The following is a 112,007-nucleotide window of genomic DNA, read 5'->3' on the forward strand; positions in this document are numbered from 1 at the left end:
GGGCACGCCGACGACGAGCCGCCCGTCGACGACGACGAGCGCTCCCAGCTCGACGACGACGTCGAGCCCGACGAGCACCAAGCCCTCGCCGACGACGACCACGAGCTCGCCGTCCACCACCGTGCCGCCGACGACCTCCGCCCCGTCGACGACCACGACGAGCGACCCGCCACCCGCCACCACGAGCGACCCGCCGCCCGCCACGACGAGCGACCCGCCCGCACCGACGTCCGAGGCGCCGTCCACGACGAGCGAGGCGGCCGCGCCGGTCGCGGCCGACCCCACGCCGACCGCGACGGCCACGGCCACGGCCACCGAGGTGCTCAAGACGGCGACCGAGGTCGCGACCGCCATCGCGTCGGCGACCGACACCTCCTCGAGCGAGCCGACGGCCTCGACGACGACCGCAGCAGAGGGCGGCGCCTGAGCCCGACGCTCGGACGCTGGTGTCAGGCCCCACCGCACGGTGGGGCCTGACCTGTCCGTTCTCGGGCGGAAGATCGGGTCTGCCTCGTTCGACGACACTCCTCACGATTCGGGCACGCCCGGCGCGGAGGGTGCCTCCCGGTCCCCGGAGCCGATAGGTTTCCGGAATGGACGACGTGAAACCCGACACCGCGGCGCCGAGTGATCGGACCCCGGACACGCCTCGTGACCCCATGGTCGTCATCGACGGCGTCAACAAGCACTTCGGCGACCTGCACGTGCTGCGCGACATCAACCTCACCGTCGGCAAGGGCGAGGTGGTCGTCGTCCTCGGACCGTCCGGCTCGGGCAAGTCGACACTCTGCCGCGCCATCAACCGTCTCGAGACCATCGAGTCGGGCACCATCTCGATCGACGGCAAGGCCCTGCCCGAGGAGGGCAAGCCGCTCGCGCAGCTGCGCGCCGACGTCGGGATGGTCTTCCAGTCCTTCAACCTCTTCGCGCACAAGACGATCCGCGACAACGTGACGCTCGGACCGATCAAGGTCCGCAAGAAGTCCAAGGCCGACGCCGACAAGCAGGCGACCGACCTGCTCAAGCGCGTCGGCGTCGAGGCCCAGGCCGACAAGTACCCCGCCCAGCTCTCCGGCGGCCAGCAGCAGCGCGTCGCGATCGCGCGCTCGCTCGCCATGGGCCCGAAGGTCATGCTCTTCGACGAGCCCACCTCGGCCCTCGACCCCGAGATGGTCAACGAGGTCCTCGACGTCATGGTCGGCCTCGCCAAGGAGGGCATGACGATGATCGTCGTGACCCACGAGATGGGCTTCGCCCGCAAGGCGGCCGACCGCGTCGTCTTCATGGCCGACGGGCAGATCGTCGAGGTCGGCACGCCCCAGGAGTTCTTCACCAACCCGAAGAGCGACCGCGCCAAGGACTTCCTCGGCAAGATCCTCACGCACTGACACCCGGGACCCACAAGACCCACCGGACCTAGCGACAGGGCGCGGCACGCAGCACCGTGTGCCGCGAGCAACCACTCAGGGAGGAACCCAGATGAAGGCACGACGACTCGGAGCCGTTGCGGCGGCTGCGACGTTGGCGCTCACGCTCGCCGCGTGTGGCTCCGGCACCAGCGGGGGCGACGCCGGCAGCGGCGACGCGCTCAAGATCGGCATCAAGTTCGACCAGCCCGGCCTCGGCCTCAAGAAGGGCACCGAGTACTCCGGCATGGACGTCGACGTCGCCAAGTACGTCGCCAAGGAGCTCGGCACCTCGGAGGACAAGATCACCTGGGTGCAGGCGCCCAGCGCCCAGCGCGAGGACCTCATCTCCACCGGTCAGGTGAAGTTCATCGTGGCGACGTACTCCATCACCGACGCGCGCAAGGAGAAGGTCTCCTTCGCCGGCCCGTACTTCGTCGCAGGCCAGGACCTCCTCGTCCGCGCCGACGACACCTCGATCACCGGTCCGGACAGCCTCAACGGCAAGAAGCTCTGCTCGGTCAAGGGCTCGACCTCGGCCCAGAAGGTCAAGGACAAGTTCGCCCAGACGGTGCAGCTGCAGGAGTTCGGGACGTACTCCGAGTGCCTGCCCGCTCTCGCCACCGGCGGCGTCGACGCCCTGACGACCGACGACGCGATCCTCGCCGGCTTCGCGGCCCAGCCCGAGAACAAGGGCAAGTTCAAGCTCGTCGGCAAGCCGTTCTCGACGGAGAACTACGGGATCGGCCTCAAGAAGGGCGACACGGCCCTCTGCCAGAAGATCACGGACGCGATCAAGAAGATGCAGAGCGACGGCTCCCTGCAGAAGGCCATCGACGCCAACCTCGGCCCGGCCAACTACAAGCCCGGCGCGGGCAACCCGCCCACGCCGGCTGCGTGCTCCTGACCGACTCCCACCTCGAGGGCGGGTCGCTCACCACACGGTGCGCGGCCCGCCCTCGGCGGGGGTCCGGACTCCGACCCGTGAACCCCTGACCCACTGACTCGACAGCGGAAAGGAGCGTCGTGCTCGACATCATCGAGAAGTACGACATCCTCGGCGCGTTCTGGATGACCATCAGGCTCGCCTTCTTCTCGGCGATCGGCGCTCTCGTCATCGGCACCGTTCTCGCGGTGATGCGGGTGTCGCCGGTGGCGATCCTGAGACGTCTGGGCTCGTTCTACGTCAACACGGTGCGCAACACCCCGCTGACGTTGCTCGTCTTCTTCTCCATCGCCGGCCCGTACTACATCCTGCAGATCAGCCTGACCGACGTGAACTCACCGACGGCGCTCGTGGACAACGGCATCCGGTGGGCCATCGTCGCGCTGGCGGTCTACCACGCGGCCTTCGTCTGCGAGGCACTGCGCAGCGGCGTCAACACCGTTCCGCTGGGCCAGGCCGAGGCTGCCCGCTCGATCGGTCTCACCTTCGGCCAGAGCCTGCGCGAGGTCATCCTCCCGCAGGCCTTCCGCGGGTCCATCGCCCCACTGGGCTCGGTGCTCATCGCCCTGACCAAGAACACGACCGTCGCCTCCGTCATCGGCGTCGCGGAGGCCTCGCTGCTGATGAGCGAGATCATCGAGAACGAGACGGCGAGCGTCACGGTCTTCCTCGTCTTCGCGCTCGGCTTCGTCGTCCTCACGCTCCCCGTCGGCGTGTTCTTCACCTCGCTCTCGCGCCGTCTGGCGGTGAAGCGATGAGTGCCGAGTCCGTTCTCTTCGACGCCCCCGGGCCCCGCGCCCGGCGGCGGCACGCGATCCTCACCCTCTTCGGCGTGCTGCTCGCCGTCGCCACCATCGGCGCCGTGCTCTGGAAGTTCAAGGCCCAGGGCCAGCTGGAACCCGAGATGTGGACCGTGCTGTTCAGCGCCGATGTGTGGACGCAGTACATCATCCCGGGACTGATCAAGACGCTCGAGGCCGCCGCGATCTCCATCGTCCTCGCCATGGCCTTCGGGCTCGTCTTCGGCATGGGCCGACTGTCACAGCACCGCACGCTGCGCTGGGTGTCTGGCGTCATCGTGGAGTTCTTCCGGTCCGTGCCCGTGCTGCTGATGATGTACTTCACGTACTCCTACTTCTCGACCAACGGCGTCTTCACGAGCGAGATCAACCCGCTCGCGGCCGTCGTGACCGCCCTGACGCTCTACAACGGCTCGGTGATCGCCGAGCTGGTCCGGTCGGGTGTGTTCAGCCTGCCGATGGGCCAGGCCGAGGCGGGCGTGTCCATCGGCCTCACCCCGCCCCAGGTGATGCGGTCGATCCAGCTGCCGCAGGCCCTCACCGCGATGCTGCCGGCACTCGTCGGGCAGCTCGTCGTGATCCTCAAGGACACCGCGCTCGGCACGGCGGTGCTCTACCCCGAGCTGCTCCAGGCCGCCCGCGACATCGGCACCGGCTACAGCAACACGATCCCGGCCTACATCTTCGTCGCGATCATCTTCATCCTGATCAACTACAGCCTGACCGTGGTGGCCGGACGGGTGGAGCGTCGTCTCAGCCGCCGCGGCCGCGGTCCTCGCAAGGGCGCACCGGCCACCGGCGTGGTCGGTGCCGATGCCGTCGGGACCCCGAGCCGCTGACGCGAGCCGACGACACGGCATACGAGAAGGGCCCCGACACCAGTGGTGTCGGGGCCCTTCTGCTCGGTGCTCCCCCGATTGGACTCGAACCAATAACCTGCCGGTTAACAGCCGGCTGCTCTGCCAATTGAGCTACAGGGGAATGCTGCTGCGCAACCATAGCAAAGCATCAGCGCCGTCGAGAAATCGGGTTCAGCGGGTCGCTGGCGAGGTCCCAACGAGCCTGCGGGACGCCGTGCGGGGACCCGTCAGAGCCCCACCTCGGAGCGCAGCCGGGCCATCCGCTGGGCGGCTTCGCGAGCCACCTGCGGGTCGCCGAGGTCGGCGCCCTTGCCCGGGATCGTCTGCTCCAGCAGGGCTCCGCTGGCAAGGTCCTGGCGGATCACGACGCGCACCGTGCGGCGCCCGGCGGTGCGGAACTCGTCGGCGAGCACGACGCTCGCCTGGAGCCGTTCGCGCAGGGCCTGCTGGAGCAGCGAGGGCTCCGTCAGGCGCCAGGCGGAAGGCACCCCGCGGTCGACCCACGTGACGGTGAGCAGGGAGGACTCGCCCTGCCACGTGCCGGACTCGGCCTCGTGCCACGGGCGGTTCCAGACGAGGCCGCCCCCTGCGTCGACGAGGGCGAGGTGGTGGGTCGTCGCGACGACGTGCGCCCCGCTGGTCTCGTCCCGGGCCCAGGCGAGCACCTGCTCGCCGCCGTCGAGCGGGACCGCCGCGCGGACGTCGTCGGGCAGCGCCGGTCGGCGCCGCCCCTCGAAGAGTGCCATCAGCCCATCCCCGCCTTGATCGCCGCGAGCTCCCGCTGGAGCGTCTGCAGCTGGATGCCGAGCTCGCGCGTGCGTTCGGGCGACGGCGTCTCGGCGTGGTCGAGCCGGCGCATCTCGCTCATCGAGTCGGCGATCTGGCGCGTCAGGGCGATGGTGCGCACCCGGTCGAAGAGCTCGTCGACGTAGCGGGAGGTCGGTAAGCCGGTCGAGGCGTCCATCCGCGTCGGCAGGGTGTCGACGGCGAGCTCGCTGACGAGACCGGCGACGGGCGACGGCGCGGCCTCGGTGACGGCCGAGGTCCAGGCCCGGGCGTTGCCCTTGTCGCCGCTGTGGTGGGCGATGCGGATGCCGTCGAAGACCGCGCGGTGGGCGGGCGCCGAGAAGGCCTCGGGTGTCAGCAGGTCGATGGCGCCGGACTTGAACACCGTCGGGAACTGGAGCAGGACCTGGAGCAGCTGCCGCTCGGCGTGGACGACCGGGTCGCGCCGGTCTGGCACCGGCATGCCTCCAGCGTCACCGACGTGCGGTTCGGCGTCGTCGCCACGGTCGCGCCCGTTGCGGTCGGCGCGGTCCGTCCGGGCGTCCTCGTCGACCTTGATCTTGCCGGCGCGGGACACCTCGGTCGCGACCTGCTCGACATCGAGCCCGAGCATGCCGGAGACCTCACGGGTGTACTCCGGCCGGAGCGACTGGTCGCGGATCGAGGCGATGATCGGCGCCACGGCCCGGACCGCCTGGATGCGCCCCTCGGCGGTCGCGACGTCGAAGCGCTTGATCGTCGTGCGCACGGCGAACTCGAACATCGGCACCGCGTCCTCGATGAGCGCCTGCACGGCGGGGTCTCCCCCGGCCTGGCGCAGCTCGCACGGGTCCTTGCCCGACTTCTCGACGGCGACGAACGACTGGGAGGTCCACTTCTCGTCGTCGGCGAAGGCTCGCATGGCGGCCTTCTGACCGGCGGCGTCACCGTCGAAGGTGAAGATCACCTTGGCGGGTGCGAGGCCGGCCTCGTCACGCATGAGCCGACGCAGCGTCTTGATGTGGTCGGCCCCGAAGGCCGTGCCGCACGTGGCGACGGCGGTCTCGACGCCGGCGAGGTGACAGGCCATGACGTCGGTGTAGCCCTCGACGACGACGGCCTGACGCCCCTGCGAGATCTTCTTCTTCGCGAGGTCGAGGCCGTAGAGCACGGTCGACTTCTTGTAGATCGGCGTCTCGGACGTGTTGAGGTACTTCGCCTCGATGCGGTCGTCGTCGAAGATGCGGCGGGCCCCGAAGCCGACGGTGTCGCCGGTGATGTCGCGGATCGGCCAGACGAGGCGCCCGCGGAAGCGGTCGTAGAGCCCGCGCGAGCCCCGGCCGGCGATGCCGCCGGTGACGAGCTCGTCGTCGGTGAAGCCCTTGGCACGCAGGTGGCGCACGAGGTCCTCTCCCCCGCGCGGCGCGAACCCGATGCCGAACATCTTGACGTGCTCGCTGTTGAAGTCGCGGGCGCGGAGGAAGTCCCGCGCCTGCCGGGCCGGACCACCCGGTGCCAGCAGCAGCTCGGTGTAGTACTCCTCGGCCACGCGGTGGGCCTCGACGAGGCGGCTGCGGCGACCGAGCCCCTCCTCGCGCGGCCGGTCGCCGTTCTCGTAGCGCAGCTCCATGCCCAGCTTCTGCGCGAGCCGCTCGACGGCCTCGGAGAAGCTGAGGTGGTCGACCTTCTGGACGAACGAGATGACGTCGCCGCCCTCGCCGCAGCCGAAGCAGTGCCACGCGCCCACGGCGGGGCGGATGTTGAAGGACGGCGTCTTCTCGTCGTGGAAGGGACACAGGCCCTTGAGCGACCCCGGACCCGCGGAGCGGAGCGTCACGTGCTCGCGCACGACGTCCTCGATGGACGACCGCGCCTTGACCGCCGCGATGTCCTCGCTGTTGATCAGCCCCGCCATCTGCCTCCTGTCGCCATCCGTGATTCTAGGTGCTCGCCCACGAGCTGCCCGTCACCGGCACCACTGGCTGTGGAGGGCGAGGGCGCGCACGTCGGTCAGGGAGGCCACCTGGTCGACGACCACGCGCAGCCGCTCCCCGTCGTCGGCGGCGGCCTCGTGGTCGAGGCGGAAGGCCACGTCGAGGCGCTCCTCGGGCGCGGCGGCATACGCCTCGACGACGGCGCGCACGACGTCGCGCTGCCCCGACATGACCGAGAGCCGCTCGTCGGTGGTCATGACGAAGTGGTTGGCGATCGCCTTGAGCACCGAGCACTCGGCGCGGGTGTCGTCGGGGACGACGAGGTCGGCCTCGAAGCGGCACAGCTCGCCCGGCCCGTGCCGCTCGCGCGTGGCCTGCTCGACGACGAGGACGAAGTGCCCGATGAGCCGGCTCGTCATGTCCTTGAGCCGCGCCAGGTCGCCCCGCGAGCCGTCGTGTGCCGTGGGCACCGCTCCCGAGGCGAGGATGCGTTCCAGCGCGGCACCGAGCGCGTCGGCACCGAGGTCGGGCGCGTAGGTGCGGCCCGCGACGTCGATGACGTCAGCCATGTCGCGCGAGTGGAGCAGCCGGGGGTCGATCCAGCCCGAGGCGATGGCGTCCTCGACGTCGTGGACGGAGTAGGCCACGTCGTCGGACCAGTCCATGACCTCGGCCTCGAGGCACCGTCGGCGGGGCCGGGCGCCCTCGCGGATCCAGTCGAAGACGGGCAGGTCGGAGGGGTAGACGCCGAACTTCCTCGTCTCGTAGGGCCCGTCGCCGATCTCCCACGGGTACTTCGTCGTCGCGTCGAGGCTCGCACGGGTCAGGTTGAGGCCGGCGGACCGGCCGTCGGCGTGGGCGCGCTTGGCCTCGAGCCTCGTGAGCAGGCGCAGCGTCTGCGCGTTGCCCTCGAAACCGCCGATGCCCGAGGCGATCTCGTCGAGGACGGTCTCACCGTTGTGGCCGAACGGCGGGTGGCCGAGGTCGTGGGCGAGGCACGCGGTGTCGACGACGTCGGCGTTGCAGCCGAGGGCGGCACCGAACTCCCGTCCGATCTGCGCCACCTCGAGGGAGTGGGTCAGGCGGTTGCGGACGAAGTCGTCGTGACCCGGCGCGAGCACCTGCGTCTTGGCGGCGAGGCGGCGCAACGACGACGAGTGCACGACCCGAGCGCGGTCTCGGGCGAAGTCGTCGCGGTCGGCGCGCTTCTGGGCAGGGTCCTCTGCGACCCATCGCTCCCGGTCCCGACCCTGATAGCCCACACCGGAACTCTATGCGGGGTGACGGCAACGGCCCGGGCGCCGCACCCGGGGCGCATACTTCAGGGATGGAGCCGCTCAGGCTTCCAACCACAGGAGCGCGCCATGGGCGACAAGTCACCGAAGTCCCACATGTCCACGAAGGCCAGATCGCTCAAGGAGAAGCGTGCCGACAAGCACGCGAAGTCCGCCGCCAAGGACCACACCGAGATCATCCCGCCCAAGGCCAAGCGCTGACCGCCACCCGAGCCTGACGACGGCTCAGCCGAGCTCGGCCTGCATGCGCCGCACCCAGGCCGGCTCGGTGCCGTAGCGCTGCGTCTTGATGAGGCGCAGGTTGGCGCAGTCCTCGACGAGCTCGGCCATGCGCTTGTCGCGCGTCGCCTCCTGCTTGGCCGTCAGCACCCAGTTCGTGGCGACCTTGCGGTAGGAGGGCGTCGCCCCGTCCCAGAAGGCCGAGGCCTGAGGGTGGGCCCGCAGCATCGCCTCATAGTCGTCGGACCAGGTCAGGTCGCGGTTCTCGTAGGCGTAGACGCCCGAGCGGTCCTCACGCCGCCTGGCGAACGCAGCGAGCCCGGCCGGACGCATGCGCCCGGCCGCCGTCAGCTCGGCGACGGCGTTGATGTTGACCGTGCTCCAGTTGCTGCCCCGCTTGCGCGGGGTCCACCGCTGGCGCACGGCGTCCTCGTCGATGCGTTGCGCCATGGAGTCGATCCAGCCGAAGCAGAGGGCCTCGCGCACGGCCTCGGCCCACTGGAGGCCGCGGGGCTCGACGTGCTTCTTGTTGAGGCCCATCCAGAGCTCGGTGGCGCTCTCGTGGTGGGCATCGAGCCACGCGCGGAAGTCGTCGGCGTCGTCGAAGAAGGTCGCGGGCCGCTCGGCCGATCCGCCCTGTCGCATGCCCCGATCCTGCCATCGGCCACCGACGCTGGGAGGATCGTGCCGTGACCGACCGGATCCTGCTCGCCGCCCGCAACAACGCCCTCTGGTGCGACGCCGTGGCCCGCTCGCACGGCGTCGTGTGCACCACCGACTCCGTTGCCTGGACCGCGTCGACGCGCACCCCGCCCTACTACCCGGACGCCGTGACGCTCTCGCCGGAGGCCGGTGAGTACGACGTCCTCGCCCGCGTGGACGACTCGGACGGCTGCTCGGTCAAGGACTCGTGGTCGCGGCTCGACCTGTCGACGGAGGACTTCGCCCGGATCGTCGTCGGCGAGTGGGTGTGGCTCGACCCGTCGGTGCCGCTCGCGCCCGCTCCTGCACCCACCTGGCAGCGCCTCACGACGCCCCACGAGATGGCGGCCTGGGTGCGGGCCTGGGCGAGCGACCCGGACGCCGAGGCGATCCTGCGCCCGTCACTCCTCGAGGAGCCCGGGGTCGCGTTCCTCGCGCAGCGCGCGACCGAGGACCCGCAGTCGCCCGTCGTCGCCGGGGCGATCGTCAACGTGACGGCGGAGGTCGCCGGCCTCGGCAACGTCTTCACGCTCGACGGCGACGTGGAGCGCGCGTGGAGCGCGGCCGCGGCTGCCGCCCGCGACGTCGCGGACGGCCTACCCCTCGTGGGCTGGGAGGCCGGAGCGAGCGTCGCAGCGGCGGTCGCGGCGGGCTGCGAGCGGATCGGCCCGCTCAGCGTCTGGCTGAAGTGACCCTCAGCCGCCGCTGACCGACAGCTCGGCCTCGGCGATGGTCCGCCGGTGCTCCTCGGACAGCTCGCGCGACTCGAGCCAGCGGTCGGGCAGCGCCACGGTGCGCGAGGACCCCGCGCGCCCGCGCTGGCCCTCAGCGGCCTCGCCGGGCCACGGCACGTCGGGGTCGAGGGTGGCGAGGAGGTCGTCGAGGGCCGCCATGGAGTCGACGAGCGCGAGCGAGTTGCGGATCGTCGACCCGGCCGGAAATCCCTTGAGGTACCAGGCGATGTGCTTGCGGATGTCGCGGCAGGCGCGCTCCTCCTCGCCGTAGAAGTCGCAGAGGTATGCCGTGTGCGTCCGCAGCGTGTCGGCGACCTCGCCGAGCGTCGGGGTCACCCGCGCCGGGGTGCCGGCGAAGGCCGCGGCGAGGTCGGTGAACAGCCACGGGCGCCCGAGGCAGCCGCGACCCACGACCACGCCGTCGCACCCGGTCTCGCGGACCATGCGCAGGGCGTCCTCGGCCGACCAGATGTCGCCGTTGCCGAGGACGGGGATGCTCGTCACGGTCTCCTTGAGCATCCGGATGGCGCTCCAGTCGGCGGTGCCCGAGTAGGCCTGCGCGGCCGTGCGGCCGTGCAGGGCGACCGCGGCGACCCCCTCGGCCTCGGCGGTGAGGCCGGCGTCGAGGAAGGTGAGGTGGACGTCGTCGATCCCCTTGCGCATCTTGACGGTGACGGGGATGTCGCGCTTGGCGCCCTCCTCGACGACGGCGCCGACGATGGCCTTGAAGAGGTCCTTCTTCCACGGCAGCGCCGAGCCGCCGCCCTTGCGGGTGACCTTGGGCACGGGGCAGCCGAAGTTGAGGTCGATGTGGTCGGCCCGGTCCTCGGTGACGAGCATCCGGGCAGCTGCCCGCGCGGTGGCGGGGTCGACGCTGTAGAGCTGGATCGAGCGCGGGTTCTCGTCCGGGTCGTGCTCGATCAGGCGCATCGACTCGGGCGTCCGCTCGACGAGCGCGCGCGAGGTGATCATCTCGCTGACGTAGAGACTCGTGGCGCCGCTCGCGCCCTCGAGGGCCCGGCCCTCGTTGCCGTACTCGCGGCAGAGGCGGCGGAAGGCGCGGTTCGTGATGCCGGCCATCGGCGCGAGGACCACCGGCGACTCGATGACGTGGCGGCCGATGCGCAGCGGGGGCAGCACGGCGCCCGTCGTCTCTGCGCGGGCGGCCTCACCGGCCTGCGTCGCGGGGCTCATCACGTCGGTCACGGGCTCGATTGTCCCCGATCAGGCGCCCGGAGCCGAATCGACGACGGTCCGCGCGAAGCGGAGCAGGGCGTCGGCGAACGCCTCCGGCTGGTCGAGCCCGGACAGGTGGCCGGCCCGGCGCACGATCTCCTCCCGGGCACTCGGGCAGGCTCGCAGGTAGGCGCGGGCACCGATCCGCAGCTGGTCGAACCGGCCGTTGAGCAGCAGCACCGGGCAGCGCACGTGCTCGAGCATCGAGGGCCGGCAGCGCGCCATGACCTCGCGCCACGCGGCCGCCGTCGGCGCGAAGTAGTAGCCGCCGGCGATGACCGGGTCGATGCGTTCGGCCGGGTAGAGGCGGTGCAGGACGCGGTCGTTGACCCGCGTCATCCGCTCCGCGCCGAGCCGGTCGGTCAGCGCCGCGACGCCCCGGTAGACCGCGGCTCCGGGTCCCGTGGGGACCGCGCTGGCCCCGGCGAGGACGAGCCCGTCGAGCGTGTCGGGGCGGGCAGCGGCATACGCCATCGCGGCGTAGCCGCCGAGCGAGTGGCCGACGACCACGGCCGGGGTGCCGGCGGGGACGGCACCGACGGCCGCCCCGATGACCTCGACGCAGCGGTCCAGCGTGAACGGCTCGTGGACGCGCTCCCCGTGCCCGGGCAGGTCCACGAGCGTCAGGTCGACGTGGTCACGCAGGAGCGGCACCTGCGGCGCCCACTGGGCGCTCGACAGGCGCGACCCGTGCACGAGGACCAGGTGAGCACGCACACGGTGAGGATGCCACGATGGCCCGGTGACCCACCTCATCACCGCCACCGAGCTCGCCCACGAGATCGAGGACGTCGTCGTGCTCGACGTGCGCTGGGCACTGACGACGGCGAACACGCCTGCAGGGCGGGCGGACTACGACGCCGGCCACGTGCCCGGCGCGTTCTTCGTCGACCTCGACACCGAGCTGGCGGCGCCGCCCGGCGACGGCGGACGCCACCCGCTGCCCGACCCCGCCGTGGTCGAGGCCCTCCTGCGCCGGGCCGGCGTCTCCGAGCACAGCCGCGTCGTCGTCCACGACGGCAAGGAGTCGTATGCCGCCGCGCGGGCCTGGTGGGTGCTGCGCTGGGTCGGCGTCGCCGACGTCCGGGTGCTCGACGGCGGGTATGCCGCGTGGCTGGCAGCGGGGCTGCCGGTCTCGACCGAGGAGCCCGCCGACCGGCACGGCGACATGCAGGTGCGGCCCGGGCACCTGCCGACGCTCGACGCCTCCGGTGCGGCAGCACTGGCGCGCGACGGGCTGCTCCTCGACGCGCGTGCGCCCGAGCGCTATGCCGGCGAGACCGAGCCCATCGACCCCGTCGCCGGCCACGTGCCCGGAGCGGTCAACAGCCCCACGACCGCCTGGGTCACGGCCGACGGCACGTTCCGGCGCGACCTGGCCGAGCACTGGGAGCGGGTTCGCGCCGGTCACGAGGGAGGCGACGGCGTCGGTGTCTACTGCGGCTCGGGAGTGACCGCGGCCCACGAGATGCTCGCGCTCGCCGAGCTCGGGGTCGACACGGTGCTCTACCCGGGATCGTGGAGCGAGTGGATCCGCGACCCCCTACGCCCGGTCGCGACCGGCCACTTCCCCGGCTGAGCACCTCCCCACCCCGCAACACACCGAGTAGGTCACAACTCAGCGCGATCGGATCCCGGCGAGTTGTGACCTACTCGGTGTGTTGCCGGGGTCAGAGGTCGCGGTCGAGGCGGCGCTCGAGGGTGGTGAGTGCCCGAGCGGCCGCGACGCGCACGGACTCGTCCGGGTCGTCCACGGCCTCGTGCAGGGCGTCGGCGTGCTCGGCCTCCCCCACGGCGCCGAGCACCCGCGCGGCCGCGGCCCGGACCCTCGGCACGTCGTCGGTCGTCACGAGGCCTGCGCAGGGCTCGGCTGCAGGGCCGACCTCCCAGCGGGCCGCCACCTTGGCACACATCTCGCGGACCCGCCATGCCGGATCACCCAGTCCTGCAACGACATCCGGACCGCACTGCTCGGACCAGACGTAGAGCAGGGTGCGGGCCGCCCACACCCGGGACCAGTAGCGGGTGGCGTCGTCGAGGTGGTCGGGCGAGCCCCATCCGGACACGGCCTGGCCGCCGACCCAGCCGATGTCGGGCAGGTCGGGGTCGCCCCAGGTCGCACGCCCGGCGAGCAGGTCGGCGCACCACGAGGTCAGCACCTCGTCGCCGAGCACGTCGGCCGCCGCCCGCGCCCGGTCGCCCGGCGTCGCGCGCAGCACCTCGGTCTCGACCATGCGGGCAGTATGCCGCCGATCCCGGACGTCCCGCGCCCGGGACGGGCCGGACCGCGGCGGGCCTCACCGACCGACCCCGCTGCCGGCACGGCACCACGGGCGCACGTATGCCGCCTGCCCGGGTGGGCGGACGGCATACGTCAGCGGCGGTGCTGCCTGCGCGTCAGCAGCCGACGAGGCGCTGGGCGAGGTAGCCCTCGACCTGGTCGAGCGCGATGCGCTCCTGCGCCATCGAGTCGCGCTCGCGGATCGTCACGGCGTGGTCCTCGAGCGTGTCGAAGTCGACCGTAATGCAGAACGGCGTGCCGATCTCGTCGTGGCGGCGATAGCGCTTGCCGATGGCGCCGGCGTCGTCGAAGTCGATGTTCCAGTGACGACGCAGCTGCGCGGCGAGGTCGCGGGCCTTCGGCGAGAGGTCGGCGTTGCGCGACAGCGGGAGGACGGCGGCCTTGACCGGCGCCAGGCGCGGGTCGAGCCGCAGCACGACGCGCTTGTCCACGCCGCCCTTGGTGTTGGGCGCCTCGTCCTCGTGGTAGGCGTCGACGAGGAACGTCATGAGCGAGCGCGACAGGCCGGCCGCCGGCTCGATGACGTAGGGGGTGTACTTCTCGCCCGTCTGCTGGTCGAAGTAGAGCAGGTCGGTGCCCGAGTGCTTCGAGTGCGTAGACAGGTCGAAGTCGGTGCGGTTGGCGATGCCCTCGAGCTCGCCCCACTCGGAACCGGCGAAGTTGAAGCGGTACTCGATGTCGACGGTGCGCTTCGAGTAGTGCGAGAGCTTCTCCGGCGAGTGCTCGTAGTGGCGCAGGTTGTCGGGGTTGATGCCGAGGTCGACGTACCAGCGGGTGCGCTCCTCGAGCCAGTACTGGAGCCACTCGTCGTCCTCGCCCGGTTTGACGAAGAACTCCATCTCCATCTGCTCGAACTCGCGCGTGCGGAAGATGAAGTTGCCCGGCGTGATCTCGTTGCGGAAGCTCTTGCCCGTCTGGGCGATACCGAACGGCGGCTTCTTGCGCGAGGCCTGCATGACGTTGTTGAAGTTGACGAAGATGCCCTGGGCCGTCTCGGGGCGCAGGTAGTGCAGGCCCGACTCGTCCTCGATGACGCCGAGGTAGGTCTTGAGCATCATGTTGAACTCGCGCGGCTCGGTCCACTGGCCCTTGGTGCCGCAGTCCGGGCACACGATGTCGGACATCGGGATCGAGTCGGGGTCCTCGATGCCCTTCTTCTCGGCGAGCGCCTCCTGGAGGTGGTCCTGGCGGCGACGGCGGTGGCAGCTGAGGCACTCGACGAGCGGGTCGGTGAAGGTGCCGACGTGGCCCGAGGCGACCCACGTCTCGCGCGGGAGGATGATCGAGGAGTCGAGGCCGACGACGTCGTCGCGGCTCGTGACCATGGACTTCCACCACTGGCGGCGGATGTTCTCCTTGAGCTCGACGCCGAGGGGGCCGTAGTCCCACGCAGACCTCGTGCCTCCGTAGATGTCACCGCTCGGGAAGACGAAGCCCCTGCGCTTGCAGAGGCTGACGACGGTGTCCACGATGGATGTCTGCTTGGCCATGCGGGACAGGTTATCGGGCCGGTGCCACTGCTTTGCCACGCGTCCGGGGTAGGCCGCCACGTCCCCTAGGCTCGTGACGTGGCCCTGAGCTTCCGTTCCCGTCTCGAGCACGCCTCCTACCCGTGGGTGGAGCGGCTCAACGCCGTCCCGCGCCCCCTAGCGCTCGGCGCCCTCGTCGTCCTGCTCGCGGTCGGCATCCTCGCGCCGCGGCCGTGGGGGGGCATCGCGTTCCTCGTCGTCGCGGCCTTCGTCGGCTGGCTGCTCTTCCTCACCTGGCAGCGTCTGACCATGCCCGAACGCCTGATGCGCACCGCGGTGCTCGTCCTCGCCGTGGCCGTCGCGGTGGTCAGGATCGTCCCCGCCGGCTGACCCAGGGCCAAGAACCCGAGAACGGTTTTGACAATCATTCTCACCATGGGAAGGATGGGCTCATGCCCGCCCCTCCCCCGCGCCGTGTCCTGTCCGCCGTCGTCGCCGCGACAGCCCTGGCGCTCACGACGGCCGCGTGCGGGAGCGGTTCGGACTCCGGGTCCGGCTCAGCCGCCGGGGCGGTCGTCACGTCGTTCTACCCCATCCAGTTCGCCACGCAACAGATCACGGGCGGAGCGCTCCCGGTCACCGTCCTGACGAAACCGGGCGCCGAACCCCACGACCTCGAGCTGGCACCGCAGGACATCGGCGGCCTGACCAAGGCACGCCTCGTCGTCTACGCCGACGGCTTCCAGCCTGCGGTCGACGAGGCCGTCGTGCTCGTCGACCCCACGAAGGTGCTCGACGTCGCCGACGTCGCGAAGCTCGTACCCGCGTCGACCGACGACAGCGACCACGCCGGCGAGTCGGGCACCGAGACCGAGCAGCACGACACCGCCGACGGGCACGACGGGCACGACGGGCACGACCACGGCGCCGACGACCCCCACTTCTGGCTCGACCCCTCGCGCTACGCCGCTGTCGCGCAGGCGATCAGCGCGCGACTGTCCAAGGACGACCCCGCGCACGCCCCGGTCTACGCGAAGAACACCGCGATCTTCGTGGAGAAGCTCTCCGAGCTCGACGAGGAGATGCGGGTGGGCCTGCGGCAGTGTCGCGTCAAGGAGCTGGTCACCAGCCACGCCGCCTTCGGCTACCTGGCAGCCCGCTACGGCTTCGAGCAGCGCGGCATCACCGGGGTCTCGCCCGAGGCCGAGCCCAGCGCGGCAGCCCTCAAGGCGGTCGGTGACCTCGTGAGGTCCGCCGGCGTGACCACGATCTACCAGGAGACGCTCGTCGAGCCGCACTTCGCGCAGACGGTCGCGGAGTCGACGGGCGCGAAGGTCGCGACGCTCGACCCCATCGAGGGGATCACCAGCGCGTCGGTCGGCGCGGACTACTTCGAGGTCATGCAGAGCAATCTCGTTGCCCTGCGCGACGGCCAGGAGTGCTCATGAGGTCGGCACCGCTGCTCCCCCTCGAACCCACGCCGACGAACGAGGTCGTGACCCTGCGGGGCGCGAGCTTCGGCTACGGCGACGGCCCTGTCCTCAGCGACGTAGACCTGTCGATCCGGAAGGGCGAGATCGTGGCGATCGTCGGGCCCAACGGGTCGGGCAAGTCGACGCTGATGAAGGGCGTGCTCGGCCTCAACGAACGGGTCGCCGGCACCGTGACGCTCTTCGGCATCGACAGTGGTGAGTTCCACGACCGGGCCCGCCTCGGCTACGTGCCCCAACGGCACACGCTCTCGGCGTCGGTCCGGGCCACCGCCGAGGAGATCGTCGCGACGGGGCGGCTCCCCCGCATCGGCTGGCTCGGACGGCTGCGCGCCACCGACCGGCAGATCGTGGCCCGCTCACTCGACGTCGTCGGCCTCGCCGACCGCGCCGCCACCGAGGTGAGCACGCTCTCGGGCGGCCAGCAGCGACGTGTCCTGATCGCCCGCGCCCTCGCCGGGCAGCCCGAGGTCCTCATCATGGACGAGCCCACCGCCGGGGTCGACGCCGCGAACCAGCACGTGCTCGCCGACGTGCTCGACCGCCTCGTCGAGCGCGACGTCACGATGGTCATCGTCACGCACGAGCTCGGAGCGCTCGAGCGGCTGCTCACCCGCATCGTCGTCATCGACGGCGGCCGCATCCGCTTCGACGGGACCCCCGAGGCGTATGCCGCCGCGCGCGACCGCGTGCACCACGACCACGACAGCCACCACCACGACCTCGAGCTCGAGGGGAACCACCCCTCGCTGGCCCACGGCCCGCTCGACGTCAGCCGAACCGACGGGAGCCGACCGTGATCGACCTGCTCTCCGTCGACTTCATGCAGCGGGCGCTCATCGCCGCGCTGCTCGTGGGCACCGTCGCGCCGATGGTCGGGATCTTCCTCGTCCAGCGGCGGCTCTCGCTGATCGGCGACGGCATGGGCCACGTCGCCCTCGCCGGCGTCGCGATCGGTCTCGTCTCCGGCGCCGCACCGGTGCTCACGGCCTTGCTGGCAGCGGTCATCGCGGCCGTCGTCATCGAGCTGCTCCGTGCCCGGGGCCGCACCAACGGCGACGTGGCCCTCGCCGTCATCTTCTACGGCGGCATCGCGGCAGGCGTCGTCATCATCAGCAAGTCGTCCAGCGGCACCCCGGCGAACCTCATGAAGTACCTCTTCGGGTCGATCCTCACCACCCAGCGCACCGATCTGTACGTCTTCGCCGCCCTGGCCCTGCTCATCTCGGTCACCACCTGGGCCCTGCGGCCCCGTCTCTTCGCGGTGGCCAACGACGAGGAGTACGCCCGCGCCGTCGGGCTCCCCGTCCTCCCGCTCAACATCGTGCTCGCCGTGCTGACGGCGACGACCGTCGTCGTCGCCATGCGGGTCGTCGGGCTGCTGCTCATCAGTGCGCTCATGATCGTGCCGAACGCCACGAGCCAGCTCGTCGCGAGGTCGTTCAGCGGCGGGCTGCGCTGGGCCATCGCGTTCGGCCTCGTCTCGTCCGTCGGTGGCGTGGCGCTGTCCTACCCGCTCGACACGCCCTCGGGGGGCACCATCGTGCTGCTCGCCGTGGCGCTGTTCGTCGTGACCGCGGTCGTCACGGCCGTCCTGGCCAGGGTCGGGAGCAGGAGGCACGACGTCGCCGAGACCCACGCCCACGAGCACGGGGCCGAGTGCGGGCACCCGGCCGTCACGCACGGCGACCACGTCGACTACGTCCACGACGGGCACCTCCACGCGGCGCACGAGGGCCACTACGACGAGCACGGCGTCCACCACGACCATCCGGCGGGGTCCACCCCGCAGGCCGAGGGGGCCGACGGGTCCACCTCGGTCGGCACGGCGCCCGGCCCGACGACAGGATCGAGACCATGACGAGCAGCACCAACACCTCCGCGACCTCTCGCAAGCCCACCCGCCAGCAGGCCGCCGTCGCCGAGCTGCTCGAACGCTCCGACGACTTCACCTCCGCCCAGACGGTGCACGCGCGGCTGCGCGACGCGGGTGCGGGCGTCGGCCTCGCCACGGTCTACCGGACGCTCCAGTCGATGGTCGAGGCCGGGACGGTGGACGTGCTGCGCACCGACGACGGCGAGGCGGTCTACCGGGCCTGCTCGACGCACCACCACCACCACCTCGTGTGCCGCGCCTGCGGCCGCACCGTCGAGGTCGAGGGTCCGGCCGTCGAGAGGTGGGCCGACACGGTGGCGCGCGACCACGGCTTCAGCGGCGTCACACACACCCTCGAGATCTTCGGCACCTGCGCCGACTGCACGGCCGCCGCCCCCTGACCCCACGCCCGGCCCTCCGCACCGAACGCAGCGCTCGGTCTCGAAAGCCGTGCTCTACCAGCGCGTTCGGCATCGAACGCGGCGTTCGGTCGGGGGAATGGCCCGCCGGTGGCGGTCAGGAGGTCGCGGTCAGGAGGTGGTCGTCGGGGTGTCGACCGCGCCGCCGTAGCGGCGGTCGCGGGCGACGTACTCCTCGATCGCGGCCCAGAGGTCGCGCCGGTCGTAGTCGGGCCACAGCTGGTTCTGGAAGACCATCTCGGCATAGGCCGACTGCCACAGCAGGAAGTTGCTCGTGCGCTGCTCGCCGGACGAGCGCACGAAGAGGTCGACGTCGGGCATCGTCGGCTCGTCGAGGTAGCGCTTGATCGTCTTCTCGTCGACCGAGGCGGGACGAAGCCGACCGTCCTTGACGTCGTAGGCGATCCGCTGCACGGCGTCGGCGATCTCGGCGCGGCCGCCGTAGTTGACGCAGAAGTAGAGGGTGAGCCCGGTGTTGTGCTGCGTCAGGTCCTGGGCGACCTCGAGCTCCTTGATGACCGAGCGCCACAGGCGCGGCGCGCGGCCGACCCAGCGCATCCGCACACCCCACTCGTGGAGCTGGTCGCGCCGCCGGCGGATGACGTCGCGGTTGAAGCCCATGAGGAAGCGGACCTCGTCGGGCGACCGCCGCCAGTTCTCCGTCGAGAAGGCGTATGCCGACAGGTGGGTCACGCCGATGTCGATGGCTCCCGCGACGACGTCGAGCAGCGACGCCTCCCCCGCCTCGTGGCCCTTGGTCCGCGGCAGGCCTCGCGCGTTGGCCCAGCGGCCGTTTCCGTCCATGACGATCGCGACGTGCTTGGGCAGCAGGTCGGCCGGGACGGCGGGCGCCGTCGCGCCGGACGGGTGCGGGAAGGGCTTGGCGTACATGGGTCTCCGGTCTGTCGTGATCGGGTTCGCTGCTGGCTCAGGCTCGTTGGGTCTCGTTCAGGCCCGTTCGACGAGGCGCAGCGACCGCAGCCCTCGCTCGATGTGCCACTGGAGGAAGGCGGAGACGAGGCCGTTGCCCTGCCTGCGGCACCGCTCGTCGCTCGCGTCGGCGACATCCCAGTCACCGGTCAGCAGGGACGCGAGCAGCTCGAAGGTCTCGGGAGCGGGGGCGCTCGAGCCGGGCGGACGGCATACGGAGCACACGGCCCCTCCGGCCTGCACGTTGAACGCCCGGTGCGGCCCCGGTGCGCCGCACTTCGCGCAGTCGACGAAGCTCGGTGCCCAGCCGGCGACGGCCAACGAGCGGAGCAGGTAGGCGTCGAGGACGAGACCGGGGTCGTGGGCGCGCTCGGCGAGCGAGCGCAGCGCGCCGGCGAGCAGGAGGTACTGCTGGGTCTGCGGCTCGTGCTCCTCGGTCAGCTGGAGCGCCGTCTCGAGCATCGACGTGGCGCAGGTGTAGGCGACGTAGTCGCGGGCGATCGCGTCGCCGTAGGGAGCGAGCGTCTCGACCTGGGTGACAGTGTCGAGGTTGCGGCCCTCGTAGCACTGGACGTCGACGACCATGCCGGGCTCGAGGCGCGAGCCGAAGCGGGACTTCGTGCGGCGCACCCCCTTGGCGACGGCGCGGACGCGGCCCCGGGTGCGGGTCAGCATCGTGATGATGCGGTCGGCCTCGCCCAGCTTGTGGGTGCGCAGGACGATCGCCTCGTCACGGTAGAGGGGCATGGGTCCATTCTCCCCCGCGCCGGGGCGTCGGTGGCACCGCACGCGCCGTTCTGTGTGAGGTCGACACGAAACACGTGCACCATTCGAACACTCGTTCGACCCTTGGGCTATCGTGGGGGGATGGACCTCTCTCTCCAGGGTTCCCTCCTCGACCTCACCGACGCGATGACGCTCCGCGACGTCGGCACCGGGACGACCCGCCACCACCTGGCCCACGGCGCGTGGGTCGACGTCCGTCCCGGCTGGCTCGCCGCCGGCGACGAGCTCTTCACGGCGCTGCTGCGCGACGTGCCGTGGCACGCCGAGCGACGCCAGATGTACGACTCGGTCGTCGACGTCCCCCGGCTGACGAAGTTCTACGCGGGCGACGAGACGCTGCCCCACCCGATGCTCGTCGAGGCCCGTGAGGCACTGAGCCGTCACTACGCCCCAGAGCTCGGCGAGCCGTTCGTCACCGCCGGGCTGTGCCTCTACCGCGACGGTCGCGACAGCGTCGCCTGGCACGGCGACCGCATCGGGCGCTCCCGTGACAGCGACACCATGATCGCGATCCTGTCGCTGGGGTCGGCGCGCACGCTCGCGCTCCGCCCGCGTGACGGCGGTCCCATCCCTGGGTCGACGGCAAAGAGCTTGCGCTATCCCCTGGGACATGGTGACCTCGTCGTGATGGGCGGCTCGTGCCAGCGGACGTGGGACCACGCGGTCCCGAAGACGTCCGAGCCGATGGGGCCGCGCATCTCCGTGCAGTTCCGCGTAGCCGGCGTCCGCTGACAGGAGAACCCGTATGCCGTCCAGCCGCTCAGGTGGCCCCCTTCCCTTCCTCGACCACCTCGCGGCCGACTCGGCCCGCTTCCGGGCGGCGCTGACGACGGCACCCGCGGACGTACGCGTGCCGTCGTGTCCCGACTGGGACGCCGACGACCTGTTGTGGCACCTCGGCGAGGTGCAGTGGTTCTGGGGCGAGATCGCCGAGCGCGGCCTCACCGACCCGGCCGACCTCGACGCGATGAACGCGTCACGAGAGGAGCGGCCGAGCGACCGCGCCGGACTGCTTGCCTTCTTCGACCGCTCGAGCGAGCGGCTGCACCGCGTGCTCCGCGAGCTGCCCCCCGAGACACCGCTGTGGATGTGGGCCGACGACAAGACGGCCGGCTACATCCGCCGCCGGCAGGCCCACGAGGCGCTGGTCCACCGCCTCGACGCCGAGCTCACCGTGGGCGATCGCTCGCCGCTCGACTGCCGGCTCGCCGCCGACGGCATCGACGAGGCCCTGCGGATCATGCGCGGTCACGAGCCCGAGCCCGGCCTGACCCACGTGCCCGTCTCGGCGCCGGTGACGATCGCGACCGTCGACGCCATGCACACGTGGACCGTGACGCCGGTCCGCATCACCGGCACCTGGAACGGCGACGAGATCGACGTCCAGCGCTTCCTCGTCGCCGACGGCCCCGACGACTCCGCGACCGCCGAGATCTGCGGCTCGGCAGCCGACCTCGACTGCTGGCTGTGGAACCGCCCGCCCGAGGGCGAGATCACCCGCGAGGGTGACGCCGCCGCCCTGGCCGCGGTCGACGCCGTGCTCGACGACTCCATCGACTGACCTCGGCCGGCCACCCCGAGCGGCGCCCGCCGACCACGGCGCGACCGCGCCCTCCCGCCTGCCCGCCACACGGCATACGGTCGTGTCATCCCCTCCCGAAGGAGTCCCCATGTCTGACCTCGCCACCATCGGAGTGACCGGCCTCGCGGTCATGGGCAGCAACCTCGCCCGCAACCTCGCTCGCCACGGCCACACCGTCGCCGTCCACAACCGCAGCACCGCGAAGACGCGCACCCTCGTCGACGAGCACGGCTCGGAGGGCACGTTCGTGCCATCGGAGTCGACAGCCGACTTCGTCGCGTCACTCGAGCGGCCGCGCCGGATCATCGTCATGGTCAAGGCCGGTGGTCCCACCGATGCCGTCATCGACGAGCTCGTGCCCCTGCTCGAGGAGGGCGACATCGTCGTCGACGGCGGCAACGCCCACTTCGAGAACACCCGCCGCCGGGAGAAGCGCCTGCGCGAGCACGGCCTCCACTTCGTCGGCACCGGCATCTCCGGAGGCGAGGTCGGCGCCCTCGAGGGTCCGTCGATCATGCCGGGCGGGTCGAAGGAGTCCTATGCCGCCCTGGGCCCGATCCTCGAGTCCATCGCCGCGCAGGTCGACGGCGAGGCGTGCTGCGCCTGGATGGGGCCCGACGGCGCCGGACACTTCGTCAAGATGGTGCACAACGGCATCGAGTACGCCGACATGCAGTTCATCGCAGAGGCCTACGACCTGCTCTCGGCGGCGGGGCTGACGGCCACCGAGTCGGCGGCCGTCTTCCGTGAGTGGAACTCCGGCGAGCTCGACTCGTTCCTCATCGAGATCACGGCCGACGTGCTCGACCAGGTCGACGCATCGACCGGCCGCCCGCTCGTCGAGGTCATCGTCGACGCCGCCGAGCAGAAGGGCACCGGTCGCTGGACCGTGCAGACCGCCCTGGAGCTCGGTGTGCCCGTCTCGACGATCGCCGAGTCCGTCTTCGCCCGCTCGGGCTCGGGTGACACTGACGTGCGTGGAGCGGCCCGCGGCGTGCTCGTCGGCCCCGACCGCACAGTGTCCGTCGAGGACCGTCAGCAGTTCGTCGACGACGTCCGTGACGCGCTGTGGTCGTCCAAGGTCGTCGCGTACGCCCAGGGTCTCGAGCAGATCCGCAAGGCCAGCGAGGAGTACGGCTGGGACGTCGACATCGCGACGGTCGCCCGCATCTGGCGCGGCGGCTGCATCATCCGTGCGCGCCTGCTCGCCCAGATCAGCGACGAGTACGCCGCCGGTCGGCTCGCGACGCTGCTCGTCGCCCCGAGCATCGCCTCGGGCCTCGCCGACCGGCAGGACGCGTGGCGACGGGTCGTCGCCCACGGCACCACCTCGGGTGTGCCCGTGCCCGGCTTCTGCAGCGCCCTCGGCTACTACGACACGGTGCGCGCCGAGCGCCTGCCGGCCGCCCTCGTGCAGGGCCTGCGCGACAACTTCGGGGCGCACACCTACGGCCGGGTCGATCGCGACGGCGCCTTCCACACGCTGTGGTCGGGCGACCGGAGCGAGGTCACCACGTCCTGATCGACCCGGCCCCGTCGGCGCCCGCGTCGATGCCCGCGTCGATGCCCGCGTCGATGCCCGCGGCGGGCCGGCGGTGCACGTGAGTCACGGTGCCCGTCGCGGTCACCGCCTCACCGAGAGCGACGCCTGACGCGTGGGGAGCGAGCCGTGGACCATGGCCGCCAGCACCACGACGAGGGGGACGAACGCGAAGAGGTAGCGCGATCGCCCCTGGAGCACCAACGTGAACGCTGCGATGCCGAGCACGGTCGCCGCGACGAGCAGGGTCTCGCGGCGGTACGGGGCGCGCAACAGACCGATCCCGGCCACGAGCAGCACGGCGAGCCACAACGCCTGGGTGAGGTCGGCCCGCGTCTGGTAGCCCGCCCCCTGGAACCCGTTGAGGTCGTGGACGATCCCGGTGACACCCGTCGCCGGCGCGAGCGTGCCGGGCAACGAGTCCGGCCCCTCGCCCCAGGCCCAGAACATGCCGTCGCCCCAGTTCCAGGCGGCCTTGCCCGCGTAGAAGGCGAGGGTGCCTCCGAGGCCGCGCTCGGCCCACCGGTCCGCGAGGACGCCCGCGGCATACGCCTTCATCTCGTCCTGGCTCCGGCCGGTCACGGCATCGACCATCTCGCGGGAGTACGCGCCGTAGTTGACCACTCCGTCCGCCGCGCGCTGGTCGTCGGCCCCCAAAGCGACCCACCAGGTGATCGGCGGCGAGACCGACATGTCGATGCGCGAGGAGTCCACCCCGGAGGCAGCGGTCGCCGCCGACGTCAGGCCCACACCCAGGGCGACGAAGGCGAGGGCGGAGGCCGCGCAGGCCGCGATGACTCCGGCCCGACGGGCGGGGAGGAGGTCGTGGTCGAAGATCGCGACGACCGCCGTCAGCACGGCCGCGATGGCGATGACGACCGGCGTGGTCTTGATGGAGTACGCGACCGAGACCGACACGATCGCGAGCAGCCACAGCACCACTCGTCCCGTACGAGCGCGCGGTGTCATCGCCCTGACCGCGAGCGCCACTCCCCCGACGACGAACGGCATCGCGTAGAAGTCGGTGTAGGGCACGGACAGCCACGGGCTCGTCCCGACGAGGACGAGGGTCGCGAGCTGCGCCACGAGGGAGGGCCCACGGCCCGCCACTCGCCGGACGAGGAGGTGGACGGCATACAGCGTCACGCCGACGCAGATCCCGTTGAGCGGGATCAGGACGGCGTCGGGCGCGAGCGAGAACGCTTGTCCGACAGCGACGCCCATGCGGTCGATGGCGAGCAGCGGCAAGTTGTTGGGATAGAGCGAGAGGTAGTCGTACTCCGCCGGGCTGAGCGGACGGCCGGCCTGCAGGCCCCGTGCCATGTCCATGATGACACGCGCGTCCCACCCGTAGCGGTAGCGCGTCATGAGGCCGACCATCGTGGCGACCACGCCCCCACCGACTGCCACGACGACGGGCACCCAGCGCCGCTTGGCCCACCCGGGCACGCGGACGACCACGGCCAGCAGCAGGAACCCGAGGGTCGCGGGCACGACCACCAGCCAACGGTGCTCGACGTTGACGGGCCTGGGTGCCACGAGGCCGACGACCGCCACTGCGACGAGCGAGACCCCGGCCAGCCGAAGCAGCGCTCGACCGACCGGGGACTCCATGGCGCCAGACGCTACCCCACCGGGATGGACGGCAGATGAGGCGTCTGCCCGGACGTCCGGTCAGGCGTTCGGGACGGCGTCGCGCTCGGCGCGGTTGACGGCCGAGACGATGGCCTTGATGGACGCCGTGACGATCGACGGGTCGACCCCGACGCCCCAGAGCACCCGGTCGCCGACCGCGCACTCGACGTAGGCCGCGGCGCGGGCGTCGCCACCGGCCGACAGGGCGTGCTCGGCGTAGTCGAGGACGCGCACGTCCGGGGTGCCCTCGACCGTCGAGAGCGCGTCGACGAAGGCGGCGATCGGACCGTTGCCGGTGCCGGTGACCGTGAGCGACTCGCCGCCGTCACGGACGGTCGCCTCGATCGTGCTGGCGCCGTCGACGGTCGAGTCGGTGACGACGTTGGCGAGCTCGAAGCGGCCCCAGGCACGGCTCGGGTCGGGGAGGTACTCGTCCTGGAACTTCGCCCACAGGTCGGCGGGAGCGACCTCTCCCCCGTCCTGGTCGACGCCGCGCTGGACGACGCCCGAGAACTCGATCTGCAGCCGTCGCGGCAGGTCCATCTGGTGCTCGGTCTTCATGATGTAGGCGACGCCGCCCTTGCCGGACTGGCTGTTGACCCGGACGACGGCCTCGTAGGAACGGCCCAGGTCGTGCGGGTCGATGGGGAGGTAGGGGACGCCCCAGACGAGGTCGTCGATGCTCGTGCCCTGCTGCTTGGCCTCCGACGCCATGGCCTCGAAGCCCTTCTTGATGGCGTCCTGGTGCGAGCCGGAGAAGGCGGTGAAGACGAGGTCGCCGCCGTAGGGGTGCCGCTCGCCCACGGGCAGCTGGTTGCAGTACTCGACGGTGCGGCGTACCTCGTCGATGTCGCTGAAGTCGATCTGCGGGTCGATGCCCTGGCTGAAGAGGTTCATGCCGAGGGTGACGAGGCAGACGTTGCCGGTGCGTTCGCCGTTGCCGAAGAGGCAGCCCTCGATGCGGTCGGCCCCGGCGAGGTAGCCGAGCTCGGCCGCGGCCACACCGGTGCCGCGGTCGTTGTGCGGGTGCAGACTGACGACGATCGACTCGCGGCGCTCGAGGTGACGGACCATCCACTCGATCGAGTCGGCGTACACGTTGGGCGTGGCCATCTCGACGGTGGCCGGCAGGTTGACGATGATCTTGTGGTCGGGCGTCGGGTCGATGATGTCGACGACGGCGTTGCAGATGCGCATCGCGAAGTCGAGCTCGGTGCCGGTGTAGGACTCGGGCGAGTACTCGTAGTAGATCGTCGTGTCGGGGATCGTCTCCTCGAGCTTGCGGCAGAGGCGTGCCGCCTGGACGGCGATGTCGATGATGCCGTCCTGGTCGAGTCCGAAGACGACCTTGCGCTGCAGCGCCGACGTCGAGTTGTAGAAGTGGACGATGGCCTGCTTGCTGCCGCGGATCGCGTCGTAGGTGCGCTCGATGAGGTGGTCGCGGCACTGTGTCAGCACCTGGATCGTCACGTCGTCGGGGATGTGGCCGCCCTCGATGAGCTCGCGGCAGAAGTCGAAGTCGGTCTGGCTCGCCGACGGGAAGCCGACCTCGATCTCCTTGTAGCCCATCTTCACGAGCAGCTGGAACATCCGCAGCTTGCGCTCTGAGTTCATCGGGTCGATGAGGGCCTGGTTGCCGTCGCGCAGGTCGACGGCGCACCAGCGTGGTGCCTGCTCGATGCGCTTCGTCGGCCACGTGCGGTCCGGGAGCTCGAACGGGATCTGCTCGTGGAACGGGACGTACTTCTGGAACGGCATTCCCGACGTCTGCTGGGGGTGGATCATCGCGTCACTCTCTCGTCTGCGTTTCGCTCGGTGTCCGGCCGGACACGGGAAACTCCGCGACGAGGAGGGCCGGGGTCAGGCCTCGTCGCGGCAGAGAAGAAGGAGGATCACCGCTCGCACCCGTTCACCGTATGCCGGTCGCTCCGTGCGCGTCCACCCCTCGGGACCGCTGCCCGCATCGTGAGACCTCGAAAGCTGCTCCGCTATCGGGAGCAGGATCCGAGTCCTGGACGACGTGCTGTTACGCACCCGCCTGTCGGACGCTGCTCCGCTTCGGGGAGCAGGATCCGAGCTGCTGGGCAGTCTCCGTCGGATGGTCAGGGAGTGGAGGGAGGCTCGGCGACTGGCTCGTCCCCGTGGGCGTCGGCGATCTGCTCCTCCGGACGCGGCGGCACCGTCTGGTCCTCCTCGAGGACCTCGAGCTCGTGGTCGTGCGCTGGCTGCTCGGACATGTCTGCCTCCTTGCCCGGAGTGTAGGGCGAGGCGCTGACCTCAGGCGCGCTGGCAGACCATGAGCGCGTTGCCGTCAGGGTCCTCGAACTGCACGAAGATGACGCTGCCGATGTCCTCGACGTCCGAGGTGATCCTCACGTCGAGCGACCGAAGGTGCTCGACCGTCGACGCCATGTCGTCGGTCCAGAGGAAGAACCGCGGTGGCCCGGACGCCAGGAAGTCTGGGCGGTTGGCGTCGAGTGCCAGCCGGGTCTCCCCGTCCGTCGGGATGTCGTAGATCGTGCCGTCGTGGGAGGCCACGTCGGGCTCGAAACCGAGCACGGAGGCATACCACCGGATGGCAGCGGCCATGTCGCGGACCGGGACGAAGACCTGACCGACGCGGCGCTGGATGGGGCTGCTCATCGCGGCAGGCTAGAGGACCGGGCCACGAACCAGAAACCCGTTGCGCCGCAGAGCAGGTCGAGAGTCAGAAGCCGAGGCGCTGGAGCTGCTTGGGGTCGCGCTGCCAGTCCTTGGCCACCTTGACGTGGAGGTCGAGGTAGACCTTCTGACCGAGGAGGGCCTCGATGCCCTTGCGGGCGTTGGTGCCGACCTCGCGCAGGCGTGAGCCGCCGCGCCCGATGACGATGGCCTTCTGGCTGGGCCGCTCGACGAAGACGTTGACGCGGACGTCGAGGAGGGGCTTGTCCTCGGGCCGGCCCTCGCGCTGCACCATCTCCTCGACGACGACCGCCAGCGAGTGGGGCAGCTCGTCGCGCACGCCCTCGAGGGCGGCCTCGCGCACGAGCTCGGCGATCATGATCATCTCCGGCTCGTCGGTGAGAACGCCGTCGGGGTAGAGCTGCGGCGAACGCGGGAGGAACGACGCGAGGACGTCGCGCACCTCCTCGACCTGGCTGCCGGAGACGGCCGAGCACGGGATGATCGCGTCCCACTCCCCCAGCTGGTCGATGGCGATGAGGTGCTCGGCGAGACGCTCGCGGTCGACCGCGTCGGCCTTGGTCGCGATGGCGACGACGGGGCGGCGCCGGACCGAGCGCAGCTCGGTGAGCTCGTTGGCGATGAAGGTGTCGCCGGGGCCGATGCGCTGGTCGGCCGGCAGGCAGAAGCCGACGACGTCCACCTCGAGCAGGGTCTCGCGGACGAGGTCGTTGAGCCGTTGGCCGAGGAGCGTCCGCGGCTTGTGGAGACCGGGGGTGTCGACGAGGATCACCTGCGCGGTCGGCGTCGTCGCCACACCGCGGATGGTGTGCCGGGTCGTCTGCGGCTTGGAGCTCGTGATGGCGACCTTCTGGCCGACGAGCGCGTTGGTCAGCGTGGACTTGCCGGCGTTGGGCCGGCCCACGAGACAGGCGAAGCCCGCGCGGTAGTCGGCGGACCGCTCCGTGGGCGACGAGCCCGCACCGTCGGCGTGCGTCGGGTCAGCGTCCTGAGTGCCCATGGGCGTCCTCCGTCTCGGTGTGCGCGGCGTCGTCCTCCGGCACCGATGCCCGGTGCACGATGACCGACGCGACGCGGTGGCGGCGTCCGGCCATGCGTTCGGCCGTCAGCTCCAGCCCAGCGACCGTACCGGACGACCCGACGATCGGGACGCGTCCGATGACCTTGGTGAGGAGTCCACCGACGGTGTCGACGTCCTCCTCGTCGATCGTGACGTCGAAGAGCTCGGCGAGGTCGTCGATGTCCATGGACGCCGGGACACGCAGCGTGCCGTCCTCCAGCTGCTCGACGCCGGGAGCCTCGCGGTCGTGCTCGTCGGCGATCTCGCCGACGATCTCCTCGATGATGTCCTCGATCGTGATGAGACCTGCGGTGCCGCCGTACTCGTCGACGACGATCGCGAAGTGGTTCTGGTCGCGCTGCATCTCGCGCAGGAGGTCGTCGACGGGCTTGCTCTCGGGCACGAAGTGCATGGGCCGCATCACCTCGGTGGCCGGGTGACGACCGTCCTCGGGCGCGGCGTTGAGCCGGCGCGCGACGTCCTTGAAGTAGAGCAGGCCCCGCACGTCGTCGCTGTCCTCGCCGACGACGGGGATCCGCGAGAAGCCGGACCGCAGGAAGAGCGACATCGCGCTGCGCAGCGTCTTGTCGGCGTCGAGGACGACCATGTCGGTGCGCGGCACCATGACCGCGCGGGCGAGGGTGTCGCCGAGTTCGAAGACCGAGTGGATCATCTCGCGCTCGTCGGCCTCGATGACGTCGGAGTCACCGGCCATGTCGACGAGGTCGCGCAGCTCGGACTCGGTCTGGAAGGGCCCGTCGGTGTAGCCCTTGCCGGGCGTGACCGCGTTGCCGAGGACGACGAGCAGCTTGGCGACCGGGCCGAGGACCCGACGCAGCCCGACGGCGAAGGGCGCGCTCCACAGCGCGACGGTGTCGTAGTTCTGCCGACCGAGCGTCCGCGGCGAGACGCCGACGACGACGAACGACACGACCGCCATGATCGCGATGCTGATGAGGGCGCGGCTCCACGTCGACTCGACCTGGCCGGCGACAGCCAGCGTGACGAGGACCGCTGCGGTGGCCTCGGCGACGACGCGCAGGAACGCGATGACCGAGAGGTATGCCGGTGAGTCGCCGACCACGGTCATGAGCGACTTCGCGCCCGACCGTCCTTCGTCGAACAGCTCCTGGGCGCGCACGCGTGACATGCGGAAGATGGCGGCCTCGGCGGCCGACAGCACGAACGCCACGACGATGCTGATGAGGGCCGGGAGGGCGAACTGCGGGAGCATCTCGGTCTCTCGTCCGCGGTCAGGCGCTCGGGCGGTTGCGCGTGGCGAGGAAGGTCAGCAGCAGCTGGCGTTGCAGCTCGAACATCTCGCGTTCCTCGTCCGGCTCGGCGTGGTCGTAGCCGAGCAGGTGCAGGATGCCGTGCGTCGTGAGCAGCAGCATCTCCTCCATCGGCGCGTGGCCGGCCTCGAGGGCCTGCTTCGTCGCCACGGACGGGCAGAGCACGATGTCGCCGAGGGTGCCCTCCTCGGGCTCCTGGCCCTCACGCCCGGGTCGCAGCTCGTCCATCGGGAAGCTCATGACGTCGGTGGGCCCGGGCAGGTCCATCCACTGCACGTGGAGGACCTCCATCGCGTCCTCGTCGACGAGCTTGATGCAGAGGTCGGCCTGCGCGTGCACGCGCATCTGACCCATGACGTAGGCCGCGCACGCCAGCAGCTCGAGCTCGTCGACGTCGTGGTCGGTCTCGTTGAGGACGTCGATGCTCACGCGCCGGCCTCCGTGACGTCACGGCGTCCGCCGTCGTCGTCGCGGCGCTCGTCGCGGTGGTCGCCTCCGCGGTCTCCTCCACGGTCTCCACCGCGGTCTCCACCACGGTCTCCTCCTCGGTCGACGGCCCGGTCCGGACCCCGCCGCGACCCGCGGTGGTCGCCGTGGTCGCGGTGGTCGCGGTGGTCGGCACGCGCCCCGCTCGTGCGGGCGCGTCGCTCGGCGCGCACCTCGTCGCGCTCGTAGGCGTCCACGATGGCGCTGACCAGGCGGTGGCGCACGACGTCGTGCGACGTGAGCTCGGCGAAGTGGACGTCCTCGACACCCTCGAGGATGTCGCGGACGACGCGCAGCCCGGAGCGGGTGCCACCGGGGAGGTCGACCTGGGTGATGTCACCCGTGACGACCATCTTCGAGCCGAAGCCGAGACGCGTCAGGAACATCTTCATCTGCTCGCTCGAGGTGTTCTGGGCCTCGTCGAGGATGATGAACGCGTCGTTGAGCGTGCGGCCACGCATGTAGGCGAGCGGGGCGACCTCGATCGTGCCGGACGCCATGAGCCGCGGGATCGTCTCGGGCGAGACCATGTCGTGGAGGGCGTCGTAGAGCGGGCGCAGGTAGGGGTCGATCTTGTCGTTGAGCGTGCCGGGCAGGAAGCCGAGACGCTCGCCGGCCTCGACCGCGGGGCGGGTCAGGATGATGCGGTTGACCTGCTTGGCCTGCAGCGCCGCGACGGCCTTGGCCATCGCGAGGTAGGTCTTGCCGGTGCCGGCCGGACCGATCCCGAAGACCACCGTGTGCTCGTCGATCGCGTCGACGTAGCGCTTCTGGTTCAGCGTCTTCGGCCGGATCGTGCGGCCGCGGCTGCTGACGATGTTCATCGTCAGCACGTCGGCCGGGCGCTCGGAGGTCTGCCCGCGCAGCATCGAGATCGAGCGCTCGACCGCGTCACGGTTGAGCGGCTGACCGGTGGAGACGATGGTCAGCAGCTCGTCGAGGAGCGTGTCGATGATGTCGAGCTCACCCGCCGGGCCGGAGAAGGTCATCTCGTTGCCGCGCACGTGCGTGTCGACGAGGGGGAACTGGCGCTCCATGGTGCGCAGCAGCTCGTCCCGGGGTCCGAGAAGCGTCACCATCTCGATCGGCGGCGGGATCTGCCGGGTCAGCACCGGCGTGTCACCGCCGCTCCCGGCGCCCGTGGGGAGCTGGGTGCCGTCAGGGCCGTCGGTCTGGGAAGGTCGAGGTTGCGCGTCATTCATCGTGGTCACGAGTCTACGTGTCGCGGCCCGAGCTCCTCACCACGAATTCCGCCAGGTCCTTGCTCTGCTGGAGGCGCGACGGCTCGTGCACGTACATCATGTGCCCGGCCTCGTAGTAGGCGTGCTCGATGTTCGCGAGCAGGTCCGCCGGCAGCTGCAGGTGGGCCACGACGTCCTCGGCGGCGAAGTGCGGGGTCGCACCGTCGTAGTAGCCGTAGGCGATGTGGACCCTGAGGTGCGGGTTCTGGCGCATCGCCCTCTCGAGCTTCGGCGAGACGTCGACGGGCCGTCCCTCGAAGTCCTTGAACGACCAGGGGTGGACGAGACGCGAGATCTGCTCGTAGTGCAGGTCGCTGCCGTAGCCGAGCTCGTCGCGGACGTAGTGGTTCCAGGCCGCGGCGTAGGGACCGGTGATGGCGTCGTGCGACGGGTCGGCATCCATGTTCTCGGCGATGGCCGCCGCGGCAGGCCCGGTGAAACGCGCGTCGAGACGGCCCACCGAGAGGCGCTCGTCGCGCAGCAGCTCGGTGAAGTAGCGCCAGTGCTCGATGCGCAGGTCGGCGCGGTCGATGTAGTCCTCGGTCAGGCCGGAGAGCCGGGCCAGCGTCGACACCGCCTCCGCCCGCTCTCCCTTCGTGAGCCGGTGGCCGCGGGAGAGTACCCACGGGTAGTCGCGGACGGCATACGCCTCGGCCTCGTCGAGGACGGACCGCAGCGAGCGGCGACCGTGCTTGCCGTGGAAGTGGGCCACGGCGGCATACGTCGGCAGGTAGAGCGCGTGCGCGCGGTCGTTGCGCTGGTTCTCGAAGTCGACCGAGCTGAGGTCGAGGACGCTGCTGATGAGGACGAGCCCGTTGAGGTACATCCCGTAGCGGGACTGGAGGTGCTCGGCCAGGGCGGCCCCCCGCAGCGTCCCGTACGACTCGCCGGCGACGAACTTCGGTGACATCCAGCGACCGTTGCGCGAGGTCCAGAGCCGGATCAGCTCGCCGACGGACTCGATGTCCTTCTGGTAGCCGTGGTAGTCCCCCGGCTTGCCACCCTCGACGGCCCGCGAGTAGCCGGTCGACATGGGGTCGATGAAGACGAGGTCGCTGACCGCGAGCAGCGACTCGGGGTTGTCGACGAGGTCGTACGGGGGCGGCTGGAGGGCGCCCACGTCGCCGCTCAGGACGCGGCGTGGCCCGAGCAGGCCGAGGTGCAGCCAGACGCTCGAGCTGCCCGGCCCCCCGTTGAAGGCGAAGGTGACGGGTCGGGTCCGGGCGTCGGCGTCGTCGAGGACGTAGCTCGTCATCGACAGCTCCGCCCGAGCCTTGTGCCCGCCGAACGTGCCGTCCTTGTGCTCCTCCTCGCGGAGCACGACCCGTCCGGTCGTCGCGGTGTAGCGGAGCCTGCGACGGCCGACCTTGAGGGTGTGGTGCGTGGTCACGAGGTCGTCGACCGGCTCGACGGGCTTCGCCTCGGGCTCGGCAGGCTTCGCGTCGACGTCCGCCGATCCCTTTGCCTCAGAGGGCTTTTCGTCGACCGTGGCGCTCTCGTCGCTCACACCATCCTCCCCTCGGTGAAGGCGGCGCCCGCGAGCAGGTGCACGTGCGCGTGGAAGACGGTCTGGCCGGCGCCGCTCCCGGTGTTGACGATCATCCGGTGGGCGTCGGCGACTCCCTCCTGCTCGGCGACATGGGCCGCGAGCCGGAAGACGTCGGCGAGGTCGTCACCGGCGGCGGCCGCCAGTGCTCCCACGGTGGGCTCGTGACGCTTCGGCACGACGAGGACGTGGATCGGGGCGGCCGGGCTGATGTCGCGGAAGGCGATCGAGCGCTCGCTCTCGGCGACGCGGTCGGACGGGATGTCGCCCGCGACGATCTTGCAGAAGAGGCAGTCGCTGGGGGTCTGCGAGGTCATGACTGCACCCTAGGCATGTCAACCTCGGCGTGCACGTGCGCGTCCTGTGTCCGTGAGAACGTTGGGTATGCCGGCCGGCCAGCTCAGCGACCCCGGGGCCTCTGGGGCCGCTGACCGTGCGGCCGCGAGCACCACCGGCGTCCCGGCGTCGGACGCTTCCGGCGAGCTGCCGAGCGACCCCGACGTCGCCATCGCCGAGCTGTACCACGCGCACTGGCACCGCCTCGTCCGCCTCGCGTGGCTGCTCCTGCGCGACCAGCTCGCCGCAGAGGACGTCGTCCAGGACGCCTTCGTCGCCACGCACCGCAGCTGGTCGGCCATCCGGGACGGCGGCCGGGTCGTCGGCTACCTCCAGACCGCCGTCGTCAACGGGTGCCGCTCGGTGCAGCGCCACAACGTCGTCGTCGACCGCCAGAACCTGCGCGACGCCGCCGCGGCCGACGCCCCCGGGCGCGGCAGCCACGGCAGCGCGGAGACCCACGTCCTCCACTCGGCCGACCGCGACGCGGTGCTGGACGCCCTGCGCACCTTGCCCTCGCGCCAGCGAGAGGTGCTGGTCCTGCGCTACTACTCCGACCTTTCCGAGGCCCAGATCGCCCATGCCCTCGAGATCTCCCCCGGCGCCGTGAAGACCCACGCCCACCGCGGCCTGACGGCCCTGCGCCGCACCATCGAACCCCTGGAGCTGTCATGAACACCGAGCCGACGCGACCGGGCGACACGCCCGCCGAGGAGCCGACCCTCATCGGCGCCGGCCTGCGCCCCGTCGAGGACCGGCTGCGTCGTTCCCTCGACGCCGAGGCACGCTCCATCAGCCCCACCGACCGTCTCGGCGCGATCCTCGCGGAGGCGCACGAGGCGGACACCGTGCGCCAGGGCCCCGGGACCAGGCACCACCGCTGGCTCGTCCCGGCGGCCGCGGCCGCCGCAGCCGTCCTCGTCGCCGGCACCGTGTGGGCGGTGAACCGCCCGGCGAGCCCGACACCTCCCGTCGCGGGCACGCCCACCGCCGTGGCGACGTCCACCCCCAGCGCCTCCTCAGGCGCCCCGTCCGGGGCTCCGTCGAGTGTCCCGACGAAGACCGCCCAGGGACCGAGCACCCCGGCGACCACCGCCGTTCCGCCTCCGGCCACGGCCCCGGCGACGGTGCCCGTCTACTACCTCGGCCCCGTCGTGGCCGGGGGTGACCAGCTGCGCCTCTTCCGTGAGTTCGTCGCCGCGCGCGTCCCGGCACCGACGACGGCTGAGGGCAAGGCGGTGGCCGCTCTCCGGCTCGCGACCGGCGCTCCGCCCGCGGGCTCCGCCTACTCGTCGGCCTGGTCCGGGGTGACCGTGGAGTCGGTGGCCGTCGGCCCCGACGCCATCACCGTCCGGCTGTCGTCCGGCACGACCAGCACCGACGCCCTCGCGGCGGAGCAGCTCGGCTGGACCGCGCAGGCCGCGGCAGGCACGGCGCTGCCGGTCCGCTTCGAGCTCGCCGACGGAGGCACCGAGGTCTCGCCGGGCCACCCGGTCTCGTCGTCCTTCACCAGGCCCACCTCCCCGATGGCGGTGCTCGACCAGGTCGCACCCGTCTGGGTGGACGAGCCGGCACGCAGCTCGTCCGTCCGGGCCGGGTCGCCGCTCGCGGTCAAGGGCATCGCGAGCACGTTCGAGGCCAACGTCGAGTGGGAGCTGCTCCGCGACGGTAGGCGTGTCGACCACGGCTTCACCACGGCCTCGGCAGGCGCCCCGGCGCGCGGTGCCTACCGGTTCACGACGACGTCGTCGCTCGAGCCCGGCGCCTACGTCGTCCGCGTCTTCGCGAGCAGCGCCAAGGACGGCTCGACCGTCGCCGAGCAGCTCGTCCCCGTCACGGCCCGCTGACCCGCCGCTCCCACCCGTTCGAGGTGATCGCGGCACCCACCCCCGTGTCGAGATCACCTCGAACCAGGGAAGGGCCTCGGCCGGTCGGGGTATGCCGTCAGGTCCAGCGAGCGCGCGCGCTGAGGACCGCGAGGGCAGCGGGACCGGCGGACGACGCGCGCAGGATCGTCGACCCGAGCCGGACCGGACGCGCCCCGGCAGCCGTCAGCGCCTCGATCTCGCGGTCGGTGATGCCGCCCTCGGGACCGACGACCACGAGCACGTCACCGGACGCGGGCAGGTCGACGGACGCGAGCGGCTCGGTCGCGTCCTCGTGGAGCACGAGCGTCAGGGCCGACTCCGCGACTCGAGCCACGAGCGGGGCGAGCCCGACCGCGGCGGACGTCAGCGGCATACGCGACCGGCGTGACTGCTTGGTCGCCCGGGCCACGACCGCAGCCCACTTGGCGAGCGACTTGGCGGCCCGGTCGCCGCGCCAGACGACGACGGAGCGCTCGGCCTGCCAGGGCACGACCTCGTCGACACCGAGCTCGGTCGCGGCCTCGACGGCCTGCTCGTCGCGGTCACCCTTGGCGAGGGCCTGGACGAGGACGAGCCGAGGCGCGGGCTCGGGCTCGTCGACGACGTCGAGCACCCGTCCGCGCACCCACGCCCGGTCGACGTCGGTGGCCTCGAGCAGCAGGCGGCGACCCGCACCGTCGGCGACGTAGTAGCGCTCGCCGGGGCGGATGCGCACGACGGCCGCGGCGTGGCGGCCCTCGTCACCCTCGAGCAGCAGCGAAGACCCGGCGACGGCCTCGGCGACCGCGGACGGCTCGCCGAGGAAGAGCTGGTGGGTCACCGGGCGCTCACGTGCGGCTCACTTCTCCTTGAAGGCGTCGCGCAGCTTGCCGAAGAGGCCCTTGTTGGCCGGCGTCAGCCGACCCTCGTGGCGCTCCTCGCCGCGCAGGGTCGCGAACTGGTGCAGCAGCTCGCGCTGCTCCTCCGTCAGGCGCGTCGGCGTCTGCACCGTGGCGTGCACGAGCAGGTCGCCACGCCCGCCGTGCCGTAGGTGGGTCACGCCGAGACCGCGCAGGGTGAGCACGTCGCCGCTCTGGGTGCCGGGCTTGATGTCGAGGTCCTGCATGCCGTCGAACGTCGAGAGCTTGAAGCTCGTCCCGAGAGCGGCTGCCGCCATGGGCAGCTCGACGTTGCAGTGCAGGTCGTCGCCGCGGCGGGTGTAGGTCTCGTGGTTGACGACGCGGATCTCGACGTAGAGGTCGGCCTTGGGTCCGTTGCCGGGCCCGACCTCGCCCTCGCCGGTCAGCTGGATGCGGGTGCCGGTGTCGACACCGGCGGGCACCTTGAGCTTGAGCGAGCGGCGGGTGCGCACGCGGCCGTCACCCGAGCAGTCGTGGCACGGGTCGGTGAGCGTCGAGCCGTAGCCCTGGCAGTTGACGCACGGGCGCGAGGTCATGACCTGGCCGAGGAAGCTGCGCTGGATCTGCTGCACCTCACCGGCGCCCTTGCAGATCGGGCAGGTCTGGCGACCGGTGCCGGGCTCGGCGCCGTCGCCGTCGCAGCGCTTGCAGCCGACGGCGGTGTCGAGCGTCAGCTCCTCCTCGGAGCCGAAGACGGCCTTCGAGAGGTCGATGTCCAGACGCACGAGGGCGTCCTGGCCGCGCTGCACGCGCGCCCGCGGACCTCGCGTGCCGGCCTGGGCGCCCGCGCCGAAGAAGGCGTCCATGACGTCGCTGAACGAGAAGCCCTGTCCCGCACCGAATCCGGCACCGCCGCCCGACGCGAACGGGTCGGCGCCCATGTCGAAGGACTGGCGCTTCTGCGGGTCGGAGAGCACGTCGTAGGCCTGCGACACCCGCTTGAACTCCTCCTCGGCCTCGGCGCCGGAGTTCACGTCCGGGTGCAGCTTGCGGGCGAGCCGACGGTAGGCCTTCTTGATCTCCTCCTGGCTCGCGTCGCGCGAGACCCCGAGGACGGCGTAGTAGTCGTTCAAGCTGAGATTCCTTCGGTACGTGGTGCTTTCGGTTCCGGCGCGGCGCTGCGCCGGCGGACTGGCCGCGGTGGTGCAGGTGGGTCAGGTGGCCTGGTTCTCGTCGAGGATCTCGGAGACGTAGCGCGCGACGGCGCGGACCGACGCCATCGTCGTCGGGTAGTCCATCCGGGTCGGGCCCAGCACCCCGAGGCTCGCGACGCGCTCGGCGCCGGAGCCGTAGCCCATCGACACGAGGGACGTGGACTGGAGCCCGGTCACGGGGTTCTCGGTGCCGATGCGCACCGACACGAGGTCGGGGTCGTCACCGAGCTGGCCGAGGAGGCGCAGCAGGGTGACGTGCTCCTCGAGGGCCTCGAGGATCGGGCCGATGGTGCGCGGGAAGTCGGTGCCGGCGCGAGCGAGGTTGGCCTGGCCGGCGAGGACCACGCGCTCCTCGCGCTCCTCGACGAGGGCGTCACCGAGGGCGGACACGACGGCCTCCATCGCCGCCCGGTCGGCCTCGTCGACGTCGTCGACGAGGCGTCGCAGCCGGGTCGCGGCCACGGTGAACGGCACGCCGGTGGCCACCTCGTTGATGCGGGAGCGGATCGAGGCGACGAGCGCCTCACCGGTGCCGTCCGAGAGCACGCGCCCCGTGTCGACGACGCGCTGCTCGACGCGGCCGGTGTTGACGATGAGCACGATCATCAGGTGCGACGACCCCATCGGCACGAGCTCGATGTGGCGCACCGTCGACCGCGTGAGCGACGGGTACTGCACGACGGCGACCTGTCGGGTCAGGCTCGCGAGGAGGCGCACGGTGCGGTCGACGACGTCGTCGAGGTCGACGGCCCCCTCGAGGAACTGGCCGATCGCACGACGCTCTCCCGAGCTGAGCGGCTTGACGGCGCTGAGGCGGTCGACGAAGACGCGGTAGCCGGCGTCGGTGGGCACTCGCCCCGCCGACGTGTGCGGCGCGTGGATGAGGCCCTCCTCCTCGAGCAGGGCCATGTCGTTGCGCACGGTCGCGGCACTCACGCCGAGGTGGTGGCGCTCGACAAGAGCCCGGCTGCCCACCGGCTCGGAGGTCTGGACGTAGTCCTGCACGATCGCGCGCAGCACCATCAGCCGACGGTCCTCGCTCATCGCGTCCCCTCCTTCACGGGCTTGGCACTCTCGATCGACGAGTGCCAAGTCTACGTCGTGCCTCGCGGATCTCCGATTTCATCCAACCGTATGCCGTCGCGCCGCCACCTCCCCTGCCCGCGTGGCGGCTGCGTGGGTCGCCGCCCGGCGGCATAGCCTCGCTTGTCGTGTCCCCCAACGATCGCTACGGATCCGACGTCCTCACCGGCGACTGGCGTGCCCCGCGGCGCGGCCGGTCCACCCCGACCCCGGCGGAGCCCGACCTCGTCGTCGAGGAGGTCGAGACCGGCTGGGTCGGCGCCGTGGTGCGGGTGGAGAAGGCGGGCGGCATGCACGTCGTCCACCTCGAGGACCGCCGTGGCCGCACCAAGGCGTTCCCGCTGGGCCCCGGCTTCCTCGTCGACGGCGCTCCCGTGACGCTCACTCCCCCGCGGGCTGCCGCCGGGACCGCGCTCGCGGAGGCGAGACGGGCGGCCTCCAGGACCGCGAGCGGCTCGGTGGCCGTCGAGGGTGCCCGGGCCCGCGTCGCGAGCGGCTCGCGGATCTACGTCGAGGGCCGCCACGACGCCGAGCTCGTCGAGAAGGTCTGGGGCGACGACCTGCGCGTCGAGGGGGTCGTCGTCGAGCTGATGGACGGCGTCGACGACCTCGCCGGCATCATCGCCGAGTTCCAGCCGGGGCCCGGCCGTCGCCTCGGCGTCCTCGTCGACCACCTCGTCCCCGGCACGAAGGAGGCCCGCATCGTCGCTCAGGCGCAGGCGCTGCCGGGCCTCTCCCAGCACGTGAGGATCCTCGGCCACCCCTACGTCGACGTGTGGCAGTCCGTCCGCCCGGAGCGGCTCGGCTGGCAGCAGTGGCCGGTCATCCCGCGCGGCACGTCGTGGAAGCACGGCATCTGCGCCGAGCTGGGCTGGGCCCACGCGAGCCAGGCCGACATCGCCAACGCGTGGAAGCGCATCCTCGGGACGGTGCGCACCTACGCCGACCTCGAGCCGACGCTGCTCGCGAGCGTCGAGGAGCTCATCGACTTCGTCACCGAGCCCAGCGCCTGAGCGCCGGGCCCGAGGACCCGGGCTCACCTCTTGAGGTAGCCCTGGACGTCGACGACGAGGTAGGACGCGGCGCTCGTGTGCACCGTGATCGACCCGCCCACACCGACGGGGACCACGACGGCGTTGACCCGCGTGCGGCTCGAGGCCACGGTGACGTTGGCGGGGCTCGGTCGGGTCGTGCCCGAGGCGTAGGCCGTGACGGCCGTCGTCGCCGTCGGGGCGATGGGTGTCAGCGTGATCGACACCGCGGCAACGCCGACGGTCGGCACCCCGGCGCGGCCGAGGACGGGCACCGACACGGTCGACCCTGCCGCGACCCGGCCCGTGGGCGCGCCGAGCCCGATGCGCGTGTCGAGCAGCCGGGCCGGGGTGACCGCGACGTGGTCACCGCCGGTCTTGAACCAACCCACGACGTCGACGAGCAGGTCGGTCCCGGCCGTCGACTGGATCGTGACCTTCCCGCCGGTGCCGATCCGCGACACGACCGCACCCGTCATGGCGGCGTCGGCGTCGTAGCGCACGTGGGCCGTCGTCGGCCGGGTCGTCCCGGTCGGGTATGCCGTCAGCCAGCCCCCGGCGCCGGGCGCGACCGCGGAGACGGAGAGGACGACGGCTGACGCCCCCGTGCTCGGCACGATGCCGGCCCCGGCGACCGGCAGGTCGACGCTGCCGCCCGCGGGGATGCGCACCTGCGCGGTGCCGAGGCCCGTGCGCGTGTCGAGGACACGGGTCGGGGTGACCGAGACGAGATGCCCCGTCGTGGGGTACCAGCCGACGACCTCCGCGACGAGGTGCGTGGTCGCCGAGGTGTAGAACCGGACCCTGCCGTCGGTGCCGAGCCTCGCCGGCACGAGCTCGCTGACCGTGCCCGCGGTCGTGTACGTGACGCTCCGCGAGCCGGGGCGCGTCGCGCCGGACGGGTAGCTCGTGAGGTAGCCGGCGGCCGCCGGCGCGGTGACCGTCACGTTGAGCACCGCGGTGCCGACCCCACCGCTCGGGATGCCGGCACGGCCGCTCACCTGCAGGGCGATCGAGGTGCCCGCCGCGACCTTCGCGGCCGGGGCGCCGAGGCCGGTGCGGGTGTCGAGCAGACGGGTCGGGGTGACGGGACGGTAGACATCGGTGTCGACGACCGTGGCGCCCTGGTCCTTGAGGTGGATGAAGCCGTTGGGCCACCTGCCACCGCCCCGCGTGACCTTGCGCCACTTGAAGTCGCCGCCCCAGTTGTCCTCCGAGACGAGGATCTCGTCGGCCGAGACCACCTTCTCGACGTAGGCGACGTGCCCTGTCGAGGAGAAGGAGGTGTTCCACCAGGCGACCGAGCCGACGGCCGGGTCGTCGTTCGTCTGGCCCGGGAAGGACGGACCCCAGTTGGAGGCGTTGCCCGACAGCGACGCCGGCTTGGTGTTCGGCAGGCCGTTCCTGACGAGGCGGTAGGCGACGTAGTTCGTGCAGTTGTGACCGGTCGACTGGCGCCAGTAGCTCGTCGCGTTGTTCTCCTTGTAGCCCGCGTGCGGGTAGCCGGCCGCTTGGCACGGGTCGTAGCCGGTGCACAGCACGATCCACTCGGCGGAGCGGGCCGGCCCGGCCAGGCCGACCGTGCCGACGGCGCCGAGCAGCAGGGCGACCACCACGACGAGGAGGGCACCCCCGCGCGGCCGTGACGGCCGCGCGGTGAGGGGACGTGGTCCGGCGGGACGGGGCTCGGCCAGGAGGTCGCGCGCGCGTGGCATAGGTGTCTCCCGTGGTCGCCGAGGGTGCACTCGGCAATCTAGGACAATCGGGCCACGCGATGACTGGTTTCCCAGAAATCCCATGCGACACGCGAGAGACCTAAGTGACCTCCAGCCACACCTGTGTTAATGACACGGCTGTCATTCACCGTCCAGGCGAGGTCACGACCGGCCCCCTGGCCGCCGGCGCCCCGGGAAGGCCACGCGGGCGATGACCTGCTCCTTGAGCGAGGTGAACGGTGGACGCACCCACACGGTCGTGTCCGGTCGCGTCGGCATCGAGAGCACGGCCTTGTCGTGCGAGAAGAGCGCCACCGAGCGCTCCCCGTGGTAGGCGCCCATGCCACTCGCCCCGACCCCGCCGAAGGGCAGCCCCGGGACGGCGAGGTGGGCGAGCGGGATGTTGAAGCCGAGCGCACCCGACGACGTGTCGCGCATGAAGCGCTCACGCACCTCGTCCGACGTCGTGAAGACGTAGAGGGCGAGCGGCTTGTCGCGGCGGTTGACGACGCCGACGGCCGCGTCGAGCCCCTCGACCGCGACGAGGGGCAGGACGGGCCCGAAGATCTCCTCGCCCATGACGAGCTCGCGAGGGTCGTCCGCGTCGGCGACCTCGACGACCGTCGGCTCGAGGTAGCGAGAGGACGCGTCGGACCGACCACCGGTGACGACCCGCGCCGGGTCGACCAGGGCGGTGAGCCGCTCGAAGTGGCGACGGTCGACGATGCGCCCGTAGTCGGCCGAGGCCGCCGGGTCGTCGCCGAAGGCCTCCTGGATCGCTTGCACGAGAAGGGGCTTGAGGGCGTCAAGGGTCGCCCGGCTCGCCAGGACGTAGTCGGGCGCCACACAGGTCTGGCCGGCGTTGGTGAACTTGCCCCACACGAGACGGCGCGCCGTCACCTCGAGGTCGGCGTCGTCCGCGACATAGGCCGGCGACTTGCCACCGAGCTCGAGCGTCACCGGCGTCAGGTGTCGCGCGGCGGCCTCGAGGACGACACGACCGACCGTCCCGTTGCCCGTGTAGAAGATGTGGTCGAACCGCTCGGCGAGCAGTGCCGTCGTCTCCGGGACCGCTCCCTCGACGACGTGCACCGCCGACGCGTCGAGGTGCTCGGGCAGCAGGCGCCCGAGCACCTGTGACGTCGCCGGGGCCACCTCGCTCGGCTTGATGACGACGGCGTTCCCGGCGGCGAGCGCGCCGACGAGCGGTGCGAGACAGAGCTGCACCGGGTAGTTCCACGGGGCGATGACGAGAACGACGCCGAGCGGCTCCCGCACCACCTTGGCCCGCCCCGGGGCGAGCGAGAGCGGCACCCTCACCCGGCGCGGAGCGGTCCACGCGCGCAGGTGGCGCAGGGTGTGGTCGATCTCGCGGACGACGAACCCCGTCTCGGTGACCCAGGCCTCCGTGGCGCTCCTGCCGAGGTCGGCGTGCAGGGCCGCGGCGAGCTCGTCCTCGTGGTCGACGAGCAGCGAGCGCAGCGCCCGCAGCTGGGCGACGCGCCACTCGCGCGGCTTGGTCACCCCCTCGTCGAACGCACGGCGGGCGGTGGCGACCACCTCGGCCGCCTGTGACACGACCCCGCGGCTCGCTCCGGGCTCCTGGTGCGCCTCGTCACCGGCACTCGTCGTCGAAACGGTCTCGCTCATGGGGGCCCTTCCTCGGTCAGACCCCTCAGGAGGCGAGGAGCCGGTGCACCACGGTGTCAGCGAGCAGGCGCCCGCGCCGCGTCAGCACGAGACGGGAGTCCCGCACGGCGGCTGCGCCGTCGAGCAGGCCGTCGGCGACGAGGCCGGCGACGGCGGTGCGTCCTGATCCTCGCAGATCGCCGACCCGCAGTCCCGCGACCAGGCGTGTGCCGAGCAGCACACGCTCGTCGTAGCGCTGGTCCTCGCTGAGGGTCTCGCGGGCCTGGGCGGGCGACTCCCCCGCGCCCAGCCGAGCGGCATACGCGCTGGGGTGCTTGACGTTCCACCAGCGGACGCCGCCGACGTGGCTGTGCGCGCCCGGACCGACGCCCCACCAGTTGGTGCCGGACCAGTAGGCGACGTTGTGGCGGCAGCGGGTCCGCTCCGAGCGGGCCCAGTTGCTGACCTCGTACCAGCCGAACCCGGCAGCCGAGAGCAGTTGGTCGGCGAGCTCGTACTTGTCGGCCTCGTCGTCGTCCTCCGGCGCGGGAACGACGCCGCGGCGCACCTGGGCCGCGAGCTTGGTGCCGTCCTCGACGACGAGTGCGTAGGCCGAGACGTGGTCGGGCTCGAGCGCGACGGCGGCCTCGAGGCTGCGACGCCAGTCGTCGAGCGACTCCCCCGGCGTGCCGTAGATGAGGTCGACGCTCACCTGCATGCCGGCGTCTCTCGTGGCCGCGACGGCGCGGGCGACGTTCTCGGGGTCGTGGGTGCGCTCGAGCGTGCGCAGCACGTGGGGCACCGACGACTGCATGCCGACCGAGACGCGCGTGAAGCCACCGACGGCGAGCTCGCGCAGCGACTCGGGCGTCACGGAGTCGGGGTTGGCCTCGGTCGTGACCTCCGCGTCGGACGCCAGCCCGAAACGCTCCCGTATGCCGTCCAGCACCGTCACGAGGTCGCCCGACCTCAGCATCGTCGGGGTTCCGCCACCGACGAAGACCGTTGACACCGGCGGCGCTTCGTCGCCGAGCACGGATCGCGCGATGTCGAGCTCGCGCACCGCGGCGTCGGCATAGGTGTCGATGCCGATGCTCGCGCCGGGGCCGCCGAGCTCGGTCAGCGTGTACGTGTTGAAGTCGCAGTAGCCGCAGCGCACGGTGCAGAACGGGACGTGCACGTAGACACCGAGGTCGGTGCTCGCGAGATCGGCCAGGGCCGCGGCAGGAAGCTCACCCGTGCTGGGAGCGGGGTCGCCGTCGGGGAGGGCGGAGGGCGGCATACGCCCATTGTCCCAGCCCGGGAGGTGTGTGCCGTCCACTCCCCCGGTCGTACGCTGCGGTCATGCCCGAGAGGCCGTCGCCACGACGGAGGACCGCCCGCATCCTCCTCGGCGTCGCCGTGCTCTGCCTCGTCATCGCCGTGTCCCTGGTCGCGGTCAACGTGTTCGTCGAGGGCGGCAGACCCGTCGCCTCGACGTCCTCACCGGCCCCCGTCGCCGCCCCCACCTGCTCACCGCCACCCGCACCGCCGACGGGCTACCCGACCTTCACGACCGCCCCGGACGCGTCCGTCGCGCAGGGCGCGTCCTGGTCTGCCGTCGTGCGCACGACGTGCGGCAGCCTGACCCTCCGGCTCGATGGAGCGCGGGCGCCCCGGAGCGTCGCGTCCTTCGTCACGCTGGCCCGGGCCGGCTACTGGAACGACAGCGTCTGCCACCGGCTGACCTCACGCCAGGCTCCGACGGCCTTCCTCCAGTGCGGTGACCCGACGGGACGCAGCACGGCCGACCCCGGCTACGACCTGCCCCTCGAGAACGTCCCTGCGGACCGCACCTACCGCGTCGGCGACGTGGGGATGGCCCGGGGTGACGGGTTCCCCGGCACCGCGGGCGAGTTCTTCGTCGTCCACCGGGACTTCACGGTGCCGCCCGGCGCGCCCGTCTACTCGCGCATCGGGACGGTGACGTCGGGGCGGGAGGTCGTCGAAGGGATCGCGAGCCGCGGCGGCGAGGACACCCGACCGGACGGACCGCCCTTCCAGTCGATCAGCGTGCTCTCCGTCGACATCATCGGGCGATGACCCGGCGCCTCAGCGGTCGAGGCGGTCGAGGCGCTCGGCGAGGAAGCGCCCCTCGTCGTCGAGGTCGACGGTGAAGCTCGACGCGAAGGCCTGCTGCGTCCACGACCCCTCGGGGTGCTCGAGGTCGGAACGGCTGCGCACGGCCGTCAGGTCGTGGCCGCGCAGGGCGGAGATGAGGTACTCGTTGCGGGCTGTGTAGGCATCGGGCCCGAGCGCGAAGACGCGCTTCGGCGCCTTGCAGAAGGCCAGCGAGAAGAGGCCGCTGCCGGCGAATCCCGCGATCGTCCCGGCGGCGCGGAAGAGTGCCACCTGCTCGGCGAGCGGATGGTCCTCGGGGTGCACGACCTCGAACCCGCGCCCTGCGAAGAACGCCTCGACCTCGTCGACGTTGTGGCACGACCGCTTGAGGGACGGTCGCCGCGACACGAAGATCCGGTCGGGACGCCGGCGCCGCTCGGCGCGCTGCACGACGTGGTCGCCGACACGGTCCCAGATGCTCGCCATCCCGGGATGGATGTAGCGGGGCAGCGAGAACATGCCCGTCGAGGTGTAGAGGCGCTCGGGCCGGCACGGCGCCGTGAAGACGTGGACGTCGTCGGGGGCGATGCCGAACGCCCCGAGGATGTCGATCTCGAAGGGGGCGAGCACGGCCGGCTCGCGGTCGTGCTGCAGCGTCATCAGCACCTTGACGTCCGGCTCGAGCTCACGGACGCGGTCCCAGGCCCAGAGGCGGCTCAGCTGTTCGGTCATGAGATGGCCGAAGTGCCCGGGCCACTCGCTGTCGAGGTGGAACCACGCCCCGGGCAGCTCGTCAGGCGTGCTGATGTCGCGGCGCACCGTCCCGAAGCGGGGTGCGCGCTCGACGACGTAGACGTTGGCGATCCGCTCCATCCAGTTCTGCCGGAAGGTCTCGGGGAAGAGGACGTCGTCGCGGGTCACGATCTGTCCGCGTGAGCAGGTCGGGGCGTCGTAGCGCCGCAGCACCATCTCGGGCACGGTCAGCCGCGACTGGACGTACGGGTCGGCCACCCGGTTGACGTCGTAGGCGCACGTCGCGGTCCACGTGACCGCCGGCAGGGCGTCGAGCCGCTGCCCGAGCTCAGGCCGGCCCGCGAGGACGGTGTCGACCTCCTCCTCGCGCAGCTTCGGGGCGACACGCACGCCGTTGACGAGGCGCAGCACCTTGCTGTGGACGTGGACCTGCTCGAGCGAGCGGCCGAGCCCCTCGACGTCCCGGTAGGCGGCCGCGTCGGCCCGGTGGTCGCGGAAGTCCCGGATGCGAGCCTCCTGTGCCGCAGCGACCAGACCCCACAGGTCACCGGCGTAGGGCGCGTCCGGCGGCAGGTTCTCGTTGGGCAGGGCGTCGTCGACCGCGATGCGCGTGCCGCCCGCCGATGCCGTCACCGAGGCCACCTGCCGCTGCGCCAGGGTCTCTCCCGAGCGCGGGGTGGGTGCGGCGTCGTCCCCGAGCGGGTGCGGGACGAGGCGCCGGGCGACGTACTGGCCGCCGGCGCGCAGGTGCATGAACACCCGCTGGAAGAGGAGGGCCTGGTCGTTGCCGTTCTCGTCGGAGGCATCGACGACGAGGTCGAACGGGCCCTCGACGGTGAGCCGCGCATGGGTGGCCGAGGCGTCGTCCGGCAGCTGCACGGTCGAGACGCGCGACGCCGGCCACTGTGCCTGCAGGACGGTCGACCACGGCGCGGCATCGGGTCCGCCGACGACGAGAACCGCCGCGTCGTCACGTCCCTGCAGGGCGTCGACGACGACCTCCATGGCGGCGAGGTGCGGACGGACGTCGGCCCAGCGCTGCTGGTCGGCGCGCCGGACGAGCTCGCTCGCCGGGCTCATGGCGGACTCCTCCACGACAGGGTCGACCGGTTCGTCGTCCGGCAGGCGCGTGGCTGGCACAGGGGACATCCAAGCACGCCACGGGGACGACGTCGCACAGGATCGCGTAGGTTGCCGGGGCGGTCCAAAGCTGTTCAGCCCGAGTGCGTCGTGACTCCGTACCGGGCCCGCGAGTCCAGGGCCCAGCGCGCCGCCGGCACCGACACGAGGGCGATGACGACCATGAAGGCCGCCAGGATGAACCAGCCCGTCTCGCCGAGGTCGACGCAGAGGTAGGTGACGACCGGAGGGGCGACGACGGCGAGCACGCTGAAGCCGAGGCCGGCGAAGCCTTGGTACTGCCCCTGCCGCTCGTGCGGAGCGAGTCCCATCTGCAGCCCCCACTGTCCACCGGACCCGATCATCTCGCCGACGACGTGCACGAGGGACCCGGCGACGAGCGCCGCGATCGCGAGCCACACGTCGCCCCGGTCGGCGAGGGCGACGATCGCGAAGCCGGCCGCGATCCACCAGGCCCCGCGCACCAGCGCCCTGGCGCCGGCCACGACCGAGTCGGCCCGGCGCGAGAGCCGCACCTGGAAGAGTGCGACGGCGGCCGTGTTGATGATGAGCAGGACGGCGACCATGGCGGTGGGCGCCGTCGTGTGGGCGGAGACGTAGAGGGCCAGGCCGAGCTCCATGACGAAGAAGTGCAGCGAGAAGAGCCCCGTGATGATGGTGATGACGACGTAGGGCCAGTCCCGGATGACCCCGAGGCGCGGCTCGCCGGCGGCCCGCGCATGCGGCGCGAGCTCCGGCAGCCGCGTCGAGTTCCAGGCAGCGAACGCCGTGAAGATCGCGTTGATGACGAACACGGTGACGTACGCCCACCTCTCGTCGATGATGAGCGCGGCGCCGCCGAAGACCGACCCGAGGCCGAGCGCGGTGTTCGTCACGGCCCTGAGGTAGGCCTTGAAGAGCACACCCCGCCCACCCGTCGCGAGCTGGGCGACGACGCCCTGGTTCACCGCGCCGGCCCCGCGCTCGAAGAACGCGAGCACCCCGAGCAGGAGCGCCAGCATCCACGGGGTCGTCGCCAGGACCGGTGGCGCACTGAACACGGCCGCCCCGACCATGAAGCCGGTGAGCACCTGGCGCGGGCCGCGGGTGTCGCCGAGGTGACCCGCGGGCACCTGGACGACGATGCCGACCACGGCCGACACCGACATCGCGAGGGCGACCTCGGTGGCGCTGAAGCCGACCTGGCGCGTGAAGTAGAGCGCGCTCGTGGTGAGGACGGCCCCGGCGCCGAAACGGTTGGCGAACGAGCCCAGCGCGAGGATGCGCAGGTCGCGGCCCACGGGGATGCCCCGGTGCGTCAGCGGTGGGGTCGTCGTCGACGTCATGCGCTCTCTCCTCGTCCACATATCTCTCGATATCAAGATATCTGACGGTGGGCAGACCGGTGCAACTCGTTTTCCGCCGTCGCATATGGTGCAAGGGTGTACAGCCCCAACTGGATCGAGCTCGACGGCGTCGTCAACATGCGTGACCTCGGAGGGATGGTGACCGTCGGCGGCGACACCGTCCGCCCTCGCCAGCTGCTGCGTTCCGACAACCTCCAGGACCTCACGCCCGGCTCCGTCGAGGTCCTCGTCACCCGCTACGGCGTGAGCGACGTCGTGGACCTGCGCACCGACGTCGAGGTCGCCAAGGAGGGCGACGGCCCCCTCCGCGCGCTGGACGGCATACGTCATCACCACCACACGCTCTACCGGGAGGACACGACCGAGTCGGGCATCCCGGCAGCCGAGCGCGCCCTGCCGTGGGAGACCGACGAGCGCCGCGACGCCGCAGCGGCCGAGGCCGCCGAGCGCAACGGCGGCCACCGCCCCAGCCACGACCAGTTCTGGTCGGAGCACTACCTCAGCTACCTCGCGAGCCGCCCCGACTCGGTGGTGGCGGCGCTGCACGCCATCGCCTCGAGCGAGGGCGCGGCCATCGTCCACTGCGCCGCCGGCAAGGACCGCACGGGCACGGTCGTGGGCCTCGCCCTCAAGGTCGTCGGGGTGCCGGACGACCTCGTGGTCGCCGACTACGCGGCGTCGGCCGAGCGCGTCGCGGCGATCATGGAGCGGCTGCGCGCCAAGGACGCGTACGCCGCGAACCTCAAGGACAAGACGGTGGCCCAGCAGTCGCCGACCACCGACACGATGCGGTTGCTGCTCGCTGCGCTCGACGAGCGCTACGGCGGTCCGCTCGGTTGGCTCGACGAGCACGGCTGGACCGCGGCCGACACGGAGCGGCTGCGCCGCAAGCTCCTCGGGCCCTGAGACCGGTCGTCGACGTCCCGTCGGGTGCCGCCCGGCCTCGGGCCGGGCGGCCGCGGTGGGCCTACTTCTTCTTGTCGCCCTTGTCGCCGTCGCTCGAGAGGGCAGCGACGAAGGCCTCCTGCGGCACCTCGACCCGTCCGACCATCTTCATGCGCTTCTTGCCCTCCTTCTGCTTCTCGAGGAGCTTGCGCTTGCGGCTGATGTCGCCGCCGTAGCACTTGGCGAGCACGTCCTTGCGGATGGCGCGGATGTTCTCGCGGGCGATGATGCGCGAGCCGATGGCCGCCTGGATCGGGACCTCGAACTGCTGGCGCGGGATGAGGTCCTTGAGCTTGCTCGCCATCATGACGCCGTAGGCGTAGGCCTTGTCCTTGTGGACGATGGCCGAGAAGGCGTCGACCGTCTCGCCCTGGAGCAGGATCTCGACCTTGACGAGGTCGGCGACCTGCTCGCCGTCGGGCTCGTAGTCGAGCGAGGCGTAGCCGCGCGTGCGTGACTTCAGCTGGTCGAAGAAGTCGAAGACGATCTCGGCGAGCGGCAGCGTGTAGCGCATCTCGACGCGGTCCTCGGAGAGGTAGTCCATGCCGCGCAGGTTGCCGCGCTTCTGCTGGCACAGCTCCATGATCGCGCCGACGAACTCCGACGGAGCCAGGATCGTGGCGCGCACGATCGGCTCGCTGACCTCCCGGATCTTGCCGTCGGGGTACTCGCTCGGGTTGGTCACGTGGACGGCCTTGCCGTCGTCCATGGTCACGTCGTAGACGACGTTGGGCTGGGTCGAGATGAGGTCGAGGTCGAACTCGCGCTCGAGCCGCTCGCGGACGATCTCGAGGTGCAGCAGGCCGAGGAAGCCGACGCGGAAGCCGAAACCGAGAGCCGCCGACGTCTCGGGCTCGTAGACGAGCGCGGCGTCGTTGAGCTTGAGCCTGTCGAGGGCGTCGCGCAGGTCGGGGTAGTCCGAGCCGTCGATGGGATACAGACCGGAGAAGACCATAGGCTTCGGGTCGCGGTAGCCGCCGAGGTCCTTGGAGGCGGGCTTGCTCGCGTTGGTCACGGTGTCGCCGACGCGCGACTGTCGCACGTCCTTGACGCCGGTGATGAGGTAGCCCACCTCGCCGACGCCGAGACCCTTGCCGGGCACCGGCTCGGGGCTGATGACGCCGATCTCGAGGAGCTCGTGGGTCGCCCGGGTCGACATCATGACGATCTTCTCGCGCGGGCTGAGGTTGCCGTCGACGACGCGGACGTAGGTCACGACGCCGCGGTAGGTGTCGTAGACCGAGTCGAAGATCATCGCGCGCGCCGGGGCGTCGGGGTCGCCGACGGGAGCCGGCAGCGTGCGGACGATCTTGTCGAGTAGCGGCTCGACGCCGGCCCCGGTCTTGCCCGAGACCCTGAGGCAGTCGTCGGGCTCGCAGCCGATGAGCTTGGCCATCTCCTCGGCGTACTTCTCGGGCTGGGCCGCCGGCAGGTCGATCTTGTTGAGGACCGGGATGATCGAGAGGTCGTTCTCCATCGCGAGGTAGAGGTTCGCGAGGGTCTGCGCCTCGATGCCCTGGGCTGCGTCGACGAGGAGCACCGCGCCCTCGCAGGCGGCGAGCGAGCGGGACACCTCGTAGGTGAAGTCGACGTGGCCCGGGGTGTCGATCATGTTGAGGGCGTACGTCGTGCCGTCGAGCTCCCACGGCATGCGGACGGCCTGGCTCTTGATCGTGATGCCACGCTCGCGCTCGATGTCCATGCGGTCGAGGTACTGCGCCCGCATGGCGCGTGAGTCGACGACACCGGTCAGCTGCAGCATGCGGTCGGCCAGCGTGGACTTGCCGTGGTCGATGTGCGCGATGATGCAGAAGTTGCGGATCAGGTCCGGCGGCGTTGCGTTGGGTGCCAACGCGGAGCGGGCCATGGGCGACACGTGGGACGAACCTCGCAGAGTCAGGTGACGGGGATGGAGCTGGTCGGTGGGCGCGCGGCGCTCGAGTCGCTCGGGCTCGAGTCGCTCGGGGCGCCGCCGCAGCCAGCACAGTGTCCCATGCTTTGGGGGTCCGGCGCTCACGCGCTCGCGGGCCGCGCCCACCACCGACCGGCCTCGTGACGCACAATGGCGGCCATGCGCGCCCAACCGATGCAGGTCCTGCCCGTGGCCCCCGGGTCGCACCTGACACTGCGCCGCTACGTGCGGCACCCGAGGGAGATCGTCTCGCTCGTCGTCGCGATCATCGCCTCGCTCCTGCTGCTGCTCGCGGCCATCGCCGAGGTGTCGACCGCCATCGACGAGCAGCGCGCGCCCGACGTCTATGCACTCGCGCTGATCTTCGCACCGCTGCTCGTCTGGTTCGCCCGAGGGCAGCTGTGGGCGCAGCAGCGGCTCACCGGCATCAAGCTGACCCCGGAGCAGTTCCCCGAGGCGTACGCCATGCTCGTCGACGCCGCGGGGCGGTCCGGGCTCTCCTACGTGCCCGATGCGTACGTCGTGCTGGGGAACGGCGTCATCAACGCGGCGGCCTCCGGGCACGGGTTCCGGCGCTTCGTCTTCATCAACAGCGACCTGCTCGAAGTGGGTGGCGCCGCCCGTGAGCCGGATGCCCTCCGCTTCGTCATCGCCCACGAGGTCGGGCACATCGCCGCCGGCCACGTCAGCTACTGGCGCATCCTCGGCACGTTCGCCTCGCAGTGGATCCCGCTCGTCGGCTCGACCCTGAGCCGGGCTCAGGAGTACACCGCCGACAACTACGGCCACGCGCTCGCGCCGCAGGGCGCCCGCTCGGCCATGGCCACCCTGGCCGGAGGCAAATACCTCGGCCGGTCGGTCGACGTCGACGCCATGGCCGACCGGGCCGTCACCGAGCCGGGCTTCTTCGTCTGGGTCACGAACGCCTCGGCGAGCCACCCGGTGCTGCTGTGGCGCATGCACGCGCTGCGCGACCGCCGCCGCCCCGGCCGGCTGCTCTGGCGCCCGAAGGAGCCGTGGCTGTGGGGCGCACCTGCGGTGCCCGGCGCCTACGCCCTGCCGGCGATGGTCGGCTTCATCCCGACAACGCTCCCCCAGGCCGCGCCGGAAAGGACGGTGACCCAGGCGGTGCCGGTCGGCGCCCTGTCGAACGACGCGACCCCCGTTCGACGTGAGTCCGAGGGCGACGGCGCCACCGCGCCCTACCCCGACGCGACCGCGCCCGCGGCCGTGCCGCTCCCGAGCCGAGAGGACGAGCGATGGAGACCGTGATCAGCCGGGCCGACGGCCGCGAGGACGGCGAGGAGTGGACGGAGAACCACGAGGAGCTGCCCGGCGGGGCCGGCATCAGCATCATCCTCGAGTCGACGACGGAGGAAGGGGTCGGACCCCGCCTGCACCGGCACCCCTACGCCGAGACCTTCGTCATCCGGCGCGGCTCCGCGACCTTCACGGTGGGGACGGACGAGGTCGTGGCGCACGCCGGGCAGGTGCTCGTCGTGCCGGCCGAGACCCCGCACCGCTTCCGCACCGGGCCCGACGGCTACGAGGCCGTGCACATCCACGCCAACGACCGCTTCGTCACCGAGTGGCTCGAGTGACCTGCCCGTCCCCCTCGCACGAGCGCTCGTCCAGGCGTCAGGCGTTCGTCGTGGCCGAGGCGACGACCGCCACCTCGGACTGACGCTCGGAGGTGCTCGTCGCGGCACGTGAGCGGCGCTCCAGCACGGCTGACAGCACCGCGACTCCGACACCGAGGACGGCGAGCACCGCGCCGACGAGGCTCGGGGCGCCGTAGCCCCAGCCCGCCGCGAGGACGATCGAGCCGAGCCAGGCACCGAGGGCGTTGGCGGTGTTGAGCGTCGAGTGGTTGAGGGCGGCCGCAAGGGACTGCCCCTCGTGCGCGACGTCCATGAGGCGCGTCTGGAGCAGCGGCACGACGATCGAGGGCAACAGCCCGAGCACGAAGACCATGACGACGGCGAGCCAGAGGGTCTGGGCAGCCCAGCCGAACACGGCGAGGAGCACGGCGATCGCACCCAGCGCACCGATGATGCCGTTGAGCACTCCGACGCGGTTGGCGACGCGCCCGCTCAGCACCATGCCCGCGACCATGCCGATGCCGTAGGCCGCGAGCACCCACGGGATGTAGCGCTCGTCGAGCCCGGTGAGCTCGGTCATGGTCGGCGTGATGAAGGAGTACATCGCGAACATCCCGCCGAAGCCGACGACGCCGATGAGGAGCGCGAGCCAGACCTGGACGCGGCGCAGCGCCTGCATCTCGGCCCGCATGGACTCCTCGCCGCTCGGGGGCAGGTGTGGCAGGAAGATCGCGATGGCCACGACGGTCAGCGCCGCGATGACGCCGACGAGCACGTAGGGCAGGTGCCACGAGAAGCGCTGGCCGAGCAGGGTCGCGAGGGGCACTCCGACGACGTTCGCGACGCCCAGCCCACCGAGGATGGCGGCGACGGCCGCGGTGCGCCGGTGGTGCGACACGAGGGACGCGGCGACCACCGAGCCGATGCCGAAGAAGGCGCCGTGCGGCATGCCTGCGAGGAAGCGGGCCGCCATGACCGTCGGGTAGGTGTCGGCCGCGAGGATCGCGAGGTGGGCGACGGCGAAGAAGGCCATGAGCCCCATGAGCAGGCCCTTGCGTGGTGCCTTGGCGAAGGCGACCGCGATGAGCGGGGCGCCGACGACGACGCCCAGCGCGTACGCGGAGACGTAGTGGCCCGAGGTCGCGATGTCCACGCCGGTGCCCGCCGCGATCTGCGGCAGCAGGCCCATCGTCACGAACTCCGTCGTGCCGATCGCGAATCCGCCGACGGCGATGGCGAGGATGGCGAGGGTCGTGCGACGTGCGGCGGGACTCACAGGGGTTCTCCGGGTTCGGGGTTCGTCGGCGTCCGGATGCGGTGCACCGAGGTGGCGTGGTGCGGATCGCCGTCGACCCGGTCTCGGACGTCAACGGTAACGGTGGCGCGGCTACGGTGATTCCCATGTCCAGCACCTTCGACCGACTCCTGGGCCGCCTCCGCGGTCTCGTGCGCGGCCCGTCCTCCTCGACCCGCCCTCGTCCGCCGGCCGGCCGCAGCGCGGCCCGCCCGGCAGGGCGGCCGGGCGCCCCTGCGACCGTTCCCGGTGCGGCGAAGCCCTACCCGGGTGACGCGACCCGCCTGCCGGACACGACGTATGCGCCGCGTCCCGACGGTCGGCCCGACCCCGGTGAGATCGTCTGGACGTGGGTGCCCTACGAGGAGGACCACAGCCAGGGCAAGGACCGCCCGGTCCTCATCGTCGGTCACGACGGCGACTGGCTCGTGGGGCTGCCCCTGACGAGCAAGGACCACGACCGCGACGAGCAGCAGGAGCGGCGGTCGGGCCGGGAGTGGGTCGACGTCGGCTCCGGCGCCTGGGACGGGCGTGGACGGCCGAGCGAGGTCCGGGTCAACCGGCTCGTCCGGGTGGACCCGGACGGGGTGCGGCGCGAGGGCGCCGTGCTCCCCCGTGACCGCTACGACGACGTCGTGGCCGCCGCGCGCGCCCACCACCAGCGCTGAGACGCAGATCGGGCCCGTCACCACGAGGTGACGGGCCCGTTCACACGTGAGGGTGGTGCGTCAGAGCGACGCGACCTTCTTCGCCATGGCCGACTTCTTGTTGGCGGCCTGGTTCTGGTGGATGACACCCTTGCTGACAGCCTTGTCGAGCTTCTTCGAGGCGGTCTTGAGGGCCTCGGCAGCAGCGTCCTTGTCGCCGGAGGCCGAGGCCTCGCGGACCTTGCGGACCCACGTGCGAAGCTCGCTCTTGACGGCCTTGTTGCGCTCGGTGCGCGTCGCGTTCGTCTTGATGCGCTTGAGCTGCGACTTGATGTTTGCCACGTTGATGGTTTCTTTCGTTCGGTCGGATGGTTGCCGTTAGAGGGCGGCAAAGCTGCTCGGGACCGGGCGTGGGGACACCCTGCGTGAGCGGCTCTGGGTGGTGCATGCATGCGCGCACGACCTGAGCGCGCACGCAAGGGTCAAAGTTACCAGCGGCCGGTGCGCTCGACCAAACCGGCCGTATGCCGTGGGGCCCGGCCCGCGCGGAGGCCCGCATGGCGTCGCCTCAGCGAGCGGCCCGCGCCCGGGAGATGGTCAGGATGGCCCGCTCGACGGCATACACGGGGTCGCGTCCGCCGCCCTTGACCTCGAAGTCCGCGGCGGCCACGGCCTGGACGGCGACGGCGAGACCGTCGGGGCTCCAGTGACCGACGGCGCGTCGGGCCTTGTCGATCTGCCACGGCGCCATGCCGAGGCTCTTGGCGAGCTGGGCCGAGCTGCCCCGGCCCGCCGCACCGACCTTGATGAGCTGGCGCAGCTGCGAGGCGATGACGGCGACGATCGGGACAGGGTCGACGCCGGTCGCGATGGCGTGGCGGAGCAGACGCAGCGCCTCCCCCGAATGCCCGGCGATCGTCGCGTCTGCGACCCGGAAGCCGGTGGCCTCCACCTTGCCCCCGTGGTAGGTGTCGACGACCGCGTCGTCGACAGTGCCCTCGGTGTCGGAGACGAGCTGCGAGCAGGCGGCGGCGAGCTCGCGGACGTCCTTGCCGACAGCCTCGATGAGGGCGCGCACGCCCTCGCTCGTGATCTTGCGCCGGGCCGCCGAGAACTCCTTCATCACGAAGTCGGTCTTGTCACGGTCGGTCTTGATGGCCGGGCACTCGATGACCCGCGCCCCCGCCTTCCTCATCGTGTCGAGGACCTTCTTGCCCTTCATCCCGCCCCCGTGGGCGACGACGAGGCCGACGTCGGGGTCGGGCGCTGCGAGGAGCGAGAGCAGGTCGAGCTGGAGCTCGTCGGGCGACTCGTGGAGGTCGCGCACGACGATCGTCTTGGCGCCGCCGAACAGGGAGGGGCTCGCGTGCATCTGCAGGGCCCCGGACTCGTAGGTCGCGGCGTCGATGCGGATGACCTCGGCGTCGGCCTCCTTGGAGCCGGCGAGGACGCCGGCGACGGCGCGCTCGACGAGGACGCCCTCCGGGCCGGTCACGAGCACGAAGGGCGGAGCGGCCGGGTCGGTCATGGCCTCAACTCTGCCATGCCGGTGCGACAGCCGGTCCGCGGCCGCGCGCGCGTCCCAGCCCTCCCGGCCCCGCCGTCCCGCCGCAAACACACCGAGCAGGTCACAACGCCCCGGGATCGGATGCTGGGGTGTTGTGACCTGCTCGGTGTGTTGTGGGAATGGGGCGGCGCCCGCGTCAGTCGAAGAGCGCGCCCGAGGCGATGGTCAGCCCGAGCTGCTCGACCCTGGCCGCGATCGTCTGCTCGGGCAGCTCGAAGTGGTCGACGAGCTCGTCGAGCTGCATGCCGGCCTCGGCCGCGTCACGCAGCTCCTCGTCCTGCTCGTCGGTCCAAGCGTGCCCCGACGTGACCGCGCTGCGGGAGGAGACCGGGGCCGGGGGCGGCACCGCGACCGGCCTCGGGTGCTCCGTGCCGTCGGCGTCGGCACGGGCCCCGGTGAGCGAGCGCAGTGCCGGCTCCTCGACGGCCACCGGCGGCGGGGCCGTGGCGTCGAGGCGGGCGAGCGCCGCGAGCACCATCGTCTTGTCGGTCGTCGGGTAGAAGGGCGGCAGCGAGCGCTGGAGGAAGCCGGCATACCTCGCCGTCATCATCCGGGAGTCGAGGAAGGCCACGACGCCACGGTCGTCGGCGCGGCGCACGAGACGTCCGGCGCCCTGGGCGAGACGAAGTGCGGCGTGGGTCGCCGACACCGCCATGAAGCCGTTGCCGCCCATCCGCGCGATGGCCTGCGACCGGGCCGACGCGAGGGGGTCGTCGGGTCGCGGGAACGGGATGCGGTCGATGATGACGAGCTGGCACGACGAGCCGGGCACGTCGACGCCCTGCCAGAGGGTGAGCGTGCCGAAGAGGCACGTGCGCGGGTCGCGCGCGAACTGGCGCACGAGCGTCGTGATCTGGTCCTCGCCCTGGCACAGGACGGGGATGTCGTCACCGAAACGCGCCCGCATGACCTCGGCAGCCGTCTGCGCGGCGCGCATCGACGAGAAGAGCCCGAGGGTGCGTCCGCCGGCGGCCCGAACGAGCTGCTCGATCTCGTCGAGCGTGTCGTCGCCGGCACCGTCGCGACCGGGCGGCGGCAGGTGGGCGGCGACGTAGGCGATCGCCTGCCTGGGGTAGTCGAAGGGACTGCCGACGTCGAGGCCCTGCCACCTCGGGGCACCGTCACCGCGCAGCCCGATGGTGCCGGCCACGGCGTCGAAGGTGCCGCCGAGCTCGAGGGTGGCGGACGTGAGGACGACGGTGCGCTCCTCGAAGACCTTGTCGCGCACGAGCATGGCCACACTCATCGGGGCGACGCGCAGCACGGGCCCGCGGCGCTGGTCGCGGCTCAGCCACACGACGTCGAGCTCGCGCTCCTCGAGGATGCGCTCGGCGTTCTCGTGGATCTCGTCGACGGCGGCGCGGGCGACCTGGCGGGCGCCGTCGGCCTCCTGCCCGGCCGGCGGCTTGAGGTCGCTCTGGACGGTGCGGGCCGTGTCGCGCACCCGCGCCAGGGCCATGCCGACCGAGTCCGGGACGCCGAGCATCCGCCCCTCCTCGAGGGGCTCGAGCGCGAGCGCGAGCATCTCCCCCGCCTCGTCGAGGGCGGCGGTGTTCTCGGACATCCGGCCGGCCTTCTTGGCGGCCGTCATGACCATGGTGCCGGTCAGCTCGTCGGTGATCGTCGCGGTGACGCGGTCGACGAGCTCGTGGGCCTCGTCGACGACGAGCACGTCGTGCTCGGGGAGCATCTGTCGCCCCTCGAAGGAGTCGATGGCCATGAAGGAGTGGTTCGTGACGATGACGTCGACGTCCTTGGCGGCCTCGCGGGCGCGCTCGACGAAGCACTCGGCGACGAGAGGGCACTTGCCGCCCATGCACTCGTGGGCCGAGACCGAGACCTGTCGCCACGCGCGCTCGGAGACGCCGGGGACGAGCTCGTCGCGGTCGCCGGAGTCGGTGGCACCCGCCCACTCCCGCAGTCGGACGACCTCCTGGCCGAGGCGCCCCACCGCGGCGTCGACCTGGCCCACCGACAGCAGGCCGTCCTCGTCGTCGGGGAAGCCGCCCTCGAGCTTGTTGAGGCACACGTAGTTGCGGCGCCCCTTGACGAGTGCGTACGTCGGACGCCGCCCGAGGACCGGGGCGAGCGCGTCGGCGACGCGTGGCATGTCGCGGTCGACGATCTGTGCCTGCAGGGCAAGGGTCGCCGTGGCGACGACCGCCGGCTTGCCGGCCTCGAAGGCATGGGCCACCGCGGGCACGAGGTAGGCGAGCGACTTGCCGGTGCCCGTGCCCGCCTGGACGAGCAGGTGCTCGCCCTCGTCGATGGCGTGGGCGACGGCCTTGGCCATCTCGACCTGGCCGGGCCGCTCGGCCCCGCCGACACCCGAGACCGCGGCGTGGAGGAGGTCGTCGAGCGCGGCGGGTCGCTGAGGCATTGGATCAGCGTATGCCGCCGGGGTGACCACTCGTGCCACCCGTCCCCCGCCTGTCGGCGCGCCGCGGTAGGCCGATCGTGGTCGGCGTGGAGAACGCATGTCGCAGAGCGGTCCCGGCGGCGGTTCAGTGGCTTCGCGCCCAGCGCTCCCCCAGCTCGGATCCCGTCGGCGCAGACGCGTCGAGCCCGGTGGGTGCAGCCGTGCGCAACGCGTCGAGGTGCAGGCCGAGGTAGCGACGCCGGAGGGCGCCGGTCCGCTCGGGATCGTCGACGCGCACCGCCGTGAGCTGCTCGAGGATCATGGGGACGTCGCTCGGCTCGACGTCGGGTCGCAGCCGGCCGGCTGTCCGGGCCTGGCGCACCAGGGCGTCGACGAGAGTCCCCCCGCGGACTGCGAGGTCGCGCAGGTCGTCGGTCGACCTGAAGGTCCCGGCGAGCCGCACCGTGAGGGCATGGACGTCGGCGTCGACGACGCGGCGTAGGAAGATCTCGAAGGAGGACCAGGGGTCGCCGTCGTCGGCGAGCGCCGCCTCGGCCAGCTCGACGAAGCGCCGGAGCCCGTCACCGCAGACGCGCTGGAGGAGCTCGTCACGGCTGGCATACCGACGGTAGAGGCCGCCGACGCCGACCCCCGCGGCCTGCGCGACCGCGGCCATGGGGGCGGCGGGGTCGCGCAGCAACACCGCGCGCGCCGCGTCGAGGATCGCCTCGTCGTTGCGGGCAGCCTCGGCCTGCCGACCCCGCCGCGGACGGGGCGACCCTGCGCCGGCGGCGGCGTCCTGCAGGCCGTCACTCGTCATGGACCGACGGTAGCACTTGATCGGAACGATCCATTCCGTTAACCTTTTCGGAACAGATCATTCCGATAGAAAGAGTGGCCCCATGGACACGGCACCGACCTCCTGGACGATGCTCGACGCCGCGCACTCCGCCCTGCGCGACACCGTCGCCGCGGTGCGCGCCGACCAGTGGCGCCTCCCCACCCCGTGTGCCGAATGGACCGCGGCGCAGGTGCTCCAGCACGCCGCCGGCGACCAGCAGGCCTACGCCGCGGTGCTCGGCGACGGCGGCTTCCCGGCATACGACCCCTTCTCCCCCACGGGCACCCTCGACGGGGACGCCATGGACCTCCTCGACCACCCCCTCGCGGCGGCCCGGCTCGCCTTCTCCCGGGTCGGCGCCGACGACGTCGCCGTCCCCGTGCCCCTGCCGCAGGGGCCGCTCACCGCGACGGTCGCCGTCGGGGCCTGTGCCCTGGACGCCGCCGTGCACGCCTGGGACGTCGCGGCCGCGACAGGGCAGCCGTCACCCGTCAGCGAGGAGCTGGCGGAGCAGCTGCACGCCGTGGCCGTCGAGATCGTCGAGCCACTGCGCGGGTTCGCCTACGCTGCAGCACTCCCCGGCGACGAGGGCGGCGCCCTCGACCAACTGCTGCGCTACCTGGGACGCGACCCCCGCTGGACCCCGGCAGCCTGACCCTCGACGAGGCAGCGTCCGTCCGACGGTGGGACGCAACTCACCTCGCGGACGAGGCCATTTCGTTGTGCGGGCGGCGACACCGGAGTTGTATCGAGGTATGAGCGCACCCCTGCCCGCCGACCTCGACATCGCGAACGCGGCGACCCTGCGTCCGCTCGTCGACGTCGCCGCCGACCTCGGAGTCACCCCCGACCACCTCGAACCGTGGGGACGTGACGTCGCCAAGATCGACCTCGCGGTCCTCGACGAGCCCCGTCGGCAGCCCGACGCGAAGTACGTCGTCGTCACCGCGATCACCCCGACCCCCCTCGGCGAGGGCAAGACGACGACCGCGGTCGGACTCGCCCAGGCGCTCCAGCGACTCGACAAGCGTGCCGTCGTCGCCCTGCGCCAGCCGTCGATGGGACCGACCTTCGGCATCAAGGGCGGAGCCGCCGGCGGCGGCTACAGCCAGGTCGTGCCGATGGAGCGACTCAACCTGCACCTGACGGGCGACTTCCACGCCGTCACGTCGGCCCACAACCTGCTCGCCGCGATGATCGACAACCACCTGCACCACGGCAACGCGCTCGGCTTCGACGTCCGCAACATCACGTGGCGACGGGTCCTCGACGTCAACGACCGCGCCCTGCGCAACGTCGTCATCGGCCTCGGGGCGCGCCAGGACGGAATGGCCCGCGAGACGGGGTTCGACATCACCGCGGCGAGCGAGGTCATGGTGCTGCTGACCCTCGCCACGTCGCGGCGTGACCTGCGCGAGCGGCTCGGTCGGATCGTCGTCGGCTACACGACCGAGGGCAAGAGCGTGACCGCGGACGACCTGCACGCAGCCGGGGCGATGACGGCCCTGCTGGCGGACGCCCTCAAGCCCAACCTGCTGCAGACCCTCGAGGGCGGCCCGGCGATCATCCACTGCGGCCCCTTCGGCAACATCGCCACCGGCACGTCGTCCGTCACGGCCGACCTCATCGCGATGCGCGGCAGCGACTACGCCATCACCGAGGCGGGGTTCGGGGCCGACATGGGAGCCGAGCGCTTCTTCGACGTCAAGTGCCGCGTCAGCGGGCTCAAGCCCGACGTCGCCGTCATCGTGGCCACGGTCCGGGCCCTCAAGACCCACTCGGGACGGTATGCCGTCAAGGCCGGGAAGCCTCTACCCGCAGGCCTGCTCAAGGAGAGCCCGAAGGACGTGGAGGCCGGGCTGCCCAACCTGCGCAAGCACATCGAGATCGTGCGGCGCTTCGGCGTGCAGCCCGTCGTCGCCATCAACGCCTTCCCCGACGACCACGACTCGGAGCACGCCGTCATCCGCCGCTACTGCAACACCCTCGGCGTGCGTTCAGCGGTGACGCGCCACGTCGCGGAGGGCGGCACGGGAGCGCTCGAGCTCGCCCAGGTCGTCATCGAGGCTGCCCACGAGCCGACGAGCTTCGAGTTCCTCTATCCCCTCGACCTGCCGCTCGAGCAGAAGATCGAGGCGATCGCCACGCAGATCTACGGCGCCGACGGCATCGACGTCAGCCCGGCCGCGGCGCGAGCGCTCAAGGACTACGAGCGGCTCGGCTACGGCGGGCTTCCCGTCGTCATCGCCAAGACCCACCTCTCGATCTCGTCGGACCCGGCCCTGCGAGGCGCGCCGCGCGGGTGGCGGATGCCCGTCCGCGAGGTCAGGGCCGCGGTCGGAGCCGGCTACGTCTACGCGATCTGCGGCGACATGCGGACGATGCCGGGCCTGCCCACATCGCCCAACGCCGAACGCATCGACATCACCGAGGACGGCTCGGTCACTGGCCTGTCCTGACCTCGTCGCCGGCCGGAAGGCGCCGTCCCGGACGGGACGCCGTCGGGGACGGTAGGCCGTCCGGATCAGTGCAGCGGGGTGCCGTCGACGCGGCGGGCCATCGCGACGTCGTCGCGGTAGTCGTTCGCGCTGAGGCGGAGTCCGCGTGGCACCCGACCGACCTCGGTCCAGCCCGACCGGGCGTAGAAGTCGCCCAGCCCGAGACCGTCGCGGTAGTCGAGGCGCAGCAGCTCGACCCACGGCAGCTCGCGCCGGGCGATGCCGACCATGCCGCCGAGGAGGAGGCGCCCGAGGTTGCGGCCCTGGGCGGCCGGGTCGACCATGAGGCGCTTCAGCCCGGCGACGTGGTCGTAGGGAAAGCCTCTCGAGTGCTCCCAGAAGCCGAGGCCGAGCAGGGGCCCGTCGGGCTCCCTGAGCACACAGAGCAGCGAGCGCCGCTCGTGGACGTCGTCGAGGTGCCGGTCGAGCGCGGCCGCCACGTCGCGCCGGGCCGCCCCCGGCAGGAAGCCGACCGAGCCACCGGCGTCGTTGACGCGCACCCAGAGGTCGACGACGGCCTCCCGGAGCTCGGCGATCGCTGCCTCACGAGGCACGGATGCGACGCTCGGCGCCTCGAAGTACGGCATCGGCTCGCTGTCCGGCTCGCCCTTCATCTGCCGCGAGCCGACCTGGACGAGTCCCGCGGACACGGCAGTGCGCATCGACGCCGTGTTGACCGTGTCGACCATCGCCGTCACGAGCGCGTCGGGGCGGTGCTCGACTCCCCACGCGACGACGGCGCGCGAGATCTCCCGGCCGAGACCCGCGCCCAGGCGGTCGTGCGCGAGCCGGTAGTAGATGTTGAGGGAAGAGCTGTCGGAGTCCTTGTGCCGCAAGCCCGCCCACCCGATGACCTCGCCAGTCGCGCGGTCGACGACAGCGGCATACCCCAGCTCGTCCCGCTCCCAGTCGGCGAGGTCGGCCTCGAGCCGCTCACGGCACCGCTCGGGACTCGGCATGCTCGACGGCGAGTGCGCGTACGTCCGCGGGTCGCTGTGGAGGCGGACGTAGTCGTCGAGGTCCTCGGCGCGGGGCCGGCGCAGCACGAGCCGCTCGGTCGTCAGCCAGACGGTCCCCTCGTCGATGGGAGCCGTCACGGCGCCTGTCGCTCGGACGCGCGCGTCTCGCAGGCGGCCAGGGGCGCGCCGTCACAGCAGGGCTCGATGTAGAGGCACGTCGGGCAGCGGTTGTGCGCCTGCTCGGCATACATCTGGGTGCCGCAGTAGGGGCACGGGATCTCCAGGGCCATACCCCTCATCCTCCCCGAGACCCCGGTCGTCCCGGAGCCCGACATGCCGAAGGGCCCCCTCGGTGGGGGCCCTTCGGCATGTCGGCTCAGCTGGCGACGACGGCGTATGCGGCGAGGTCGGGCTCCATGCTCGGCGTGACCTTCGCGCGCAGCCGGGTCCCTTCGGCCACGTGCTCGCTCTCGAGGATCTCGCCCTCCTCGTGCAGCCGCGAGATGAGGTCGCCACGGTCGTAGGGCACGAGCACGTCGACCTCGATGTCGGGCTTGGGCAGCTCGTGGTCGATGAGTGCACGCAGCTCGTCGAGCCCTGCGCCGGTGCGCGCCGAGACGGTGATGCAGTGCTTCTCGTGGCGTCGGAGCCGGTCGAGCACCTCGGGGTCGGCGATGTCGGCCTTGTTGACGACGATGATCTCCTTGATCTGGTCGCCGCCGACCTCGGCCAGCACCTCGCGCACCGCGGAGATCTGGCCCTCGGGGTCGGGGTGTGAACCGTCGACGACGTGCAGGAGCAGGTCGGAGTCGCCGACCTCCTCGAGCGTCGACCGGAACGCCTCGACGAGCTGGTGCGGCAGGCTGCGCACGAAGCCGACCGTGTCGGCGAGCGTGTAGACGCGCCCGTCCTCGGTCTCGGTGCGACGCACGGTCGGGTCGAGGGTCGCGAAGAGCTGGTTCTCGACGAGGACGCCGGCGCCGGTCAGGCGGTTGAGCAGCGAGCTCTTGCCGGCGTTGGTGTAGCCGGCGATGGCGACGGACGGGACCCCGCCTGCGCGTCGCGAGCGCCGGCGCGTGTCGCGGCTCGTCTTCATGCCCTTGATGTCGCGGCGCAGCTTGGCGATCTTCGTGTTGATGCGGCGACGGTCGAGCTCGATCTTCGTCTCGCCGGGTCCACGGGATCCGATGCCCTCACCGCCGGCGACACGGCCACCGGCCTGACGGGACATCGACTCACCCCAGCCACGCAGGCGCGGCAGGAGGTACTGGAGCTGGGCCAGCTCGACCTGGGCGCGACCCTCGCGGCTCTTGGCGTGCTGGGCGAAGATGTCGAGGATCAGGGCGGTGCGGTCGATGACCTTGACCTTGACGACGTCCTCGAGGGCGCGGCGCTGGCTCGGGGCGAGCTCGCCGTCGCAGATGACGGTGTCGGCGCCCTCCTCGACGACGATGTCGCGCAGCTCGAGGGCCTTGCCCTTGCCGAGCCACGTCGCGGGGTCGGGCTTCTGGCGGCGCTGCACGACGCCCTCGAGCACGGTCGAACCGGCGGTCTCGGCGAGGGCCGCGAGCTCCCGGATGGAGTTCTCGGCGTCGTCGGCGGTGCCGTCGGTCCAGACACCGGCCAGCACGACGCGCTCGAGGCGCAGCTGGCGGTACTCGACCTCGGTGATGTCCTCGAGCTCGGTCGAGAGGCCCTGGACGCGGCGGAGCGCGGCGCGCTCCTCACGGTCGAGCTGGTCGCCGTCGTAGAGCGGGTATGCCGTCTCGTCGGGCTCGTGGAGCTCCTCGGCCAGCGCATCGGCGCGGGTGGCGAAGAGGGCGCGCTCGCGCTGCGTGGCGCGGTCGGTGTCGCTGGGGTGGTTCGTGTGGTTGCTCGTCATGTTCTCCCTATGGTCCCATCCGTCCAACGCCACGAGCCACTCGTTTGTGCCCGATCCGACGTCGTGGGGGCGGCGCGCACGTGCCGCGGGCGACGCGCCCGGGCCGATACGGTGACCGTGATGAGCGAGCCGACCGACCACTACTTCACCGCCGAACCGGCCACTCCGGAGGAGCGACGGACGATCGAGGTCACCCTCGACGGGCGCCGGTTCGCCGTGACGACGGCCCGGGGTGTCTACTCCCCCGACCGCCTCGACCCGGGCACGGCGGTGCTGCTCTCCGGGGCTCCCGACCCGAGCCCTACCGGTGACCTCCTCGACATCGGCTGCGGCTGGGGACCGATCTCGCTCACGCTCGCCCTGCGGTCCCCCGGCGCCCGGGTCTGGGGCGTCGACGTCAACCGCCGCTCCCTCGACCTGTCACGGCGCAACGCCGAGTCGGCCGGTCTCGACAACACCACCTTCTGCGAGCCCGACGACGTGCCGGACGACGTGCGGTTCGCCACGATCTGGTCCAACCCGCCGATCCACGTCGGCAAGCCCGCCCTGCACGCCCTCCTGGAGCGCTGGCTCCCCCGGCTGGCCGACGACGGCGTCGCTCACCTCGTCGTCCAGAAGCACCTGGGGTCGGACTCGCTGCAGCGGTGGATCAACGAGCAGGGCTGGGGTCTGAGGTGCACGCGTCTGTCGTCGGCGAAGGCCTTCCGCATCCTCGAGGTGCGCCGTGCCTGACGTGCGGGGAGCCGTGGCCGACGCCCGGGCGCTCGTCGCGCAGTGGTTCCCCGAGGCCCGGGCCGCCTGGCTGGGTGGCAGCGTCGTCCTCGGTTCGGCGACGCCGGGTTCCGACCTCGACGTCACCGTGCTGCTCCAGGGGCCGCCGGCGCCGTTCCGGGACTCACGCCGCTACCGCGGCTGGCCGGTCGAGCTGTTCGTGCACACCGAGACGTCCCTCGGCCACTACGTGCGGCGCGACGCCGAGGGAGGGCGTCCCACCATGGCGCGCCTCGTCGGGCGGTCGGTCGTGCTCACCGATACCGACGGCTCGGGCGGGCAGTGGCAGCAGACGGCGCGGATGCTGCTGGCTGCGGGACCTCCCGCGCTCACCGGCGACGACCTCGCGTCGATGCGGTATGCCGTCACCGACCTCCTCGACGACGTGACGCACGCGCACGACGCCCATGAGCGTCTCGTCAGCTCGGCCCTGCTGGCCGAGGAGTCCGCGCACCTGCTGCTGCACGGGGCCGGTCACTGGTGGGGTCGGGGCAAGTGGGTGGCGCGCGAGCTGGCCGACCTGGACGAGCGCGACGGCACCGACTGGCGCGCGCGGCACGAGCGGGCCCTCGTCACCGCGGCGGCGGGCGACGTGTCGCTGCTGCTCGGCTTCGCCGACGACGTGCTGGCCCGCAACGGCGGTCCGCTCTTCGAGGGTCACCGGCTTGCGGGCAACGACCCCGGAGCTCCTGCCGACCGGTCGACGTGATCGTGAGAGCCGGCCGGCAGACGCCTCACCTCGAACGGGCGCCGGTGCGGTCCTGCCGCAGCCGGTCCCACATCTGGGCGGGACGGGGGAGCTGCGGCGGCAAGGCCCCCCGGCGGGACGGCGAGCACGTTGGGCGCCATGGCGTCGTCGCGCTGCGCCGCCGTGGAGGCCCGGTCGACGTAGCCGTCCTGGGTGATCCGGGACAGCCGGTAGCCGTGCGCGTCGGCCAGATGGGCACCGCACGCGGCGTCGTTCTCCTCGAAGACGACGTACGGCTGGTCGCGCGCGATGAGGTCGGCTGCGCCGCGCACGACCGCGACCTCGGCGCCCTCGACGTCGATCTTCATGACCGACACGGGCGGGGTCTCGTCGCCGTCCAGCACGTCGTCCAGTCGTCGCACCCCCATCGAGAAGTCCGGCGTCTCCCCCGGCAGGGCGAGGCGCGTCATGCCGGAGTTCGAGGCGACAGGTCGCACCATCGCGACCTCCGACTCGGTGTCCGACAGCCCGTGGTCGTGGACGACCACGTTGGACAGGTCGTTGAGCCGGACGTGACCTTCGAGTCGTGCGCGGTTGGCCGCATCGGGCTCGAAGGCGAGCACACGACCCTCGCCCGCGGCACGGATGTCGTGCCGCGTGAGGTAGGAGGCGAGCGCCACTGCAGCTCCAGAGGTCGGTTTCCCGGACATCCGCACCCTAGTTCGCGACGGGCGCCATTCGGGGTGAAACGGTCAGAGCGGGAAGTCGCCGTCGGCGACCAGGACCGCGGGACCCGCGAGCTCGACCCGCTGACCGGGCAGCGGCGTGACCGTCAGGCGCCCGCCGGGCACGTCGACGGTCCAGGGGCTGAGGTCCTCGACGCCGGACCAGAAGCGCGTGGCGAGGGCCGCGGCGGCCGCACCCGTGCCACACGAGCGCGTCTCGCCGACACCGCGCTCGTGGACCCGCATGGCGATGTGCCCGGGCCCGACGGCCCGGACGAACTCGACGTTGGAGCCGTCGGCCGGCTCGGGGTGCAGCTCGGGCGCCTCGGCGAGGTCGAGGTTCTCCAGGGAGATGCCCTCGGGGAGCATGACGACCGCGTGCGGGTTGCCGAGGTCGAGGGTCAGCGCCGGCACGGGCTTGCCGTGGTGCGGTCGCACCATGACGTCGAAACCGTCGCGGCGCGCGGCCTCCTCGTCGCCGAGGCGCCACGGACCGAGGTCGACGGCGTACCCCTCGTCGACGACGCGCACCGTCTTGACGCCGGCGCGGGTCGCGATGGTGAAGGTCGAGCCGAAGGCGAGTCCCTCACGGCGGAGGTAGTCGGCGAAGACGCGCGTGCCGTTGCCGCACATCTCGGCAAGCGAGCCGTCGGCGTTGCGGTAGTCCATGAACCACTCGGCCTCACGCGACTGGGCCCGGACCGCCTCGTCGGTCGAGAGCGCCGTGCGCACGACCCGGATGACGCCGTCGGCGCCGAGACCCGCGTGGCGGTCGGCGATGCGTTGCACCTGGGCGGGCGTGAGCTCCAGCGAGCCCTCGAGGTCGGGGACGAGGACGAAGTCGTTCTCGGTGCCGTGGCCCTTGGTGAAACGCGTCATGTCAGTCATTCTCCGGTATGCCGCCGGCCCGGGCTCGCCGGGTCCCTCGGATCGCCGTGGGGCTGGCTGTCGCCCGGGTCGTGCGCGACCCGGGCGGCGTGGGCGCGGGCGTGCTCGATCGCGGCCGGGGTCGTCCCGAAGAGGTGCTTCTCGTGGGCCAGCCCCTCGTAGACCCCGAGCTCGCGCAGGATCCGCTCGTGCTGGGGACGCACGCCGGACAGCAGCACCGAGATGCCGCGTCCCTCGAGCCGCGAGATCGTGTCGGCCAGCACCGTGGCGCCCGTGGCGTCGATGACGGTGACGCGCGACATCCGGAGCACCACCACGCGCACGTCGCTCACCTCGGTGAGCTCGAGGAGGAAGTCGTGGGCGGCGCCGAAGAAGATCGGCCCGTCGATGCGGTAGGCGACGATGTGCTCGTCGAGCAACGCGAGCTCCTCGTCGGCGTGGTCACTTGCGTCGAGGGGGACCTCCTCGAGCCGGGCCGAGCCGGCCGCCTGTCGCAGCACGAAGAAGCCGGCCATGACGAGTCCGAGGAGCACGGCCATGACGAGATCGAGCAGCACCGTGGCGGCGGCCGTGCCGATCAGCACGACGGCATCGCCGCGGGAGGAGCGCAGGAGCGCGCCCAGGCTCGAGACCCGGACCATCTGCACGGCCGTCGCGATGAGGACCCCGGCGAGGGCCGCCGTGGGAATCTCCGCCACCCACCGGGAGGCGACGAGGACGATGACGAGGAGCACGGCGGCATGCGTGACACCGGAGAGTCGTGACACCGCGCCCGAACGCACGTTGACCGCAGTGCGGGCGATGGCTGCGGTGGCGGGGATACCGCCGAAGAGCGGCGCGGCGAGGTTGGCGAGGCCCTGGCCGACGAGCTCACGGTCGGAGTCGTGTCGCTGGCCCACACTCATCGCGTCGGACACCGTGGCGGACAGCAGGCTCTCGAGAGCGGCGAGGGCGGCCACCGCGACAGCGGGCAGCAGCATCGAGCTGAGGTCGGAGAAGACGATCGACGGCAGGGAGGGAGCCGGCAGGCCTGCCGGGATCGTGCCGATGGTCGCGATCCCGAGGCCGAGCAGCGAGTTGGCGACGATCGCCAGCACGACGACGACGAGTGCCCACGGCAGGCCCGGGCGCAGACGTGCGAGCCCGAGCACGCTGACCACCACGGCCACCGCCACGACGACCGAGGGCCAGTGCGGGTGCGACGCCCACTCGCCAACCGCTCCCAGCGCCTGGCCCAGCACCTTCTCCCCTGTGGCGCGCACGCCCAGGGCTGCGGGAACCTGCTGGAGCAGGATGATGGCCGCGATCCCCACGGTGAAGCCCTCGACGACCGGCACCGGCACGTAGCGGATGAACCGGCCGACACCGGCGTAGCCGAGCCCGATGAGGATGACGCCGGCCATGAGCCCCACGACGAGGACACCGTTCGTGCCGTGGGCGGCGATGATCGGGACGAGGACGACGGTCATGGCGCCGGTCGGCCCGCTGACCTGGACCCTGCTGCCTCCGAAGATCGCTGCGACCGCTCCGGCGACCACGGCCGTCACGAGTCCTGCCGTGGCGCCCATCCCGGAGCTCACCCCGAAGCCGAGCGCGAGGGGCAGCGCGACGAGGCCGACCATGAGACCGGCGGGCAGGTCCCTGCCGAGCCGGACCGAGGTCCAGTCGGACCGGCGCGGAGCCAGACCCCGCACGCGCCGCCACTGCTGGACGGTCCACGCCCGCGCGCCCGCCGCGTTGAGCTCGACCGTCATGAGGTGGCCGTCGGGCTCAGCTCGGACTCGAGCTCTCCCTGCACGGCGATGATGCCGGAGAGGATGCGCCGGGCCGCGAGGAGCAGGTCGCGGACCTCCGGCACGCTCACCGAGTAGACGACCTCACCCCCGACCCGTGCCGACGTGACGAGGGACGTGCGCCGCAGGACGGCGAGCTGCTGCGACAGGCTGCTCGGCTCGATGTCGATGCGGTCGAGGAGCTCATGCACGGCGTGGTCGCGCTCCGAGAGCAGCTCGAGGATGCGGATGCGCGCCGGGTGGCCGAGGGTTTTGAAGAACTCTGCTTTTGCCTGGTAGAGCGGCACGCTCACGGGACGACCCTTCGATGCGAACTTTGTCAGTTGCACACTTTATCAAGTCTTGAGATCACGCGCGAACGCCGGCCAGCCGGACCCTCGCTGATTCGTGGGGTCCGCCCCCGGTCACGTAGTCCGGATGACGCGCAGCGCCTCGTCGAGAACGCGTGCGCGGTCACCGTCGGTCGCATCGATCCAGACGATGCGCGGGTCGGGGCGGAACCACGACTCCTGTCGCCTGGCGTAGCGGCGCGTGGCCTGCGCGGTGTCGCTGCGTGCCGCGGCCTCGTCGATCGCGCCGTCGAGGACGGCGATGGCCTGGCTGTAGCCGATCGCCCGGCTCGCGGTGACCCCGTCACGGAGGCCGTGCGTGAGCAGGGTCTCGGTCTCGTGGCGCAGCCCCTCCTCCCACATGCGTTCGACCCGCCGGTCGATGCGCTCGACGAGAAGGTCGCGGTCGACTCGAAGGCCGAGAACCACTGCGGGAGAGACGAACTCACGCGTCGGCATCGATGCGCTGAAGGGGCGGCCCGTGAGCTCGATGACCTCGAGGGCACGGATGACGCGGCGCCGGTTGCCGGGCAGGATGACGGCGGCCGCCCGCGGGTCGAGGGTGAGCAGCCGCGCGTGCATCGCGTCGGCACCGACCACCTCGGCCTCTGCCTCGAGGCGTGCCCGCACCCCGGTGTCGGTCGGCGGGATCTCGAGCCGGTCGAGGGCGGCGCGGACGTAGAGCCCCGAACCGCCGACGAGAACCGGTCGGTGGCCCCGACCACGGATGGCGGCGATGTCCGCGCGCGCCGCAGCCTGGTAGCCGGCGACGCTCGCCTCCTCGGTCACGTCGAGCACGTCGAGCTGGTGGTGCGTGATGCCGCGGCGCTCGGCCACGGGCAGTTTGGCCGTGCCGATGTCCATGCCGCGGTAGAACTGCATGGCGTCGGCGTTGACCACCTCGCCTCCGAGCCGCTCGGCGAGGTCGAGGGCCAGGTCGGACTTGCCCGTGGCGGTCGGCCCGACGACCGCCACGACGGGCACGTCGCCCCGGAGAGCCCTCTCAGGCACCAGGGTCACCGGGCCGGTGCGGGACGTGGCCGTCACGATCTCTGGCTGCTCAGCCGATGAGCTCGTCGGCGTGCTCGTCGTTGTCGTCCTCGTCGTGCCCGAACGGGTCACGGTCGACACCCGGGTGCCACGAGTTGCCGGGCTTGCCCCACCCGTTGCGCTTGACGGCCTTGCGGGCCTTCTTCGACTGGCGGTCGTCGAGGCGGTCGACGTAGAGCGTGCCGTTGAGGTGGTCGTACTCGTGCTGCATGCAGCGCGCGAACCAGCCGGTCGCATCGAACTCGATGCGGTTGCCGTCGACGTCGAAGCCGATGACGTGGGCGCGGTCGGCGCGCTTGAGGGGGAAGGCCTCACCGGGCACCGAGAGGCAGCCCTCGGTCTCCTCGTCGGGGTTGGGCCGCTCCTGCGGGATCTTCGAGGTGGTGACGGTGGGGTTGATGACGTGCCCCTGCTCGGGCACGCCGTCCTCGTTGCCCATCTTCCAGATGAAGACCCGCAGAGCGACCCCGACCTGGGGGGCCGCGAGGCCGACGCCGTTGGCGGCGACGTTCGTCTCGTACATGTCCTCGACGAGGGTGCGCAGGTCGTCGTCGAAGTCGGTGACGAGGGCCGCGGCCCGGTGCAGGACCGGCTCACCGGTGATGACGATGGGTCGCACGCTCATGCGCCAAGTCAAGCACGAGGGAAGGTGCTGGCCCGAATCGGCTCAGACGACAGAGCAGCCCGGCGCCACTGCCGGGGTAGCCGGCCGTCCGATGGACGGCATGCCGAGGCTGACGGCCGGCTTTCCGGTGCCCTGCGGCGCGTCCTGGAGCGCGGCCCAGGCGTCGCCACCGGGAGTGCGGCGGACGGCATACGTCCTGCCCTCGAGGCCCGAGTCGGCGACGAGGTGGTGCGGCGCGCCGTAGGTGACTTGCACGGTGACCATGTCACCGGGCCGGGGCACCTCGGCACCCTCGGGGACGGCGAAGTGGACGAGCCGGTTGTCGCGGGCCCGACCCGACAGGCGCTTGGTCTCGAGGTCCTTGCGGCCCTCGGACGGAGCGACGAGCACCTCGACCTCCCGGCCCTCGACGGCACGGTTGCCGGCCCAGCTGACCTCCTCCTGCACGGCGATGAGTCGCTCGAAGCGCTCCTGCACGACGACCTTGGGGACCTGGTCGTCCATCGTCGCCGCCGGCGTGCCGGGGCGGATGGAGTACTGGAAGGTGAAGGCGCTGGAGAAGCGGGACTCGCGCACGACGTCGAGCGTGCCCTGGAAGTCCTCCTCGGTCTCGCCTGGGAAGCCGACGATGATGTCGGTCGTGATCGCCGCATCCGGGATGTGCCGGCGGACGTTCTCGATGATCCCGAGGAACTTCGCGCTGCGGTAGGAGCGGCGCATGTCCTTGAGCACCTTGTCCGAGCCGGACTGGAGCGGCATGTGCAGGCTCGGCATGACGTTGGGCGTCTCGGCCATCGCGAGGATGACGTCCTCGGTGAAGGCGGCCGGGTGCGGGCTGGTGAAGCGCACGCGCTCGAGTCCCTCGATCTCGCCGCAGGCGCGGAGCAGCTTGCCGAACGCGAGCCGGTCGCCGAACTCGACGCCGTAGGTGTTGACGTTCTGGCCGAGCAGGGTCACCTCGACGACGCCCTGGGCCACGAGCGCCTCGATCTCGGCGAGGATCTCACCGGGGCGACGGTCCTGCTCCTTGCCCCGCAGGCTCGGCACGATGCAGAAGGTGCACGTGTTGTTGCAGCCGACGGAGATGGAGACCCAGGCGCTGTACGCCGAGTCACGGCGGGTGGGCAGGGTCGAGGGGAAGACCTCGAGGCTCTCGAGGATCTCGACCTCGGCCCGCTTGTTGTGGGCCGCCCGGTCGAGCAGGGCCGGCAGGGAGCCGATGTTGTGGGTGCCGAAGACGACATCGACCCACGGGGCGCGCTGGACGATGGTGCCACGGTCCTTCTGGGCCATGCAGCCGCCGACGGCGATCTGCATGCCCGGGTTCTTCTGCTTCGCGGGGCGCAGCTGGCCGAGGTTGCCGTAGAGCTTGTTGTCGGCGTTCTCGCGCACCGCGCACGTGTTGAACACGACGACGTCGGCCACGTCGGGCCGCTCCCCCGCCGGCAGGCTGGCGAGGTCGACGTAGCCGGCCGTCTCGAGCAGGCCGGCGAGACGCTCGCTGTCGTGGACGTTCATCTGGCACCCGTGGGTGCGGACGTCGTAGGTCCGGGCCGTGCCGGAGGCCCCGAGCGGCTCGGCATGGGCAGCGGGCTCGGTGGCGGGCGTGGGCGCGAAGTTCTGCGTTGTCATGGCACCGACAAGGGTACGTCGTGCAGCGGGCTCCCGCGGCCGGGTGCGGAGCGTGGCCGGATCCGTCGTCGATCCCAGCGCGCGAGACGGGGGAATAGGCGGCAGGGTGGTCCTGTTGACGACATTGCTTGACAGTTCAACAACTTGGGTGCAACATAGTTGTTGAAGATTCAATAACCTACTCCGAAGGACACACATCATGGGCCTGTTCAACCGCACCAAGGACGAGACCGTCTCCGAGACCCCCTCGGTCGCCGTCGAGAACATCTCCGGCGACTACACGATCGACCCGAGCCACACCCGCATCGGCTTCTCGGCCCGCCACGCGATGGTCACCAAGGTCCGCGGCCAGTTCGACGAGTTCGAGGGCTCCGCCCACGTCGACACCGTGACGCCGGCCAACTCCTCGGTCACCGTCACGATCCAGGCAGCGAGCGTCACCACCGGCAACGAGCAGCGCGACGGTCACCTCAAGACCCCCGACTTCTTCGACATCGCCTCCTACCCGCAGATCACCTTCGTCTCGACGAACGTCGAGCGCGACGGCGCTGAGTGGGACATCACCGGCGACCTGACCATCAACGGCGTCACCAAGTCCGTCACGATCCCCTTCGAGGAGACCGGTTCGGCCAAGGACCCGTTCGGCAACACGCGCGTCGGCTTCGAGGGTGACGTCACCATCGACCGCACCGAGTGGAACCTCTCGTTCAACGCGGCCCTCGAGACCGGTGGCGTGCTCGTCAGCGAGAAGGTCAAGCTCGAGTTCGACGTCTCCGCGATCGCCAACGTGCCCGCCGAGGTCTGAGCAGCACCGCACCACAGCACACCCCAGGGGGTGAGGACCGCACGGTCCTCACCCCCTCGTGGCGTCCCCCGGGGTCTCGAGCCCGACGGCCCTGCCCGTCAGTCCCGTCGGTGCTCCGGCAGCCCGTCGACGGCGTCGCGGATGATGGGCCACGCGACCTCACCCGAGTAGCCCTTGCGGGCGAGGAGCCCGGCGAGACGTCGGGTCTGGACGTCGGGCGCCAGACCGCGCATCGACCGCAGCTTCTTGGCGACGAGCTGCTCAGCCCGCAGCCGTTCGTCACCGGCACCCACCTGACCAAGCGCCTCGTCGGCGATCTCCTGGTCGATGCCCTGCTTGCGCAGCTCGTGGGCGAGAGCGCGCCGCGCCAGGCCCTTGTCCGACTGCTTGGCGCGGACGAGCATCTGGGCATACGCCTCGTCGTCGATGAGGCCGACCTCGGTCAGGCGGTCGAGCACCGTCGCCGCCACGTCGTCGTCGCAGCCGCGCTGACGCAGCTTCTTCTCGAGCTGGGCGCGGCTGCGCGGCGCCATGCTCAGCTGTCGCAGCACGATCGCACGGGCCACCGACTCGGCGTCGGCCTCGGAGACCGCCACCTCGGGGTCCTCCGGAGGCGGCGCCCAGTCGGGCCGCTCCCCCGTGTCGTCCGACCCCCAGCCCGAGCGCGGCTTCGCGCGCCCGCGACCACGCCGGTCGGAGCCGACGGATCGCATCGATGAGCTGCCACCCGAGCCGCCACCCGAGCCGCCACCCGAGCCCGCCGTGCCGGCGTCCGGGCGGACGGCAGCCCAGGTCGGCGGCTCCGACCGCGTCGAGTCGGCCGCTCGGCTTATGGGCTCCTGCCGCTCCGCGCCCGACGCACCGCCGGCCCGCACCCCGGCGACGCCCTCGGCCTCAGCCAGGGCGGCCGCGGCGCGAGCCAGGCGGTCCCGTGCGGTCTCCTGTTCGGAGAGACCCATGATCAGAAGTCGACGGGCACGTCCGAGACCTCGGCGGGCTGGTCGACGCGCGGCCCGACACCGAGCTTCTCCTTGACCTTCTTCTCGATCTCGTCGGCGAGGTCGGGGTTGTCCTTGAGGAAGTTGCGGGCGTTCTCCTTGCCCTGACCGAGCTGGTCGCCCTCGTAGGTGTACCAGGCACCGGCCTTGCGAACGAAGCCGTGCTCGACACCCATGTCGATGATGCCGCCCTCACGAGAGATGCCGTGGCCGTAGAGGATGTCGAACTCGGCCTGCTTGAACGGCGGGGAGACCTTGTTCTTGACGACCTTGACGCGGGTGCGGTTGCCGACGGGCTCGGTGCCGTCCTTGAGGGTCTCGATGCGACGCACGTCGAGGCGGACCGAGGCGTAGAACTTCAGCGCCTTGCCACCGGTCGTCGTCTCCGGGGAGCCGAACATGACGCCGATCTTCTCGCGGAGCTGGTTGATGAAGATCGCGGTCGTGCCGGTGTTGTTGAGGGCACCGGTCAGCTTGCGCAGCGCCTGGCTCATGAGTCGCGCCTGCAGGCCGACGTGGCTGTCGCCCATCTCGCCCTCGATCTCGGCACGGGGCACGAGCGCCGCCACGGAGTCGATGACGATGATGTCGATGGCTCCCGAACGGATCAGCATGTCGGCGATCTCGAGCGCCTGCTCACCGGTGTCGGGCTGCGACACCAGCAGGGCGTCGGTGTCGACGCCGAGCTTCTTCGCGTAGTCCGGGTCGAGCGCGTGCTCCGCGTCGATGAACGCCGCGATGCCGCCGGCCTTCTGCGCGTTGGCGACCGCGTGGAGGGCGACGGTCGTCTTGCCCGAGGACTCCGGGCCGTAGATCTCGACGACACGCCCGCGGGGCAGTCCGCCGATGCCGAGCGCGACGTCGAGGGCGATCGACCCGGTGGGGATGACCTCGATGGGCGGGCGGATGTCGTCGCCGAGGCGCATCACCGCGCCCTTGCCGTAGCTCTTCTCGATCTGGCCCATCACCGAGGAGAGGGCCTTGTCCTTGTCCTTTTCCTGCACCGAAGCCATGTCGGTCACCTATCTGCCGTCTGCGTTGCGGTCGTCTACCTTCGACCCGGGCCACGGCCTCGTGCTGCGAGATCCGTTGTCGGGTCAGACGCTAGGTGCCGGCGCCGACATCGGGTGGGACCACGAGACGGCCTGTGGACGATGCGGGTGGTGGCGCAGCACCTGTGGAGAACACTACCGAACAGGTGTTCGAAGTCGGCACGACACGCCGGTCATGGCGTCAGCGTGTCGCTCCGAGCTGCGCGAGCACCCGGTCGAAGGCGGCGTACGCCTCCTCCGAGAAGAGCCAGAACCGCGCCTCGCGCACGTCCGCGTGCTGCGTCAAGGCGGTGGCCAGCGCCTCGACCGAGACCTGCGCAGCCGCGTCGAGCGGGTAGCCGTAGACCCCGCACGAGATGGCCGGGAAGGCGAGCACCGCGCAGCCCGCGGCCGCGCCGACCTCGACCGACCGGACGTAGCAGCTCGCCAGCAGACCCGGCTCACCGTGCGCTCCCCCGCGCCAGACCGGACCGACCGTGTGGATGACGTGCCGCACCGGAAGCAGCCCGGCGCCGGTGATCTTCGCGTCACCGGTGTCGCACCCGCCGAGGAGACGGCACTCGGCGAGCAGGGCGGGTCCGGCCGCCCGGTGGATCGCGCCGTCGACACCACCCCCGCCCAGCAGGGACCGGTTCGCGGCGTTGACGATGGCGTCGGCCGAGGCGTCGGCGGTGATGTCACCACGCCGCAGGACGATCCGCGACAGCCCGGGCTCGAGCCGCGACGGCATCAGCGACCGGCCTGACCGCCCTGGGCACCCCGGGCGACGCGGGTGTCACGGCCCAGCCGTCGCTCCGGTGGCACGTCCATGTCGGTGCAGAGCGCCTCCCACACGGAGCGCGGCGGCTCGCCGTCGGCGAGCGCCTGCACGACGGTGCGGTTGCCGAGCGCGCCCAGCACGTGGTCGCGGGCGAGCGACCCGGCATACGCCGGGCCGAACTCGTCGTCCATCAAGGTCCAGAAGTGGCTGATCCGCACCACAGCAGTGTGCCACCCGTGACCCCGGAACCGTTCCGCGCGAAACCGTCGTCGGAGCATTGCCGCAACCGGCCGCGCACGTCCGGCGCTGCCGGTATCGTCCTCTCGTCCCGCGCGCAGCCGCGGGCCACACCGACTCTTCAGGGGAAGACACCATGACCGAGCCCACCGGGTCCACCGGGTCCACCGGACCCACATCCGGGGCGAGCCAGCCCTACACCTACCCGACGCCCGCAGGGGCACCCGAGACCCTACCCGGCGAGGTCGGCCTCTCCGACGACCCGCAGCCGCCGGCCTCCGGTGGCCGCAAGCGGACGGGCCTGCTCGTCGGTGGCGTCGTCACCGCCCTCGTCCTCGGTGGCGCCGGTGCGTTCGCCTTCCAGACGCTGAGCGGCGGTGGCTCCCAGCCGGCCGACGTGCTCCCGGGCGACGCGTACGCCTACCTCCGTCTCGACATCGACCCCTCGGCCGGCCAGAAGATCGCGGCCGTGCGCTTCCTGGGAAAGCTGCCCCAGGTCAAGGACACGCTCGGCAGCGACGACCCGCGCAAGAGGCTGTGGGAGCTCGCCTCGAAGGACGCGAGCAGCGACTGCGTCGCGAAGTTCAGCTACGACAACGACATCGCGCCGTGGCTCGGCGACCGCGTCGGTGCCGCGATCCGGCCCGGTGGCACGGCGGACGCCCCCAACGTCGCCATCGCGATCCAGGTCAAGGAGGAGTCCGCGGCCAAGGACACCCTGACCAAGCTCTTCGCGTGCGACAAGGGCGGCTCCGACACCGAGCTGCGGATGACGGACGGCTACGCCATCATCACGCCGACGGGCGTCGGTGACGCCACACTCGCGGCGGCGCAGAAGGGCACACTGGCGCAGAACGCCGCCTTCACCGGCGACATGGGTGCGCTCGGCGAGCAGGGAGTCATGTCGGCGTGGTTCGACATGGGCACGGGCCTCAAGGAGATCCAGAAGCTCAGCGGCGGCACCACGGGCGTGGACACCAGCGCCCTGGCCTCGGCCAAGGGTCGTTTCGCGACCGCCCTGCGGTTCGACGCCGACTACGTCGAGATGGCCGGGGTCGTGCGCGGCGCCGACGCGACGACGTCGGCCAAGGGCGACGGCAGCGAGGTGGCCTCGCTGCCGGCCAACACGATGGCCGCCCTCAGCATCTCCGGTGCCGACCGGATGCTCGACTCGGCCTGGCCCCAGCTGAAGAAGCAGGTCGAGAGCCTGGCCGCCTCCGGCGGTGGGTCCGACCCGATCGGCGAGGTCGAGCAGCAGCTCGGTCTCAAGCTGCCCGACGACCTCAAGGTGCTCCTCGGCCGGTCCTTCACCCTGGCGATGCCAGAGCAGGACCTGAAGTCCGACGTGCCCGTCCTCGGGGCCAAGGTCGTCTCGAGCGACGCCAAGCGCGCCGACGAGCTCGTCGGTCGTCTCATGGAGTCGGCCGGCGTGGGCAGCGACGTGCTGACCCACAAGGTCGAGGGCGACAAGGTCTTCGTGGCCACGACGCCCGACTACGCCGACGACCTCAAGTCGGGCGGCAGGCTCGGCGACGGCGACACGTTCAAGCTCGCCGTCGGTGACGTCAGCAACGCCACCGCGACGCTCTTCGTCGACCTCGACAAGGTCGACGCCATCGTCAAGGGCGACGTGCACGGCGAGGCCAAGTCGTTCCTCGAGTCGCTGCGTGCCGTCGGCTTCACCGCCACCAACACCGGCAACGGTGAGGGCTCGTTCACGCTGCGCGTGCTGGGCGACTGACACCGTCTGAAACGCACGAAGGGCCCCGCTCCGGCGGGGCCCTTCGTCGGCGGATGGGACGTGGTCGGCTGCGGTCAGCCGTGGTCGACGAACCCGCTGATCCCGAGACCACCAGTCAACGGAACCCGGATCTCGTTGCCGGAGTAGGCGATTCCACCGATGACGGGTGATCTGACCGACCACCAGGCTGCGTCGAGGTCGCTCACCTCCGTGGTCGGCTCGGCGGCCACGAGTGCCGCCGCGGCGCCGACCCCGACGTGGCTCTCCATCATCGAGCCGACGATGGTGCGCAGGCCGACCTCGTGGGCACGGCGCAGCATGTCGCGGCCCACGGCGAGCGAGCCGCACTTGGCGAGCTTGACGTTGACGAGGTCCGCCGCTCCGAGGCGGATGATCCGCTCGAGGTCGAACGGGCCGTAGCACGACTCGTCGGCCATGACCGGGAGCCCGACGCGCTCGCGCACCCATGCGAGGCCCTCGACGTCGTCGGCCACGACGGGCTGCTCGACGAACTCCACCCCGAGGTCGGCGACCTCGAGCGCACGGATGACCTGGACGGCCTCCTCGCGCGTCCAGCCCTGGTTGGCGTCGAGCCGGATGGCGACGTCGGGTCCGACGGCATCGCGGACGGAGGCGACGCGCTGCACGTCGGTGCTCGCGTCGGTGCCGACCTTCATCTTCAGGGTGCGGAAGCCGTCGGCCACCCGCGCGCGGGCCGTGTCGGCGAGGGCGTCGGCGGCACCTGCCGAGAGGGTGACATCGGTCGTCAGCACCTCGCGTATGCCGTCCGGCCGTGCGGAGAGCAGCGCAGCGACCGAGGTGCCCTCCGCCTGGGCGACGAGGTCGTGCAGAGCCGCGTCGACCGCCGCCTTGGCGCCGAAGTTGCGGGCCACGCTCCGCTGGACGAGGGCAGCTGCAGCGGCGAGGTCGTCACGGTCGTCGAGCCGGTGGCCCGCGACGGCCGGGGCGAGCATCGTCTCGATGCAGGCGGTCGCGCTCGCCAGCGACTCCCCCGTCACCTGCCACACCTGCGGCGCCTCGCCCCAGCCCGTGCGACCGTCGCTGTCGGTGATGGTGACGACGACGGTGTCGGTGGTCTCGGTGCGGCGCAGGGCCGTGACGAACGGCGTGTGGAGCGGCACGGACGAGGTCGTCGTGGTGACCTGCTCGACCACGGTCATGCTCGTTCCTCCTCGGTCGGGTGCTCGGCCCGCCAGACCTCTCGGGCGATGCCGGCGACGTAGACGGCGGCCTCGGTCTCGTCGAGGTCGATCGTCGTGCAGACGGCGAGGACGAAGGCCTCCTCCCCCTCGGGCCGCACGAGGGCGACGTCGTGCGAGACGCCCGGGATCCAGCCCGACTTGCTCGCCGTCGCGGTGCCCGGCGGCAGGCCTGCGGGCACCTGGTCGACGTGCGTCTGACGGGCCAGCAGCTCCTCGACGGGGGCGAGCACCGCTTCACCGCCGAGAGCCGGATCGCGGCGGCCGACGGCGGCCATGACGAGCCCGAGGTCGGTCGCGGTCACGGTGTTGGTGATGCCCGCCGCCCGGGCCGCGGCGTCCTCGATGCCGCGTCCGACGACGGTGGCCGGTGAGCAGCCGACGATGCGCAGCACCTCGGCGACCTCGGCCAGGCCGACGACGTCGACGAGCAGGTTGGTGGCGATGTTGCTCGAATGGGTGATGGCCTGCTCGGCGAGCTCGCGCAGCGTGCGGGTGCCGCCCACCGCGGACCACGTGGACGGGTCCTGGTCATCCGACTCGTCGAGGTCGAACGGGGAGCCGTCGAGCACGGAGGCGAACCTGCCGGTGACCGTGACGGGCGCGTCGAGGTCGAGCTCGCCGCGCACCACGCGTCGGAAGGCCGCGATGACGAGCGGGAGCTTCATGGTGGATGCCGCGTAGTGGGCAGCGAGCGCGTCGTGCTCGTAGCGGGGCCGGCCGTCGAGGTCGCCCAGCCACACCGACACCGCGGTAGGCGGGGTCGAGGAGCCGGAGTCCTCAGGGGCGGCGACGGCCCGGTCGAGACGCGAGTCGAGGTCCGAGAAGGGGCTGGCCACCCCAGCACGGTAGACGATCAGGCGGCGGAGGCCGACACCACGTCGCTCGTCGGGACGGGCAGCGAGACGGTCGGGGCGAGGCCCTCGCTCTCGGCCATCCGACTGGACACGTCGATGAGCACCTGCGACAGCGGGAGCGAGAGCGCCCCACAGATCGAGGCGAGCAGCTCGGACGAGGCCTCCTTCTCGCCGCGCTCGACCTCGCTGAGGTAGCCGAGGGAGACCGACGCCGTCGCCGAGACCTCGCGGAGGGTGCGGCCCTGGGCGCGCCGGCGCTCACGGAGGACGTCACCGAGCTCGCGTCGCAACAGTGTCGTCATGCCGTCCTCCTTCAGGTCGCTGGTGTCGTGCGTTCGGGGGCGGACCCACCGTCGGGGTGACCCGACAGCCCTACCGTACCCCGAGGGTCCCACGGCGGCGCAGGTGTTTGGCGCGTGGCGCCGGTCTCCTCCACCGCGAGCCGGAGCACCGCGTCGACGGTCGCCGACCGGATCTCGGCCCTGGTCCCGTTCAACTCCAGGGCACGCGTCACTGTTCCCGACGGCCCCGCCACGGCCACGTGGACCGTGCCCGCGGGCTTGCCCTCGGACGGCCCCGGCCCGGCCACACCGGTCGTCGCGAGGGCCCACGTGGATCCGAGCCGACGGCGTACGCCCTCGGCCATCGAGGCGGCCACGGCGGGGTCGACCGTGCCCACGCGGGCCACGAGGTCGGCGGGGACGTCGAGCAGCGCCGTCTTGACCTCGGCGGCATACGCCACGACCCCACCGAGGAGCACCGCGGAGGCTCCGGGGGTGTCGGCCACCGTGGCGGCGACGAGGCCGGCCGTCAGCGACTCCGCGCAGGCGAGGGTCTCGTGGGCCTCGGTCAGGATGGCCACGAGCCGCGCCCCGGGCGCCGCGGTGACGTCGTCCACGTCAGTCCCGCTTCGCCGTCCGCTCGGGGGGTGCGGCGTCGCCGGACGAGCTGCCCGGCGTCGTTGACCTCGCGTCACGGGCGGCGGCACGCGCTGCCCGCCGCGTGAGCGTGCGTTCGCTCGTCTCGCGCAGTCGCGCGGCCTTGAAGACGTAGTCGATGCCGCTGAGGACCGTCATGACGAGGGCCGCCCCGAGCACGACGTAGGCCGCCAGCAGCCAGGCGTCGCCGAACGGGAGCACCCAGAGCGGGAAGGTCAGGGCGCCGAGCGACAACGTCTGGAGCATCGTCTTGAGCTTGCCGCCCCGGCCTGCCGGCATGACCCCGTGCCGGATCACGACGAAACGCAGGACGGTGATGCCGATCTCGCGGACGAGGATGACGACGGTCACCCACCACCAGACGACGCCGAGGAGCGACAGCCCGATGAAGGCCGTGCCCGTCAGCGCCTTGTCGGCGATGGGGTCGGCGACCTTGCCGAAGTTCGTGATCTCACCGCGCCGGCGCGCGATCTTGCCGTCGACGCCATCGGTGACGGCCGCGAGCGCGAAGACCACCCAGGCCCAGAAGCGCCACCAGGGCTCGTTGCCGCCGTCCTGGAAGAGCAGCACGGCATAGACGGGCACGAGCAGGAAGCGCAGGACCGTCAGGGCGTTGGGCAGGTTCCAGTCGGTCGGTCGGGGCGCCGGCCCCTCCCCCCGGTGGAACGTCTGTGGCGTCATCGCGGCTCCGCGACGAGGTCGATCCCCTCGGTGCCGACGACGACGGCCGGCACGAGGTCGCCGACCTGAGGGGCCGGAGCGCCCTCGGGGACGTGCACGATGGTGACTCCGTCGACGTCGGGGCCCTGGAAGTCGGCCCGCCCGATGACGGTGCCCTCCTCATCGTCGATCTCCTCGACGAGGACGAGGACCCGCTCGCCCACGCGCTCCTCGGCGCGCTGGGCGTTGAGCTCCTCGACGAGACGGGTGAAGCGGTCGAGGCGCTCGGCGACGACCTCGGGAGCCAGCTTTCCGGCATACCCCTCGGCCTCGGTGCCGTCCTCGTCGGAGTAGCCGAAGACGCCGACGACGTCGAGCCGCGCCTCGGTGAGGAACGCCTCGAGCTCGTCGAGGTCGGCAACGGTCTCGCCGGGGAAGCCGACGATGACGTTGCAGCGGATGCCGGCCTCTGGTGCGTCGGCGCGCACCCGCGCCAGCAGGTCGAGGAAGGCCTCGCGCGAGCCGAAGCGGCGCATCGAGCGCAGCAGCGGCTCGGACGCGTGCTGGAAGGAGATGTCGTAGTAGGGCACGACACCGGGGGTGTCGGCCATGGCACGCAGCAGACCCGGGCGGATCTCGGCCGGCTGGAGGTAGGAGACGCGCACGCGTTCGATGCCCTCGATCGCGGTCAGCTCCGGGAGCAGCTTCTCGAGCAGCGCGAGGTCGCCGAGGTCCTTGCCGTAGCTCGTGGAGTTCTCGGAGACGAGGAAGAGCTCCTTGACGCCCTGCTCGGCGAGCCAGCGGCCCTCGGCGACGACGTCGGCGGGGCGCCGGGAGAGGAAGGCCCCCCGGAACATCGGGATGGCGCAGAACGAGCAGCGCCGGTCACAGCCAGAGGCGATCTTGAGCGGAGCCCACGGACGCCCGTCCAGACGGGCCCGGATGACCCGCGGGCCGGACGCGGGGGTCGGCACGTCGACGTCGGTCGCGTCGCCGTGGCCCGGCAGCGCGACGGACAGGGAGCCCTGCTGGCGCTCGACCGGGGTCAGTGGGAGCAGCGTGCGGCGGTCGCCGGGCGTGTGGCTCTCGACGTGGCCGCCCGCGAGGATCGTCTGCAGGTGCGCGCTCATGTCGCGGTAGGAGTCGAAGCCGAGCACGGCGTCGGCCTCGGGCAGCTGGTCGGCGAGCTCCTTGCCGTAGCGCTCGGCCAGGCAGCCGACGGCGACGACCTTCTGCGTGCGACCGCCGTCGCCCTTGAGGTCGGAGGCCTCGAGCAGGGCGTCGATGGAGTCCTTCTTGGCCTGCTCGACGAAGCCGCACGTGTTGACGACGGCGACGTCGGCCTCGGCCGCGTCGTCGACGAGACGCCAGCCCTCCGCGAGCAGCCGACCGGCCAGCTCCTCGGAGTCGACCTCGTTGCGCGTGCACCCGAGGGTGACGAGTGCGACGCTCTTGTCGGCGCTCGGGTGGGGAGGGGTCATGCGTCCACTCTAGATGCCGGGGTGTTCAATGGCCGACATGCTCGGAACCGCCCCCCACGGCCACGACGACCTCCTCACGCGGGCGCGCGAGCTGCTCCGCGAGCACCCGCTCGTCGACGGGCACAACGACCTCCCGTGGGAGGCCCGGGAGCAGACCGGCTACGACTTCGATGCCCTCGACATCGCCCAGCGCCTCACGACGACCCAGACCGACCTGCCGCGCCTGGCCGAGGGCGGGGTCGGCGCGCAGTTCTGGTCGGTCTTCGTGCCGAGCACCCTCCAGGGCGACTCCGCCGTCACCGCGACGCTGGAGCAGGTCGACGGCGTCCACCGGATGATCGGGACGTATGCCGACCGGCTGGCACTCGCGCGCACCGCCGACGAGGTCGAGGCCGCCCGCGCGTCGGGCCGTGTGGCCTCGCTCCTCGGCGCCGAGGGCGGCCACTCGATCGGCTGCTCGCTCGGCACCCTCCGGCTCCTGCACGTGCTCGGGGTGCGCTACCTGACCCTGACGCACAACGACAACACGCCGTGGGCCGACTCGGCGACCGACGTGCCCGTCGTCGGTGGGCTCAGCGAGTTCGGCCGCGAGGTCGTCCGCGAGATGAACCGACTCGGGATGATGGTCGACCTCAGCCACGTCGCCGCCACGACGATGCGCGCCGCCCTCGAGACGGCCGACGCACCGGTCATCTTCAGCCACTCCTCGGCCCTGGCCCTGTGCGACACCCCCCGCAACGTGCCCGACGACGTGCTCGCCGAGCTGCCCGCCAACGGCGGCGTGTGCATGGTGACCTTCGTGCCCGAGTTCGTCTCGCCCGCGACCGCGGCCTGGCGCGTCGAGGCGGCCGAGGCAGCCGCCGAGGTCGGGGTGGAGGCCCGCGACTGGGAGGCGTTCGGCCGGTTCGCCGCCACCTGGCAGCGCGAGCACCCGAAGCCCGACGCGACGATCGAGCAGGTCGTCGCCCACCTCGAGCACGTGCGCGAGGTCGCCGGCATCGACCACATCGGCATCGGCGGCGACTACGACGGCACCGACACCTTCCCCGTCGGGCTCGAGGACGTCAGCGGCTACCCGCGGCTCGTCGCCGCGCTGCTCGACCGGTCGTGGTCCGAGGCCGACGTCGCGCGGCTCGTCCGCGGCAACACCCTCCGCGTCATGCGCGACGTCGAGGCCGTGGCCCGCGACCTGCAGGCCACCCGGGCCCCGAGCCTGAGGACGTTCGCCGAGCTCGACGGCCACGCCTGAGCGTCACCCGGCCACACGGCATACGCCCTCGGTGGGCGAGCCGGCCTACTGGCGGAAGCGGGCGATGGTGAGGCCGACGAGGCGGGCGACGACGAGCGCGACGTAGAGCATGCCCGCAATCTGCTGGAGCAGCACGAACGACCGCGCGTGCGGGGTCACCGCGTAGATGTCGGACAGACCCGTCGAGGTCATCGTCGTGATCGACAGGTAGAGCAGCTCGTACCAGGTGCGCACGCCCGGGAGCGTCTCGCCGTAGATGGTGAACGAGTTCGGCCAGAGGAACTGCACGGCGACGTAGAGATAGGCGAAGCCCCACGCCACCACGGTGAACGTGGCCCCGGTCGCATAGAGCTCGTCGCGGGTCACCCAGTTGTCGGCGAACATGTACCGCAGCAGCCCGTAGCCCGTGTAGAAGTAGAAGACCGCGTGCAGCAGGGCGCTCCAGAAGGCGATCGGGTCGTTGTCGGGCCAGAACGCCTCGGCCACGGTGAGCATCACCACCGGTCCGCCCAGCACGACGGCCACCCACGTCAGGGCGGGGGTCGCCCGCACCGCACGCACGGCGAGGAAGAGCACGAGCAGGCCGATGAGGCCGAAGATCGCGCGCCCCGCCTCGCGGTAGTCCCCGATCGTGGCCGTCTCGACGAAGGGGTAGGCCAGCAGCGCACCCAGCTGGGCGAAGAGAAGCAGGGCGCACGGCAGCTCGTTGACCTTGCGACGCAGCTGGTCGATCCGCGACGGGGGGCCCGCACGGCGGGGCGATGACGGCCAGAGCTCCAGCGACGCACTCACGACTCGGACTCTAGTGGCGGGCCCGTCAAGAACGCGTCAAGAGCCGTCAGCGCGCGGTCAACGGCGCCGGCGTGCCCGGCGGGCGACCTTAGGAAGGAGTCATGTTCACCTCCATCCTCCTGCTCGTGGTCGGCGTCGCCGTGCTGGTCTACCTCGTCCACGTCCTGCTCCACGCGGACCGCTTCTGATGAGCGACACCGCCAGCGGGCTGCTCACCATCGCCGTCCTCGTCGCCGCGCTCGCCGCCGTCCACGTGCCGCTCGGGACCTGGATGGCACGCGTCTTCACCGACACCCGGGACTGGCGCGTCGAGCGCCTCGTCTACCGCCTCTGCCGCGTCGACCCAGCATCCGAGCAACGGTGGACGACGTATGCCGTCGCCGTCCTCGGGTTCTCCGTCGTCGGCGTCGTCCTGCTCTTCGCGCTCATCGCCCTGCAGGGCGTCCTGCCGTTCGCCCGGGGCGCCTCGATGAACCTCGACACCGCGCTCAACACGGCCGTCTCGTTCGTGACCAACACGAACTGGCAGTCGTACGCCGGAGAGTCGGGTACGTCGCCGCTCGTCCAGACGCTCGGGCTGACCGTCCAGAACTTCGTCTCGCCGGCCGTGGGGCTGGCGGTGGCCGTGGCGCTCGTGCGCGGCCTCGCCCGCTCGAGCGGCGCCGAGATCGGCAACTTCTGGGTCGACCTCGTGCGTGGCACCGTGCGCGTCCTGCTGCCGCTCGCGCTGGTCGGGGCGGTCGTGCTGCTCCTCGGCGGCGTCATCCAGAACCTCACGTCGCCGACGGAGGTCACGACGCTCTCGGGCGGCTCACAGGTCGTCCAGGGCGGGCTCGTCGCCTCGCAGGAGGCGATCAAGGAGCTCGGCACCAACGGCGGCGGCTACTTCAACGCCAACTCCGCCCACCCCTTCGAGAACCCGAACGCCTTCACCAACCTGCTCGAGATCTTCCTCCTGCTCGTCATCCCGTTCTCGCTGCCGCGGACCTACGGCATCCTCGTCGGCGACCGGCGCCAGGGTTGGGCGGTGCTCGGCTTCATGGCGACGCTGTGGGGACTCATGGTCGCGGTGGTGACGTGGGCCGAGGTGAGCGCCGGGAGCGGCCCACTCGGTGGACTCGAGGGCAAGGAGGTGCGCTTCGGCATCTGGCCGTCGGCCCTCTTCGCCGCGAGCACGACCGGCACGTCGACCGGGGCGGTCAACTCGATGCACGAGAGCTTCAGCCCGCTCGGGGGCGGTGGGGTGCTCTTCTCGATGCTCCTCGGAGAGGTCTCCCCCGGCGGCGTCGGGACGGGGCTCTACGGCGCCCTCCTCCTCGCGGTCCTCACCGTCTTCATCTCGGGACTCATGGTCGGGCGCACCCCCGAGCTGCTCGGCAAGCAGGTCGGTCGCCGCGAGATCACGCTGACCGCCCTGGCCCTGCTCGTCATGCCGGCCCTCGTGCTCGTCTTCACCGGTATCGGGATGGTCGCGCCGCTCGTGTCGTCGCAGATGCTCGCGAACGGCCCGCACGGGCTCACCGAGGTGATGTACGCGTACGCCTCCGCCGCCAACAACAACGGGAGCGCGTTCGCGGGCTTCTCGGCGGACACGCCGTACACGAACCTCACCCTTGCCCTCTGCATGTTCCTCGGCCGCTTCGTGCCGATCGTCCTCGTGCTGGCCCTCGCCGGTTCCCTGGTGGCGCAACGACGTCGCCCGGTCAACGCCGGCACCCTACCCACCCACACACCCACGTTCACGGGCCTCTTCGTCGGGGTGGCGGTCGTCGTCACCGGACTCACCTTCTTCCCGGCCCTGGCCCTCGGTCCCCTCGCGGAGGCACTGTCATGACCCCGTCCCAGACGACGACCCCGTCGTCCCCCGACGCCACCGACCCGCGTGGCCCCGGCGCCCACGTCCACCGGACCCACCAGCCAGGTGGCTCCGGAGCCGGCACGGCCCTCATCAGGCCCGGTAAGGCGTCCCTGTCCCTCGGCACGCTGGCGCGCCAACTGGTCGCCACCTTCCCGGAGGCCGTGCGCAAGCTCGACCCCCGCCACGTGTGGCGCAGCCCTGTCGTCTTCGTCGTGTGGATCGGCTCGCTCTTGACGACCGTCGTCGCCGTCGTCGACCCCTCGTGGTTCGCCTGGAGCATCACCCTGTGGCTGTGGGCAACCGTCCTGTTCGCCAACATGGCCGAGGCCGTCGCCGAGGGCCGTGGCAAGGCGCAGGCAGCCACGCTGCGTGCCACCCGGACCACGACGACGGCCCAGCGCCGGCGCGCCGACGGCTCCCTCGAGACGGTCGCCGCCTCCGACCTGACGATCGGCGACGTCGTCGTCGTGCGTCCCGGCGAGGTCATCCCCGGTGACGGGGACGTCGTCGAGGGCATGGCCACCGTGGACGAGTCGGCGATCACGGGCGAGTCCGCTCCCGTCATCCGGGAGTCGGGTGGGGACCGGTCGGCCGTCACGGGCGGCACGACCGTGCTCTCCGACGGGATCGCCGTCAGGATCACGACCCGGCCGGGCGAGACGTTCATCGACCGCATGATCGCGCTCGTCGAGGGTGCGGCCCGCCAGAAGACGCCGAACGAGATCGCGCTGACCATCCTGCTCACGACGCTGACCATCATCTTCGTCCTCGCCGTCATGGGCATCCAGCCGCTCGCGATCTACTCGGGCCAGGAGCAGTCGGTCGTCGTGCTCGTCGCGCTGCTCGTCTGCCTCATCCCCACGACGATCGGCGCACTGCTCTCGGCCATCGGCATCGCCGGCATGGACCGCCTCGTGCAGCACAACGTCCTCGCGATGTCGGGTCGTGCCGTCGAGGCAGCCGGCGACGTGTCGACACTGCTGCTCGACAAGACCGGGACGATCACGTTCGGCAACCGTCGCGCGACCGACCTGCTCGCAGCCCCCGGGCTCGCCGACACCGAGGTCACCGAGGCGGCCTACCTCTCCTCGCTGGCCGACGAGACACCCGAAGGCCGGTCGATCGTCGAGCTTGCGGCGGCCTCCATGTCCGAGCAGGTGCGCCGGCGCCTGGACGGGGCTCGCACGCAGGGCGCCACCTTCGTGGAGTTCACGGCACACACCCGGATGTCGGGGATCGACCTGCCCGACGGTCGCGTCGTGCGCAAGGGTGCATCCGACGCGGTGTGCCGCTGGGCGGCCGACCTCGGGGGCGACGTCCCGTCAGGGGTCCTCACCGAGGTCGCCGGCATCGCGAGCTCTGGCGGCACCCCTCTGGTCGTCGCGTCGATGCTGCCGGGTGAGACACCTCGGGTGCTCGGCGTCATCCACCTCAAGGACGTCGTCAAGCCCGGCATGAAGGAGCGGTTCGCCCAGCTGCGTGCGATGGGCATCCGCACCGTCATGATCACGGGCGACAACCCGCTGACAGCGAAGTCCATCGCTGAGGAGGCCGGGGTCGACGACTTCCTCGCCGAGGCCACGCCCGAGGACAAGATGGCCCTCATCAGGAAGGAGCAGGAGGGCGGTCGGCTCGTCGCCATGACCGGCGACGGCACGAACGACGCTCCTGCCCTCGCCCAGTCGGACGTCGGCGTGGCCATGAACACCGGCACGTCGGCGGCCAAGGAGGCGGCCAACATGGTCGACCTCGACTCCGACCCGACGAAGCTCATCGACATCGTCTCGATCGGCAAGCAGCTGCTCATCACGAGAGGCGCGTTGACGACCTTCTCGATCGCCAACGACATCGCGAAGTACTTCGCGATCATCCCGGCGATGTTCGTCGTGCTCTTCCCCGGTCTCGAGACCCTCAACGTCATGGGCCTCTCGACCCCGAAGTCGGCGATGCTGTCGGCCGTCATCTTCAACGCCCTCATCATCGTGGCGCTGATCCCGTTGTCGCTGAAGGGTGTTCGCTACCGGCCCGCTGGCAGCACCGCCCTGCTGCGACGCAACATCTTGATCTACGGCGTCGGCGGCATCGTCGCCCCGTTCATCGGCATCAAGCTGATCGACCTCGTCGTGAGCCACCTCCCCGGAATGATGTGAGCACCGTGACCAACGTCATCAAGCAGTCCCTGGCCGGCCTGCGCGCCATGCTCGTCCTCACCGTGCTGGTCGGGGTGCTCTACCCCGCCGTCGTCTGGGGAGTCGGCCAGGTCGCCGCCCGAGGGCAGTCCGCCGGCTCGCTCGTCTCGTCCGGCGGCCGTGTCGTGGGCTCGAGCCTCATCGGCCAGCAGTGGCAGGGCGACGAGTGGTTCCACGGTCGTCCCTCGGCCAGCGACTATGCCGGCGACACGAGTGGTGGCACCAACCTCGGGCCCGGGGCGGACCCCGACGCCGAGGTGGCCAAGCGCGCGGAGGCAGCGGGTCTCGACCCTTCGACCGCTCCGGCCGACGCGCTCACCGCATCGGGCAGCGGGCTGGACCCCCACATCACGCCGGCGTACGCCGTCGCCCAGGTCGAGCGCGTCGCCGCAGCCCGCGGTCTCGACGTCGCCCGGGTCGAGGCCCTCGTCGAGGCGCACACGCAGGACCGCATCGCCGGCTTCCTGGGCCAGCCGCGGGTCAACGTCCTCGAGCTCAACCTCGCCCTCGCGCGTCTCTCGGCGCCGGGCGCCGGGTGACCTGAGAGGATCAGCGCATGGGTCGAGGGTCGCTTCGGATCTACCTCGGGGCCGCGCCCGGGGTCGGCAAGACGGTCGCGATGCTCGACGAGGCGCACCGGCGCCTCTCGCGTGGCACCGACGTCGTCGTCGGCTACGTCGAGACCCACGGACGTGCCCACACGGCGGTCATGCTCGAGGGCCTCGAGATCCTCCCTCGTCGTGCGGTCGAGTACCGCGGCAGCCGGCTCACCGAGCTCGACGTCGCCGCGGTCCTCGAGCGCCACCCCCAGGTGGTCCTCGTCGACGAGCTCGCCCACACCAACGTCCCCGGCTCGGTCGCCCCGTCGGGCGACGGGGCCGGGGACGCCTCGCGTGACGAGCACGAGAAGCGTTGGCAGGACGTCGAGGAGATCCTCGAGGCCGGCATCGACGTCGTCTCGACCGTCAACATCCAGCACCTCGAGTCGCTCAACGACGTCGTCGAGTCGATCACCGGCATCCGCCAGCAGGAGACGGTGCCCGACGAGGTCGTGCGCCGGGCCGACCAGGTGGAGCTCGTCGACATGTCGCCCGAGGCGCTGCGCCGCCGCATGGCCCACGGGAACATCTACGGACCCGACAAGGTCGACGCGGCGCTCGCCAACTACTTCCGGACCGGGAACCTCTCCGCGCTGCGCGAGATCGCGCTGCTCTGGCTCGCGGACCGGGTCGACGAGGCGCTCGAGCGCTACCGGGCCGACCAGGGCATCCGCGACCATTGGCCCACCAGGGAACGCGTCGTCGTGGCCCTGACCGGCGGCGCCGGCAGCGAGACGCTGCTCCGACGGGGGGCCCGGATCGCCACCCGAGCGGCCGGCGGCGACCTCATCGCCTGTCACGTCCGGTCGTCCGAGGGACTCACCTCGACCGACCCTGCCGTCCTGGCTCGACTGCACCGACTGGCGCGCGACCTCGGAGCGGAGTTCCAGGACGTCTCCGGCCAGGACGTGGCGGAGGCGATCCTCGACCACGCCCGCGGGGTCAACGCGACGCAGATCGTGGTCGGGGTCAGCCGGCGGAGCCGGTGGCAGCAGATCCTGCGTCCGAGCATCGCGTCGGAGGTCGCAGACGGCTCGGGCGACATCGACGTCCACCTCGTCCCGCACGAGGGGTCGAAGATCGGCAGCCGTCGCCCGAGCGCGACGGGCCTGCCTCCCCGCCGGGTCGTGGCCGGGATGCTCTTCGCCGTCGTCGCCCTGATCGGACTGACCGCAGTGCTCGTGGCCACCCAGGAGGGGCACACCCTCTCCCTCGACCTGCTGCTCTACCTCGCGCTGACCGTCGCCTGTGCCCTGGTGGGAGGCATCTGGCCGGCGCTCTTCTGCGCCGTCGTCGGCTCGCTCGTCGTCAACTGGTTCTTCACCGAGCCCCGCGGCACGCTGACCATCAGCGACCCACCGAACGCACTGGCCCTCGCCGTCTTCGTGCTCGTCGCCATGGCGGTCTCGTCGGTCGTCAACGTCGCGGCCCGGCGCACCGAGCAGGCCGTCTCCGCCGAGCGGGAGTCGTCGGCGCTCGCCGCGATGAGCCGTGACCTGCTCGCCGAGCCGCGCCCGCTGCCGGCCCTGCTCGACCGGGCACGCGACGACCTCGGCATGCGCGCGGCGGTGCTGACCGAGGCGCACCAGGACCGTCCGTCGACCGTCGTGGCGTCGACCGACCCGCACCTGCCGCCCGGCAGCGTGCTCCCGGCCACCGCCGTCTGGGCGCTCGACGTCACCGTCGACGACGGCGTCCACCTGCTGCTCGACGGACCGCCCGTGGCGGCCGAGGACCAGCGCGTCGTCAACGCGTACGCCACCCACGCCGCGATCCTGCACGGACGCGAGCAGCTCGTCCGGGCCGCGCGCGAGGCCGCCGGGCTCGCTCGGGACAACGCCGCACGGACGACGCTCCTGGCCGCGGTCTCGCACGACCTGCGTACACCTCTCTCGAGCATCAAGGCCGGCGTCTCGACGCTGCGCCAGTCCGGGCTCGACCTGTCACCCGAGGACGAGGCCGAGCTGCTGGAGTCCGTCGAGGAGAGCGCCGACCGCCTCGATGCCCTCATCGGCAACCTCCTCGACCTGTCCCGTCTCGAGACCGGCGCCGTGCGGGCGCACCACCACTCGATCGACCTGCTCGACGCCGTCGTGTCGACGGTGCGCACGACGTCCGCCCCACAGCGCATCGAGGTCGACCTCGAGCCGGACCTCCCCTTGGTACGCACGGACCTCGGCCTGCTCGACCGGGTGCTCGCCAACGTCGTCGAGAACGCGCTCAGTCACAGCGTCGACGCCGAGGTCCGCATCACGGCCGGCCGCATCGGCGAGGCCGTGCAGCTGCGGGTCATCGACCGCGGCCCGGGTGTCCCCGACGCCGACAAGGACCGGATCTTCGCCGCGTTCCAACGCGTCGGCGACGCGCCGCAGGGCGACGGCCTCGGGCTCGGGCTCGCCGTGGCCCGCGGGCTGATGACCGTCATGGGAGGCTCGCTCGTGGCGGAGGACACGCCGGGGGGTGGGCTCACCATGGTCGTCGAGCTGCCACTCACGTCCGCCCCGCCGGCTCCCCCCGTTCGAGGTGGTGCCGACCCCGATGTGGGTGGCGAGATCACCTCGAACGACCGGACGGCCCACGAGGAGGACCCGTGACCCGAGTGCTCGTCGTCGACGACGACCCGCGGCTGCAACGCACCCTGACGATCGCGCTCCGGGCCCACGGCAACGAGGTCGTGACGGCGGCCGACGGCCGCACCGCGGTGCAGTCGGTCACCGAGGACGCGCCCGACGTCGTCATCCTCGACCTCGGCCTCCCCGACCTCGACGGCACCGAGGTGCTGCGCCGCATCCGGGCAGCGTCCGTCGTCCCCGTCATCGTCCTGTCGGCCCGGCACGAGTCCGACGACAAGATCGAGGCGCTCGACCTCGGTGCGGACGACTACGTCACCAAGCCCTTCGGCGTCGAGGAGCTCCTCGCCCGGGTGCGGGCGGCCGTGCGTCGCGGCGGGGACCTGGGCCGACACCTCGGGCCCGTGGTGACCGACCACTTCGTCCTCGACTTCGCCGAGCGGCGGGCGACGGTCGAGGGCGAGGACGTCCGTCTCACGCCGACCGAGTGGCGCGTGCTCGAGGCGTTGTGCCGCGAGCCCGGTCATCTCGTCCAGCAGCAGGACCTGCTGCGCGCGGTCTGGGGGCCGTCGTACGGCCGCGAGTCGAACTACCTGCGCGTCTACGCCAACCAGCTGCGCCGCAAGCTCGAGCCCGACCCGGCCAACCCGCGCCACCTCCTCACCGAGCCCGGCCTCGGCTACCGCTTCGTCCCCTGAACCGTCGAAAGGCCACAAACCGGTGTGCCGCGCGACCCGTCCGGTTTGTGGCCTTTCGACGTTGGGGTCAGTAGCGCTCTCGGCCGCCGCGGTCGGTGAGGTTCCAGGCGTCCTCGGACTCCTCGTCGTCCTCGTCGACCGTGCGCGTCAGGTCGCCGGGCGTCCACCGCGCCGTCGGGACCGCGGTGGTCTCGTCCTCGTGCGCACGCCGCTCACCGCGCTCGGCGACGAGCGAGGCCGTGCGCTGCGGCGCGACCTCCTCGGCCGGCTCCTCGGCGTAGCCGGCCGACACGGCGGCGGGCTCCACGTCGACCGGCGGGGCGGCGTACGGCTCAGCGGGCTCGACGAGCTCGGCGAGCTCGGCGAGTTCGGCGAGTTCGTCGGCGTCGACGGGCTCGTTGGGGTGCGGCACGTCCTCACCGCGCAACAGCGCGAGCGTCTGCTCGAGGTCGTCGGGGCGCACGAGCACGTCGCGGGCCTTGGACCCCTCGCTCGGTCCCACGACGCCTCGTGACTCGAGCAGGTCCATGAGGCGGCCAGCCTTGGCGAAGCCGACCCGGAGCTTGCGCTGGAGCATCGAGGTCGAGCCGAACTGGGTCGTGACGACGAGCTCAGTGGCCTGGAGCAGCACGTCGAGGTCGTCGCCGATGTCGTCGTCGATCTGCTTCTTGGGCGCCGCGACCGTGACGTTCTCGACGTAGTTGGGCTTGAGCTGGGTCGTGACGAACTTGACGACCTCGTGGATCTCGGACTCGTTGACCCACGCGCCTTGCACACGCATCGGCTTGCTCGCGCCCATCGGCAGGAAGAGCGCGTCACCCTGGCCGATGAGCTTCTCGGCGCCGGGCTGGTCGAGGACGACGCGGCTGTCGGCGAGGCTCGAGGTGGCGAACGCCATGCGCGAGGGCACGTTGGCCTTGATGAGGCCCGTGACGACGTCGACCGACGGGCGCTGCGTCGCGAGGACGAGGTGGATGCCGGCGGCGCGCGCGAGCTGGGTGATGCGCACGACCGACTCCTCGACGTCGCGCGGCGCGACCATCATGAGGTCGGCGAGCTCGTCGACGACGACGAGGAGGTACGGGTAGGTCGTGATCTGGCGCTCGGAGCCCGGCAGTGGCTTGACCTTGCCGGCGCGGACCGCCTTGTTGAAGTCGTCGACGTGCTTGAAGCCGAACGCCGCGAGGTCGTCGTAGCGCTGGTCCATCTCCTTGACGACCCACGCGAGGGCCTCGGCGGCCTTCTTCGGGTTGGTGATGATGGGCGTGATGAGGTGCGGGATGCCTTCGTATGCCGTGAGCTCGACGCGCTTGGGGTCCACGAGGATCATCCGGACCTCCTCGGGCGTCGAGCGCATGAGGATCGAGGTGATCATCGAGTTGACGAAGCTCGACTTGCCGGAACCGGTGGCGCCGGCGACGAGCAGGTGCGGCATCTTCGCGAGGTTGGCGATGACGTAGGCGCCCTCGACGTCCTTGCCGACGCCCATGACCATCGGGTGCTCGTTGCCGCGGGCCGTGTGGCTGCGCAGGACGTCGCCGAGGGAGACGTTCTCACGGTCGAGGTTCGGGATCTCGATGCCGATGGCCGACTTGCCCGGGATGGGGCTGAGGATGCGCACGTCGGCCGACGCGACGGCATACGCGATGTTCTTGGAGAGTGCGGTGACCCGCTCGACCTTGGTGCCCGAGCCGAGCTCGACCTCGTAGCGCGTGACCGTCGGTCCGCGCGTGAAGCCGGTGACGGCGGCGTCGATGTCGAACTGGTCGAAGACGTTGGTCAGCGACTCGACGACGCGGTCGTTGGTCTCGCTGCGGGTCTTGTGCGGCGGGCCCGGCGTCAGCATCGAGTGGTCGGGCAGCTGGTAGGTGATGTCGCCACCGAGCCTGAGCTGCTCGACACGGGCCGGCAGGTCGGACATGGGCGGCGGGATGAGCTCGGCCCTGGGGCCGATCTTGCTCGTGTCGGGCGCCCCGAGGGTCTTGGGGTCGGTGGCGTCGATGACCTTCTCGCCGCCCTTCTCGCCGCCGGGACGGGGAGCCAGCAGCCCGGGAGGCGTCGGGCGCTTCTCCCCGGGACGCAGGCGGGTGGTCGCCTCGTCCTCGAGGGCCTTCTGGGCCGCCTGGCGGAAGGCCTCGTCGCCATCGCGGTCGGAGAGGTCGACAGGCTTGCGGCGCGCGCGCTTGACCGCGGCCGCGGGTGCGTCGTCGCCCTCGTCGGGCTGGTCGTCGACGTGACCGCGGTCGATGACGAGCGCGCGGAGCTGGCGCATGCGGGTTGGGATCATGTTGACCGGCGTCGCCGTGATGACGAGCAGACCGAAGAGCCCGAGCAGGATGAGCAGGACGAGGGCGCCGTAGGTGGAGACGGCGGCCGCGAGCGGGCTCGAGGCGAGGAAGCCGAGGATGCCGCCGGCGGCGCGCATGCCGTCGGCGCCGTCGGGTGGGTTGGGGATGTCGTCGGCGAGGTGCGACAGTCCGCATGCGGCGAACGTCAGCGCGATGGTGCCCACGACGATGCGGTTGGTGGCAGCGTCGTCCTGGGGAGCGCGCAGCATGCGCAGGCCGAGGGCGAGCAGGACGAGCGGGACGGCGTACGCGACGCGGCCGAAGGTGCCGGCGAAGACGGCGTGCACGACCTGGCCGAAGGTCCCGGAGACGCCCCACCACTCGCGGGCGGCGACGACGACGGCGAGCGCGATGAGGGCGAAGCCGATGCCGTCGCGTCGGTGCTCGGGCTCGAGGTCGGCGGCGCTGTGGCCGACGCGGCGCACCGCTCCCCCGGCCATGTGCGAGACCCCCATCCACGTGTTGCGCATGGCGCCGAGCGGGAACGGCAGGCCCCCGCCGCGGGTCTTGGACGCCGTCTTGGCGGCCGGCTTGCGAGCCGCGGGCTTACGCTGCGCGGGCCGCGTCGACCGGGCTGCGGGAGGGCGTGACGAGGCGCTGCCCGTTGACCCCTTGGCGCGTGTGGCCGCGGCGGTGCTCGAGCGCTGGCTGGTGGACGGACGAGACGCCATGTTGGCACCGTACGTCAACGCACCGGTGAACTCACGCGTCACACGCGCAACACCGCCGATCTCTGTGACCGGGCCGACTGGTGCCGTGCGCGCACCCTGGAGCAGTCGCCGTCTCAGATCGCGACACCCACGGACCGACCGGTGGACATCCGGCGACCGGCCCCCCTATCGTCGTGCGCAGGTCATGAGTGCCAGTGACAAGCCCCGGCTCGCTGGCCAGCAACCCTCCTCCGCGGTGGGGTGCTCCGGGTGACGACCAGGCCGCCCTCGGTCCGAACGCGTGATCGAGGTCGGCAAGCGCGGACCTGCACCGGGTGGGTCCCACGACCCAGGAGCACTCTCATGTCGGTCCTTCCCTCGACGCACCCCGGCGCCTCCCTGTGCGGCGCCTCACCCGCCCCCCTCGTCCGCGCGAGGGCCCTGCACGTCGTGCCCGAGGCGCGCACGCTGCCCACCGTCGTCGGCTCGGGACTGCGCGTGCCCACGCTCCACGGCGACACGGCATATGCCAACCTCGACCACGCGGCCTCGACGCCGGCCCTCGAGACGGTCAAGGCGGCCGTCGACCGCGCGCTCGAGACCTACTCGTCGGTGCACCGCGGTGCCGGCTTCGCCTCGCGGCTGACGAGCGCGTGGTACGAGCAGGCCCGCGCCGAGGTCGCCGCCTTCGTCGGCGCGCGCGAGGGCGAGAGCGTGATCTTCACCCGCACGACGACCGACTCCTGGGCGCTGCTGAGCAAGGCGCTGCCGAGCCGAACGACGGTCTTCGTCTTCGGCACCGAGCACCACTCGACCCTGCTGCCGTGGGGCCGCTTCCGCACGGTGCGCCTCCCCGTCCCGCAGACGGTCGAGGACGCCCACGCGTTGCTCGAGGAGGCGCTGACCGACCACCCGTCGCGCCACCGCCTCGTCGTGGTCACCGCCGCCTCGAACGTCACGGGCGAGGTCTGGCCGGTCGAGCGGTTCGCGGCCCTCGCCCACGAGCACGGCGCCCGGATCGCCGTCGACGCCGCCCAGCTGTCGGCGCACCGCACCATCGACCTCGCCGCGTGGGACGCCGACTACGTCGCGTTCTCGGGGCACAAGACGTACGCCCCCTACGGCGCGGGCGTCCTCGCCGGGCGCTCCGACTGGCTCGACGCCGGCGACCCCTACCTGCTCGGCGGCGGCGCCACGCGGTCGGTGACCGAGGACGGCACGACGTGGGCCACGGGCCCGGCGCGTCACGAGGGCGGCAGCCCCAACGTCATCGGCGCCATCGCGCTCGCCGCGGCCTGCTCGACGATCAGCCGCCACCGCGAGGCCATCGAGGAGCACGAGGCACGCCTGCTCGGGCGGCTCCGCGCCGGACTCGACGAGGTCGCGGGCGTCGAGGTCCTCTCGATCTTCGGCGACGACAGCGACCGGGTCGGCGTCGTCGCGTTCACCATCGACGGCTGGGACTCCTCGCTCGTCTCGCAGGTCCTCTCCGTCGAGCACGGCATCGGCGTCCGCGACGGCAAGTTCTGCGCCCACCTGCTCGTCGACGAGCTGCTCGAGGACCCGTGGGGCGAGCGCTCGGCCACGGCCGTGCGCGCCAGCATCGGACTCGGCAGCACCCTCGAGGGCGTCGAGCGCCTCGTCGCCGCCGTCGCGCGGCTCGTCGAGCACGGCACGGACGCCCAGTGGACGATCACCGAGACCGGGTGGGCGCTCGAGGGCGCCGACCCGCGCGACGTCGAGGTCGAGCGTCCCTGGTGACCAAGGGCGCATGCCGCTGAGCGGGTCCGTCTGCCACCGCGGGCCCGCGCGGTCGCACGGTGACGGCGGTCGGTCACGGCGGTCAGCGCGCGGGCAGCCCGTAGCTCGCCCAGACGGCCGCGTGGTCGGCCCGGTTGTACGCCACCTGACCGGCCGCGACGACCGTGAGGCCACGGCTCAGCAGGTGGTCGAGCTGCACGAACGGCGGCAGGCGGTTGCCCGCGAACGGCCACGTGCGCACCCAGCCCTGTCCGTCCGTGAGCTGCGCGTCGGCAAGGCCCGCGGCGAGGTCGCGGAACCCGGGGTGGCCGACGTCCGCGTTGAAGTCGCCGGCCATGACGACGAGCTCGTCGCCGTCGAGTCGCTGCTTCCATGACTGGAGCGCGCGCAGACCGGCGCGCCACTCGACGGTGTCACCGCGGAGCGGCGCCGCCGGATGCGCGACCTTGAGGCGCACCGTGCCGTTGGGCACCGTGACGTCGAGCTCGGGCTGGACGCTCCGGGTGCCCTCGACGTCGGGGTCGGTGCCGAGGCTGCGCACCGAGAGCGGGTAGCGCGACAGGACCATCGTCCCGTTCGAGGTGTTGGCCCGCGCGACCCCTTCGCGTTGGGAGAAGTAGTCGCCGGCGCCTTCGGTGTCCATTCGGCGCAGGAACGCGGGCGTCGCCTCGGTCAGCACGAGGACGTCGACGGCGTGGTAGCGCACGGCGTCCATGAGCTGCCCGGCGTTGGCCGAGCCGACCCACACGTTCGCCGACATGACGGTGAGGTCGCGGTCGGTCTTCGGTGACGACGTCGCCCAGAAGGCCGGCGCCGCGACCGTGGCCGCGACCACGAGCGCGGCGACGACGGGCAGCAGCATCCACCATCGGCGCAGCACGAGCGTGGCGACCGCGAGCAGCATGAGGCCGATGACGACGAAGGGGCCCGCCGTCTGGAGCACCACGACGACGTATGCCGTCGAGTCGTACCAGCGCAACGCCCCGACGGCGACCAGGACGAGGAGGGCGACGCCGATGGCGACGTCGACCCAGCGGCGACGCAGCCATCCGCGGCGACGGCTCGCCGCCGCGCCCGGGTCGCCCGAGGCGCCTGAAGCGCGTGAAGCGCCCGGCGTGACGCCCGGTGGGACGTGCCCGGGGTCGGCCTCCGCGTCGTCGTGCGCGGTCCCCCCGTCGACCTGCTGCACCGTCACGTCAGGCCTGCAGCACGACCGGGATGATCATCGGCCGACGGCGGATCTTGCCGCCGACCCACGAGCCGACCGTGCGGCGGATGACCTGCTGGAGCTGCTGGTCGTCGCGGACGCCGTTGGCAACGGCTTCCTCGATGGCCCGCTCGACCTTCGGGATGACCTGCTGGAAGATCTCCTCGTCCTCGACGAAGCCGCGCGCCGTGATCTCGGGCCCGCTCGCGATCTTGCCGGTGGCCGCGTCGAGCACGACGATGCAGGTGATGAAGCCCTCGTCACGCAGGATCCGGCGGTCCTTGAGCAGGGCCTCGTCTGCCCCGCCCACGCTGCTGCCGTCGACGTAGACGTAGCCGCACTCGACGACGCCGGTCACCTCGGCCACACCGTCGACGAGGTCGACGACGACGCCGTCCTCGGCCAGGACGACGTTGTCCTCGCGGACGCCCGACTGGATCGCGAGCTGGGCGTTGGCGTACATGTGGCGCCACTCGCCGTGCACGGGAAGGACGTTGCGCGGCTTGACGATGTTGTAGCAGTAGAGCAGCTCGCCGGCACTGGCGTGGCCCGAGACGTGCACCTTGGCGTTGCCCTTGTGCACGACGTTGGCGCCGAGGCGCATCAGGCCGTTGATGATGCGGTAGACGGCGTTCTCGTTGCCGGGGATGAGGCTGCTCGCGAGCAGGACGGTGTCACCGGGACCGACGTCGATGCGGTGCTCGCGGTTGGCCATGCGTGACAGGGCCGCCATCGGCTCGCCCTGGGACCCCGTGCAGATGAGGACGAGCTCGTCGTCACGCAGGCTGTCGATCTTCTTGATGTCGATGAGGATGCCGTCAGGCACCTTGAGGTAGCCCAGCTCGGCGGCGATGCCCATGTTGCGCACCATCGAGCGGCCGACCATGGCGACCTTGCGGCCGGCCTTCTCGGCCGCGTCGAGCACCTGCTGGACGCGGTGCACGTGGCTGCTGAAGCAGGCGACGATGATGCGTCGCTCGGCATGACGGAAGACCTTGTCGATGGCCGGGGCGATCTCGAGCTCGGGCGTCGTGAACCCGGGGACGTCGGCGTTCGTCGAGTCGGTGAGGAAGAGGTCGACGCCCTCCTCGCCCAAGCGGGCGAAGGCGCGCAGGTCGGTCAGGCGGCCGTCGAGCGGCAGCTGGTCCATCTTGAAGTCGCCGGTGTGCAGCAGCGTGCCGGCCTCGGTGCGCACGAAGACCGCGAGCGCGTCCGGGATCGAGTGGTTGACCGCGACGAACTCGAGGTCGAAGACGCCGAGCTTCTCGCGCTGGCCCTCCTTGACCGCCATGGAGTACGGCCGGATGCGGTGCTCCTTGAGCTTCGCCTCGACGAGCGCGAGGGTCAGCGTGGAGCCGATGATGGGGATGTCGCCCTTGAGCTTGAGCAGGTAGGGCACCGCGCCGATGTGGTCCTCGTGGCCGTGGGTCAGGACGATGGCCTCGATGTCGTCGAGCCGGTCGGCGATGTAGGTGAAGTCCGGGAGGATGAGGTCGACACCGGGGTGGTGGTCCTCGGGGAAGAGCACGCCGCAGTCGATGACGAGGAGCTTGCCCTTCGTCTCCAGCACGGCCATGTTGCGTCCGACCTCGCCGAGCCCGCCGAGCGCGACGACCCGCAGGCCGTTGTCGGGGAGGGCGGGGGGCGTGGTCAGCTCGGGGTGGGGGTGGCTCACAGGTGTCCTGTCATTCGGTGGTGCTGCCGGGCCGTCGGGGGCTCCGGTCGGAGGTCGTGGGGCGGGTCATCCGGCCGCCGTGAGTGCCGAGATCGCCGCGCGGACGAGGGTGGTCTGCTCCTCGTCCGCCGGCACGAGGGGAAGGCGCACGGCCGGCGACTCGATGAGTCCCTGCACGGCCAGTCCGGCCTTGGCCATGATGGCGCCCTGGGTGACGTTCATGACGGCGTCGACGATCGGGGTGAGGCGTCGGTGCACGGCGCGGGCGTCCTCCCAGCGTCCGTCGACGACGGCGTCGGCCATCTCGCGGTAGGCCGCGGGGGCCACCTGGGACGTGACGCCGACGAAGCCGACGGCGCCGTTGACGAAGTGCGCGAGGTTCATGGCGTCGTCGCCGGAGTACCAGTCGAGGCCGGTCTCCTGCATCATCTCGCTCGCGAACCAGAGGTCGCCTCGAGCGTCCTTCACGGCTGTGATGCGGTCGTGCTCGGCGATGCGCAGGTAGGTCTCGCGGGCGATCGCGATGCCGGACCGGCCCGGGATGTCGTAGACCATGACGGGAAGGTCGCTCGCGTCGGCCAGGGCGGTGAAGTGGGCGACGAGGCCGGCCTGCGGGGGCTTGTTGTAGTAGGGCGTGACGGCGAGGACGGCGTCGGCACCGGCCTTCTGGGCGTGGCGCACCGACTCGACGCTCTTGGCGGTGTCGTTGCTGCCGGCTCCGGCGATGACGACGCAGCGGTCGCCGACGGCCTCGATGACGGCGCGGAGCAGCTCGTCCTTCTCCTCGGCTGAGGTGGTGGGCGACTCTCCGGTCGTGCCCGAGACGACGAGGCCGTCGTGACCGGCGTCGACGAGGTGGGCGGCGACCCGCTGGGCGGCGTCGAGGTCGATCGAGCCGTCTGGCCGCATGGGCGTGACCATCGCCGAGAGAACACGTCCGAGGGCGGGTGTGTCAGCCATGCGCCCAAGGTTAGCGCCAGTGCCCGTGCGCACGGCGCCGCGCCCACCTCGGACGCGCGCGCCGCTCACGCCGGGCACGCGAACGGCGAGGCACTACTCGCTCGGGGGTCCGAGTAGTGCCTCGCCACTGACTACATCGCTGGTCGCCGACGTGCGTTACAGCCCGTTCGGACCTTTTCCCGGCCGATGCCGTATGCCGTGTCAGCCGCGCCGCTCGTAGGTGACCCAGGCGAAGCCGGGCTGCTCGTCGCGGCTGGTCGGGGCCCAGACCGACGGGTCGATGGCGGGGAACGTGACGGAGCCCTCCGGCGACTGGTCGACCTCGGTGACGAGGAGGCGGACGGCATACGGCATGGCCTGGCGGTAGACCTCTCCCCCGCCGACGACGAAGACCTGCTCGGCGTCGGCGACGAGCGCGAGCGCCTCCGGGAGGGAGTGCGCGACCTCGACGCCGGGCGCGCTCCAGTCACGCTGCCGGGTCACGACGACGCTGCGCCGGCCGGGCAGCGTCCCCATCGAGTCGTAGGTGCGCCGGCCCATGACCATCGGGTGGCCCATCGTGGTGCGCTTGAAGAACTTGAGGTCCTCGGAGAGGTGCCACGGCATCGTCAGCCCGTCGCCGATCACGCCGTTGCGGCCGACGGCGGCGATCATCGTGACGTTCGGCAGGGCGGTGGTCATGGCGCCAAGGCTCCCAGACGCGGGCGGCTCAGACGGCGATGGGGGCCCTGATGCCCGGGTCCGCGACGTAGTCGACGAGCTCGAAGTCGTCGAGGTCGAAGTCGTCGATGTCCGTCTTGCCGGGTGTGATGCGCATCGTCGGCAGGGGGTGCGGCGTGCGGGCCAGCTGCAGGCGGGCCTGGTCGAGGTGGTTGAGGTAGAGGTGCGCGTCGCCGAGCGTGTGCACGAACTCCCCCGGCTCGAGGTCGGTCAGCTGGGCCACCATCTGGGTCAGCAGGGCGTAGCTCGCGATGTTGAACGGGACGCCGAGGAAGATGTCGGCGCTGCGCTGGTAGAGCTGGCACGAGAGGCGTCGCCGGCCGTCGGCACCGGGCGGCGAGACGTAGAACTGGAACATCGTGTGGCACGGCGGCAGCGCCATGTCGTCGACGTCCGCGACGTTCCACGCCGAGACGATGAGACGGCGGCTGTCGGGGTTGGTGCGGATCTGCTCGATGACCTTGGCGATCTGGTCGACCCGCCGGCCGTCGGGCGTGGGCCACGAGCGCCACTGGTAGCCGTAGATCGGACCGAGGTCGCCGGTCGCGGGGTCGGCCCACTCGTCCCAGATCGAGATGCCGCGCTCCTGGAGCCAGCGCACGTTGGTGTCGCCGCGGAGGAACCACAGCAGCTCGCCGATGATCGAGCGCAGGTGCAGCTTCTTCGTCGTCATGGCCGGGAAGCCGTCGGCGAGGTCGAAGCGCATCTGGTGCCCGAACACGCTGAGCGTGCCCGTGCCGGTCCGGTCGGACTTCTCCTGACCGTGGGTCAGGACGTGGTCGAGGAGGTCGAGGTACTGCCGCACGACCGCAGCCTAACCCCGAGGGGCGACACCACCTCGCCGGGTCGACCGGGACTCACCGGGCGAGCGCGACGAAGACGTCGTAGACCATGAAGGCCGGCCAGAAGAGTCCCTGGAAGAGCGCGAAGACGTACTCCCAGAAGACGTCGGCCTGCTGCCAGAAGAAGACCCACGCCCCGAAGATGCCCAAGCCGTAGAGGGCGCCACCGCCGGCTGCACCTGCATTGCTGTTTGCCATCGCTCGCTCCTTCGCCTTTCTCCCAGTCTGCGCCGCTCACGTGCGGCTGACGGAGAGTCGAGGCCCATCTCACGCAGGCAGGAGGAGCCTGACCCGGTCAGGCGTCGTAGTCGAGGCTGACCTCGTCGGTGACCGGGTGGCTCTGGCAGGCGAGCACGATGCCGGCGGCCACCTCCTCGGGCTCGAGCGCGTAGTTGCGGTCCATCCGGACCTCGCCCGAGACGAGCCGGGCGCGGCACGTGCCGCACACGCCGCCGGTGCACGAGTAGGGGGCGTCGGGGCGGGCCCGCAGCGTCGCGTCGAGGATCGTCTCCTCGCGGCTCGGCATCGGGATGACCGTGGTCCGCCCGTCGAGGTTCACCGTGACCGTGGCCTCGGGCGGTGCGCCCGCGTCGACGACGACCTTGCGCTTGGGCTCCGTGCCGTCGTCGACGTGGAAGATCTCGTGGTGGATGTGCCGCGGGTCGACGCCACGCTCGGTCAGCAGCGACTCCGCGCCGGTGACCATCCCGAACGGCCCGCAGAGGTACCACTCGTCGACGGTCCCGACCGGGAGCAGCGAGCCGAAGATCGCCGTGAGCCGGTCGCTGTCGAGACGGCCGTGGAAGAGGTCGACGTCCTGGGCCTCTCGCGAGAGCACGTTGACGAGGTGGAAGCGGCCCGGGAAGCGGTTCTTGAGGTCCTCGAGCTCCTCGAGGAACATGATCGAGCTGGTGCGGCGGTTGCCGAAGAGCAGCGTCGCCCGCGACCCGGGCTCCTCCTCGAGCGCGCTCGTCAGCAGCGAGATCACGGGCGTGATGCCCGAGCCGGCCGCGATCGCGACGTGATGTCGTATGCCGTCCGGCCGGGTCGCGCAGGTGAAGGACCCCTGGGGGGTCATGACCTCGACGACCGTGCCGGGCGAGACGCCGTCGTTGAGCCAGTTGGACATGCGCCCCTCGGGGACGCGCGCCGCGGCGACCCGGAGGCTGCGTCCGGCGGGGTCGGCCCGACGTGACTGGCAGATCGAGTAGGACTGCCGCACGTCCTCACCGCAGATCTGCGCGCGGAGCGTCAGGTGCTGGCCGGGCTCGAAGGCGAACTCGTCGACGAGGTCCTCCGGTACCGCGAAGGTGACGGCCACGGCCTCGTCGGTGAGGCGCTCGACGGAGGTCACCGTGAGCGGGTGGAAGCGCGCGCGGTGGCGCGCGCCCGTGGTCTGGGCAGGAGCCGTGTCGGCGGCGGGATCGGTTGCGGTCGGGGTGGAGACGTCGGTCATTCAGATGGCCTTGAACTCGTCGAAGGGCTCGAGGCACGCGTTGCACCGGCGCAGGGCCTTGCACGCGGTCGAGCCGAAGTGGGCGATCTCGGTGGTGTCGGCGGAGCCGCAGCGGGGGCAGGCGACGACGTGGCGGCTCAGGGTCACGGGCACCGGACCCTGCGGCTCCCCCACCGGCGCAGGTCCGGGAGGCACGATGCCGAAGCGCAGCAGGGCCGCTCGTCCCTCGTCGCTCATCCAGTCGGTCGTCCACGCCGGCGACAGCTGCGTGCGGACGTCGGCGGCATACCCCATGCGGTCGGCCTCGAACACGATGCGTGACGCGATCGCCTCCATGGCCGGGCACCCGCTGTAGGTCGGGGTGATGGTCACGGCGACGGTGTGCGCGTGCTCGTCGACGTCGACGGCTCGGAGGATGCCGAGGTCGGCGATGTTGATGACCGGCACCTCGGGGTCCGGGATGCGCGAGATCGCCTCTGCGACAGCGGACTCCACTGCCACGGCACTCACCACGTCGCGCCGGGATGGGATCGGGCGATGTGCTGCATCTCGGCGAGGAGGGAGCCCATGGGCCGCGAGTGGATGCCGGCGCGGCCGCCGCGTGAGCGCCATCGCGAGCCGTCGGGCAGTGTCAGGGTGCCCTGCTCGACGACGCGCGCGACCCGGGCCACGACGGGGTCGTGCAGGGTCGAGGGCAGCACTCCGGCACCGAGGTCGGCCGCGAGCACGGACGCCTCGTCGTCGTCGAAGAGCTCGGCGAGGTGGGGCAGCACGCGCTCGAGCGCGGCCTGCATGCGGCGGTGGGACTCGTCGGTGCCGTCACCGAGGCGCACGACCCAGAGCGAGGCGTGGTCGAGGTGGTAGCGCACCTCCTTGAGCGCCTTGCCCGCGACGCCCGCGACCACGTCGTCGCTCGAGCCGGTCAGCGCCGTGTGCAGCTCGACCTGGTAGGCCGAGAACCACAGCAGCCGGGCCATCTCGTCGGCGAAGTCGCCGCGCTCCTGCTCGACGAGGTGGACGTTGCGCCACTCCCGCTCGTCGCGCTGCATGGCGTAGTCGTCCTCGCCACGTCCGGTGCCGTCGATCGAGCCGATGTAGGGGTAGAGCCCGCGCGCCTGGCCGAGCAGGTCGAGCGCGACGTTGCCGAGCGCCATGTCCTCCTCGATCTGCGGGGCGTTCGTCATCCACTCGCCGAGCCGCTGCGCGTAGACCATGGCGTCGTCGGCGAGCCCGAGGAGGTAGGCGGCATACGGCTTGGCCCCGGGGGCGGCACCGGTGTTCTCGGCGGCGCCGGGCAGCGGCTCACGCTCCGCGGACTCGGAGGCGGACGTCGCCGGGTCGGTCACGGGCTCGGTGACCGGCGTGGTGCCGGTGTCGGAGGAGCTCATCGGGGCGCTCATAGGTACTCGACATCCTCGGGCACGTCGTAGAACGTCGGGTGACGGTAGATCTTGTCGCCGGCCGGGTCGAAGAACGAGTCCTTCTCGGACGGGCTGCTCGCCGTCACGTCGTCGGCCCGGACGACCCAGATCGAGACGCCCTCCTGGCGGCGGGTGTAGACGTCGCGCGCGTTGCGCAGGGCGAGCTCGGCGTCGGGCGCGTGGAGCGAGCCGACGTGCACGTGGGACAGGCCGCGCTTGCCGCGTACGAAGACCTCCCAGAGCGGCCAGCTGCGTTCCCCCTGCGGCGGCGCGGCGGGCGCGGCGGGCGCGGCGGGCTGATGCGTCCGCGCAGGCTCGGACGGGGCCCCGGCACCGGTGGTCGGGGTGGTGGCTCCGCTCACGCGGCACTCTCCTGTGAGGTCGAGGGGGAGGTCGAGGGCGACGGGTGCTTGGCGGCGTACGCGTTGGCGGCCTCGCGCACCCACGCGCCCTCGTCGTGGGCTCGGCTGCGGTGCTCGATGCGCTCGGCGTTGCACGGGCCGTCGCCGCGCAGGACCTGCCAGAACTCGTCCCAGTCGATCTCGCCGAAGTCCCAGTGGCCGCGCTCCTCGTTCCAGCGCAGGTCGGGGTCGGGCAGGGTGAGGCCGAGCTTCTGGGCCTGCGGGACGGTCATGTCGACGAACTTCTGGCGGAGGTCGTCGTTGCTGAAACGCTTGATGCCCCAGGCCATCGACTGCTCGGTGTGGCCGCCCTTGGCGGCCTCGCCGGTGTCGGGCGGCCCGAACATCGCGAGCGCCGGCCACCACCAGCGGTCGGCGGCGTCCTGCGCCATGGCCTGCTGAGACTCGGTGCCGCGCATGAGGGTCCAGAGGATCTCGAAGCCCTGCCGCTGGTGGAAGGACTCCTCCTTGCAGACGCGGATCATGGCGCGTGCGTACGGCCCGTAGGAGCAGCGGCACAGCGGGACCTGGTTCATGATGGCCGCACCGTCGACGAGCCAGCCGATGGCACCGCAGTCGGCCCACGTCAGGGTCGGGTAGTTGAAGATCGAGGAGTACTTCTGCTTGCCGTCGTGCAGCCGGTCGAGCAGCTCCTGGCGGTCGATGCCGAGGGTCTCGGCGGCGGAGTAGAGGTAGAGCCCGTGACCGGCCTCGTCCTGCACCTTGGCGATGAGGATGGCCTTGCGGCGCAGCGACGGGGCGCGCGTGATCCAGTTGCCCTCGGGCTGCATGCCGATGATCTCGGAGTGCGCGTGCTGGGCGATCTGGCGGATCAGCGTCTCGCGGTACTTCTCCGGCATCTCGTCGCGCGGCTCGATGCGCTGGTCGGCCGCGAGGAGCGCGTCGAAGTCGCCACCGACCGTGTCCCGGCCGCCCCGCTGGTCGTCGTGCTCGGCCGCCGCGTCGTAGGCGTCGGTCTCGGCCGCGTTCAGCGGTTCGTTCGGGTCGATGACGTCGTTGCCATACATGAGTCCAGTATGCGAGATGGGGCCGGGGGCGTCCAAAGCCGGGGTCCGTCGGGCGGCGCAGCGGGGGCGCGGCCGCCTGAGAGGATGCCCGGGTGGCACACGACGAGCAGACGCCCCACCCGCACGACCACCCGCCCGACCACCCGCACGACCACCCGCACGACAACGGTCACGCCCAGGGTGACGACCACGGGCGCGGACCGGTCGCCGACGCATCGGTGAGGGTGGCTCGCGCCTCCGACGCCCCCGCGGTCGGCCTGGTGCAGGCCGTGGTCTTCCGGGAGGCGTATGCCGCCGTGCTCGCCCCCGAGGTGCTCGGCACCTTCGAGCCGCGGGCGTTCGCGAACGCCTGGCGCACGACGCTCGAGGGCGAGAGGTCCGGCGACGGAGTGCTGCTCGTGGCGTGCGCGGGCGAACAGGTGGTCGGGTTCGCCGCGGTCGGCGCGTCGGACGACGCTGACACGGACCCCGGCAGGGCCGAGCTGATCGTGCTCGGCGTGCACCCCGACGCCCGCCGCCAGGGGCACGGCTCGCGCCTGCTCCACGCGGTCGTCGACACCGCGCGAGGGCGTGGCCGGTCCGAGCTCGCCGCCTGGGTGCTCGCCACGGACGACGACACGCGCGACTTCCTCACGGCCGCCGGGATGGTGGCCGACGGGGCGCACCGCGAGCGCGTGGTGTCGCCCGACGGCGCCACGGCCGGCGAGCTGCGGCTGTCAGCGGCCCTTGCCGACGAGGCCACGGACGCGCCCGCCCATGACGCCACCCACGACGCCACCCACGAGGCCACCGGAGTCAGGGACCCGGAGGGTCCGTGACCGCAACCGTCGACCCGGGGGCACGACGGGCCGTCGTGCGCCAGAGCCTGTCGGTGGGCGTCGCCACCGGCGCCTACGGCATCAGCTTCGGCGCGCTCGCCGTCGCGGCGGGGCTCGACACGTGGCAGGCCATGGCCCTCTCCCTGCTCATGTTCACCGGTGGCTCGCAGTTCGCCTTCGTCGGCATCGTCGCGACCGGCCTGCACGCCGCACCGGCGGCGATCGCGGCGTCGTCGATGCTGGGGATCCGCAACGGCCTCTACGCCCTGGAGCTGACGCAGCTGCTCGGGGTCCGCGGAGCCCGACGGGTCGCGGCCGCACACCTGACCATCGACGAGTCGACGGCGGTCGCCGTGGCCCAGGACGAGGTGCGCACGTCGCGACTCGGCTTCTGGCTCACCGGGTTGACCGTCTTCGTCCTCTGGAACCTCAGCACCCTCGCCGGTGCGCTCATCGGCAACCTCATCGGCGACCCACGCACCTACGGGCTCGACGCCGCGGCCTGCGCCGCCTTCACCGCCCTGCTCTGGCCGCGTCTGCGCGACCGCGACGCCGTCGCCATCGCGGTCGTCGGTGCCGTCGTCGCGGTGCTGCTGTCACCGACCATGCCACCCGGCATACCCGTCGTGGCTGCCGCCGCCGCCTCGCTGCTGGCGTGGCGCACGCCGAGGAGGGAGCACGCATGAGCCTCTGGACCGCGCTGCTCGTGGCGGCCGCGATCGCCTTCGGGCTCAAGCTCGCCGGACACCTCGTGCCCGCACACCTGCTCGACGCCCCGCGCGTCCGCCGGATCACGGCGGCCCTGCCCATCGCCCTGCTGGCCGCCCTGGTCGCGACGCAGGCGTTCACCGGGCCCGACGGGGCATTCGTCCTCGATGCGCGCGCGGTCGCCGTGGGTGTCGCCGTCGTCGCGCTCCTGCTCCGAGCACCGTTCATCGTCGTCGTCGTGCTCGGGGCCGCCACCGCGGCGCTCCTGCGCGCGCTGGGCTGGGCCTGAGCCGTGGCCGACGCCGACGACGTGCGCCGACTGGCCCTCGCGCTGCCCGGCGTCGAGGAGATCGCCAGCGACGGGTTCGACTTCCGGGTGGGCAACCACGGCTTCGTCTGGTCCTACCCGGAGCGGATCCCGGGCCGGCGGCGCGTCATCCGCACCGACATCGCGGTGCTCTACGTCGGCGACGAGGCCGAGAAGCAGGCCCTCGTGCTCGGCGAGCCGGACCTCTTCTTCACGACACCCGCCTACGACGGGTCTCCGCTCGTCATGGTCCGGCTCGAGCGCGTCGACGCCGTCCGGCTCGACGAGCTCGTCACCGACGCCTGGCGGATGCGCGCCCCGGCCGACCTGCTCGACGACTGAACCGTCGCCGCCGCGTCCGACGTGACGGCGATGGGACGGCGATGGGGACGGCGACGGTCGTGGCACGGCTCAGGCGTGCGCGTCGCAGACGGGCTGGAGGGGGCGGCCCGACAGGTCCTCGCGGTTGTGCATCCGGCTCGTCGGTGTGCCGCAGACGTGGCACGCGGCGAGGTGGACGGCCTCGTCGCTGAACGGCACGCTCATCCGTTCGTCGAAGACGTAGAGGTGGCCCTCCCAGAGGCCCCGGTCGCCCCGCTTCTCGCCGTAGCGCGCGATGCCGCCGTCGAGCTGGTAGACCTCCTCGAAACCACGCGAGCGCATGAGGGTCGTCAGCACCTCGCAGCGGATGCCGCCCGTGCAGTAGGTGACGACCGGGCGGCCCTTGAGGTCGTCCCAGCGGCCGGCGTCGAGCTCGCGGACGAAGTCGCTCGTGTGCCGGATGTCCGGCACGACAGCGCCGCGGAAGCGACCGACCTGGGCCTCGACCGCGTTGCGGCCGTCGAAGAGCACGACGTCGTCACCCCGCTCGGCGACGAGGGCGTCGAGCTCGTCGGGGCGCAGCCTCGTCCCTCCCCCGACGATGCCCTGCTCGTCGACGACGACCTCGTCGGGCACCCCGAACGACACGATCTCGTCGCGGGTCCTGACGACGAGCCTGGGGAAGTCGAGGGTGCGTCCGTCGGGGTCCAGCCCGGTGCCGTCACTCCACTTCACGTCGATGTCGTGGAACGGCGCGTACTCCTTCGTCTTGCGGACGTACGTCTTGAGCACCGTCACGTCGCCGCCCACCGTCGCGTTGATCCCGTGTCGGGACAGCAGGATCCGCCCGCGCAGGCCGAGACCCTCGCAGAGGTCGCGCTGCCAGAGCCGGAGCGCGTCGGGGTCGGCGACCGGCCGGAACGCGTAGAAGAGGACGACCTTGGGGATGGCCACGTCGGTCTCGTAGGGGCTCGTCGGTTGCCGGGGGCTCAGTCGAGGCCGAGGTAGTGCTCGAGCCCGACGGTCAGGCCGGGGTGGTCGGCGACGGCGCGCACGGCGGCGATGACACCGGGCATGAAGCTGCCGCGGTCGAAGGAGTCGTGGCGCAGGGTCAGCATCTCCCCCGCGTTGCCGAGCAGCACCTCCTGGTGGGCCGTGAGACCCCGCAGTCGCACGGAGTGCACGGGTATGCCGTCCACCCGGGCGCCGCGGGCACCGTCGGGGTCGTGGGTCGTCGCGTCGGGCACCGGCGCACAACCCGCCCCGGACCGTGCCTGCCCGATCATCGCCGCCGTGCGCGCGGCGGTGCCGGACGGCGCGTCCACCTTGGCCGGGTGGTGCAGCTCGATGACCTCGACGGACTCGAAGAAGGGGGCGGCCTTGGCGG

General features: G+C 71.7%; 111 protein-coding genes, 1 tRNA gene and 1 riboswitch (2 of these 113 cut by a window edge). Of the genes, 42 read left to right on the top strand and 70 right to left on the bottom strand.

The window, feature by feature from the left end:
• From ASD90_RS15785 to ASD90_RS15805, 5 genes are all read left to right on the top strand, one after another.
• Positions 1-427, top strand: the 3' portion of a protein-coding gene (locus ASD90_RS15785) for a M23 family metallopeptidase (RefSeq protein WP_056758552.1). Its footprint begins 896 nt before the window's first position; only the last 427 of its 1,323 coding nucleotides appear in the window; its start codon lies beyond the left edge, outside the window; the stop codon is at positions 425-427.
• Between the two features lie 232 nt (positions 428-659).
• Positions 660-1,388, top strand: coding sequence for an amino acid ABC transporter ATP-binding protein (locus ASD90_RS15790; protein ID WP_157610886.1), 729 nt, complete (start codon positions 660-662; stop codon positions 1,386-1,388).
• Positions 1,389-1,479: 91 nt separating this feature from the next.
• Positions 1,480-2,313: a glutamate ABC transporter substrate-binding protein gene (locus tag ASD90_RS15795; RefSeq protein ID WP_056758559.1), complete on the top strand. Its 834-nt coding sequence runs from the start codon at positions 1,480-1,482 to the stop codon at positions 2,311-2,313.
• 119 nt (positions 2,314-2,432) lie between these two features.
• The gene (locus ASD90_RS15800) at positions 2,433-3,110 is read left to right on the top strand and encodes an amino acid ABC transporter permease (protein WP_056758562.1); all 678 of its coding nucleotides are present in this window, start codon (positions 2,433-2,435) and stop codon (positions 3,108-3,110) included.
• Positions 3,107-3,991 (top strand): amino acid ABC transporter permease, encoded by an 885-nt coding sequence (locus ASD90_RS15805; RefSeq protein ID WP_056758565.1) that lies wholly within the window; start codon positions 3,107-3,109, stop codon positions 3,989-3,991. Before ASD90_RS15800 ends, ASD90_RS15805 begins: the two co-directional genes overlap by 4 nt.
• A gap of 69 nt (positions 3,992-4,060) precedes the next feature.
• Here the strand turns inward: ASD90_RS15805 and ASD90_RS15810 are convergent.
• From ASD90_RS15810 to ASD90_RS15825, 4 genes are all read right to left on the bottom strand, one after another.
• A tRNA-Asn gene (locus tag ASD90_RS15810) sits at positions 4,061-4,133 on the bottom strand.
• Positions 4,134-4,239: 106 nt separating this feature from the next.
• Positions 4,240-4,758: a hypothetical protein gene (locus tag ASD90_RS15815; RefSeq protein WP_056758568.1), complete on the bottom strand. Its 519-nt coding sequence runs from the start codon at positions 4,756-4,758 to the stop codon at positions 4,240-4,242.
• Positions 4,758-6,692, bottom strand: coding sequence for a DNA primase (gene dnaG, locus ASD90_RS15820; RefSeq protein ID WP_056758571.1), 1,935 nt, complete (start codon positions 6,690-6,692; stop codon positions 4,758-4,760). Before dnaG ends, ASD90_RS15815 begins: the two co-directional genes overlap by 1 nt.
• A gap of 51 nt (positions 6,693-6,743) precedes the next feature.
• Entirely contained in the window at positions 6,744-7,973 is a 1,230-nt protein-coding gene (locus ASD90_RS15825) for a deoxyguanosinetriphosphate triphosphohydrolase (RefSeq protein ID WP_056758574.1), read from the bottom strand.
• 102 nt (positions 7,974-8,075) lie between these two features.
• On the opposite strand from ASD90_RS15825, the gene ASD90_RS24555 reads away from it, so the two are divergent.
• On the top strand, positions 8,076-8,207 hold the full coding sequence (locus ASD90_RS24555; RefSeq protein ID WP_020142547.1) for a hypothetical protein: 132 nt from the start codon (positions 8,076-8,078) through the stop codon (positions 8,205-8,207).
• Positions 8,208-8,231: 24 nt separating this feature from the next.
• Here the strand turns inward: ASD90_RS24555 and ASD90_RS15830 are convergent, their stop codons facing one another.
• Positions 8,232-8,870 carry a YdeI family protein gene (locus ASD90_RS15830; RefSeq protein ID WP_056758577.1) on the bottom strand — a complete coding sequence of 213 codons (639 nt, stop codon included), beginning with the start codon at positions 8,868-8,870 and terminating at the stop codon, positions 8,232-8,234.
• A gap of 44 nt (positions 8,871-8,914) precedes the next feature.
• Here ASD90_RS15830 and ASD90_RS15835 point away from each other — a divergent pair, with 44 nt between their 5' ends.
• Positions 8,915-9,619: a hypothetical protein gene (locus tag ASD90_RS15835; RefSeq protein WP_056758580.1), complete on the top strand. Its 705-nt coding sequence runs from the start codon at positions 8,915-8,917 to the stop codon at positions 9,617-9,619.
• A gap of 3 nt (positions 9,620-9,622) precedes the next feature.
• Here the strand turns inward: ASD90_RS15835 and dusB are convergent, their stop codons facing one another.
• Both dusB and ASD90_RS15845 read right to left on the bottom strand, forming a co-directional pair.
• The gene (gene dusB, locus ASD90_RS15840) at positions 9,623-10,855 is read right to left on the bottom strand and encodes a tRNA dihydrouridine synthase DusB (protein ID WP_056758967.1); all 1,233 of its coding nucleotides are present in this window, start codon (positions 10,853-10,855) and stop codon (positions 9,623-9,625) included.
• Positions 10,856-10,885: 30 nt separating this feature from the next.
• Complete coding sequence (locus tag ASD90_RS15845) at positions 10,886-11,614, bottom strand: alpha/beta fold hydrolase (RefSeq protein WP_082588779.1); 729 nt, start codon at positions 11,612-11,614, stop codon at positions 10,886-10,888.
• Between the two features lie 25 nt (positions 11,615-11,639).
• On the opposite strand from ASD90_RS15845, the gene ASD90_RS15850 reads away from it, so the two are divergent.
• A complete protein-coding gene (locus tag ASD90_RS15850) occupies positions 11,640-12,476 on the top strand; it encodes a sulfurtransferase (protein WP_056758585.1) in 837 nt (278 codons plus the stop codon).
• Between the two features lie 91 nt (positions 12,477-12,567).
• Here the strand turns inward: ASD90_RS15850 and ASD90_RS15855 are convergent, their stop codons facing one another.
• Entirely contained in the window at positions 12,568-13,131 is a 564-nt protein-coding gene (locus tag ASD90_RS15855; protein WP_056758589.1) for a HEAT repeat domain-containing protein, read from the bottom strand.
• Between the two features lie 163 nt (positions 13,132-13,294).
• Positions 13,295-14,689, bottom strand: coding sequence for a glycine--tRNA ligase (locus ASD90_RS15860; RefSeq protein WP_056758592.1), 1,395 nt, complete (start codon positions 14,687-14,689; stop codon positions 13,295-13,297).
• A 78-nt stretch (positions 14,690-14,767) separates the two neighbouring features.
• On the opposite strand from ASD90_RS15860, the gene ASD90_RS15865 reads away from it, so the two are divergent.
• The 5 genes from ASD90_RS15865 to ASD90_RS15885 all read left to right on the top strand — a co-directional run bounded on the left by ASD90_RS15865 (position 14,768) and on the right by ASD90_RS15885 (position 18,435).
• Complete coding sequence (locus tag ASD90_RS15865; protein ID WP_056758595.1) at positions 14,768-15,058, top strand: DUF6703 family protein; 291 nt, start codon at positions 14,768-14,770, stop codon at positions 15,056-15,058.
• 62 nt (positions 15,059-15,120) lie between these two features.
• Complete coding sequence (locus ASD90_RS15870) at positions 15,121-16,116, top strand: metal ABC transporter substrate-binding protein (RefSeq protein WP_056758598.1); 996 nt, start codon at positions 15,121-15,123, stop codon at positions 16,114-16,116.
• Entirely contained in the window at positions 16,113-16,958 is an 846-nt protein-coding gene (locus ASD90_RS15875) for a metal ABC transporter ATP-binding protein (protein ID WP_056758600.1), read from the top strand. The genes ASD90_RS15870 and ASD90_RS15875 overlap by 4 nt, the downstream gene beginning before the upstream one ends.
• Complete coding sequence (locus tag ASD90_RS15880) at positions 16,955-18,019, top strand: metal ABC transporter permease (protein ID WP_056758604.1); 1,065 nt, start codon at positions 16,955-16,957, stop codon at positions 18,017-18,019. Before ASD90_RS15875 ends, ASD90_RS15880 begins: the two co-directional genes overlap by 4 nt.
• A complete protein-coding gene (locus ASD90_RS15885; protein ID WP_056758606.1) occupies positions 18,016-18,435 on the top strand; it encodes a Fur family transcriptional regulator in 420 nt (139 codons plus the stop codon). The genes ASD90_RS15880 and ASD90_RS15885 overlap by 4 nt, the downstream gene beginning before the upstream one ends.
• A 129-nt stretch (positions 18,436-18,564) precedes the next feature.
• On the opposite strand, the gene ASD90_RS15890 is transcribed toward ASD90_RS15885, so the two are convergent.
• Together ASD90_RS15890 and recO are read right to left on the bottom strand one after the other, a co-directional pair.
• Positions 18,565-19,344 carry an isoprenyl transferase gene (locus tag ASD90_RS15890; RefSeq protein ID WP_056758609.1) on the bottom strand — a complete coding sequence of 260 codons (780 nt, stop codon included), beginning with the start codon at positions 19,342-19,344 and terminating at the stop codon, positions 18,565-18,567.
• 57 nt (positions 19,345-19,401) lie between these two features.
• The gene (gene recO, locus ASD90_RS15895) at positions 19,402-20,130 is read right to left on the bottom strand and encodes a DNA repair protein RecO (protein WP_056758612.1); all 729 of its coding nucleotides are present in this window, start codon (positions 20,128-20,130) and stop codon (positions 19,402-19,404) included.
• Positions 20,131-20,250: 120 nt separating this feature from the next.
• Between recO and ASD90_RS15900 the strand changes: the two genes are divergently transcribed.
• The 3 genes from ASD90_RS15900 (at position 20,251) to gndA (ending at position 23,273) form a co-directional block, all read left to right on the top strand.
• Positions 20,251-20,901 (top strand): alpha-ketoglutarate-dependent dioxygenase AlkB, encoded by a 651-nt coding sequence (locus ASD90_RS15900; RefSeq protein ID WP_056758615.1) that lies wholly within the window; start codon positions 20,251-20,253, stop codon positions 20,899-20,901.
• A gap of 13 nt (positions 20,902-20,914) precedes the next feature.
• Positions 20,915-21,730 carry a maleylpyruvate isomerase family mycothiol-dependent enzyme gene (locus ASD90_RS15905; protein ID WP_056758619.1) on the top strand — a complete coding sequence of 272 codons (816 nt, stop codon included), beginning with the start codon at positions 20,915-20,917 and terminating at the stop codon, positions 21,728-21,730.
• A gap of 109 nt (positions 21,731-21,839) precedes the next feature.
• Positions 21,840-23,273 (top strand): NADP-dependent phosphogluconate dehydrogenase, encoded by a 1,434-nt coding sequence (gene gndA, locus ASD90_RS15910; RefSeq protein ID WP_056758622.1) that lies wholly within the window; start codon positions 21,840-21,842, stop codon positions 23,271-23,273.
• Positions 23,274-23,375: 102 nt separating this feature from the next.
• Here the strand turns inward: gndA and ASD90_RS15915 are convergent, their stop codons facing one another.
• From ASD90_RS15915 to ASD90_RS15955, 10 genes are all read right to left on the bottom strand, one after another.
• Positions 23,376-24,905 (bottom strand): hypothetical protein, encoded by a 1,530-nt coding sequence (locus tag ASD90_RS15915; RefSeq protein WP_056758625.1) that lies wholly within the window; start codon positions 24,903-24,905, stop codon positions 23,376-23,378.
• Between the two features lie 60 nt (positions 24,906-24,965).
• Positions 24,966-26,711, bottom strand: coding sequence for a 2-isopropylmalate synthase (gene leuA / locus ASD90_RS15920; RefSeq protein ID WP_056758628.1), 1,746 nt, complete (start codon positions 26,709-26,711; stop codon positions 24,966-24,968).
• A 317-nt stretch (positions 26,712-27,028) separates the two neighbouring features.
• Positions 27,029-27,163 carry a hypothetical protein gene (locus tag ASD90_RS24560; RefSeq protein ID WP_255358580.1) on the bottom strand — a complete coding sequence of 45 codons (135 nt, stop codon included), beginning with the start codon at positions 27,161-27,163 and terminating at the stop codon, positions 27,029-27,031.
• 40 nt (positions 27,164-27,203) lie between these two features.
• On the bottom strand, positions 27,204-27,569 hold the full coding sequence (locus tag ASD90_RS15925; protein ID WP_056758632.1) for a VOC family protein: 366 nt from the start codon (positions 27,567-27,569) through the stop codon (positions 27,204-27,206).
• Between the two features lie 64 nt (positions 27,570-27,633).
• Complete coding sequence (gene era / locus ASD90_RS15930; protein ID WP_056758635.1) at positions 27,634-28,608, bottom strand: GTPase Era; 975 nt, start codon at positions 28,606-28,608, stop codon at positions 27,634-27,636.
• Positions 28,589-29,902, bottom strand: a complete 1,314-nt coding sequence (locus ASD90_RS15935) for a hemolysin family protein (RefSeq protein ID WP_056758637.1) — start codon at positions 29,900-29,902, stop codon at positions 28,589-28,591. Before ASD90_RS15935 ends, era begins: the two co-directional genes overlap by 20 nt.
• Positions 29,903-29,921: 19 nt before the next feature.
• Positions 29,922-30,389, bottom strand: coding sequence for an rRNA maturation RNase YbeY (gene ybeY, locus ASD90_RS15940; protein WP_056758639.1), 468 nt, complete (start codon positions 30,387-30,389; stop codon positions 29,922-29,924).
• Complete coding sequence (locus ASD90_RS15945) at positions 30,386-31,648, bottom strand: PhoH family protein (protein ID WP_082588796.1); 1,263 nt, start codon at positions 31,646-31,648, stop codon at positions 30,386-30,388. The genes ybeY and ASD90_RS15945 overlap by 4 nt, the downstream gene beginning before the upstream one ends.
• Before the next feature lie 13 nt (positions 31,649-31,661).
• Positions 31,662-33,194, bottom strand: a complete 1,533-nt coding sequence (locus tag ASD90_RS15950; RefSeq protein ID WP_056758644.1) for a S10 family peptidase — start codon at positions 33,192-33,194, stop codon at positions 31,662-31,664.
• The gene (locus ASD90_RS15955) at positions 33,191-33,550 is read right to left on the bottom strand and encodes an HIT domain-containing protein (protein WP_056758646.1); all 360 of its coding nucleotides are present in this window, start codon (positions 33,548-33,550) and stop codon (positions 33,191-33,193) included. Before ASD90_RS15955 ends, ASD90_RS15950 begins: the two co-directional genes overlap by 4 nt.
• Positions 33,551-33,617: 67 nt before the next feature.
• Here ASD90_RS15955 and ASD90_RS15960 point away from each other — a divergent pair, with 67 nt between their 5' ends.
• Together ASD90_RS15960 and ASD90_RS15965 are read left to right on the top strand one after the other, a co-directional pair.
• Complete coding sequence (locus ASD90_RS15960; RefSeq protein ID WP_235506692.1) at positions 33,618-34,244, top strand: SigE family RNA polymerase sigma factor; 627 nt, start codon at positions 33,618-33,620, stop codon at positions 34,242-34,244.
• Complete coding sequence (locus tag ASD90_RS15965; protein WP_056758649.1) at positions 34,241-35,416, top strand: Gmad2 immunoglobulin-like domain-containing protein; 1,176 nt, start codon at positions 34,241-34,243, stop codon at positions 35,414-35,416. Before ASD90_RS15960 ends, ASD90_RS15965 begins: the two co-directional genes overlap by 4 nt.
• A gap of 97 nt (positions 35,417-35,513) precedes the next feature.
• Here the strand turns inward: ASD90_RS15965 and ASD90_RS15970 are convergent, their stop codons facing one another.
• From ASD90_RS15970 to hrcA, 3 genes are all read right to left on the bottom strand, one after another.
• A complete protein-coding gene (locus ASD90_RS15970) occupies positions 35,514-36,257 on the bottom strand; it encodes a 16S rRNA (uracil(1498)-N(3))-methyltransferase (RefSeq protein ID WP_056758652.1) in 744 nt (247 codons plus the stop codon).
• An 18-nt stretch (positions 36,258-36,275) separates the two neighbouring features.
• Entirely contained in the window at positions 36,276-37,409 is a 1,134-nt protein-coding gene (dnaJ, locus tag ASD90_RS15975) for a molecular chaperone DnaJ (RefSeq protein ID WP_056758655.1), read from the bottom strand.
• Positions 37,410-37,490: 81 nt separating this feature from the next.
• Positions 37,491-38,534, bottom strand: a complete 1,044-nt coding sequence (gene hrcA, locus ASD90_RS15980) for a heat-inducible transcriptional repressor HrcA (RefSeq protein WP_056758658.1) — start codon at positions 38,532-38,534, stop codon at positions 37,491-37,493.
• Between the two features lie 167 nt (positions 38,535-38,701).
• Between hrcA and ASD90_RS15985 the strand changes: the two genes are divergently transcribed.
• Entirely contained in the window at positions 38,702-39,586 is an 885-nt protein-coding gene (locus tag ASD90_RS15985) for a DUF3097 domain-containing protein (protein WP_056758661.1), read from the top strand.
• Between the two features lie 23 nt (positions 39,587-39,609).
• Here the strand turns inward: ASD90_RS15985 and ASD90_RS15990 are convergent, their stop codons facing one another.
• The 3 genes from ASD90_RS15990 to hemW all read right to left on the bottom strand — a co-directional run bounded on the left by ASD90_RS15990 (position 39,610) and on the right by hemW (position 44,230).
• Entirely contained in the window at positions 39,610-41,220 is a 1,611-nt protein-coding gene (locus tag ASD90_RS15990) for a CHAP domain-containing protein (RefSeq protein WP_162260213.1), read from the bottom strand.
• Between the two features lie 261 nt (positions 41,221-41,481).
• Positions 41,482-42,969, bottom strand: a complete 1,488-nt coding sequence (locus tag ASD90_RS15995; protein ID WP_056758666.1) for an aldehyde dehydrogenase family protein — start codon at positions 42,967-42,969, stop codon at positions 41,482-41,484.
• Positions 42,970-42,994: 25 nt separating this feature from the next.
• Positions 42,995-44,230, bottom strand: coding sequence for a radical SAM family heme chaperone HemW (gene hemW, locus ASD90_RS16000; protein ID WP_056758668.1), 1,236 nt, complete (start codon positions 44,228-44,230; stop codon positions 42,995-42,997).
• 62 nt (positions 44,231-44,292) lie between these two features.
• Between hemW and ASD90_RS16005 the strand changes: the two genes are divergently transcribed.
• Entirely contained in the window at positions 44,293-45,030 is a 738-nt protein-coding gene (locus ASD90_RS16005; protein WP_056758672.1) for a peptidylprolyl isomerase, read from the top strand.
• 9 nt (positions 45,031-45,039) lie between these two features.
• Here the strand turns inward: ASD90_RS16005 and ASD90_RS16010 are convergent, their stop codons facing one another.
• Together ASD90_RS16010 and ASD90_RS16015 are read right to left on the bottom strand one after the other, a co-directional pair.
• Positions 45,040-46,881, bottom strand: coding sequence for a DUF563 domain-containing protein (locus ASD90_RS16010; protein WP_157623204.1), 1,842 nt, complete (start codon positions 46,879-46,881; stop codon positions 45,040-45,042).
• Between the two features lie 134 nt (positions 46,882-47,015).
• The gene (locus ASD90_RS16015; RefSeq protein ID WP_056758677.1) at positions 47,016-48,266 is read right to left on the bottom strand and encodes an MFS transporter; all 1,251 of its coding nucleotides are present in this window, start codon (positions 48,264-48,266) and stop codon (positions 47,016-47,018) included.
• Positions 48,267-48,362: 96 nt separating this feature from the next.
• On the opposite strand from ASD90_RS16015, the gene ASD90_RS16020 reads away from it, so the two are divergent.
• On the top strand, positions 48,363-49,193 hold the full coding sequence (locus ASD90_RS16020) for a tyrosine-protein phosphatase (RefSeq protein ID WP_056758680.1): 831 nt from the start codon (positions 48,363-48,365) through the stop codon (positions 49,191-49,193).
• A gap of 61 nt (positions 49,194-49,254) precedes the next feature.
• On the opposite strand, the gene lepA is transcribed toward ASD90_RS16020, so the two are convergent.
• Positions 49,255-51,099 carry a translation elongation factor 4 gene (gene lepA / locus ASD90_RS16025; RefSeq protein ID WP_056758683.1) on the bottom strand — a complete coding sequence of 615 codons (1,845 nt, stop codon included), beginning with the start codon at positions 51,097-51,099 and terminating at the stop codon, positions 49,255-49,257.
• Between the two features lie 204 nt (positions 51,100-51,303).
• On the opposite strand from lepA, the gene ASD90_RS16030 reads away from it, so the two are divergent.
• Together ASD90_RS16030 and ASD90_RS16035 are read left to right on the top strand one after the other, a co-directional pair.
• Complete coding sequence (locus tag ASD90_RS16030) at positions 51,304-52,416, top strand: M48 family metallopeptidase (RefSeq protein ID WP_235506693.1); 1,113 nt, start codon at positions 51,304-51,306, stop codon at positions 52,414-52,416.
• Positions 52,404-52,745, top strand: a complete 342-nt coding sequence (locus ASD90_RS16035; RefSeq protein ID WP_056758689.1) for a cupin domain-containing protein — start codon at positions 52,404-52,406, stop codon at positions 52,743-52,745. Before ASD90_RS16030 ends, ASD90_RS16035 begins: the two co-directional genes overlap by 13 nt.
• Before the next feature lie 37 nt (positions 52,746-52,782).
• Here the strand turns inward: ASD90_RS16035 and ASD90_RS16040 are convergent, their stop codons facing one another.
• On the bottom strand, positions 52,783-54,021 hold the full coding sequence (locus ASD90_RS16040; RefSeq protein ID WP_056758692.1) for an MFS transporter: 1,239 nt from the start codon (positions 54,019-54,021) through the stop codon (positions 52,783-52,785).
• Between the two features lie 125 nt (positions 54,022-54,146).
• On the opposite strand from ASD90_RS16040, the gene ASD90_RS16045 reads away from it, so the two are divergent.
• Entirely contained in the window at positions 54,147-54,707 is a 561-nt protein-coding gene (locus ASD90_RS16045) for a type II toxin-antitoxin system PemK/MazF family toxin (protein WP_056758973.1), read from the top strand.
• 60 nt (positions 54,708-54,767) lie between these two features.
• Here the strand turns inward: ASD90_RS16045 and rpsT are convergent, their stop codons facing one another.
• From rpsT to ASD90_RS16065, 4 genes are all read right to left on the bottom strand, one after another.
• On the bottom strand, positions 54,768-55,028 hold the full coding sequence (gene rpsT, locus ASD90_RS16050; protein WP_056758695.1) for a 30S ribosomal protein S20: 261 nt from the start codon (positions 55,026-55,028) through the stop codon (positions 54,768-54,770).
• A 226-nt stretch (positions 55,029-55,254) separates the two neighbouring features.
• Positions 55,255-56,214, bottom strand: a complete 960-nt coding sequence (holA, locus tag ASD90_RS16055) for a DNA polymerase III subunit delta (protein ID WP_056758697.1) — start codon at positions 56,212-56,214, stop codon at positions 55,255-55,257.
• A 175-nt stretch (positions 56,215-56,389) separates the two neighbouring features.
• On the bottom strand, positions 56,390-58,633 hold the full coding sequence (locus ASD90_RS16060; RefSeq protein WP_056758700.1) for an ATP-dependent DNA helicase: 2,244 nt from the start codon (positions 58,631-58,633) through the stop codon (positions 56,390-56,392).
• A gap of 124 nt (positions 58,634-58,757) precedes the next feature.
• Positions 58,758-59,432 (bottom strand): TetR family transcriptional regulator, encoded by a 675-nt coding sequence (locus tag ASD90_RS16065; protein ID WP_056758703.1) that lies wholly within the window; start codon positions 59,430-59,432, stop codon positions 58,758-58,760.
• An 82-nt stretch (positions 59,433-59,514) separates the two neighbouring features.
• Between ASD90_RS16065 and ASD90_RS16070 the strand changes: the two genes are divergently transcribed.
• Together ASD90_RS16070 and ASD90_RS16075 are read left to right on the top strand one after the other, a co-directional pair.
• Positions 59,515-60,108 carry a TIGR03086 family metal-binding protein gene (locus ASD90_RS16070; RefSeq protein ID WP_056758706.1) on the top strand — a complete coding sequence of 198 codons (594 nt, stop codon included), beginning with the start codon at positions 59,515-59,517 and terminating at the stop codon, positions 60,106-60,108.
• Positions 60,109-60,208: 100 nt separating this feature from the next.
• Complete coding sequence (locus ASD90_RS16075) at positions 60,209-61,912, top strand: formate--tetrahydrofolate ligase (protein ID WP_056758709.1); 1,704 nt, start codon at positions 60,209-60,211, stop codon at positions 61,910-61,912.
• Between the two features lie 65 nt (positions 61,913-61,977).
• Here ASD90_RS16075 and ASD90_RS16080 read toward each other — a convergent pair whose 3' ends face one another.
• From ASD90_RS16080 to hflX, 3 genes are all read right to left on the bottom strand, one after another.
• The gene (locus tag ASD90_RS16080) at positions 61,978-63,048 is read right to left on the bottom strand and encodes a GNAT family N-acetyltransferase (RefSeq protein ID WP_056758712.1); all 1,071 of its coding nucleotides are present in this window, start codon (positions 63,046-63,048) and stop codon (positions 61,978-61,980) included.
• Positions 63,045-63,200, bottom strand: coding sequence for a hypothetical protein (locus ASD90_RS16085; protein WP_157623205.1), 156 nt, complete (start codon positions 63,198-63,200; stop codon positions 63,045-63,047). Before ASD90_RS16085 ends, ASD90_RS16080 begins: the two co-directional genes overlap by 4 nt.
• 86 nt (positions 63,201-63,286) lie before the next feature.
• Positions 63,287-64,792 (bottom strand): GTPase HflX, encoded by a 1,506-nt coding sequence (gene hflX / locus ASD90_RS16090; RefSeq protein WP_056758717.1) that lies wholly within the window; start codon positions 64,790-64,792, stop codon positions 63,287-63,289.
• Positions 64,793-64,912: 120 nt separating this feature from the next.
• Between hflX and ASD90_RS16095 the strand changes: the two genes are divergently transcribed.
• Complete coding sequence (locus ASD90_RS16095; protein WP_056758975.1) at positions 64,913-65,524, top strand: class I SAM-dependent methyltransferase; 612 nt, start codon at positions 64,913-64,915, stop codon at positions 65,522-65,524.
• Positions 65,517-66,272, top strand: coding sequence for a nucleotidyltransferase domain-containing protein (locus tag ASD90_RS16100; protein WP_056758719.1), 756 nt, complete (start codon positions 65,517-65,519; stop codon positions 66,270-66,272). The genes ASD90_RS16095 and ASD90_RS16100 overlap by 8 nt, the downstream gene beginning before the upstream one ends.
• Here the strand turns inward: ASD90_RS16100 and ASD90_RS16105 are convergent.
• The 7 genes from ASD90_RS16105 to miaB all read right to left on the bottom strand — a co-directional run bounded on the left by ASD90_RS16105 (position 66,221) and on the right by miaB (position 73,293).
• Positions 66,221-66,961, bottom strand: a complete 741-nt coding sequence (locus ASD90_RS16105) for an FkbM family methyltransferase (RefSeq protein ID WP_082588783.1) — start codon at positions 66,959-66,961, stop codon at positions 66,221-66,223. The genes ASD90_RS16100 and ASD90_RS16105 overlap by 52 nt on opposite strands.
• 42 nt (positions 66,962-67,003) lie before the next feature.
• Positions 67,004-67,855 carry a diaminopimelate epimerase gene (gene dapF / locus ASD90_RS16110; protein WP_056758722.1) on the bottom strand — a complete coding sequence of 284 codons (852 nt, stop codon included), beginning with the start codon at positions 67,853-67,855 and terminating at the stop codon, positions 67,004-67,006.
• 5 nt (positions 67,856-67,860) lie between these two features.
• The gene (locus tag ASD90_RS16115) at positions 67,861-69,618 is read right to left on the bottom strand and encodes a SulP family inorganic anion transporter (RefSeq protein ID WP_082588784.1); all 1,758 of its coding nucleotides are present in this window, start codon (positions 69,616-69,618) and stop codon (positions 67,861-67,863) included.
• Entirely contained in the window at positions 69,615-69,950 is a 336-nt protein-coding gene (locus ASD90_RS16120; protein WP_056758724.1) for a helix-turn-helix transcriptional regulator, read from the bottom strand. Before ASD90_RS16120 ends, ASD90_RS16115 begins: the two co-directional genes overlap by 4 nt.
• A 111-nt stretch (positions 69,951-70,061) precedes the next feature.
• Positions 70,062-70,997, bottom strand: a complete 936-nt coding sequence (gene miaA, locus ASD90_RS16125) for a tRNA (adenosine(37)-N6)-dimethylallyltransferase MiaA (protein WP_056758979.1) — start codon at positions 70,995-70,997, stop codon at positions 70,062-70,064.
• A gap of 49 nt (positions 70,998-71,046) precedes the next feature.
• Complete coding sequence (def, locus tag ASD90_RS16130) at positions 71,047-71,661, bottom strand: peptide deformylase (protein ID WP_056758726.1); 615 nt, start codon at positions 71,659-71,661, stop codon at positions 71,047-71,049.
• Between the two features lie 42 nt (positions 71,662-71,703).
• Positions 71,704-73,293 carry a tRNA (N6-isopentenyl adenosine(37)-C2)-methylthiotransferase MiaB gene (gene miaB / locus ASD90_RS16135; RefSeq protein ID WP_082588785.1) on the bottom strand — a complete coding sequence of 530 codons (1,590 nt, stop codon included), beginning with the start codon at positions 73,291-73,293 and terminating at the stop codon, positions 71,704-71,706.
• Positions 73,294-73,492: 199 nt separating this feature from the next.
• On the opposite strand from miaB, the gene ASD90_RS16140 reads away from it, so the two are divergent.
• Positions 73,493-74,098, top strand: coding sequence for a YceI family protein (locus ASD90_RS16140; protein WP_056758729.1), 606 nt, complete (start codon positions 73,493-73,495; stop codon positions 74,096-74,098).
• A 98-nt stretch (positions 74,099-74,196) separates the two neighbouring features.
• On the opposite strand, the gene ASD90_RS24395 is transcribed toward ASD90_RS16140, so the two are convergent.
• The 4 genes from ASD90_RS24395 to ASD90_RS16160 form a co-directional block, all read right to left on the bottom strand.
• Positions 74,197-75,057, bottom strand: coding sequence for a regulatory protein RecX (locus ASD90_RS24395; RefSeq protein ID WP_235506695.1), 861 nt, complete (start codon positions 75,055-75,057; stop codon positions 74,197-74,199).
• Between the two features lie 2 nt (positions 75,058-75,059).
• Positions 75,060-76,109 (bottom strand): recombinase RecA, encoded by a 1,050-nt coding sequence (recA, locus tag ASD90_RS16150; RefSeq protein WP_056758984.1) that lies wholly within the window; start codon positions 76,107-76,109, stop codon positions 75,060-75,062.
• A 220-nt stretch (positions 76,110-76,329) separates the two neighbouring features.
• Positions 76,330-76,878, bottom strand: coding sequence for an O-acetyl-ADP-ribose deacetylase (locus ASD90_RS16155; protein ID WP_056758731.1), 549 nt, complete (start codon positions 76,876-76,878; stop codon positions 76,330-76,332).
• Entirely contained in the window at positions 76,878-77,126 is a 249-nt protein-coding gene (locus ASD90_RS16160) for a DUF3046 domain-containing protein (protein WP_082588799.1), read from the bottom strand. Before ASD90_RS16160 ends, ASD90_RS16155 begins: the two co-directional genes overlap by 1 nt.
• Positions 77,127-77,281: 155 nt before the next feature.
• Here ASD90_RS16160 and ASD90_RS16165 point away from each other — a divergent pair, with 155 nt between their 5' ends.
• Positions 77,282-78,886 (top strand): DUF3352 domain-containing protein, encoded by a 1,605-nt coding sequence (locus ASD90_RS16165; protein WP_056758737.1) that lies wholly within the window; start codon positions 77,282-77,284, stop codon positions 78,884-78,886.
• A gap of 74 nt (positions 78,887-78,960) precedes the next feature.
• Here the strand turns inward: ASD90_RS16165 and ASD90_RS16170 are convergent, their stop codons facing one another.
• Genes ASD90_RS16170 through rimO form a run of 6 tightly spaced genes read right to left on the bottom strand, consistent with a single transcriptional unit; the run spans position 78,961 to position 84,042 of the window.
• On the bottom strand, positions 78,961-80,067 hold the full coding sequence (locus ASD90_RS16170; protein WP_056758739.1) for a dipeptide epimerase: 1,107 nt from the start codon (positions 80,065-80,067) through the stop codon (positions 78,961-78,963).
• Positions 80,064-80,945 carry a serine hydrolase gene (locus tag ASD90_RS16175; protein ID WP_056758742.1) on the bottom strand — a complete coding sequence of 294 codons (882 nt, stop codon included), beginning with the start codon at positions 80,943-80,945 and terminating at the stop codon, positions 80,064-80,066. The genes ASD90_RS16170 and ASD90_RS16175 overlap by 4 nt, the downstream gene beginning before the upstream one ends.
• Before the next feature lie 17 nt (positions 80,946-80,962).
• Positions 80,963-81,265, bottom strand: a complete 303-nt coding sequence (locus ASD90_RS16180) for a helix-turn-helix domain-containing protein (protein WP_056758745.1) — start codon at positions 81,263-81,265, stop codon at positions 80,963-80,965.
• A gap of 11 nt (positions 81,266-81,276) precedes the next feature.
• Entirely contained in the window at positions 81,277-81,861 is a 585-nt protein-coding gene (locus tag ASD90_RS16185; RefSeq protein WP_056758748.1) for a CinA family protein, read from the bottom strand.
• 1 nt (position 81,862) lies between these two features.
• Positions 81,863-82,582 (bottom strand): CDP-diacylglycerol--glycerol-3-phosphate 3-phosphatidyltransferase, encoded by a 720-nt coding sequence (gene pgsA, locus ASD90_RS16190; protein ID WP_056758751.1) that lies wholly within the window; start codon positions 82,580-82,582, stop codon positions 81,863-81,865.
• Positions 82,579-84,042 carry a 30S ribosomal protein S12 methylthiotransferase RimO gene (rimO, locus tag ASD90_RS16195; protein ID WP_056758754.1) on the bottom strand — a complete coding sequence of 488 codons (1,464 nt, stop codon included), beginning with the start codon at positions 84,040-84,042 and terminating at the stop codon, positions 82,579-82,581. The genes pgsA and rimO overlap by 4 nt, the downstream gene beginning before the upstream one ends.
• A gap of 28 nt (positions 84,043-84,070) precedes the next feature.
• Here rimO and ASD90_RS16200 point away from each other — a divergent pair, with 28 nt between their 5' ends.
• Positions 84,071-85,291: a dipeptidase gene (locus ASD90_RS16200; RefSeq protein WP_082588787.1), complete on the top strand. Its 1,221-nt coding sequence runs from the start codon at positions 84,071-84,073 to the stop codon at positions 85,289-85,291.
• A 45-nt stretch (positions 85,292-85,336) separates the two neighbouring features.
• Here the strand turns inward: ASD90_RS16200 and ASD90_RS16205 are convergent, their stop codons facing one another.
• Positions 85,337-86,083 (bottom strand): ion channel, encoded by a 747-nt coding sequence (locus ASD90_RS16205; RefSeq protein ID WP_056758757.1) that lies wholly within the window; start codon positions 86,081-86,083, stop codon positions 85,337-85,339.
• A 101-nt stretch (positions 86,084-86,184) separates the two neighbouring features.
• Here ASD90_RS16205 and ASD90_RS24755 point away from each other — a divergent pair, with 101 nt between their 5' ends.
• The 6 genes from ASD90_RS24755 to ASD90_RS16230 are packed head-to-tail and all read left to right on the top strand — an operon-like array spanning position 86,185 to position 93,997.
• Complete coding sequence (locus ASD90_RS24755; RefSeq protein WP_082588788.1) at positions 86,185-86,271, top strand: potassium-transporting ATPase subunit F; 87 nt, start codon at positions 86,185-86,187, stop codon at positions 86,269-86,271.
• Positions 86,271-87,917: a potassium-transporting ATPase subunit KdpA gene (gene kdpA / locus ASD90_RS16210; protein WP_056758759.1), complete on the top strand. Its 1,647-nt coding sequence runs from the start codon at positions 86,271-86,273 to the stop codon at positions 87,915-87,917. Before ASD90_RS24755 ends, kdpA begins: the two co-directional genes overlap by 1 nt.
• Positions 87,914-90,091 (top strand): potassium-transporting ATPase subunit KdpB, encoded by a 2,178-nt coding sequence (gene kdpB / locus ASD90_RS16215; protein WP_082588789.1) that lies wholly within the window; start codon positions 87,914-87,916, stop codon positions 90,089-90,091. Before kdpA ends, kdpB begins: the two co-directional genes overlap by 4 nt.
• A complete protein-coding gene (gene kdpC, locus ASD90_RS16220) occupies positions 90,088-90,669 on the top strand; it encodes a potassium-transporting ATPase subunit KdpC (protein WP_056758762.1) in 582 nt (193 codons plus the stop codon). Before kdpB ends, kdpC begins: the two co-directional genes overlap by 4 nt.
• A gap of 17 nt (positions 90,670-90,686) precedes the next feature.
• A complete protein-coding gene (locus ASD90_RS16225) occupies positions 90,687-93,323 on the top strand; it encodes a sensor histidine kinase KdpD (protein WP_056758765.1) in 2,637 nt (878 codons plus the stop codon).
• Positions 93,320-93,997: a response regulator transcription factor gene (locus tag ASD90_RS16230; RefSeq protein WP_056758767.1), complete on the top strand. Its 678-nt coding sequence runs from the start codon at positions 93,320-93,322 to the stop codon at positions 93,995-93,997. The genes ASD90_RS16225 and ASD90_RS16230 overlap by 4 nt, the downstream gene beginning before the upstream one ends.
• Before the next feature lie 67 nt (positions 93,998-94,064).
• On the opposite strand, the gene ASD90_RS16235 is transcribed toward ASD90_RS16230, so the two are convergent.
• The gene (locus tag ASD90_RS16235; protein ID WP_082588800.1) at positions 94,065-97,016 is read right to left on the bottom strand and encodes a DNA translocase FtsK; all 2,952 of its coding nucleotides are present in this window, start codon (positions 97,014-97,016) and stop codon (positions 94,065-94,067) included.
• Between the two features lie 180 nt (positions 97,017-97,196).
• Positions 97,197-97,322: riboswitch (SAM riboswitch) on the top strand.
• A 36-nt stretch (positions 97,323-97,358) separates the two neighbouring features.
• Between ASD90_RS16235 and ASD90_RS16240 the strand changes: the two genes are divergently transcribed.
• Positions 97,359-98,756: an aminotransferase class V-fold PLP-dependent enzyme gene (locus ASD90_RS16240; protein WP_082588790.1), complete on the top strand. Its 1,398-nt coding sequence runs from the start codon at positions 97,359-97,361 to the stop codon at positions 98,754-98,756.
• Between the two features lie 82 nt (positions 98,757-98,838).
• On the opposite strand, the gene ASD90_RS16245 is transcribed toward ASD90_RS16240, so the two are convergent.
• From ASD90_RS16245 to paaA, 11 genes are all read right to left on the bottom strand, one after another.
• Positions 98,839-99,951, bottom strand: a complete 1,113-nt coding sequence (locus ASD90_RS16245; RefSeq protein ID WP_056758770.1) for an endonuclease/exonuclease/phosphatase family protein — start codon at positions 99,949-99,951, stop codon at positions 98,839-98,841.
• Position 99,952: 1 nt separating this feature from the next.
• Positions 99,953-101,638, bottom strand: a complete 1,686-nt coding sequence (locus tag ASD90_RS16250) for a ribonuclease J (protein ID WP_056758772.1) — start codon at positions 101,636-101,638, stop codon at positions 99,953-99,955.
• Between the two features lie 66 nt (positions 101,639-101,704).
• Positions 101,705-102,598 (bottom strand): 4-hydroxy-tetrahydrodipicolinate synthase, encoded by an 894-nt coding sequence (gene dapA / locus ASD90_RS16255; protein ID WP_056758775.1) that lies wholly within the window; start codon positions 102,596-102,598, stop codon positions 101,705-101,707.
• A 201-nt stretch (positions 102,599-102,799) separates the two neighbouring features.
• Positions 102,800-103,279: a dihydrofolate reductase gene (locus ASD90_RS16260; protein WP_056758778.1), complete on the bottom strand. Its 480-nt coding sequence runs from the start codon at positions 103,277-103,279 to the stop codon at positions 102,800-102,802.
• A gap of 28 nt (positions 103,280-103,307) precedes the next feature.
• Complete coding sequence (locus ASD90_RS16265) at positions 103,308-104,123, bottom strand: thymidylate synthase (RefSeq protein WP_056758780.1); 816 nt, start codon at positions 104,121-104,123, stop codon at positions 103,308-103,310.
• A gap of 52 nt (positions 104,124-104,175) precedes the next feature.
• Positions 104,176-104,358, bottom strand: coding sequence for a hypothetical protein (locus tag ASD90_RS16270; protein WP_056758783.1), 183 nt, complete (start codon positions 104,356-104,358; stop codon positions 104,176-104,178).
• 97 nt (positions 104,359-104,455) lie between these two features.
• Positions 104,456-105,616 carry a 1,2-phenylacetyl-CoA epoxidase subunit PaaE gene (gene paaE, locus ASD90_RS16275; protein ID WP_056758787.1) on the bottom strand — a complete coding sequence of 387 codons (1,161 nt, stop codon included), beginning with the start codon at positions 105,614-105,616 and terminating at the stop codon, positions 104,456-104,458.
• Positions 105,617-106,111 (bottom strand): 1,2-phenylacetyl-CoA epoxidase subunit PaaD, encoded by a 495-nt coding sequence (paaD, locus tag ASD90_RS16280; RefSeq protein ID WP_369793619.1) that lies wholly within the window; start codon positions 106,109-106,111, stop codon positions 105,617-105,619.
• An 11-nt stretch (positions 106,112-106,122) separates the two neighbouring features.
• Complete coding sequence (paaC, locus tag ASD90_RS16285; RefSeq protein ID WP_235506698.1) at positions 106,123-107,004, bottom strand: 1,2-phenylacetyl-CoA epoxidase subunit PaaC; 882 nt, start codon at positions 107,002-107,004, stop codon at positions 106,123-106,125.
• Between the two features lie 8 nt (positions 107,005-107,012).
• Positions 107,013-107,399, bottom strand: coding sequence for a 1,2-phenylacetyl-CoA epoxidase subunit PaaB (gene paaB / locus ASD90_RS23060; RefSeq protein WP_082588791.1), 387 nt, complete (start codon positions 107,397-107,399; stop codon positions 107,013-107,015).
• Entirely contained in the window at positions 107,396-108,466 is a 1,071-nt protein-coding gene (gene paaA, locus ASD90_RS16295; RefSeq protein ID WP_056758793.1) for a 1,2-phenylacetyl-CoA epoxidase subunit PaaA, read from the bottom strand. The genes paaB and paaA overlap by 4 nt, the downstream gene beginning before the upstream one ends.
• Before the next feature lie 92 nt (positions 108,467-108,558).
• Between paaA and ASD90_RS16300 the strand changes: the two genes are divergently transcribed.
• From ASD90_RS16300 to ASD90_RS16315, 4 genes are read left to right on the top strand one after another with little or no spacing between them, the layout of a single operon-like run.
• A complete protein-coding gene (locus ASD90_RS16300) occupies positions 108,559-109,284 on the top strand; it encodes a GNAT family N-acetyltransferase (protein WP_056758796.1) in 726 nt (241 codons plus the stop codon).
• The gene (locus ASD90_RS16305; protein WP_056758799.1) at positions 109,281-109,970 is read left to right on the top strand and encodes an AzlC family ABC transporter permease; all 690 of its coding nucleotides are present in this window, start codon (positions 109,281-109,283) and stop codon (positions 109,968-109,970) included. The genes ASD90_RS16300 and ASD90_RS16305 overlap by 4 nt, the downstream gene beginning before the upstream one ends.
• A complete protein-coding gene (locus tag ASD90_RS16310) occupies positions 109,967-110,281 on the top strand; it encodes an AzlD domain-containing protein (protein WP_056758801.1) in 315 nt (104 codons plus the stop codon). The genes ASD90_RS16305 and ASD90_RS16310 overlap by 4 nt, the downstream gene beginning before the upstream one ends.
• Positions 110,282-110,284: 3 nt before the next feature.
• Positions 110,285-110,641, top strand: coding sequence for an MmcQ/YjbR family DNA-binding protein (locus ASD90_RS16315; protein ID WP_056758803.1), 357 nt, complete (start codon positions 110,285-110,287; stop codon positions 110,639-110,641).
• Positions 110,642-110,710: 69 nt separating this feature from the next.
• Here the strand turns inward: ASD90_RS16315 and ASD90_RS16320 are convergent, their stop codons facing one another.
• Positions 110,711-111,574: a rhodanese-related sulfurtransferase gene (locus ASD90_RS16320; RefSeq protein ID WP_056758806.1), complete on the bottom strand. Its 864-nt coding sequence runs from the start codon at positions 111,572-111,574 to the stop codon at positions 110,711-110,713.
• 35 nt (positions 111,575-111,609) lie between these two features.
• Positions 111,610-112,007 carry the 3' portion of a 4-hydroxy-tetrahydrodipicolinate reductase gene (gene dapB / locus ASD90_RS16325; RefSeq protein WP_082588792.1) on the bottom strand. Its footprint extends 391 nt past the window's final position, so 398 of the gene's 789 nt are visible here — the last part of the coding sequence; the start codon falls outside the window, past its right edge — the gene reads right to left on this strand; it ends in the stop codon at positions 111,610-111,612.

This window comes from Terrabacter sp. Root181 (assembly GCF_001428505.1).
In the GTDB taxonomy this organism is placed as follows: Bacteria; Actinomycetota; Actinomycetes; order Actinomycetales; family Dermatophilaceae; genus Terrabacter.

Bases quoted from the DNA above. Each gene is read 5' to 3' on its own strand.
- holA (WP_056758697.1), bottom strand. From the start codon at position 56,214: ATGACCGACCCGGCCGCTCCGCCCTTCGTGCTCGTGACCGGCCCGGAG.
- miaB (WP_082588785.1), bottom strand. From the start codon at position 73,293: ATGACAACGCAGAACTTCGCGCCCACGCCCGCCACCGAGCCCGCTGCC.
- ASD90_RS16165 (WP_056758737.1), top strand. From the start codon at position 77,282: ATGACCGAGCCCACCGGGTCCACCGGGTCCACCGGACCCACATCCGGG.
- ASD90_RS16045 (WP_056758973.1), top strand. From the start codon at position 54,147: ATGTCCAGCACCTTCGACCGACTCCTGGGCCGCCTCCGCGGTCTCGTG.
- recO (WP_056758612.1), bottom strand. From the start codon at position 20,130: ATGCCCCTCTACCGTGACGAGGCGATCGTCCTGCGCACCCACAAGCTG.
- ASD90_RS16200 (WP_082588787.1), top strand. From the start codon at position 84,071: ATGGCCGACATGCTCGGAACCGCCCCCCACGGCCACGACGACCTCCTC.
- ASD90_RS16140 (WP_056758729.1), top strand. From the start codon at position 73,493: ATGGGCCTGTTCAACCGCACCAAGGACGAGACCGTCTCCGAGACCCCC.
- ASD90_RS16260 (WP_056758778.1), bottom strand. From the start codon at position 103,279: ATGACCACCGCCCTGCCGAACGTCACGATGATCGCCGCCGTCGGCCGC.
- kdpA (WP_056758759.1), top strand. From the start codon at position 86,271: ATGAGCGACACCGCCAGCGGGCTGCTCACCATCGCCGTCCTCGTCGCC.
- ASD90_RS15955 (WP_056758646.1), bottom strand. From the start codon at position 33,550: ATGACCTCGCAGACCCCCAGCGACTGCCTCTTCTGCAAGATCGTCGCG.
- ASD90_RS15870 (WP_056758598.1), top strand. From the start codon at position 15,121: ATGCCCGCCCCTCCCCCGCGCCGTGTCCTGTCCGCCGTCGTCGCCGCG.
- ASD90_RS16030 (WP_235506693.1), top strand. From the start codon at position 51,304: ATGCGCGCCCAACCGATGCAGGTCCTGCCCGTGGCCCCCGGGTCGCAC.
- ASD90_RS15915 (WP_056758625.1), bottom strand. From the start codon at position 24,905: ATGGAGTCCCCGGTCGGTCGAGCGCTGCTTCGGCTGGCCGGGGTCTCG.
- dusB (WP_056758967.1), bottom strand. From the start codon at position 10,855: ATGAGCCCCGCGACGCAGGCCGGTGAGGCCGCCCGCGCAGAGACGACG.
- dapA (WP_056758775.1), bottom strand. From the start codon at position 102,598: ATGGCTGACACACCCGCCCTCGGACGTGTTCTCTCGGCGATGGTCACG.
- ASD90_RS16070 (WP_056758706.1), top strand. From the start codon at position 59,515: ATGGACACGGCACCGACCTCCTGGACGATGCTCGACGCCGCGCACTCC.
- ASD90_RS15945 (WP_082588796.1), bottom strand. From the start codon at position 31,648: ATGAATGACGCGCAACCTCGACCTTCCCAGACCGACGGCCCTGACGGC.
- ASD90_RS24555 (WP_020142547.1), top strand. From the start codon at position 8,076: ATGGGCGACAAGTCACCGAAGTCCCACATGTCCACGAAGGCCAGATCG.
- ASD90_RS15885 (WP_056758606.1), top strand. From the start codon at position 18,016: ATGACGAGCAGCACCAACACCTCCGCGACCTCTCGCAAGCCCACCCGC.
- dnaG (WP_056758571.1), bottom strand. From the start codon at position 6,692: ATGGCGGGGCTGATCAACAGCGAGGACATCGCGGCGGTCAAGGCGCGG.
- hrcA (WP_056758658.1), bottom strand. From the start codon at position 38,534: ATGAGCGAGGACCGTCGGCTGATGGTGCTGCGCGCGATCGTGCAGGAC.
- ASD90_RS15960 (WP_235506692.1), top strand. From the start codon at position 33,618: ATGCCGGCCGGCCAGCTCAGCGACCCCGGGGCCTCTGGGGCCGCTGAC.
- ASD90_RS15935 (WP_056758637.1), bottom strand. From the start codon at position 29,902: ATGCTCCCGCAGTTCGCCCTCCCGGCCCTCATCAGCATCGTCGTGGCG.
- ASD90_RS24755 (WP_082588788.1), top strand. From the start codon at position 86,185: ATGTTCACCTCCATCCTCCTGCTCGTGGTCGGCGTCGCCGTGCTGGTC.
- ASD90_RS15925 (WP_056758632.1), bottom strand. From the start codon at position 27,569: ATGAGCAGCCCCATCCAGCGCCGCGTCGGTCAGGTCTTCGTCCCGGTC.
- ASD90_RS15890 (WP_056758609.1), bottom strand. From the start codon at position 19,344: ATGTACGCCAAGCCCTTCCCGCACCCGTCCGGCGCGACGGCGCCCGCC.
- ASD90_RS16240 (WP_082588790.1), top strand. From the start codon at position 97,359: ATGTCGGTCCTTCCCTCGACGCACCCCGGCGCCTCCCTGTGCGGCGCC.
- recA (WP_056758984.1), bottom strand. From the start codon at position 76,109: ATGGCTTCGGTGCAGGAAAAGGACAAGGACAAGGCCCTCTCCTCGGTG.
- ASD90_RS16005 (WP_056758672.1), top strand. From the start codon at position 44,293: ATGCCCGAGAGGCCGTCGCCACGACGGAGGACCGCCCGCATCCTCCTC.
- ASD90_RS16035 (WP_056758689.1), top strand. From the start codon at position 52,404: ATGGAGACCGTGATCAGCCGGGCCGACGGCCGCGAGGACGGCGAGGAG.
- ASD90_RS16060 (WP_056758700.1), bottom strand. From the start codon at position 58,633: ATGCCTCAGCGACCCGCCGCGCTCGACGACCTCCTCCACGCCGCGGTC.
- ASD90_RS16225 (WP_056758765.1), top strand. From the start codon at position 90,687: ATGGGTCGAGGGTCGCTTCGGATCTACCTCGGGGCCGCGCCCGGGGTC.
- ASD90_RS16085 (WP_157623205.1), bottom strand. From the start codon at position 63,200: ATGGCCCTGGAGATCCCGTGCCCCTACTGCGGCACCCAGATGTATGCC.
- ASD90_RS15900 (WP_056758615.1), top strand. From the start codon at position 20,251: ATGGACCTCTCTCTCCAGGGTTCCCTCCTCGACCTCACCGACGCGATG.
- ASD90_RS24560 (WP_255358580.1), bottom strand. From the start codon at position 27,163: ATGTCCGAGCAGCCAGCGCACGACCACGAGCTCGAGGTCCTCGAGGAG.
- ASD90_RS16010 (WP_157623204.1), bottom strand. From the start codon at position 46,881: ATGAGCCCGGCGAGCGAGCTCGTCCGGCGCGCCGACCAGCAGCGCTGG.
- hflX (WP_056758717.1), bottom strand. From the start codon at position 64,792: ATGACGAGCAACCACACGAACCACCCCAGCGACACCGACCGCGCCACG.
- hemW (WP_056758668.1), bottom strand. From the start codon at position 44,230: ATGCCGCCCTCCGCCCTCCCCGACGGCGACCCCGCTCCCAGCACGGGT.
- ASD90_RS15790 (WP_157610886.1), top strand. From the start codon at position 660: ATGGTCGTCATCGACGGCGTCAACAAGCACTTCGGCGACCTGCACGTG.
- ASD90_RS16075 (WP_056758709.1), top strand. From the start codon at position 60,209: ATGAGCGCACCCCTGCCCGCCGACCTCGACATCGCGAACGCGGCGACC.
- kdpB (WP_082588789.1), top strand. From the start codon at position 87,914: ATGACCCCGTCCCAGACGACGACCCCGTCGTCCCCCGACGCCACCGAC.
- def (WP_056758726.1), bottom strand. From the start codon at position 71,661: ATGAGCGTGCGACCCATCGTCATCACCGGTGAGCCGGTCCTGCACCGG.
- ASD90_RS16270 (WP_056758783.1), bottom strand. From the start codon at position 104,358: ATGGCAAACAGCAATGCAGGTGCAGCCGGCGGTGGCGCCCTCTACGGC.
- ASD90_RS15830 (WP_056758577.1), bottom strand. From the start codon at position 8,870: ATGCGACAGGGCGGATCGGCCGAGCGGCCCGCGACCTTCTTCGACGAC.
- ASD90_RS24395 (WP_235506695.1), bottom strand. From the start codon at position 75,057: ATGGGTCTCTCCGAACAGGAGACCGCACGGGACCGCCTGGCTCGCGCC.
- ASD90_RS15965 (WP_056758649.1), top strand. From the start codon at position 34,241: ATGAACACCGAGCCGACGCGACCGGGCGACACGCCCGCCGAGGAGCCG.
- ASD90_RS16170 (WP_056758739.1), bottom strand. From the start codon at position 80,067: ATGACCGTGGTCGAGCAGGTCACCACGACGACCTCGTCCGTGCCGCTC.
- paaE (WP_056758787.1), bottom strand. From the start codon at position 105,616: ATGACCGACGTCTCCACCCCGACCGCAACCGATCCCGCCGCCGACACG.
- leuA (WP_056758628.1), bottom strand. From the start codon at position 26,711: ATGATCCACCCCCAGCAGACGTCGGGAATGCCGTTCCAGAAGTACGTC.
- rimO (WP_056758754.1), bottom strand. From the start codon at position 84,042: ATGACCCCTCCCCACCCGAGCGCCGACAAGAGCGTCGCACTCGTCACC.
- paaC (WP_235506698.1), bottom strand. From the start codon at position 107,004: ATGAGCTCCTCCGACACCGGCACCACGCCGGTCACCGAGCCCGTGACC.
- ASD90_RS15795 (WP_056758559.1), top strand. From the start codon at position 1,480: ATGAAGGCACGACGACTCGGAGCCGTTGCGGCGGCTGCGACGTTGGCG.
- dapF (WP_056758722.1), bottom strand. From the start codon at position 67,855: ATGACGCGTTTCACCAAGGGCCACGGCACCGAGAACGACTTCGTCCTC.
- ASD90_RS16180 (WP_056758745.1), bottom strand. From the start codon at position 81,265: ATGACGACACTGTTGCGACGCGAGCTCGGTGACGTCCTCCGTGAGCGC.
- ASD90_RS15905 (WP_056758619.1), top strand. From the start codon at position 20,915: ATGCCGTCCAGCCGCTCAGGTGGCCCCCTTCCCTTCCTCGACCACCTC.
- ASD90_RS15855 (WP_056758589.1), bottom strand. From the start codon at position 13,131: ATGGTCGAGACCGAGGTGCTGCGCGCGACGCCGGGCGACCGGGCGCGG.
- ASD90_RS16095 (WP_056758975.1), top strand. From the start codon at position 64,913: ATGAGCGAGCCGACCGACCACTACTTCACCGCCGAACCGGCCACTCCG.
- pgsA (WP_056758751.1), bottom strand. From the start codon at position 82,582: ATGACGCCACAGACGTTCCACCGGGGGGAGGGGCCGGCGCCCCGACCG.
- ASD90_RS16155 (WP_056758731.1), bottom strand. From the start codon at position 76,878: ATGCCGTCGCGGCTCGAGCCCGGGCTGTCGCGGATCGTCCTGCGGCGT.
- ASD90_RS16015 (WP_056758677.1), bottom strand. From the start codon at position 48,266: ATGACGTCGACGACGACCCCACCGCTGACGCACCGGGGCATCCCCGTG.
- ASD90_RS16310 (WP_056758801.1), top strand. From the start codon at position 109,967: ATGAGCCTCTGGACCGCGCTGCTCGTGGCGGCCGCGATCGCCTTCGGG.
- gndA (WP_056758622.1), top strand. From the start codon at position 21,840: ATGTCTGACCTCGCCACCATCGGAGTGACCGGCCTCGCGGTCATGGGC.
- ASD90_RS15875 (WP_056758600.1), top strand. From the start codon at position 16,113: ATGAGGTCGGCACCGCTGCTCCCCCTCGAACCCACGCCGACGAACGAG.
- ASD90_RS16115 (WP_082588784.1), bottom strand. From the start codon at position 69,618: ATGACGGTCGAGCTCAACGCGGCGGGCGCGCGGGCGTGGACCGTCCAG.
- ASD90_RS15860 (WP_056758592.1), bottom strand. From the start codon at position 14,689: ATGGCCAAGCAGACATCCATCGTGGACACCGTCGTCAGCCTCTGCAAG.
- ASD90_RS15815 (WP_056758568.1), bottom strand. From the start codon at position 4,758: ATGGCACTCTTCGAGGGGCGGCGCCGACCGGCGCTGCCCGACGACGTC.
- ASD90_RS16065 (WP_056758703.1), bottom strand. From the start codon at position 59,432: ATGACGAGTGACGGCCTGCAGGACGCCGCCGCCGGCGCAGGGTCGCCC.
- ASD90_RS16235 (WP_082588800.1), bottom strand. From the start codon at position 97,016: ATGGCGTCTCGTCCGTCCACCAGCCAGCGCTCGAGCACCGCCGCGGCC.
- ASD90_RS15805 (WP_056758565.1), top strand. From the start codon at position 3,107: ATGAGTGCCGAGTCCGTTCTCTTCGACGCCCCCGGGCCCCGCGCCCGG.
- ASD90_RS16105 (WP_082588783.1), bottom strand. From the start codon at position 66,961: ATGTCCGGGAAACCGACCTCTGGAGCTGCAGTGGCGCTCGCCTCCTAC.
- paaA (WP_056758793.1), bottom strand. From the start codon at position 108,466: ATGTATGGCAACGACGTCATCGACCCGAACGAACCGCTGAACGCGGCC.
- ASD90_RS15995 (WP_056758666.1), bottom strand. From the start codon at position 42,969: ATGAGCGAGACCGTTTCGACGACGAGTGCCGGTGACGAGGCGCACCAG.
- lepA (WP_056758683.1), bottom strand. From the start codon at position 51,099: ATGGCCCGCTCCGCGTTGGCACCCAACGCAACGCCGCCGGACCTGATC.
- era (WP_056758635.1), bottom strand. From the start codon at position 28,608: ATGGGCACTCAGGACGCTGACCCGACGCACGCCGACGGTGCGGGCTCG.